The sequence below is a fragment of the Paraburkholderia lebeckiae genome (genome assembly GCF_050436325.1).
GTDB lineage: Bacteria > Pseudomonadota > Gammaproteobacteria > Burkholderiales > Burkholderiaceae > Paraburkholderia > Paraburkholderia tuberum.
This window is the reverse complement of the sequence record NZ_JBNDLZ010000002.1, coordinates 2,842,410-2,957,752: the sequence shown is the minus strand read 5'-3', so window position 1 is coordinate 2,957,752 and position 115,343 is coordinate 2,842,410. Positions and strand designations below refer to the sequence as shown.

The window sequence follows — 115,343 nt, the reverse complement described above, 5'->3', positions numbered from 1 at the left end:
TCTCGAACATCGCATGGTGCTGTTCTATCTGCCGCCTACAGCCCCGAACTGAACCTCATCGAAATCCTCTGGAAGCACGCCAAGTATCACTGGCGCCGCTTCATCACTTGGACCAAGGAAACCATCGATTTGCAGATTCTGATCGCCGCCCGGATTCTGCAAGGTGTGGGCGCAGCATTATTAGTGCCGTGTTCACTGACACTCATTAATAGTGCTTTTCCGGTTGCCCAGCAGCGAGCCAGTGCGATCGGTGTGTGGGCTGGATGCGCCGGGGTAGTGGCGACAGCATGTACACAAGGAAAGGATCGCTATGGAAAATCACATGGAAGATGCAACGGCGGACGCGGTGGTGGCACCGTTTCCCGTCATACCGGAATGGCAGGAAGCCGTGGATATTGAAGGCGTGAAGCTGTTCATGCACAGCTTCGCCGGCGGGTTGGCCGGTGCGCCGCTACGCACTTCGCGGTTCACGATCCTACCCGGTTGCAGGACGCTGGAAGACGAGCATGCGGTCCGGGAGATCTGGTTCATCTCCGAGGGTACCGTCGATGTCTGTTACGACAATGCATGGCATCGCGTGAGTGCCAGGCAAGCGGTATTTTTCGAATCGTGCAAGCCTCACTTCGCGAGGAATAACGGTGGTATCGAAGCGCAGATTTTCTCCGTGTGGTGGGCATGATGACTGACAGATACGATCTGGCGGTTGTCGGCGGTGGCATAGTCGGCGCATGGACCTTGTATCTGGCGACTCTACGCCACCCGCGATGGCGTATCGTGCTCGTCGATCGATACAGGGTAGGCGACGGAGCGACCGCCCATTCGGCCGGCGTGCTTCTCGCCACGGGGCGTTCAGCGCGCGAACGCAAGCTGGCGGCGATCAGCGCCGATCTTTACGGCGATGTACAGGCGCTGCTCGGTTTGAAAACGACCCAGGCCGACGTATTCTGGGTTGCCGACGCCCAATCTAGCGACGAGGTGCGCTCGGGCGCGGTCGACTTCTCGATCGGTGGCGACTCGATCCCACAGACGGAGTTGGAAAACAGGCTCGGCGTTCCGGCGACTCTCGGTGGTGCACAGATTGTGTTGCGCGGCGGCACGGCGGTCAGCCACGATCCAGGGCTTATCGCAAGGTCGTTGATCAGTGCAAGTCTGCGTTCGGAGCACGTGAGTTGTGTAGAAGGCTCCGCCGTGACGATGATGCGGCCGTCTTCTGGGGGCGCCGAGGTACGGCTGGCGGATGGTCGTGCGTTCCACGCCGCGCGCTCTGTGGTTGCCGTCGGGCCTTGGATCGTGGAGGAGCCTTTCGAAACGTTCGCTGACGCGCACGACGTGCGGATCAAGAAAGTCGTCGCGTTGCACGTCGACCACTCGCCGCAGTCTGACGCCGCAGCCGTATTCTTTCCACAAGACGACGCCTATCTGATGCCGTTGCCCGCCCGCAACCAATGGTTGTTCAGCTTTCGCAGCGACGAATGGGACTGCCGGCCTCGCAAGCACGCTTTGGAAATCAGCGAGCGCGACCGTGACCTAGCCAAAGACGTCTTGCATCGCTATCTGCCGGAGCTGGCCAATGTCTGCTGCGGTGGCCGGGTGTTTTGCGACGCCTACACATCCACAGGGGAACCGCTGGTCTCTCTCGACCGAAGCCGCGCGGCGGTTTTTGCTGGCGCTGGCAGCGGCGCGGGCTTCCGGTTGGCGCCGGGCATCGCTGATGAAGCCTTGCGCCTGATCGAAGCATGAGGCAAATGCCTCCCCTCTTCCTGTTTCTCTCAAATGCACACACATGATCACTACTGTGAACTCTTCGAGGCGGAAGTTTTTCCTAATGCCTATACCGCCGACGCCGAACGGCCGCCTGCATCTCGGCCATATCGCCGGGCCCTATCTGCGGATGGACATGCTGTGCCGCTATCTGCGCAGTCAAGGCCATCGTGTGCGCGTCGTGTCCGCCGTCGATGGTTTCGACTCGTACGTGCTCTGGAAGGGACTACAGGAGACTCGCCAGCCGGAGGACGTCTGTCGTGACTATCATGCGCAGATTGCCCGCGATCTGGCGGCGCTTGATATCGAAGTCGATGATTTTCTCGATCTGGTGCAAGGGCCGTACGCAGCCAGCCATGCTGATAACGCACGGCGCGCTGTCGAGACCCTCGTGGCGAGCGGTTGTACCGAAACCATCACCGAGAAGGTGCTGTACAGCCGCGCGACCGGCCGGTACCTTACGGGCGCATGGCTGACAGGCCAATGCCCGCAGTGCGAAGCGCCGGCGGCCGGTTATTTTTGCGAGGCCTGCGGTGCCCACTTTCGTCCTGAGTCGATGCTCCATCCCGAGCCACGGATGGGCGACGCCGATCTGGAATGGCGTGAGACGGAAAACCTCTTCCTGCGCGTGCCGGATGAAGCGGAACTTCTGCGGCGGCTGCAATCCGCGGGTGCACCGGAGAAGTTCATCGCGGTAGTGCTGCGGTTTTTATCGCACGAGCGAGGCCTTTTCAGGTTGACTGCGCCCGGCGATTGGGGCGTCGCCTGGTCGGCGGACCGCTGGGGCAATCCCAGGGTACTGTTCGAGGCCGGATGGGAGTATGGCTTAACGTGCGGCGAGCGCTACGCGCAGATGGCAGGCGGCGAAGCTCATCCGATGATCCACGGCAGCGACGTGACGACGCTGGTCAGCTTTGGCATCGACAATGCCGTCCTGCTGTTGGCGGGCTCGGTTGCGGTGATGAACGCGTTGCCGGAGCGTCAGCCGTTCGATCACGTGCTGACGAACTACTTCTATAACCTTCAGGGCTCCAAGTTCTCGACTAGCAGGCTGCATGTCGTTTGGGCTGCCGATATCGTCGACATGACACCTGCGTCAAGCGATGCAGTGCGTTACTTTCTGGCTCGCGAGAGCCCGGAAGAGCAGACGACCAACTTCGACGTGGGCGACTTCATCCGCTTCGTCAACGATGACCTGGCAGGCATGGTGCAAGCACGGATCGACGCCGCCTGGGAGACGCTGACGCGAGGTCCGCAGCGCGAGTGGTCCATTTCGGCTTCAGTGGCCGAGCGCTTCGAGGCGTCGTCGAGTACGTTGGATCACGCATTTCGACTCGATGCCGTCTCCGTGCGCGCTGCGTGTGCCGTGCTGCTTGCATGGGTCGGCCTGCCGCGGGTCGATCTCGGAAGTCCAGAAGAGGCATACGGTTGGCTCAAAGGCCTCGCGTATTTTGCCGCGCCGGTCATGCCCCGGCTGGCTGCCGAACTGTGGCGCGGGCTTGGACATGAAGGGATGCCGTTGCGGCACGATATGCTCTGCGCGTCGACACCGAATGCGCAAGGTAACTGCCGCGCATGGTTCTCACCGCTATCGCTGGAATCGCTCCGTCCATGCCTGCCAGTCAGCCTCTCGCTAGACGGAGTGGAAAGCCATGCGTGAGACTGCCGACGTTGTGGTGATAGGCGGCGGCTCGACCGGTAGCAGCGTCGCGTGGCATCTCGCGAGTGCCAGTCTGACGGTAAGACTGCTCGAGCGCGGGACAATCGCGTCGGGTTCTTCCGGCGATTCCCCAGGCATTGTCCGTCAGTACTATGCGAACCCCGCGTTGGCTCGACTCGCGGCGCGCGGCTTGCGAGCCTACCGGCAATGGGCCGAGACGTTCGACGGCGACTGCGGCTACCAGCGTACCGGTTTTCTGACTGGCGTGGCCCAAGCCGAGTGGGAGCACACCGGCGGACAGGTGCATCAGCAGCAATCGGATGGCATCGGCGTTGAGCTCTATTCGCCAACGCAGATGCGAGCTTTGATGGCCGACCTCGAGGTTGACGGTCTCGCTGGCGCGGTATTCGAACAGGATGCCGGCTACTGCGATGCGCGCGCGACAGCGCGGTCTTTCGCACAGGGCGCGCGGCGGTTCGGTGCGGTCATCGACGAGCACCGGGCCGCGCGCCGCATTAACACAGTCAACGGGCGGGTGACCGGCGTGGAAACCGATCGCGGCAGAATCGACTCCCCAGTCGTGGTCAATGCCGCGGGTCCTTGGGCGGCGTCTCTCGCTGCGACTTGCGGCGCCAATCTGCCGATTTCCGCGTCGAGGCAAAGCGTGGCCATCTGCAGGATTGGGGCGCAGGTGGACGAAGCGCGGTTGCCCGGGTATAGCGAAAGGGGGCTCGGTTTCTATCTGCGGCTGGATAGCCCTGGCGTCTATATGATCGGCTCCCTCGCTCCGGACGACAGTTGCCCGGTCGATCCGGACGCGCTTCGCCGCCAGATGGACGGTGACGTGATCCGGCGATATTGCGAACGTGCCGCGCAGCGTTTTTCCCGACTCTCGGGTGCGTCGCCGGTTGGCAGTAGGGTGTCATTTTTCGACGATACCCCCGATGGGAATCCGATCGTGGGCGTTGATCCGCGCATCGAAGGGCTGATTGTCGCTGCGGGTTTGTCGGGACACGGATTCAAATTCGCGCCGGTGTTTGGACAGGAAATCGCCGCATTAATCGACGGAGGAAAAATGCATGTTGACCTCCACCAGTTTGAGGTTAGCCGATTTATCGACTAACGTTCGGCGGGTTCAGGTGCAAATTCGTGGTGAGCTAAAGTAGAGGCTTTAGCGGCGGTGAATCAGGATGGCGAAGAGGCTCCGGGATCTGGACGAACTGTTCAAAGGTCGGCACGTTGAACGCGAACTCATCATTCTCTGTGTGCGCTGGTATTGCCGCTACAAGCTCTCGTATCGGGACCTCGTCGAAATGATGGTGGAACGCGGACTACACGTCGCACATACGACCATCATGCGCTGGGTCCAACGCTACGTGCCGGAGTTCGAGAAGCGTTGGGCCCGTTATGCGCGCAAAGCCGGCCGCTCGTGGCGCGTCGACGAGACGTACGTGAAGGTGCGCGGCCGGTGGGTCTACCTGTACCGCGCCGTTGATCGCGATGGCAATACGGTCGACTTCAGGCTCAGTCCGAAACGTGACGTGGCTGCGGCCAAAGCGTTCCTGCGCAAGGCGCTCAGGACCCAGGGCCGGGCTCCCACCAGCATCACGCTCGATGGCTACGCGGCATCAAATCGGGCAGTGCGCGAACTGCCCGGCGAAAATCCGGTGTGGCGCAACACGAAGCGCCGCTCGTCGAAGTATTTAAACAATCTGATCGAGCAGGATCATCGCGGCGTCAAGTCGAGGACTGGCCCCATGCCGGGGTTCAAGAACTTCGACTGCGCGGCGATCACGCTGGCCGGCGTCGAACTCCTGCATCGCATTCGCAAGAACCAGTTTGCCATCGGTCGCCTACGTATCAAAGACCAAACTCCGTCTGCAATCTGGAGTGCCGTGCTCGCGGCGTGAAGCGACTGGGTTGCACACACTTCGCTCGCCTCCGATCCAAATTTTTGCACCACAACCTTCCTAACTTGGGTGGATTGGTCTTCGCGTGGTCTCACGCGGAGGAACCATGCGTGACGCCTCCTGCAATATTATCTCCCGCATCCAATTGCTTGCCGGATCACTGTTGTGAAGGGCAGACCATTGGACGGCCTCGGTGAATGCGGGAAATGGCAGCGGAAGGTCGACGATCCGCAGAGGCATCGTTTTTTCGAAATGCTTGACCAGCCTTAAGGGCATCGTCCCTATACGGTCAGTGTTTAATAGCATGGGCGGGATCATGCTAAAGCTCTGCACGATGACCTCGTCCCGTCTCTTGAGACCGTGCTCAAGCAAAAACCATTCCTCAATGGAGGGCTGCCGCGTACGCCCGAACTTGACCACAACGTGCCCCATCGACATGTATCTCTCGAATGTGAGCTGCCCTGATAGCTGCTTGTTCGTGCGGCAGCCTACGCACACGAGCGTCTCCTCGAACAGCTTCGCTTTAGGGTGCGCGCTCGACATGAACAATTCCGGCAAGATAAGAAAATCGGCTTCGCCGCGCCGGAGAACCTCATCGGGGTCATCGGCAAGTGGCAGCAATTCGAAGCCGACGGCGGGAGCTTCCCGTGCAATACGCTCCACGATCTTTCGAAAAAATACGACTGCCATGAAATCGGAAAGAATGATCCTGAAGCGGCGATCCGATTTGGCTGGGTTGAAGACGTCCCCGGAAATAACGGAGAGCTGGATGTGCACCAGAGCCTCGCGGATTGGAGCAGCGAGCCCTTCTGCACGCGGTGTTGGGACAAATTCCCGGCCCCTCATCGTAAATAGTTCATCGCAAAAATAGGCGCGTAGCCGGGCGACGGCCGCGCTCATGGCCGGCTGGCTCAGGTTGATGCTGCGTGCCGCCGCGGTGAGATTACGCTCGGTCATCAGAGCATCGAGCGCGACGAGGAGATTCAGATCGAGGCCCTTGAAACGCATGATCCCAAGTTATCCATAATGTAGATGTGTTCCATCAAAACAATCGATTTTACGAATTGTACGGCATGGAGGATAGTGTTCCTGGTAAATCCATTTCATTTTCGCAACTTGCTGGCGCCTTCGTGGTGCCGGGGGTAGCGGATGAAGTGTGTCGTAGAACTGAGCGAAGCCGAGGAAATGACGTTGCAGCAGTTGTCGATCAATCACATGCATCGGGACACGCGCACGCGAGCGGCAGCCCTGTCGCTGCTCGGACACAGGACAAATCGCAAGCTCACCGCCGAGCAACTCCGCGTGAGCGGGCAGTCGGTCTGTGACTGGCTCACGCATGGCGCAACATCGGCGTGTATGGCCCGACGGGCGGCCATAACGGTGGGAACATGAAGCACCACTGGCGACGCTTCATCACCTGCACGAAGGAAACGCCGATGCCGAACTCGCTGAACTTTCTCGGCGGATACGGCACCAAATTTCAAGTCAATTTCTCGTGGACGCTCTCATGAATGCTCTAACAAAACGTCGGGCCGGAGAAACAGAATTTAGGCATATCAAGATGGTTGTCGATCTTTGCCCTGACTTCGAGAAAAATCCTCAGGTGTACGTCGAGCATGCACCGAGGCACATGTCCAATGCGGCCACGGTCTCCGGCGGCATGGGCAAGCTGGATCGCGCCGACACGACGCGACAAGCGTCTGGCAGGTCGCGTAGGCGCTTACTACCGGCAAACCTTCGCAAAGTTCTCCAAACCCTTTCTATATCGGCCGGTTACCTTCGTACAGTTGAGGCAACCCTCGACTTCGCCTTGGCTTCGCGACGAATCGGGAGCAGCCGATTTCAGGTGCCAAATGCTTCAGCGACCCGGCCAAATGGATCTCGTGTCAATCGCGGTCAGGTCGTGCGGAAGATGCGGGGGAAGTCTTTGGTAGATCTGGTACGAAAGGCACGCGCACTCGATGTACTCTCCATCGTCGATGAGGTCCGATCGGTCCGTGAAGCGTTGGCGGAAATGCTCTTTTCTTCGGGCTTCATCCCAGAACTGTTCCAGAGTGCAGATGATTTCTTGAAATCGAACCGCTTTCTCAGCAAGTCCTTCGCGTCCGTCGGGTCCGCCCTCAAAGGCCGGACGGCGCATAGGAGGCAGTCGTGAATTTGGCCGTGTCCACAGCTAGAGGACCTCTCTCCATGCGCTCTCAGGTGCAGTGGAGGCTGGTTTGGGAAAATGAGTTGCGACTCGCCGACCACATCGAACTGTCCGAGTTCTTCCGAAAGACCTACGGACCGACCGGGGCGTTTAATGCAAAACCATTCGAAGGCAATCACAGTTGGGCTGGTGCGAGGCCAGAGTTCCGTGCAATCGGCTACGACGCGCGCGGCGTAGCGGCTCATATCGGCTCACTGCGTCGTTTCATCAAGGTTGGCGCAGTCGATCTACTAGTGGCCGAACTAGGATTGTACGCGGTACGTCCGGATCTTGAGGGACTCGGAATCCCTCAATTAATGCGCGTGATGTATCCCGTGTTGCAGGAACTTGGCGTTCCATTCGGCTTCGGCACGGTTCGACACGCGTTGCGGCAACATATTGCAAGGCTGCTCGGCCGACCCGGTCTGGCGACTATTGTGTCTGGGGTTCGCGTGAGGTCGACCCTTCGAGAAGTGCATCTCGACACGCCGCCCACGCGCATCGAGGACGTACTCATTGTCGTCTTACCGATTGGACGGTCAATGAGCGATTGGCCGACCGGAACGATAATTGATCGGAACGGGCCAGAGCTGTGAGGCACTGCTTATCCGAAGCGCGCAGCGAGTGCGCTGACACCACCGGACGTCGCAGCGTTTATTTGACGTTTGACGACGGCCCTAATCCACTTTGCACACCGGACGTCCTCGATTTGCTGGCGGAACACCGGGTGCCAGCGACTTTCTGCGTCATCGGCGCGTACGCTGCGGACCAGCCGAAGCTGATCCGACGGATGATCGCAGAAGGGCACGAGGTCGCAAACCACACGATGACTCATCCGGACCTGTCCAGATGCGAACCCACCGAAGTACAACAGGAAATACTAACGGCAAGCGGGGTCATCAGGATGGCGAGCCCCCATGCTTCGCCGCGGTATATGCGTGCCCCGTATGGCATGTGGACGGAAGCAGTGCTCACTACGTCAGCGAGCGCTGGTCTGGCGCCCCTCCATTGGTCGGTAGACCCGCGAGACTGGTCTCGTCCCGGCGTAGACGCGATTGTCAGCGCAGTGCTGGCCTCTGTCCGGCCGGGTGCAATTGTGCTGTTGCACGACGGATGCCCTCCCGATGAGTTGGGACGATGTGCTCACGCTGGTCGGCGCGAGCAGACCCTCACGGCGCTCTCCCTCATGATTCCGGCATTGCATGACCGGGGGTTCGCAATCCGATCTCTTCCTCAACCTGACCGGACGAACCAGACACCCTATGAACGTGCTTGCCCCAACTAGCACTGTCGCTGCCTCGTTTTATGCGCTGCTCTCGACTGTCTATAAAAGCACGCACGCGCTTTATGCTAAGCCGACAAACGTGTCATCGCTGTCGGACGGCCTGGTCGACTCCGACACTCTGCCGGGCGTGGATGTCATCGTTCCCTGCTTCAACGAGGACCCGCGCACGCTCTCGGCATGCCTGGAGTCCATTGCAATCCAGGACTACGCCGGAAAACTGCGGGTCTATGTGGTTAATGATGGTTCTGCGAATCTCGACGCCGTGAGGCCGATATACGATGCCTACCCGCGCGACCCCAGATTCAACTTCATTACGCTTCCCCCAAATATGGGAAAGCGCAAGGCACACATCGCCGCGATACGCCGCTCGTTTGGAGATTTGGTGCTTAACGTCGACGCGGACACGATAATCGGCTCAGACGTGGTCACGAAGCTTGCATTGAAAATGCAAAATCCAGCGATCGGCGCGGCCATGGGTCAGTTGACCGCCAGCAACCGGAGCGACACCTGGTTGACCGGGTTGATCGATATGGAGTACTGGCTCGCTTGCAACGAAGCGCGCGCGGCTCAGGCTCGCTTCGGTGCAGTTACGTGCTGCTCCGGTCCATGTGCCATGTACCGCCGGTCCGCGCTCCTTTTGCTGCTAGATCAGTACGCGACGCAACTTTTTCGCGGGAAACCGGGCGACTTTGGCGAGGACCGCCATCTCACGATTCTCATGCTGACGGCAGGTTATCGGACCGAGTACGTTCCGGACGCCATTGCGGCGACAGTCGTTCCGGACAGACTGGGGGCGTATCCGCGCCAACAACTGCGCTGGGCGCGCAGTACCTATCGGGACACGTTGCTTTCGCTGCGCCTGCTGCCCTGTCTCGATCGCTACCTTACGCTGGACGTGATCGGACTGAATCTGGGCTCGCTATTTCTCGCCTTATCGCTTCTAGCGGGGCTCGCGCAGCTCGCATTGACAGCGACAGTGCCGGGGTGGACTGCCCTGATAATCGCATCATTGACCATGATCCGCTGTAGCATGGCATCGGTTCGCGCTCGCCAGATTCGATTTCTTGGCTTTTCTCTTCACACACCCATTAACCTCTTTCTCTTGCTCCCCCTGAAAGCCTATGCGCTCTGTACGTTGAGCAATAGCGATTGGCTGTCACGGAGCGCTGCTGCCAACGTGCCACGCAAGATTGGAAACAGGCCGCCACCGGAAACCCGAAGGCGGGACCGAACGCTACCGAATTTCGGTAATTGCGGTGGCGCTTCGCAGAGCGGATCTTACGCGCGGTTCTTCGACGTTGGTGGTGGCATATGACGGCGTTTGTAGCGACGAGTGATCGTGCACGCCACTTATCTTAGATGCTATGGAAGGGCCGTGTCAGTCGCATCCATTTTGCGTGCTCCTTTGGAGAAATGTGTCCGGAAAACCCATTTTACTCCAGCGGGCTTACTTCCACCGCACTTCCATAGCATCTAGAGACGATCGTGCTTTCCGTTGAGAATCTAGCAGTTGGTTTCTAAAATCCCTTACCGGCTAACGATTTGTGCATCCGTCGACTCCGCGAAAACTGGGGGTACTGAGCCTTACTGCAAGCAGATCGGCACTCGCGCACCGCCAGATTGTGCACGGACAGGAAGATTCCCCTGTGAAACGTTGCCGCGCGGCAAAGCGTTCGTACCGCATCCGCATGTAAACGTCTCAATCTGATGCACCATTACCTTGGGGGCCTGCTGAAATATTCGAAGTACATCACCCTCTTTCTGGCGCTCCACATCAACTCCTACAATCGATTCCAGATCGGTACGTTCGTGCCGACGAAGGTCGCATGGAGCCAAGACAATCGGACGGTCGGTTTCCGCTTTTGCGGCGAAGGCTCGGACGCCGTCCGCGTCGAGTGCCGCATCGGCGGTGCGGATCTGAATCCGTATATCGCTTTTGCGGCCCTGATGGCGGCGGGTCTTGCGGGCATCGACGAAAAGCTGGCATTGCCAGAGCCGTTTGTCGGCGACGCTTATCGGGATGCCGAGCTACCCGAAATTCCGAAAACGCTGCGGGACGCCACCGACATCAGTTCGAATTCGACATGGCTGCGCGAGGTGTTGGGGAACGAGGTCGTCGATCATTACGTGCACGCCGCGCGATGGGAGCAGTTCGAATACGATCCGCGGGTCAGAGATTGGGAGTTGGTCAGGGGATTCGAGAGAAGTTGAATCGCCACGGCGCTGTCACGTTAAATTGTTCGCGAGGCGATAGGGGTGCCCTTCTACGAGCAGAAAGTTGACAAGGTCATTTTCGAACTGACTCGTGAATCGCCGACATGTTCCTCCTGCACCTCGTCAGGACGAGGTGATGTTGCTGTAGTCGAATCTGCCGGGAACACCCGTTTTGCAATATCGAGTCCATATGTCGTAGCATCCATCTGGGGCCTCCGTTCCTCAAGTGGTTGTGTTGCAACTCCCCTTTGGCACATTGGTGTCGTTCGGTCCTGGGAACCCTCAAGCGCGCCCACTTCTCCGGAGGGAGAGCGGTGTCCATTCCATCTCGACCGGTTCATGTCAAAATTGCTTTGTTTATCTAATTATTTTCGAGTATGCATCCAGCGAAAAAGTTCGACATTCTGTCCGCTAGCGGATGGAATCGATCGAGCCACCTCCAGCGCGGCCGCATTGTCCGGAACGTAACATTCGCGACACGAACAATCGGATGATGCACCGCCATAACCCGACATCGTGCCGGTCAACATCCCCCAAATTGAGCTCCGACTGTAGATGCTCGCTTGGCACAACGCTTGCGATCCATCGGCGACAACTCAAGAGACCTGACATGCTCAATCCGATCATCAATGACACGACACTTCGCGACGGCGAGCAGACCGCCGGCGTCGCGTTTCGCACCGAGGAAAAATGCGCAATCGCCGCCGCACTGTCGCAAGCCGGCGTGGCCGAACTCGAAATCGGAATTCCTGCCATGGGCGAAGACGAAATGGCGTGCATCGCTGCAATCGTCGACCTGAACCTCGACGCCCGCCTGATGGTTTGGGGGCGCCTCACCGACGAGGATCTCACCGCGGCATTGCGCTGCGATGCCGATATCGTTCATCTCTCGGTTCCCGTTTCGGATATTCATTTGCAACACAAGCTGGGGCAGTCGCGCAGTTGGGTACTGAAGCAGATCGCACGCGTCGTCAACGAGGCAGCGAAAAACCATCCCAGGATTTCCCTTGGCATGGAAGACGCCTCGCGCGCGGATCCCTCATTTCTCATAGAAGTGGCTCAATGCGCGCAGCATCACGGGGCCCAGCGCGTGCGCTTTGCCGACACTGTCGGTATCCTAGACCCCTTTAAGACCTTCTACGCCATTGCAGCGCTGCGCGTTGCCGTCGATCTGGAGATCGAAATCCATGCGCACGACGACCTCGGGCTCGCCACAGCCAACACACTGGCCGCCCTTGGGGCCGGCGCGACCCATGCCAGCACCACCGTCAACGGGTTGGGTGAGCGCGCCGGCAATGCAGCGCTGGAAGAAGTCGTGATGGGCGCGCGGCACCTCCTGCGACGAGACACTGGCGTCGACACCAGAGCGCTGCCCGACATTTCGTCGCTGGTCGAACAAGCCTCAGGCCGCGCAGTTTCCTTCAACAAGAGCATCATCGGTAGCAGCATCTTTACTCACGAGTCGGGCATTCACACCGACGGCCTCGCGAAGCACACCACGACCTACGAGGGATTCGATCCGGCAGAGCTCGGCCGGCAACGGTCGACGATACTCGGGAAACATTCTGGATCTCAAAGTGTGCGTGAGGCCTACGACGCTCTAGGCGTGAGGGTGTCGGACCGGCTCATCCCGCTCCTGCTTGCGCGCATCCGCTCTTTCGTCACGCAGAACAAGCAGGCGCCGAATGCAAGCGATCTGCGCCGCTTCCTGACCCAAGCCCACAGCACGCGGGTGAAGGTGTCGTGAGTGTGGTTATGGCGGCCAAACTTGTCCAATAGAAGTAACAACATGCAAGAAGTTATCGAACAACTGCGTCACCTGTCGTCGGCCGGGGATTTCCTGCGATTCTTCGACATCGCATTCGACGAGAAGGTGGTGAACGTGAGCCGCCTGCACATCCTCAAGCGCTTCTTTCAGTACATCGAGCAACAGAAAGAACTGCCGCGTAAAAACGCGAAGGCCGTACTCGCCGTCTATCGATGCTTACTGCAGAAGGCCTACAACGACTTCGTTGTATCCACGCCCGCGGAGCAAAAGGTCTTCAAAGTTTTTCAGGAAGCGGTCGGACGGCGGCTCGTCCCTGTTGACGAGCTGCGTGCGTCGCTGCCGGCACGGGGCGGCGCCTGACCTTGAGTGTACCTCAATGCATATTGTCGTCTGCACCAAGCAGGTCCCGGATTCCGCGCAGATCCGGGTTCACCTTGTCACGAACACCATCATGCGCCAGGGTGTTCCGGCGATCGTGAACCCGTACGACCTGTTCTCGCTGGAGGAAGCGTTGCGGCTAAAGGACCGCTTCGGCGGAACGGTCACGATACTCTCCATGGGACCGCCGCAGGCCGAGGACGCGCTGCGCAAATGCATCAGCTACGGCGCGGACGACGCCGTACTCGTCACCGATCGTGCTTTCGCTGGGGCAGACACGCTCGCGACATCGTATGCACTCGCCGCTGCAATCCGGCAGATTGCAAATGCACAGGCAGTGGAGATCATCTTCGCCGGCAAGCAGACCATCGCCGGCATCGCGAGGCGATTGGGCGTCCAGTTGCTGACGTATGTGTTCCGGATCGTCGAGACTGACCTCGACGCGCGCACGATCGTAGTCGCGCGCCGCGCCGAAGGCGGTGTGCAAGTATTGAAAACCGCACTGCCCTGTCTCGTGACGATGCTCCATAATACGAACGAGCTGCGCTTCGCGACACTGCCCGCGATGATCCACGCGGCAGGATTCCCGGTGCGCAAATGGGATCGCGAGCAGGCCGGCATTGAGGACGTTAGCAAGATCGGGCTGAAAGGTTCACCTACCGTGGTCAGCAAAGTGTTCGGGCCGACGCCGCGCGACGAAGAGGCCGAGATGCTCGAATTGGACGCGTCCAGCCTGCGCGACGTGTCGCCGAAACTCGTGCACGGGATATTCGCTCGCCCTCCGACATTGGAGGCGGACCTGTTGATGAAAAGGGCCTCGTGAACTCGCCCGCTGCCTCGGAAAAGAGGCCGGCGGCGCCGGTCAAACGGGCCGCCGGCTGTAACCTCGATCTGCCCGAACATCTGAAAGCCTACCAGGGCGTCTGGATCTTTCTCGAGCACGACCGCGGCCACGTGCATAGCGTGTCGTGGGAGCTGCTCGGTGAGGCGCGCAAGCTCGCCGACAAACTCGGCAGTCGTGTCGCTGTGGCCGTGCTCGGCGGTACCAACGAGCCGCCTGAACAGTTTGCCAGTGAGCCGTTCAGTTTCGGCGCGGACAAAGCGTATGTGATTCACGACCCTGTGTTGCTCGGCTATCGCAACGAACCGTTCACGAAGGGGCTGACCGACCTGGCCAACAAGTACCGCCCCGAGATTCTGTTGTTCTGTGCAACCTCGATGGGCCGGGATCTCGCCGGATCTGTCGCAACGTACGCGTTGGCCTGGAAGATCATCTTTACATCGCGAAAGGACAGCTCGCCAACGGCAACGCACCGCTTGAGCGCGCCGTGCATATCGTCGAGGCACTTGGCTCAAAGGTGGCGACGCCTGCCGAGGCACGAGACATCCTTCAATTGAAGTCTGTGGACTGACCCGAACACATCCATGACAAGAACCGCATTCCTTACCCCGGAGCAGATGACCAGCGTGCAACGGCCCGTCTATGAGGACATCGTCCGTTCCAGGGGACGTGGCTCAATGGTCCATATGCTCCTTTGCTGCATTCGCCCGAGCTTGCTGACAAGGCCCAGGCGTTCGGCGAGCTGGTCCGCTATCGCACGTCACTGGAGCCCCGTCTCAGCGAGCTGGCAATCGTCATCACAGCGCGCCACTGGGACTGCCAATTCGAATGGATTCAACACGAGAAGATTGCCCGTAAGGCAGGTGTCGCGGATGCGACGTGCGACGCGATCGCACGCGGTACTAAGCCGCCGTTAGCCGATGAAAAAGAGGAGGCCATTTATGCTTTCGCCTCCCAATTCCTGGTCAGGCATTTCGTCGATGAAGCGACTTACGCACAGACGCAAGAGTTGCTCGGCGTAAAAGGCGTCGTTGAACTTGTCGCTGTGATTGTCTACTACAGCTTTATCGCTATGACGTTGAATGCGCATGAGGTCCCCTTGTCCGCGGGGGCGACGCCACCTTTGCCTGCACGCAGCGAACTTCCAAAATCCTGAAGACCTATGGCACAAGATTCCACCCAACAATTCGCTCTGTCCGCAACGCCTCTCCCGCGCGGATCTTGCCACACGCATGCTCACGTATTCGGCCCGTACGACCAATTTCCGCTAGCGGATCCGCGACCGTACACGCCAGCGCCCGCACCGAAGGAACAGTATTTCGCGATGCTTGACGCCCACCCTGATCTCGTCGCTCAAGCGGCCCGCACCGTGATTACGGTAGCTGGCATCGACAAGAAGACCAAAAAGCACGATGTCATGGTCAGTTTCCGCAAAAATCGCTCCCTGACCGGCTGGTCGGCGACGTATACAAATTCTGGAGAGCCTTCCGATGAAAACGGTCACTGTCAATATCGAGGAAAAGCTGTTTCAGAACCGCTACGTGGACGTCGGGCGGCCGCACCTCCACCATCAAAAACGTTGAAGTCTGCACCAACGACTGAGCCGAAAAAAGCTGCACGTTCGTGTGCCCGGCCTCCTGTTATCGGAAGGACAGCAACGGCTCGGTCACGCTGATTACCGGCGGCTGGCTGGAATGCGGTAGTTGCCGCATTCTGTGCACGGACTATCACAACCTCGAATGGGCGTGTCCGCGCGGCGGGCATCGCATCCAGTTCAAGTTCGGGTAGACAAACACATCCATCGTCACATCGGCTTCCGAGCGACGCAAAAAGTGGCCGGACGCCTCACCATATCGGAGCAAATTGATGAATCTCATTACTGGTATCGAATCGAGCGATCTCTTCGGCGGCAACGTTCCCTCCCCCGTGCTACAGCTGATCGAGAGAACCCGCGGCGGCAGCAATGACGATGTGGCCGCCGCGTTGTGGACTGCGGTCCTGTCGTACCCGCGCTGCCTGCCACCCTACTATTTGCTGTATAAGTTCCATGCGAACCGGGGTGAACTTGGCGAGGCGCAGGAGGTCGCGACCAAGGCTTTGGCGGTCGCCGCCCGTCAAGCGTCGCTCGACAGCGACTGGTGTGCGGTACAGCCGGGCGACACCGACTTCACCATTCCTGGTCCGGGCCGCTTCTGGCTCTTCACACTGAAGGCGCTCGCGTTCATCAGCGTGCGGCGCGGTGAGCGCGTCGTTGCACTGAAGCTGATCGCCAAGCTGCGCAGGCTGGACCCGATCGATTGCATAGGCTTGGACGTCGTGGAAGCCTTGCTCGCACAGTCCGGGTCCCGATAATCTCCGCCGGAAGATCAACTGACAGATTGACAATATGTCCCCGGCATGGCGATGGCAGAACTCCATTGCAGCTCATGGCGATCGTTTCAGTAGTCAAAGCCGACGCTCACCGCACACTTCGCGCGGGCGCGCACGCTGGGCTACCTAGACAGCCAGACCTTCATTCTGGCCCGAAGCAATCCGTGAAATCGGCACAATCGCCGCAGTTTGAAGCCTTGCAGATAATCAACGCCTCGCGCTCGCACACGTGCTTATAGAGGAATTTTTTCCACTTCATGCCGTGGACGTTTTTTCAGCGAGCCGTGTAAACCGGTAGCCCAGCGGTACCGATAATTCGGCGTACATCCGATAAAGAGACTGCGTCGCAAGCAGAAGTTGCGTTGCAACCAGAAACGCAGATTCAAGGCAACAACCAGATTGACACACGGCTTGCCGGTCGCGCCGAACCTGCTCGATCAGGCGTTTGCCGTCACTGCGCCGAATCAGGCCTGGTGTGGCGATATCCGTTATGTCGCCACAAAATCCTCGAAACCCCGCAAAATCCATGCCGCAAAAACCTTGCTGAAAGATCCCATTTCCTAACTTGGGTGGATTGGTCTTCGCGTGGTCTCACGCGGAGGAACCATGCGTGACGCCTCCTGCAATATTATCTCCCGCATCCAATTGCTTGCCGGATCACTGTTGTGAAGGGCAGACCATTGGACGGCCTCGGTGAATGCGGGAAGTGGCCGCGGAAGTTCGACGATCCGCAGAGGCATCGTTTTTTCGAAATGCTTGACCAGCCTTAAGGGCATCGTCCCTATACGGTCAGTGTTTAATAGCATGGGCGGGATCATGCTAAAGCTCTGCACGATGACCTCGTCCCGTCTCTTGAGACCGTGCTCAAGCAAAAACCACTCCTCGATGGAGGGCTGCCGCGTACGCCCGAACTTGACCACAACGTGCCCCATCGACATGTATCTCTCGAATGTGAGCTGCCCTGATAGCTGCTTGTTCGTGCGGCAGCCTACGCACACGAGTGTCTCCTCGAACAGCTTCGCTTTAGGGTGCGCGCTCGACATGAGCAATTCCGGCAAGATAAGAAAATCGGCTTCGCCGCGCCGGAGAACCTCATCGGGGTCATCGGCAAGTGGCAGCAATTCGAAGCCGACGGCGGGAGCTTCCCGTGCAATACGCTCCACGATCTTTCGAAAAAATACGACTGCCATGAAATCGGAAAGGATGATCCTGAAGCGGCGATCCGATTTGGCTGGGTTGAAGACGTCCCCGGAAATAACGGAGAGCTGGATGTGCACCAGAGCCTCGCGGATTGGAGCAGCGAGCCCTTCTGCACGCGGTGTTGGGACAAGTTCCCGGCCCCTCATCGTAAATAGTTCATCGCAGAAATAGGCGCGTAGCCGGGCGACGGCCGCGCTCATGGCCGGCTGGCTCAGGTTGATGCTGCGTGCCGCCGCGGTGAGATTACGCTCGGTCATCAGAGCATCGAGCGCGACGAGGAGATTCAGATCGAGGCCCTTGAAACGCATGATCCCAAGTTATCCATAATGTAGATGGGTTCCATCAAAACAATCGATTTTACGAATTGTACGGCATGGAGGATAGTGTTCCTGGTAGATCCATTTCATTTTCGCAACTTGCTGGCGCCTTCGTGGTGCCGGGGGTAGCGGATGAAGTGTGTCGTAGAACTGAGCGAAACCGAGGAAATGACGTTGCAGCAGTTGTCGATCAATCACATGCATCGGGCGCCTCCTCGCGAACCCGCCGCATGTTTGGCAGAGATTGGGGATTTCCTCGGGGTTCCAGCGCTTCAGCTTTCTGGTCGCGCCATCCTTCAGCGCCAAGAAACGCAACCCCTGGACCAAACGGTACAGAATTTTCATGAATTGCGGCGAGATTCTTTGGGGCTGGTGACGTCTGACCGGTGTTCCCAGCGGCGAGCGATATCCTACCTTACTTAGGTGGTAGGGGTTCGAGTCTTGCCAATAGGAGCTTCCTACCACAATGAAGGAGAGAGACATGCTGTGCTTAGGAGTGAGCGGCGGGCTGGACAAAGTTCATGAAAATTCACTCGAACTGCCGAACACATTTCTGCACGACGGCGCTGCGGTGCTTGTCCGGGACGGACGCGTAATAGCGGCCGTCGAAGAGGAGCGCCTCAACCGGATCAAGCACTCTAACAAGTTCCCGAGCAGTTCAATTCAATACTGCCTCGCATCCGCAGGGATTCAGCTCAGCGATATCGACCACATCGCGTTTTACGCTACCGAGGCCTATTGCAACGTCATGCTCGAACGCCTGTTCCTGTCCCAGCCGAACATCTCCATTCCGGTGGATGCCAAGCTGTTTCTGCGTAACTTACTAATGCGGGAATTCGGTACCGAGGTCGATCCTTCGCGGGTCTCATTCGTGAGTCACCATCTGGCGCATGCCGTGAGCGCGTTTGCGATGTCTGGATTCGAGCAAAGTCTGATCCTCGCGGTCGATGGCGGCGGTGATTTCCTCTCGGGGCTCTTGGCGCTCGGATCTGGAACCGAAATTACGCAACTCGCGACTTTCGCAGAGCATAATTCTCTAGGGCTGTTTTATCTCGAAACAATCCGGTATCTCGGTTACGGCTTGTTCGACGAATACAAGGTCATGGGGCTTGCACCTTATGGGGATCCCGCTCCCTATCGCGGGCTCTTCGAGCAATTCTATCAACTGTCCGCCAACGGTGAGTACCGCGTCTACCTGGACCGTATCGGTCCGACGTTGCTCCGCAGCATCCAGGTCCGGCGAAAGGGAATGCCATTCACACAGCAGCATCGAGATGTGGGTGCTTCATTGCAGGAAGCGCTGGAGCGGATCGTGTTTCACATTCTCCGCCATCATCGCGAGGTCACCGGTATGAAGCGGCTGTGTATAGCCGGAGGAGTAGCTCATAACTGCACCATGAACGGTAAGCTGCTGTATTCGGGACTTTTCGAAGATATCTTCGTGCAGCCCGCAGCGCATGACGCCGGTTGCGCATTAGGCGCTGCCCTTATGGTGTCAAACGACTTCGGTCGGCCCGCGCCGCGTGAGCGATTGCAGCAGGTTTATTGGGGGCCCGATCTGGGGAGCGATCTAGTCGTCGAGCAAGAATTGAATGCGTGGGCCGGACACCTCGACGTTGAACGCAGTGATGACGTGGCAGGCAGAGCAGCGGACTGGATGGCCAATGGTGCCGTGATCGGCTGGGTGCAGGGTCGTTCGGAGTTCGGGCCACGCGCGCTTGGCAACCGCAGCATTCTTGCCGATCCCAGGCCGGCCGCAAACAAGGACCGGATCAACGCCATGGTCAAGAAGCGCGAGGGTTACCGACCGTTCGCGCCATCAGTGCTCGAGGACGATGCGCACGAATTTTTTGACCTCCCAGAGGGCACCCGCGAATTCCCTTTTATGAATTTTGTAGTTCGCGTGCGCAACTCCAAGCGTGCCTTGCTCGGCGCCATCACGCACATTGACGGTACAGCGCGGCTGCAAACAGTATCGCGCAAGACCAATTCCGCCTACTGGGAGGTTATTAATGCGTTCAAGAAGCGGACAGGAATCCCAATTCTGCTCAATACTTCCTTTAATAACAACGCTGAGCCGATCGTAGATTCGGTTGCAGACGCGATTGCCACATTTCTGACGACAGAGCTGGATGGACTTGTGGTCGGGCCGTTCCTCGTCAAAAAGCGGCCCGCAACGCAGGGACATTGGACTGCGCTCGCGGTTTCACTGCCGCCCTATGCATCGCTCTATCGAGTCCGCGCTCACACAGCGCGGGATCGTCAGGAGACGGTGTGCGAAATTCGCACCGGCGGCTCCAACTGTGACAGTGTGCGTATTTCACATGAGTTGTTCGATCTGCTGATGCGGATCGAAGGCCAAGCCGTGCTCGGACATCTTCTCGATACGATTACGCCTGAGCAGACTCGACGTGAAGCCCTCGTCAAGGAGCTGCGCGGATTGTGGGAACAGCGTCGGGTTCGGCTACATCCCTCACGGGCGTTGTCACGGTAACGACGCCCTTCCAATGAGTGGCTGAAGATCTGAAACTAGGTAACAGCGCTCGCGAGCTATTTTTCTAGAACGTTAAACAATAGCGTTTGGCCACCGTGCAGTTCTTGTACCAACACGCCGGTTTCCAACGGAGCACCAGTCCCGGCCCAAGGTCCGGACACTTGCAGCGGCGCACCACAAAGGTAGGCGGAATTGACACATCAAACGAACTTCGAATTGCTGCGTCGGGAATTGGACGCAGACGATCCATGGCGGCTCGATAGCAATCCCTTTGAGCACGAGCGCCACAGGCAAATGCTTCGGATGGCACTTTCGCAGGGATCCGTCACAAATGCGCTCGAAGTCGGATGCGCAGGCGGAGCCTTCACGGAAAAATTGGCACCGCACTGCCAACGGCTCACCGTGATCGATATCGTGCCACACGCAATTGCCAGGACACGCGAACGGATGATGGACCCACCACACATCAATTGGATCGTCTCCGATGTCCAGCATTTTTCGACTGAGCAACAGTTCGATCTGGTCGTGGTGGCGGAGGTTCTCTATTACCTCGACGGCAGCGCCGAGGTGCGCGCGGCTGTCCGCAATTTAGCACGGATGCTTGCGCCCGGTGGACAGCTGGTTTTTGGATCGGCACGCGACGCCAATTGCCGGCGATGGGGCCACATTGCCGGAGCCGAGACGGTCATAGCCATCCTGGAAGAAGAGCTGGTTGAAATCGATCGTTTGAGGTGCGTCGGTCAGTCGTTGAATGAAGACTGTCTGCTCGCCTGTTTTCGAAACGCGGCTTCGCCTTCGTGCGGACCAACTTACCAGCGTTAGGCCGGGAGATATTATGCGCATCTGTGGGATCAAACTGACGCACGACGGAGCGATCGCCCTTGTCGAGGATGGAAAACTGGTTTTTTGCGTGGAGCAGGAAAAGCGAGACAACAATCCGCGGTATCAGGCGATCGACGACCTCGACGCGATCGCGATCGCATTGGCCGAGCATGGTTTCGATGCGCACGATATCGACCAGTTTGTCATCGACGGCTGGGACGGAGTAGTCGAGTCGCAGTTTCGCGTCCTCAGTGGGTCGATTCCCGTCAGTCTGAAAGGGGCCCCTTATGCCGAGCGCCGAGCCGATGATCTTCTCGCTTCGCTCGACGGCTCCGGACTGCTTGTCGGCGGCCAGTCCTTTCCTTATAAGAGCTATCCTCACGTGTCAGGCCATGTGGCCTCCGCGTACTGCACCAGTCCCTTTGCCCAAAGCGGGCAACCTGCATTCTGTTTGGTGTGGGATGGTGGCATCGTCCCACGCCTCTATCATGTAGAACGCCACCACGCCCGCCATGTTGACTGCCTGTTCCCCGTGATAGGTCACATCTATGCTGCGGCGGGTCATCACTTTGGTCCTTATAAGAAGCCGGGCGGCGCCCGGTGGGATCTGGGTGTGGCCGGCAAGCTGATGGCTTACATCGCGCTGGGCTCCGTTGACGAAGACATCGTTGAGGTATTTCGCGAGCTTTATCAGGCACGCTTTGCTGGCGACACGGAGTGTGCGCAAGCTTATCGCGAGAACATCCACAGCGCGGACGCGTCACTAGCGGCTGTAGGAGAGTTCTTCGAAGCAAGCGCGCTGCGACTAGAAGCCAAGCCGCCCGAAGACGTACTCGCCTCGTTCCATGTATTCCTCGAGCGTCTTCTCGTTCATGAAATGGGTATCGCGCTGCAGCGCCATTCGATTGCGGGCCCGAAAAATTTGTGCATCGCTGGCGGATGCGGACTCAATATCAAATGGAACAGCGCGCTGCGCGCGAGCGGTTTGTTCGACGCAATCTGGGTGCCGCCGTTTCCCAACGATAGCGGGTCTGCGATTGGCGCCGCGTGTTGCGCGCTGGCAGCCGAGAAGGGCTTCGTGCCGCTGGAGTGGTCGGTATATAGCGGACCGGCCTTAAAAGGTTGCCAAGTACCGCCCGGATGGACGGCGTCTACTTGCTCCATTGCAGAACTCGCCAGCATACTCGCCAGAAGCGAGCCCGTCATTTTCCTTGCCGGCCCGGCCGAGCTCGGACCACGAGCATTGGGGGGCAGAAGCATTCTGGCCGCCGCGACTTTGCCCACAATGAAGGATCATCTCAACGACATCAAGTTTCGAGAGCACTTCCGTCCCGTAGCGCCAATATGCCTTGAGGATCGTGCGCCGACCATTTTTAGCCCGGGGAGCCCTGATCCCTATATGTTGTTCGATCATCAGACGCGCGCGGAATGGCGAGAACAAATCCCTGCCGTCGTGCATCTCGACGGATCTGCCCGATTGCAGACCATTTCAAGAAGTTCCGAGCATCCGGTGGCTCAACTTCTGGTCGAATACGAAAAACTGACGGGTATTCCGTTGCTCTGCAATACGAGCGCCAACTATCACGGACGAGGTTTCTTCCCGGACGCTGCTTCAGCCTGTGCGTGGGGACGCGTCGAACGTGTGTGGTGCGATGGTTTGTTACTGACCAGGACTGGTCTGTCGCCGTCAGTCGACGAAACACTTTTCGCTACGTCGCCGTTCGAAGATTGCTGACGTTGCAGCTCAGTGGTCAGTACGACGCGGTCAATTGTCCCGGCAGAGCTCGCTCTATCGCTACGGTCCGAAGACGATCAGCAGGCCGCCCTTGGCTCGATTTTCGCAAGCACTTATCCCGGGCGAAGGTTGCTCATCACCCGCGGACCCTCGATGCCATCCTCGGAAACGTGGCATCTTCTTCAAAATGCTGTAGGTAACGGGGCTCACGGGGCGTGCGGGTTGAAGCTGGAGAAATCCAGCTTGCCGGCGATGAGAAAGAGGACGGTGCGCATCGTCGTGAAGCGCGTGTCACCGCGAGCCTTGCGCTTGGCAGCTTGAAACAAGCCGTTGGTGTCCTCGATGAAGCCATTGGTCTGGCGGGTCTGAGTCTTGTAGGGTCGAGAACTGGCGCGCGCACCTTAGGCTCCGGTGGCGGTTCCACCGCTTTCGCAGTGGGCCTCAGTCCGGCTGCCATGGCCACGTTTCCAGCTCCCGCCTCGTCGAACGCAGCGGGCCGTTTTCCGGCACTACGCTCTCCTGTCTGCTTCATGTCAACGTTTACGGGACCTATCATGCTGGGGACGCTTTCGATGCTGTCTGCTAGCGAACCTTGTAGCCATTGAACAGCTTCAGTTCGTCATACAGCCATCGCTTACTCCACGTCTTCCAGCCGAAGCCATGTTGCTGCCGGGATCGCTGCATGTGGCGCCTGACCTTCTTTTCCACCCAGTCTTTCACGAAGCTGAAGCACTCACTGGAATGTCCAATAGCGAAGTAGTTCATCCAGCCACGTAGCACCGGGTTGATCAATTCAACAATACGGCCCACCGGCTGGGACTTATATCGCCGGAACACACCTTGAGCTTTCGCAGTAACGCCGTTCGCTTCTTCAGCTTGGGCGTGTACTGCGGTCGCCACACCTTGTTCCGGATGCTTCGGACGCGATGGAAGTCGAACCCCAGAAAGCCGACGCTCTCTCCACATGCCAGATTCACAGTGCGGCTTTTCTCTTCATTGATTTCGACCTGCAGTTTGGCAAATTCTTCCCGAAGGCGTCGGGTTACGGCCCCGAGCAACCCCGCATGACGCGGATGGACATAGATAAGCACGACAAGATCGTCAGCAAAACGGGCATACTCGACGTAGGTGTACGTCCCATTGCGCGTGGTTTCTTTCGCTCGCTCCAGCATTTGATCCCCCTCTGTGAGGTAGATATTGCTGAGTAGCGGCGAAATCACCCCGCCCTGCGGAACGCCTTGTTTTCCCGATGCTGTCAGCATCAGCTTTAGCAGATGCATGACATCCCGATCATTGCTCCGCCTCGCCACCTGGTCGAGCAGCAGGTGATGCCGCACGGTGTCAAAGTAGGCGCGTAGATCCAGATCTATGACCAGTTTTTTCGCCTGCACGATCGCCGTCGCCACTCGCTGCACCGCTTCATGTGCGGTCCTCTTGGGACGATAGCCATACGACCCCGGCTGGAAATCTGCCTCGAAGATCGGTTCCAGTATCAGCTTGAGCGCACCCTGGACTACTCGATCACGGATCGCGGGTATCGACAGGACGCGGAATTTCCCCCCGTCCTTCGGTATCTCCCGCCTCCGTGCCGGCAACGGCCGGCAGGTACGTTCAACCAGTTCGCCCGTATCTGCTCCAGGAACGCCTCCACGCCCTGCGCCTCGATGACTTCGAACGTCACGCCGTCAATACCCGGTGCTCCGTTGTTTAATCTGGCCATCTCGTACGCTTCGCGTTGTGCCTCGGTCTTGCAGACATGGACGTACAAACCCCAGAAACGCCAAGACGGTTCAGCCTTCGCCTTGACTTATAGCCCCCGCCTCAGGTCCTGCAAACTAAGGGACGTCTTTGTCATCTCGTCCTTGCCTCCCATGTTGTTGAGGACATTACAAACAGCAGGGCCCCTTCGCTCGGTCAGCGTTACCCGACTTCACCGCTACTACGGACCCGTCCGCCACCCTCTCGCCTTCGATCCATTTCCCGGGTTCTCCGGTTATAGGACCTAGCTTGCTCCGACGATTTCTCACCGGGGTGAGGAGGGCTTCTCCAGTTACTTAGCGTGTCCTTGTCATCGTGCCGTCGCTTACACCCCACCGAAGTGAAGTAGCCGTATCGGTCAGATTTCGGCTACCCATGCTGCCTTCGCCTACACAGTGAGGGCTCGGCCTTCGGGTCTATTATTTTCGAGGCCACATCCACGTTCATCTTCATTACGGCCCGATGACTCGCACGTCCCCCAAGGAGACGGACGTCGATAGGCTTCAGAGTCTTGGTTTCCCGCCACCCTGCTATCCAAGCTACGGAGCTTCTGACTTCTACCCCGGCAGGTCTATCTCCTGCTGAACACACCAGCCTTAGCTGGCCGCACACTGTGTCATATAATTAGTTATGCAGTTTATTTCTGCACAGGAAGAGTGCCATCTTTGTATGAGGCGTAGTCCAAGCAGGATACGCAACGTGTAACGAAATCAGGAACGTGGCGTTGTGCGCGCTGGACTGCCCCCGTGGGATGCAATCCGGGGACGGACAGGCAGCGTGCGTTCAAGGAAGTTTTTTTATCGTTTGCATCTGATCCTATCCTGAGTCGCTGAGCCAGCATAAGCCCATGTGCGGTGATACTTAGTCTGGCGTGGTTGAAAGCCACGCCAGTCGCGCCCCTCGTAATGGCCGAGCGCGAACTCCTGTTTCAGGTCCTAATAGTCGCGCTCGATGCGTCAGCGCATCTTGGTCACGAACACAAACTGCCCAAGCTTCGCCTCCTCTGGGGCCGGCTCAGATTGTTGCGTACTGACCCGACAAACAGTAGCCCTCAAGGACCACCTGAGCGATCACTTAACCAAGAAGAGTTGACATAGATTAAGGGTACACAGGGAGACCGCGGATAGTATGAAGGAATACGACGGGCGAATATCGACGTCCGTCACGCCAGTTCATCCACATTTACCGATGCGAACGCTGCAGTGCCTACGCCAATGGGGGACTGATCTGCAGATATCGGATGACAGCAAGCTCTATACATGAATGCTACTTCGAAGCCCGTGGAAAGGATCTCAGTACACGCGAGAGAGCGGCCCTTCAAAAGTTGAGACCAGTTATTGAGTCCGCGGGGGAGCCCAATAGCGGAATGGGGCGGGAAGAGGCGCCCTTCTCTTGCCTAGACGGTGCTGCCCGTCCACCAACAAACCGCACTATCAATATCATGAGCATGCCAAATTACGACCTACCGAAAGACATAGCAAACCATCTGGTTGATCCGCAGTCCTATACCAACCTCAATCGTCTCCATGAAACCTATACTTGGGCGCGTGCAAACAACCCTGTCGGGCGCGCAATGGCGGACGGACATGATCCGTTCTGGGTGGTCACGAAACACGCCGACGTCTCCATGATCTCACGAGACAATGTCTTGTTCCGCAACGGAGACTATTCTGTCGTCTGCAGGCCAAGAGCGTCGATCGAGCATGTCATTTCCATCACCGGTACTCCAAACATCGTCCGATCACTCGTGCACGTCGACGGCGACGAGCACAAGAGTCTACGTGCGCTGACACAGTCGTGGTTCATGCCGAACAGCATTCTCGAGCTTGACGACCGCATTCGATCGCTGGCAAATATGACGATCGCGAAGCTGTTGCATCACAGCGGGCAAGAGATCGATTTTGCGAATGACTTTGCATTGCATTTCCCACTGAACGTGATCATGGATATTCTCGGCGTTCCGCAGGAAGATTCCCTGCGCATGTTGACGCTGACTCAGGAGATGTTCGGAAGCGAGGATGCCGAATACAAGCGCGAAGCGCAGCGCCAAGGCGATGCGAGCGGTGCGATGGGCAGGGCTCTGCTGTCCATTGTGGCCGACTTCAAGGATTATTTCGACCGCCTGACCGAAGACCGCCGGAAGAACCCACGTAACGATATCGCAAGCTTGCTGGCCAACGCGGTTATCAATGGACAGCCTATCGATGAAGCGACCCGTCTTGGCTATTACGTGATCATCGCCGCAGCAGGACATGATACGGTTTCGTCGTCCATATCGGTCGCAATGTGGGCGTTGAGCCGCTTCCCTGAGCTACTGCCGCGACTACAGGCGGATCGTTCGCTGATTCCGCAGTTTATCGACGAAACCCTTCGCTACGCATCGCCGGTGCGTCATTTCATGCGTACAGCGACTGCCGACACCAACGTCCGGGGTCGGACAATCCGCAAGGGCGATTGGCTGATGCTCTGCTATGGCTCGGCAAATCGTGACGAGCAAGTCTTCCCTGAGCCGTTCGCATTTAATATCGACCGCAAACCGAACCGGCATCTCGCTTTCGGCGTCGGCGCCCACGTGTGCTTGGGTCAGCATCTCGCGAACATGGAAATGCGCGTCTTTTTTGAGGAACTGGTCCCGAGGTTGCGGCTTGTTGAGCCGGCGGGCGAAATCGAATTCGTTGCGTCCAGCTTCGTGAGCGGCCCGAAGCATCTTCCAGTTCGTTGCGTGGTGCATCCGCATTGAGCCACCGGAGCCTGTAGTTGGAGTGAACCCTTGAGGCTCGGCCTTCACTGCGGAACTTACCAGCCGCCTCGTACGGGCCCCGGCATGAAGCCGCATATGAGCTCGGGCTTGACGATGAACCGAGCGTCCTCTTTCCGCACCTCTGCATGCAGCGTGGGTTGAGGCGGCCGCACAGCATGGTGATTTCGGCGAGCAGTACGTCAGCCAGTCGGAGGCAGCGCAGTGTAAGCGGCATTGAGCGTGCGGCTATAGCAATGACAGCGGCATCGCGCGCATCAATCTTGGCATTGCCATCGAGCAAGGTCGGCAATGCCGGCGCAAAGCCAGGCTGGCAAGGATGCGACTAGGACACGAAGGACAGGAGCGACTGCCACGGACAATGCTTCGATGGTGAGGGTGATCTACGACGAACAAAAGTTCACCGAACGTCTTCAGTTCAGAGATGAGTGCACAGCTTGGCCTCATCGGCTGGCCAGCGCTTTGCTGTACCAACGCTTTCGGGTTCGGCCGAGGGCTACCGGGTGATGGTGACCTTGCCTACGTCAACGCTCATGAATGGGTCGACTAAGCGATGTTGTTGGCCTTTCATGCATCGAGGGCTTCGCACGTTGCACGGCTCGGTCTGCAACATCGGCGGCAGGTCTCCGTATTCACGTACCGGATGGCCTAACGATGTTCCGGGTGAACTCCTACTAGCGATCACCTGCCCCACCAAGCCCGGTGCCCCCGGCTCACGACTGCAACTTGAAGAATCATGCCGGGCCTAGATTCCCAATTCTCAATTATCGAGGCGTGAAGATAGTAACGGAGTGCGCATGGCACAGATTTGTGCTGTTACTCCATAACTCCATTTTCTGTCGGATTTGTTCGATGACCACGATATTGGCTCATCAGAAGCAAAAAGAGATTTGGCTTCCAAATGATAAAATCGGTATACGCAGTGGTGATGGGAGTATTTTTTGGATTAGCGTGCGATTCAAGCCAAGCGCAGAGTGGCGTTACGCTATATGGAGCATTAGATGTTCTCATTGATATCTCAAATCAGGGCAGAGGAACCTTAACTAAAATGTCGAATGGCGGCACGTTCGGATCGCGACTTGGCCTTATGGGTAGCCAAGTCTTGGGCAACGGTTACAAAGCTATTTTCAGACTTGAGAGTGGTTTCGCGCCTAATGCCGGCACCATACAGCAGGGCGGTGCACTTTTCGGCCGGCAAGCGTATATTGGCTTCGAAGGTCCTGAAGGGACTTTAACTTTTGGTCGTCAATACTCGCCAGAGTTTCTTGCTATGAGTGACAACGACGTTTTTTTGGGAGGCTTAGGAGGGAGCATCTGGGGCGTTGATCGTACTTTGCCTAATGGTACCGTCCAAGCTACGCTCCTTACCGCGGTCATTACGTGCCGCGTTAATAGTTCCGTTCTCTACTCATCTCCGAAAATTTATGGATTCTCGGTTGGGTTGATGTACGGTCTCGGCGGTGTTGCGAAATCTACAAGTGGCAGAACAACTTTTAGCGGAGCAATCAATTACACCAATGGCCCCGCAACGTTTCATGCCGGATATGTCTATCAGAGAGACGCATTGGATCAGGGATATTACAAAGCATGGGGTGTCGGCGGTAACTATGGGGTTGGGCCGGTAAGGGTGTATCTCGGATACACTAAAGATGACTATTCAATCATAACTGGCGCAGCATCGTTGAATAATTCGTTGCGGTATGCAATTGCCAATCTTGGGGCGAGCTACCAAATCACCCGCTCGACCGTATTAATGGCACAAGTTATCAAATTGATTGACTCCTCGAATGGAATTACTCAGACAAAAAACTCGTACATTGTAGGACTAGGTGTTTTTTATGCTCTTTTGAAAAACACCAATATATATATCGGGTATGCACAAACAAAAAATAGAAATGGGTCCGCTTACACGTTGGGGCAAGCCCTATATTACGGGGAACCGGCATACCCCAACTCCACGGCACGCGTGTTTAGATTCGGAATGCGAACGACCTTCTAGATTGAAGTTGAAAATCCGCAGCTAGTTAGTCGAGCCTGAACAATCCGGCGAGCCTTATATGACATGGCTTTGGGGCCGAAATGGTGTTGTGGGAATTGCGGGAACCTGGCATTGACGCGTAAATCCTGCATTTTTCGACGAGGTGCAGATGGTCCAAAGACGCCTCTGCCGGAACAAGATTTCTCCGGCAGCCGCTGCGAGAGCAGATCAGCCTGAAGCACCCGTTGGTGCGACTCGCCGACCTGATCAACTTTGAGGTCTGTCGGAATTCGTGGACGCCAACGGGTTAAGCAGCGGTTTTAATCAAATGGAATCGCTGCGTGAAAACGGCCGGCGACAGATAGTCCAGGCGCGCCTGTGTGCGCTGCCGGTTGTAAAAGATTTCGATGTATTCCGTGATCTCGTTGCGGACCTGATTGCGGGTCGCGAACTTGCGATGATAGACGAGTTCATTTTTCAGTGAGCCCCAGAATGATTCAATTGGTGCGTTATCGAAACAATTTCCGCGTCTGCGCATTGATGCCTGCATGCCGGACTGTTTGAGGAGCTTCTGATAGGCATGGGCGCAGTACTGACTGCCGCGGTCCGTATGCTGTATTAGACCGGCCGGTGATCAGTGCGACGCGACGGCACGAAACAGCGCCCGCATTACCAGCTGTTTTGTCATGCGCTCGCTCATCGCATAGCCGACTACTTCTCCGCTAAACAGGTCCTTGGGGCCGGCCAGATACAGCCATCCCTCATCGATCGCGACGTAAGTGATGTCACCACGCCAAGCCTGATTCGAAGCGCTCGCACGGAAGTCCTGGTCCAGTATATCCGGAGCGACTGGCAGGTCGTGCGTTGAATTGGTCGTCGCCTTGAACTTGCGTTTTTTCTTGCAGCGCAGGCCGAGCTTCGTGCGCAAACGCATGATGCGGTGAACACCAATCTGGACGCCGTGGTGCGCCAAATCGTTCTGTAGCCGTTCCGGGCCAAAGGTTTCTCGCGTCCGCTCGTGAGCTGCACGCACCTGTGCTTCGAATCGACGCTCTTGCTGAGCGTGTAACGACAGCGGCCGTTTGCGCCAGGCATACTAGCAACTGATGGACACGCCCATGAACCGGCACATTGAACGCACTGGATATTGCTGTCGCATCTGTTCAGTTACGCCGTACTTCACCGCGACTCCGTCGCGAAGTACGTTGCGAACTTTTTTAACAGATCCCGCTCCATTTTTACTTCGGCCAATTCCCGCTTGACCCGCCCCGGCTCGGCCTCGACCTCTGTCAGTGGTCTCTGATGCTGCCCAACATCCTCCAGCTTGCCGTCCTTTGCAGCACGAACCCAGTTTGCTAACGTCTTCATCGAAATTGACAATTGACACGCGGCTTCGGACACGCCGAGGCCATCGGCTATTACCAGCTTTACTGCTTCTTCACGAAATTCCTTCGTGTACACAGCCTTGGGATTCGGTTCAACAATGCCTCCATTCCTCAATTTTACGGAATGTTGGTGTCCACTTCTTTCAACCGGCCTCACCATCGCACGACGCGATTGATGACGATCGCCGGGAGCGATGACCACGATAGACCGATCCGATGTTCTGAGTCCCGGATGTTATCCGAACCACTGAGCAACGTGACAACTCCCTTTGGACTGCGGGTGATCCGGCGGCTGAATCCGACAACGCCGCGTGGACAATTGACGCACCGCAAGGTTTGCGTATGTTCAAAGTGTTCAGCGTCCCAATTCCTCGTATGATTCACTCAGGCGGCCCGAGGTAATGTCAAACCAAGCATAGTGCTGGTCAGAATGCCATGAGGAACAAAAGCGATCGTCATCTACGGCTTTCGTTTTCCTGCAGCGGGCATCGGCTACGCAGTACGCCGGCACCACCGCCTAAATCTTAGTCCACGGGAATTGCGCTGCACTATATCGGTTGGCCAATTCCCCTCTAACGGCGGAACAAGTTCCTATGGACATGCTAGACGTCATCGGTATTGGTATCGGACCGTTCAATCTAAGCCTCGCGGCGCTCATTCAGCCCACCGGTTTGCGAGCGCTTTTCTTTGAGAAGCGCGTAAAATTCTCCTGGCATCCGGGGCTCATGCTGCCCCAAAGTCAACTCCAGGTGTCGCCGCTCAAGGATTGTGTGACCCTGGTGAATCCCACAAGCCCATATTCCTTTCTCAACTATCTCGCTGTGCATCGACGCCTGTACAGCTTCGTGAATAAAGGTGGAAACAGCACGTCGCGACGTGAGTTCACCCACTATTACCAATGGGTCGCGCAATGCCTGGACACGCTTCGATTCGGCGAGGAGGTGATCGATATCAGGCCTTGCAATAAGGGATATTACGTGACCACTACCGCGCGCACATATCATGCGCGCGCAGTAGTGGTCGGGGTCGGCGTCGAACCCAAGGTGCCGGCATGTGCGCGGCAGGTGGTTGGCGAGACGGTCTATCACGTAGACGACTACCTTAACCGGAAACCGTTCAGCGAAGACGAACATGTGCTGGTGGTGGGCGGCGGACAGAGCGGCGCGGAAGTCGTCGAGCACATGCTGACCGAGTCAGGTCCCGACAAGATCACTTGGGCGACGTCGCGCGCCAATCTGTTTGCGATGGACGACAACGCATTTGTCAATGAAGCATACACGCCCAGTTATAGCCAACGCTTTCACACGCTGCCGATCCAGCGGCGCCGGGCCATTGTCGAAAGCGAGAAGCTCACCAGCGACGGCATCTCCGCCAGCCTGTGCAACCGGCTCTATGAAGCGTTGTACGAACGCAGCGTCCATGGCACGCTAGCCGACTGCTTTCGTCTGTTGCCTTCGGTGACAATGGACGAGATCACACGCCGCAGCGGTCGCTGGCATATCGGGTTGACCTCGCTCGTCACGTCGCAGCGCAACGGCATAAGCGCGGACAGAATCATCCTGGCAACCGGTTTTCAGCCGCGCCATTTGCCATTCGTTCAGAAACTGCTCGACGGAGCAAGCCGTGAAGACGGTCTGCCAACGCTCGATCCCGATTACGCCGTGCACTTCGATGCGCCAATGCCCGGTCCCGTGTATCTGCAAAACCAAAGCCGCGTGCAGCATGGCCTGCAAAGCGTCAATCTTTCGCTGGTCGCGTACAGGAACAGCCGCATCATCAACAGTCTGCTAGGTCGTGCGTTCTATCCGGATGTTCCGGACCGGCAACTGCTCGACAGCCTTAAAGATCAGGAGACTGAAGCAGGATCGATACTGTGCGACGCGCCTCAGGCCTCGCGTCACCCGGCAGTGGCGTAAGCGCATGACTGGCTCCTCCATTTATCTATCGACTGGCGAGCGTGCGATCTCACACGCCGAGCACTTGCCGGCATCCCTCCAAATACGGGCGTTCATTCCGTTTCTGATCGCGTCACTGGTGATCGCTGCTTCGTACGGGACGAGTTTTCTCCTGCCCGAGTACCTGCAATCCCTGGGCATGAAGAGCGATGTCGCCGGCGCCGTGATTTCGAGCGGCATGGTCTCGACCATGATCTGCTGCTGCGTGGCTGGGCGCATAGCCCAGCGTATCGGTGTCATGCCGACCATCGCGCTGGCCTCGCTCGTCACGGCAGGCAGCATGCTCTGCTTCGCCGCTGCGCCAATGGACATTCGTGCCGTCTATGCAGGCGGTTTGCTGTTGGGCGCTGGGTGGTCCGTGTTCTTTATACTCGCGCCGCTGCAAATCATCCATCATCTGGCCCCCAACGCGCGGATCCAGTACCTGACCTTCGTCTCCGGCACGCAAATGGCCGGCCTAGGCATGGCGGCGCCTTTGAGCCGCCTGATCGCCCACCATACCGGCTCGATCGCGCTGGCCTACCTTCTGTTCGCTGCGGCATGCGCGGTGGCGGCAGTCTGCGTCAAGATCGCCAACGAGGCGATGAGCGATAGGTCGTGTTTGCCGATGACGCGCGTGGCCATTACCGCGACCGATACGTTGGCCCTGCTCAGGGCACGAACAGCAGTGCCGATCGCAATGATCGCACTGGCAGCCTGTGTCTTCGCCGGGCTGGCGACTTACCAGACACCCTATGCCGTCTCGCGTAACCTCAGGCCAGACCTGTTCTTCCTGACGTTCACGATAACCAGCGTGGCACTGCGCTTGTCGCTCGCGAGAACCATGGGACGCATCAAGCCCGCGCGACTGGCGCTCGCATTGTTTTTGCTGACCGGCGCCTCGCTCGTACTGTTCCTGTTGAACCGCGGCAGCACGACGCTTTATATCGTCGCTACCGCGCTGTTCGCCACGGGCTACGGACTGAGCTACTCGACCCTGAACGGCATGGCCGTGAACCTCGCAGGAGACCACGGCGTTTCGGTGGCGGTGACTTCGCAAATCTGTACGCTTGCCTATTTCATCGGTCTGTTCGGATGCCCTTTCCTATGTGGCGACCTGATTCACGTTTTCGGCGCCGATGCAATGCTCGTCGTCCTGCTAGGCGCCGTACTCGCCAATGTGGTGCTACTCGGCGTCATGCGCATGAAGGCGCATTTCGCCGCCTGACTTCTCCTTGAAAACTCCGTTCTTTAACGAGGTGGTTCGTATGCTGAATGAAACGCAAAAATCCAAGTGGCGCGAAGATGGATATCTAAAAGTAGAGGGCTTTTTCGATCCGGTCACCCGCGAAAAGATTTCTGCTCTGGTCAACGATGTCTCGCGCTGGGAAATCAGCGACAACAAATGGATGATGTGGTTCGAGAAGACCGAGGACGACCGCAGGATCGTTTCAAAGATAGAGAACTTTTTGGACTTCAACAACGAGCTGCGCGACCTGTTGCTGGCCGACAAGCGCATCCAGACGGCCGTCGAATCGCTTCTCGGTGAAGATACCCGCATGCTCAAGGAACTGCTCATCTTCAAGTACCCGGACAGCGGCGGGTATCGTCCGCATCAGGACATCTATCACATCCCGCACAACATTCCTGAACGCATGGTGCATGCCGTGGTCGCCATCGGCGTCGACGATTCCGATCCGGACAACGGCGGCCTGTTCTTCAGTCCGGGCAACCATCAGAAAGGTGTGTTTCCGATGGACGCCGGCGGCGTGATTCATCCGGAGGTGGCCGAGACGTTCAAGTGGGAACCCGTGCCCTGGAAGGCCGGCGACATCTTCGTCTTCGACGACTACGCGCCGCACTATTCGCAGCCCAACAAAAGCAACCGTTCGCGTCGCACGCTCTATCTGGTGTTCCAGCGCGCCTCAACTGGTGGCCCCACGCGTACGGAATACAACAAACTGAAGCGTGCCTACAACCCACCCGAAGGCAAGGAATCGGATATCCACGATCTGAAGCCGCCAAATGGCATTTTCTATCGCACCTAATGTAATTCACCGGAGGATGTGCGTGTACACAAAGCAGATTGACCAATCCATGATGCGGCCAGAATACGGCGTTCTTGTTTGCCGGCTGCTCGAACATCTGCCCACTGGCCTGACAACGGCGTTCGGCACGTCGATTGTTGAGGTCGTGCCGGCGGGCGCTGTCAATCTGCACTCCCATTCCGAGCATGAAGTGTGGATACTCATTTCAGGCAAGGGAGTCTTCGAGGTGAATGGTCAGGCGCGGCCAGTCGCAGATTCAACGCTGCTCTATATCGAGCCGAATGAGGAGCACGCGATTCGCAATGCCGATCCGGCGGCGAGCCTGAAATTTCTATCGATATGGTGGGACTAACGTGAACACATGCACTTTTTTCGTTTGCCCCGCACCGCCCTGCCCGAACGGCAAACTGCATCTAGGCCATATTGGCGGGGTCTATCTGCTCACCGATCTTTTCGTTCGCTTTCAACGCATGAGAGGTCACCGCGCCTACCACGTCACAGGTGCGGACGAGCATGGCACCTACACAGTAGTGAAGGCGCGCAAGCTCGGTCGCCCGATTGACGAAGTCGCGCAGTTGCATATTGACGAGATAATGGATTGCTTGCGGGCAATGCACATCGAGCCCGATGTCCTCATCAGAACAACGGACGCTACGCACAAGCAGAACAGTCTGAAGATCTTTCGCGAGCTGGAAGCTGCAGGCTACATTGATGTGCGTGATGGCCATCAACTCTACTGCGAAAACTGTGACGAGTTCGTGGCCGATTCGCTTGCCGTCGGCCTCTGCCCCGCGTGCGATGCGTCCACCGACAGCAACTTGTGCGAAAACTGCGGTTTGGCGCAACAGCACTCGAAGTTGCGAGCGCCAGTCCACACGTCGTGCGGCAAACCGCTATCGCTTCGCCCCATCGAACAGGCGGTTTTCGACATCCCTCGCATGGCAGCCATGCTTGACGATGCGATCAAGGGGAGTGAATGGGATCAAACGATCCAGCGTAAAGCGCGTGCATGGTTGCGTGACGAATTGCGGCCGCTGCCTATGTCGCGCATTTTCGACCGGGGTGTGACACTTGAAGCACCCGCGAAGATTGCGGGGCAAACGTTGATGACGTGGTTCGAAGGGCTTTGGTGTTTCGAGACGGGGATCCGCTTGCAGTGCGCACGCGACGAGGTCAACTACGACACCGTGATGCGCGACCCTGATACACGCCTCCTGTTTTTCATGGGCCAGGATAACCGCTTCTACTACACCATCGGCGTGACTGGCAGCCTGCTTGCGCGCGGCTATCCTCTTCCGGCAAATCATTCGATACAGGACTTCTACAAATTGGAGGGCGAGAAATTCTCGACCAGCCGCGACCATGCACTCTGGGCAGATGAAGTATCCCGGCAGGTCGACCCGAGTGTGTTGCGCTATGCGCTCGCTCGGATTGCCAAGCCGTTCGACACCAACAATAACGATTTCCAGATCGGCGAACTGATCCGGTCGGCTTCGCACATCCTTGCGTGGGAAAGCGCCCTCCGCCGCGATTCACTGCACTCGGCGAATGTCGATGGAAGCGGTCTTACGCCGGCGCACGACGACATAGTCCAACGTTATATCACCGCGATGGACCAGGTACGTTTCTGGAACGCCCTCGATCTGATTGACGAATACTTCGTCGCGACGGGCTTCGGCACGAGCCCGGAAACGTGGCGGCCGGTGCACGTATCCGTCTTTCTGAGCATGCTCCATCCCGTGATGCCAGTGCTGGCCGAACGCTATGGAAACGTGTTCTTTGGCGAGAATTGGACACCGGCACTCGGCGCAAACGCCACGCTATTGGCTACGCCTCCCAGAGCGACGGCCGAATTTCCGCCGTTCGGAATGCCGATTGCCGACTCGTTCATCCGCCAATATCAATCGCGCTTCCAGCGCGCCGTCGATGCCGCGTAACCAACGATGGAGCCAGTCATGTCGATGCGCAGTCGCACTTCGCTCAGTTATGGGATATTCGACTACACCTCAGGCAAGGACACAGTCAACTTCGCCTATGGGCTTCCCGATCCTTTGACGTTCGCCCGCCTGCAATGGCCGGACCCGCTTACCGTCGAGACGGGCGTCAGCATCTCCGACCTACCGCAGTACACCGACGCCTTTGGCCTTCCCGAACTGCGCGGACAGCTTGGCCAAAGGTACCGGATGGCGCGTGGCAATGTCATTCTGACGAACGGCGCTTCACAAGCCCTGCAACTGCTCGCCGATGCTTTTATCGACCCAGGAGACGTCGTGCTGACCGAGGACCCGTCCTATCTCGGCGCGTTGCGCATTTTCTCTATTGCGGGCGCGACGGTGGTTCAAGTAGGTGCGGATTCCTCGGGCGTCGACCTCGATCTGCTCGAACAAGCATTGCTGCACGCAAAGGGGCGAGCCAAGTTGTACTACACCACTCCGGCGTTCCACAATCCGACCGGACGATACTTTGCACACCGGCATATGGTCGAGGTGGAGGCTCTACTGTCCCGCAACGGCGTGCGGCTGGTGCAGGACCTGGTTTATAGCGAGTTGCCCTATGATGGCGGGTCACCCGAGATTCTGGAGGCGGGTGGTAACATCATCAATGTGCATAGCTTCTCCAAAGTCTTAGGCCCCGGGCTTCGCGTAGGCTGGGTGCTGGCCGAGCCGGAAATTGTCGACCGCCTAGCCCGCCTGAAATGCGATGGAGGTGTGAGTCCCATTGTCAGCAATATGGCGCTCGCCTTATTGCAGTCGTCGTCTTTGGACGCTCACGTCGAGCACCTTAGAACGCACTACCGGGGCAAGCGCGACGCAATGCATAGGCTGTTACAGGCCTGCCGATTCTGCAAACCGGATTACGAGATTCCGAGTGGTGGATTTTCGTTCTGGGTCTCGCTTGCCGAAGGCGTCGATTCCGCCGAATTGGTCGGCGAAGTGCGCCGGAAGCACAATGTCATACTCGTCGAAGGAAAGCACCATGGACCGAGCGGTGCAGCCCGTTCACGCTTAAGCTTCAGTTATCTCCAGCCGCGTTTGATCGAGCGCGGCTTGGCTCAGATAGACGATGCGCATGCGAGCCTTCTGACATCGCCGCGCTTTAAGCGGCGTGGCTAGAGAATGCCAAGTACTACGGATAGTCGGTGCGAGATGTACAAGCGTAGGCCAAGCGAAGACATCCACTGCGCCGCCCTCTACCGCAAACAACTCGACGAACGCTTTTCGGCATGGCACTACGTCACTGATTTCGCTCAGGATCCGTCCGTTATATAGGCAGACACCCCCTTCGCGCGTGTCTCGGAACCCTCAACGTGACAACCTCAGTACATTCTGCGTTCGGTTCGGCAATTGATTTACCGCAATAGTCAATTCCTGTGCGTTCGGTACGGTCAGCACGGCATCGCTCTGCGGTCGATATCAACATCAAGACCTACCCGATGTGAACGGTACGGGATTCCGACCAAAATCGAAACAGGATAGCAAGCGAAGAAACTGCTGATCGTATGTAAGCGTCTTGCAGTGGCCGTTCTGGCGTGTTGATTGAGGTTTTGGGTAGTTTGGTATCCGCCAAATTATGGTGGATACCAAAGTGGACAAGACGTGGGGCGATGGCGCCGCAGACGGCGCATATAAGCGGCCGAACTTTCCGACCGAGTTCAAACGGCAACTGGTTGAACAATCTTTTGAGCCGGGCGCGTCGGTGGCGTTGATCGCGCGCAGCAACGACATCAATGCGAACCTGTTGTTCAAATGGCGACGGCATTATCTGGCAGGAGAGTACGGTTTGCCAACGCTGCCTGAGGGCGCAACGCTGAGGCGGGCAACGGAGGTGCCGTCGCTGTTGCCTCTGGATGTTGTCGCTGAGGCGGCAGAACATACGCCACCGATGGCAGTCGATACAGCACGGTTGCCAGAGAATCTTTGCGAGATCGAGTTCGACCGTGCACGCTTGAGAGTTCGCGGCAACGTGTCACCGGACATGCTGCGGCTGCTGATCCGGGAGCTATCCCGATGATCGGCTTGCCGGCAGGCACTCGCATCTGGATCGCGGAGCCAGCGGTTTCTACGTATCACGGACGAGCGGGCAATTGCCGAGAAGCGGATAAGGTCCTGCGTGTGTTCAACCATCCCACTGTTCCACCGCCAAAACAAGCCGGTACGCGAGATAGCAGGCATCGGGATGCATGTCACGCAGCACTGAAGGCGACAGGCAATGAGTGGTCTTGGCGGCAAGGTATCCGTCGTCACAGGCGGAATTGGCAAAGGAATCTCATTGCAACTCACCGCTCGTGGGGCGACGGTCGCGTTCAGAGGGCGGAGCGCATCGAAAGCTGAAGCCATCCTTCGAAATGCGGCAAATCGACGTCACTGGGGACCGCCTTTCCGGCAAAAGGTCCAGCGGGCACTTCGCGACTCACCCGAGGCCGCGAAGCTTTTGCCCTCAGCCTGTTAGTCTTACTGTGTCACAAAATTCATTTGCAGCAAGGTGATACCTGGTAGTATTAAATAATACAGACTTCGGGCGATCACGATGAGTGGAGATGTCGACGAATTTGACGCGTATCTGAATCATCTGGGGCAGGCGTTAGGGCACGCCGATCGCCATGCCGGCCTCAAGGGTTACTGTTCGGGCTTGGTGTTGCCGCTGTCGCGCAAGAGCGTCGAGCCGATGGCCGCGCACATTGATCCACTTCACGCGAGCGCGACGCACCAGTCGCTCCACCACTTTGTGGCCAAGGCAGACTGGTCTGACTGTGCGGTATTGCAGCGGGTACGCGAATGGGTGATGCCCGCGTTAGACGCGCACGCTGCGGAAGAGACCGGCTACTACTGGATTATCGACGACACCGGTTTTCCAAAGAAGGGACGTCATTCGGTTGGTGTGGCACGTCAGTACTGCGGGCAGCTCGGCAAACAGGACAACTGTCAGGTCGCCGTGAGCCTGTCGATCGCGATACAACGCGGCAGTTTGCCGATTGCCTGGCAACTGTATGTCCCCAAAGAATGGATTGACGACCGGGAACGTGCCCGTCGCGCTGGCATTCCCGACGATCTGGCTTTCGAGACCAAGCCGCAGATTGCGCTGGCCCAGCTTCGCGAGGCTATGGCATCCGGCATTGCACCGGGCATCGTGCTGGCCGATGCCGGATACGGCGACGAAACTGCTTTCCGGGACGGGATAACTGAACTGGGTTTGCTGTATTCAGTAGGGATCCGGCCGGGCACCTCGGTGTGGGCACCCGGTACGGCGCCGCTGCCTCCTAAACCCTGGAGCGGGCGCGGCAGGCCACCGGCGCTGTTGCGCCGTGCGCCTGGCCATGAACCGATCGCCGTGAAGGAACTGGCCATGCAATTACCCGTGAACGCCTGGCAAGCCGTAACCTGGCGCGAAGGCAGCAACGCAGCACTTTCGTCTCGCTTTGCCGCTGTACGGGTTCGTCCCGCACATCGCGACTATTGGCGAAGCACCGTTCGCGACGAAGAATGGCTGCTTGTTGAATGGCCTGATGGCGATACGGAGCCGCTCAAATACTTTCTCACTACCGCCCCCGGGGAGGCAACACTTGAGCAGCTTGTGTTCGTGACCAAAATGCGCTGGCGCATCGAGCGCGACTATCAGGACCTGAAACAGGAGTTCGGGCTCGGTCATTACGAAGGGCGAGGCTGGCGTGGCTTTCACCACCACGCCACACTGAGTATCGCTGCGTATGGGTTTCTGATGGCTCAGCGACTCAGAATGCAATCAGATGGACGCGATAAAAAAAACTTCCTTGAACGCGCGCTGTCTGCCCTTCCCCCGGATTACATCCCCCGGGGTAGTCCAGCGCGCTCAACGCCACGTTCCTGATTCCCTTACTACGTTGCGTATCCTGCTTGGAATGCGGCTCATGCAACGATGGCTCTCTTCCCGAGCGGCAGATAGATTCCCGACTTATTTTGTGACACAGTAAGATTAGTGTCTTTGGCTGGATTGAACTCACGACGCTCGCGAGAGTTCTCCTCGCGCTTACTGCGCGATCGCGCCATTCCAGCTCCCGCACCGATGTCTGCAGGCTTCTGCCTCCCCGCCCGGCTCCGGGCAGGCCTCACGCTCGCGGTCGTTTTCCACAATGTTCCGCGCCCGCCCCCGTCATTACCAGCGACGCATGATCGGGTAGGCTGCTACTAGCAGACAGGCGTGGGTGTTGTCCGCTACCATTGGCGAGACAGCTGTAATAACGACCCGCAGGTCATGCCTGCATGGACGCACGGTACAGCTATTAAGTTGGAATCGATACCTGAGCGCCCCGAGGCAACCCGGAGCTACGAGGAAAACCGCATATGGCGACACGCACAAAACCGCGAATCCGGGTTGGCGTTGGAGGCTGGACCTATGGCCCATGGCGCGGGGTGTTTTATCCGCCGGATCTGACGCAAAAGCGCGAGCTCGAATACGCGAGCCGCCAGCTGACGACCATCGAAATTAATGGGACCTTCTATGGCTTGCAGAAACCCGAGAGCTATATGAAGTGGCGCGACGAGACGCCTGACGATTTTGTATTTGCGCTCAAGGCGCCGCGCTACGCGACCAACCGGCGTGTGCTGGCCGAGGCCGGCGACAGTATCGAACGCTTCTTCGACAGTGGCCTCGTGCATCTGAAACAAAAACTCGGTCCGATCAACTGGCAGTTCGCCACAACCAAGCAATTCGACGCAGACGACTTCGAAGCGTTTCTGGCGTTGCTGCCCAGGAAGCTCGACGGACTCACGCTAAGGCATGCCGTCGAAGTTCGACACGAGAGTTTCCGCAACGAAGTCTTTGTCGCGCTGGCGCGCAAATATGGCGTGGCGATCGTACTCGCAGGCGATAGCCATTATCCGCAGATCGCCAATCTCACCGCACCCTTTGTGTATGCGCGCATCATGGGGACGTCCGAAAAGCAGGCCCAAGGTTATTCGAAGAAGGCGCTCGATGCGTGGGCCGAGCGCGCACGCCAGCTTGCCGCAGGCACCATTCCTGAAGATATCGAACCCGTCGGGGCCAAGGCAGCCGCAAAAAGCGCGCGCGATGTTTACCTCTACGTGATCAGCGGCTTCAAGGAACGCAACCCAGACGCGGCAAAAGCCATCATCGAGCGCCTGTGACAGGCTAAAGTTGAGCGATATGCGTACGCGTTGATCGTATTGCGAGCAGAACCCGAGGCGCACGCAACGAAAAAGTGCGAAGCCCGCAAAGGCTTCGCTCTCAAGCTGGCGCGTCACAGCATTAGCAACTTCGGTCCAGCAGCCAATTTTTCCTCCAGTGGCTGCTTCGAGTAAATCCAAACAGCGCTTTCGGTTCGGAGCTATGTACTCATCCAAATGGGTAGCGAACTTCCACCGTTGCCTTCGGTGAATGGCCGGACTAAAACAGTGTCCCGTCGTACCCATCCTGGTCGACGAGCGTCCGCCCTGTCCGTACTTCAGTCGTTGTGCGCGCAACTACCACTGTCAGCTTCTCTTGAAGTTTGTTCTCTCTTGAGGTTTGTTCGACGTCTGCCCATGTCCGTGGGCTCGTGGGGCTGGCGCCGGCATCTGCGGGCAGGCGTTGAATAAACCTCAAGATGACGCGACCTCCGTCCCAACGATTTCAATCCTCTCCCCTCAATCTTTATCGGCCTCCGGTGCAGTCTGCAGCGACATACGGTATGGCTGTTGAGACTGGAATCGGCGCTGGAACGCAGCTGGGTAGCCAAGTGGGTAGCCGCACTGCTAGCTCTGCGATACCAGCCTTATCTGGCAGGCCTTACAAGATTCCCCCGAGATCAACGGCACGTTCTATGGTTTGCAGAAGCCGGCCAGCTACGAGAAGTGGTATCAGGAAACGCCCGACGATTTCGTGTTCTCGCTGAAAGCGCCGCGTTACGCGACCAACCGCAAGGTGCTCGCCGAAGCGGGCGACACGATCGAGCGATTCTTCGCAAGCGGCGTGCTGCTGCTCAAGCAGAAGCTCGGGCCCATCAACTGGCAGTTCGCGCCGACCAAAAAATTCGACGCCGACGATTTCGAGGCCTTTCTGAAGCTGCTGCCCGCGAGCATCGAAGGACAGAAGCTGCGGCACGCGGTCGAGGTTCGTCACGAGTCGTTCAGGACACCGGACTTCATCGCGCTGGCGCGCAAGTACAAGGTCGCAGTCGTGCTCGCGGCCGACAGCGAGTATCCGCAGATCGCCGACATCACCGGGCCGTTCGTCTACGCGCGCATCATGGGCACGAGCGAAAAGCAAGCCAATGGCTATTCGACGAAAGCGCTCGACGCATGGGCCGAACGCGCGCGCCAGCTCGCCGCGGGCATCACGCCCGACGATCTCGAGACCTGCGCGGAGCCGCCCGCGAAGGCCGCCACGCGCGACGTCTATCTGTATGTGATCAGCGGCTTCAAGGAGCGCAATCCGGCCGCCGCGATGGCGTTGCTCGAGAAGCTCTGAATCCGCCGCGCCGCCTGCCCGCCGGTCCGCCCGCCATGAGGCCGGCGCGGGTGTCATAATCGCGCCAGCGCATCCGTGCGCGGTCGCGTCGGCTTCGCGTCAAGCCCGACGCAAGACCTTGCGTCAAACCTTGCCCGAGGCACGCAGCGACCCAACCCGCACGGTCCACGTCAAACCCACGCGGCGCCCGCGCGCCCTCATCGCGGCGGCGCTCGCATAATCAGGCGGCAAGGCCGCCTCATCAACCGATTGCGGAGAACATCTTGAGCGCCCTCGACAATCCCCTGCACGATCAGGAAGTCGGCTCGGCCGACGCCACCCAGGACACCACGCGCATCGACGACGTGCGCATCGGCGCGGTCCGTCCGCTGATTTCCCCCGCGCTGCTGCAGGACGAACTGCCGGTGCCGCCCGCGGTGCAGTCGCTGGTCGAGAAGACTCGCGTCGAAATCGCCGACATTCTGCACAGCCGCGACGACCGGCTCGTGCTGATCGTCGGCCCCTGTTCGATTCACGATCACGACCAGGCGATCGAGTACGCACGCAAGCTGAAGGCCGCCACCGATCATTACCGGGACGATCTGCTGATCGTGATGCGCGTGTACTTCGAGAAACCGCGCACGACGGTGGGCTGGAAAGGCTACATCAACGATCCGCGTCTGGACGGCAGCTTCCGCATCAACGAAGGCCTGCGTCTCGCCCGGCAATTGCTGCTCGACATCAACGGTCTGGGCTTGCCCACGGCGACCGAGTTTCTCGACCTGTTGAGCCCGCAATACATCGCCGATCTGATCGCGTGGGGTGCGATCGGCGCGCGCACGACCGAGAGCCAGAGTCATCGTCAGCTTGCGTCGGGCCTGAGCTGCCCGATCGGCTTCAAGAACGGCACCGACGGCGGCGTGCAGATCGCCGCCGACGCGATCGTCGCGGCGCGTGCGAGCCACGCGTTCATGGGCATGACGAAAATGGGCATGGCCGCGATCTTCGAAACACGCGGCAACGACGACGCGCACGTGATCCTGCGCGGCGGCAAGAAAGGGCCGAACTACGACAGCGCGTCGGTGCAGGCGACCTGTGAAGCGCTGAGTTCAGCGGGTCTGCGCGAGCAGGTGATGATCGACTGCTCCCATGCGAACTCGAACAAATCGCACTTGCGGCAGATCGAGGTCGCGGACGATATCGCGCGACAACTGTCGGAGCGCGAGCGCCGCATTGTCGGTGTGATGCTCGAAAGTCATCTGGAAGAAGGCCGTCAGGATCTGAAGGCCGGTGTGCCGTTGCGTTATGGCGTATCGATCACGGATGCCTGCGTGAGCTGGGCGCAGACCGAACCGGTGCTCGCCACGCTCGCCGAGGCAACCCGCAAGCGTCGCGCGGGCTGACGGGGCAACGCACGGACCGCCCGATCGCGATGGCCGCGACGGGTCCGCTCTAGACTCAATCGAAGCCGGTCGAGCCCACGAACGCCTGGCTCAAGGAGCCAGACACACGCGCCGCACCAGCTGCCGGCGAATCGCCTGGCCGGGTGGGGCAGCGCGTGATCCTCACGCCCGACGCATCACTCACGCGCGCCTCACAGCGGGGCTGCGGAGCGCACCGCGAATGCTCCGGCGTGAAGCGCGTTGCTTACGACGCGTTGACGGCTTCCTTGAACGCCTTGCCTGCGGTGAACTTCACCGTCTTGGCCGCGGCGATCTGGATCTCTTCGCCCGTCGACGGATTGCGGCCCACGCGTGCCGCGCGCGCGCCGGTCGAGAACGAACCGAAACCGACCAGTTGCACCGTATCGCCGCTCACCACGGCCTTGGTCACTGCCTCGACGATCGCGTCGATGGTCTGGCCGGTTGCCGCTTTGCTTTCGCCCGTCGCTGCGGCGACTGCATCAATCAGTTCCTGTTTGTTCATAGCACTTCCCGTATGGTAATCATGGAACCGGCGCCCTGTGAGGCGCCGGGACCGACACACTAACGCATAGGCGCACCTTCGCGCAAACCCTTGGTGTAAGGCTTGTATCAAGGCAGAGGCGCCGGTTTGACGTTTTTGCGCCCCAAACTGCCATAAGAATCGCGAGCTTATGCGCGCGCGCCGCCTTATGAGCGTTCGCCGCGCATCACAATCCGTTGCAATTTCAGTACTTTAGGTCGCGTTACGCGATCCCGCGCCGCCTTCCCGATGACGATAGCCCTTTTCGCGATGCGCGGGCGCGCCATTTGCAATACACGTCACGGGTTAACTATCGGCAAGACATAAAGAAGTGAGAATTCGCCACTTTGCAACATGCGCGCTGCTCGCCGCGTTGTCGTCGGCGGCGGCCGCGGCCGACGACAACGCGTGCGCGACCCTCGTCGGTGCGACGAACTCCAGCGCCGCGCAGAGCTTCTCGCTACGCGACGGCGAACTGGTCGACTTCGTTGGCGGCGGAAAAACGGTGCACGGCAAGCTGCTCGTGTTCAGCGACGGCGACGTGTTTCGCGCGTACTGGCAGCCGGATGACAGCCCGGAAAAATACGTGCTCGCGAATGCTGGCGCCGACGCGGTCCGGCTCGTCTCGGCCGCGCCGCGCGGCACACCCGCGCCGGCCGGACTGCCCGGCACCGCCATGCGGCCGCAGCGGGTGCTGTCGTGCCCCACACTTTGAGCATGCGCGAAGGCCGCCATTTGCTCGCGTCTCGCGATCGGCATCCGGCACAAACGTCTGGTTCCAGCGCCGCCAACGCGCGCCGCCAGGTAGTACTTACCGCCCGACGATCCGTAAGCGCGCAGCCGGGTTCACAGCCCCTGGACTGCGATGCTCCGTTAGCCCCTCGGAGCGCTCAAGTTAATCAGCCTCGCGCCGATATAAACAGCTGCGTTTAACGCGCAAACGTTAAAGGGATGGCGATGGATTGGCTTGCGAGATTGAAGAAGGTACTGTCGGTCGCCGAGGGTGACCGGGAGCTGATGCGTGCGCAGTTGCACGCGTTCGGCCGCCAGGTACCGCTTCTCTACTTCATCCTGCTCGTCAACACGGCGGCGGTGGCGGCGACGCATCTGGACAGCGCGCCGGCCTGGCTGTCGATGTATGTGCCCGGCACGCTCGGCGCGCTGTGTGTGTATCGCTGCGTGCGCTGGTGGCGCAAACGCAACCATAAGATGATGGACGCTCAGGCGGTCCGCGAGTTGCGCAGCGTGACATGGATCGTCGGCGTGTTCGGCGTCGCGTTCAGCGGCTGGTCGGTGCTGCTGTTTCCGTACGGCACCGCCTACCAGCAGGCGCAGGTCGCGTTCTATATGGCGACGACGCTGGTCGGCAGCATGTTCTGCCTGATCCATCTGCGCAAGCCCGCGCTTCTGCTGCTTTGCATCGTCATCCTGAGTTTCTCCGGGTTCCTCGTGTCGAGCGGCTCGCCGGTGTTCTTCGCGATGGCCGTCGACATGGCGCTGGTCGGCGTCGCGCTCGCGGTGGTCATCCAGCTTTACTGGCGCACGTTTGCAGACGCGGTGCACGCGCAACGCGAACTGCAGGCAAGCCAGCACAACACCCAACGGCTCAGCGACGACAACTACCGGCTCGCCAACATCGACAGTCTGACCGGCCTGCCGAACCGGCGCAGTTTCTTCGCGGCGCTGAGCGCGATATCGGAGCAGGCGCTCGAAACCGGTGGCGGCTTCAATGTCGGTCTCATCGATCTGGACGGCTTCAAGCAGGTCAACGACATTTACGGTCACGCGAGCGGCGACCTCGTGCTGCAGGAAGTCGGCACGCGGCTCGTGTTGATCGGCGAAACGGGCCTGATGTTCGCGCGTCTGGGCGGCGATGAATTCGGCGTGCTCGTGCGCCACAAGGTGTCGAACGAAGCGCTGGTCGAGTTGGGGCAGCGTATCTGCGATGCGCTCAGCCAGCCTTATCAAGTCGCCGACAATGTCGCGGAGCTGTCGGGCACGATCGGCTGGGCCGCGTTTCCCGACGCGGGCTCGACGGTCGCGCAGGTGTTCGAACGCGCCGACGCCGCGCTCTACGTCGGCAAGGAAAACCGCCGCGGCATGCCGGTGATTTTCTCGACCGAACACGAAACGCAGATGCGGCGTCTAAGCCTCGTCACGCAGGAGCTGCGCCATGCGGACCTGGAAGCGGAACTGTTCCTCGAGTTCCAGCCGATCTACGATCTGCTCACGCGCCGGCCGATCGGCCTCGAAGCGCTCGGGCGATGGCACAACGCGCGGCTCGGCATGGTCAGGCCGGAGGAATTCATTCGGATTGCAGAGCGGACCGAGCTGATCCTCGGCATCACCGACGTGCTGCTGCGCCAGGCGCTCGCCGAGGTCGCGCACTGGCCCGCCGATCTGTATCTGTCGTTCAACCTGTCCGCGATCGATATCTCGACGTCGGCGCGCGCGCGCCGCCTGATCGACATCGTCGCGGCAAGCGGCGTGTCGCCGCATCGCGTGACGTTCGAAATGACCGAAACCGCGTTGACGCGCGATTTCGGGCAGGCGCACAGCGCGATGACGATGCTGAAGCAGGCCGGCTGCCGGCTGTCGCTCGACGATTTCGGCACCGGCTATTCGAGCCTCAGCTACGTGCATCGGCTGCCATTCGACGCGATCAAGATCGACCGCAGCTTCGTGAGCGACGTCGATGCCAACAGCGCCTCGAAGAAGATCATCAAATCCGTGATCGACCTATGCCGCAACCTCGGGCTCGAATGCGTGGTGGAGGGACTCGAAACGCCGTTGCAGTCCCAGGTCGTGAAGGCGCTCGGCGCGCGCGCGGTGCAGGGCTATCTGTTCAGCCTGCCGATGCGGGCGAGCGCGGTCGGCACGTTTCTGTGGACCGCGCTCGCCCAGAGCCGCGCGGCGGAGACCCATCTGTAGCGCTCTATCGCTCCATGGCAGCGCCGCTCAATACGCCAGCTGGATACCAGTCGGTGCCACGGCCGCCCGGCGTCATGTCGAGGATCGTCCACAACGGCATCGGATCGGGCGCGCCGCGCGGATCCTGTCCGGGGTCCGACGTCGACGGCCCCATCTCCTCGGCCCAGAAGTGCCGCACGACGCCGCCCGTGCGCGTGAATACGTTCAGCGCGGGAAGGTCGTCGCCGGCGGGATCTTCGGCCGCGTAATCGCGATTGAACGTGTTGCCGCCCGACGAATACAGCCGCAGATGCCGCCAGCCGCGCTCCTGCTTGAACGCGACGAGCCTGTCGATCGGCGAGCGGCCGATCACCGCGAACGCGACGCGCTGCAGGATATCGGGCATTTCGCCGTCCCACGCGCTCAGTAGCGACGTGCACATCGGGCACGGCCGCGCGCGTTGCGGTCCGAACATCCAGTTGTAGGTCACGAGCGTGTCGTGCGCGCCGAACATCTGCGATAGCGTGACCGGGCCCGCTTCGCCGTCGAAGCGGTAATCCTCCGGCACGACGCCGCCCGCCGGCAGCGCGCGACGCTGCGCGGCGACACGCTCGATCTGGCGGCGCAGCTCGATCTCCTCGGCGAGCAACGCGTTGCGCGCGAGTCGATATTCGGGGCTCTCGCCGGGAAAGCGCGAGGGCAAGTCGGCCAGTTCGCGGGCCGGTTTCAGCGTATGCATCGAAGTGTTTGCGTCGTTCATCAGTCATCTCCTTGTGAGAAATCGTCAGAAAAACGGACGGTAGACGAGCAGGCATCGTCGCTTTGCCGCCCTTCCTGTAGGGACGACGAACGAGGCTGCGGAGAATCGACAGGCCTCGCCATGATTTTGCAGCGGCGGCTTTTTGCGGCGATTTTGCCGGCGGTTTGACCACCCGCTCGCCAGGCGCCGGCGCAAGGTATGCTTGCGCCAAACAGCAAGCTCGTTACACCCGCCAACACCACCCGGCACACGCGCCACGCACGACGCGGCGCCTTGGGGAACGCACATGCCGCTTCGTCTGCCACCCCTGCCCGCGCTTCGCTTTTTCGAAGCGGCCGGCAGGCATCAAAGTTTCAAGCTCGCCGCCGCCGAGCTGAACGTCACGCCGAGCGCGATCAGTCACGGCATCGTCGGACTCGAGGGAGCGCTCGGCGTCGAACTGTTCGTGCGCGAGCCGCGCGGCATCTCGCTAACGGCGATTGGCGCGGATTATCTGTCGTACGTCTCCGAGGCGTTTTCGCTGATCGCGATCGGCACGCAACGTCTGCCCAATCATCGCGCGGATCGGCCAATCGCGCTCAGTTGCGCGCCGACCTTCGCGTCGCGCTGGCTGCTGCCGCGCCTCGCCGGTTTTCGCGCGCGCTGGCCGCATGTCGTCGTGAGCGTGGACACGTCGCGTCGCCAGGTCGGCTTTCCGGTCGACGGCTTCGACTTTGCGATCCGCATGAGTCGCGCGCCGGTCGCCGGCACGGCATGGACGCGCCTGTTCGGCGAGCGCTTCGTGCCCGTGTGCGGCCCTGCTTATCTGGAAACGCTGCGCGACGAGCACGGCGTCCCGAGCCTGCGACGCGCGACGCTGATTCACGTGAACGCCGCGAGTGAAGACTGGCAGGCGTGGCTCGACGCGACCGGTACCGGCGGCATCGATACAGGCGGCGGCTTGCACGTCGACACGATCCAGCTCGCCTTCGAAGCGGCCAGCATGGGCCTCGGCGTCGCGCTCGGCCGCAGGCCGCTGGTCGACGGCGATCTGGCGAGCGGCGCGCTGGTCGAGGCTTGCGCGGCCACCGTCGCATCGACCACCGCGTACTGGCTGGTCAGCGCGGAGAATGCGGACAGCGCGATCCGGCGGCCCGAGCTCGCCGATTTCAAACGTTGGCTCGTCGACGAGGCGGCGGCCTTCGACGCGCATGCGGACGCGGCGGCGGACGACGACATAGCAACGCATAGGTGAGTCACGCTCACCTGTCGCCGAAATCTTTTCCTTTGCCGGCTGCGCGGCGGGCTGCGACGATGGTGGCCAAGGAGGAGCCGCCATGTCGACGACCCATAGCAAGCAACCCGCCCCCGCCCTGGCTCCCGCGACGACCGTCACCGCGACGCTCGTGATCGTTGCCGGTGCGCTGATCCTGAGCGCCGCGATGGGCATCCGCCAGACCTTCGGCCTGTTCATCGGCCCGTTCTCGTTCGACCGCGGTCTGCCGGTCACGCTGATCGCTTTCGCGATCGCGTTGCACAACCTCGTGTGGGGCTTCGCGCAGCCGTTCGCGGGCGCGGCCGCGGATCGCTATGGCTCGGCGCCGGTCGTCGCGTTCGGCGCGTCGACGTTCGCGGCCGGCCTTGCGCTGTCGGCGGTCGCCCCGAGCGGTGCGCTGCTGGTGATCGGCATGGGATTGCTGGTCGGCATCGGCGTGAGCTGCACGACCTTCGGCGTGGTGTTGCCGGCGGTCGGCCGCGTTGCGTCGCCGGAGAAGCGCAGCGTCGCGATGGGGCTCGTCAGCGCCGGCGGCTCCGCCGGACAGGTGCTGATGGTGCCGCTCGTACAAGCCATCCGGCTGCATTCGGGCATCGCGACATCGCTATTCGTGCTCGCTTTCGCCATGCTGCTGATCGCGCCGCTCGGCATCGTGCTCGACCGGCGTGCGCCGATCCACGCGACGGCTCAGGCGCGGTTCGAGGACGTGCCCGCGGCGCCGCTGCGCGAGGTTCTGTCACAAGCGATGCGCCATCGCGGCTACCGCTTGCTGACGCTCGGCTTCTTCACCTGCGGCTTTCAGCTCGCGTTCATCGCGACGCATCTGCCCGAGTATCTGACGCTGTGTCATATGCCGATCGGGCTGGGCGCGACCGCGCTTGCGCTGATCGGCCTGTTCAACATGGCGGGCAGTTGGGCATGTGGTTGGCTCGGCGGCCGGTTCCGCCAACATCATGTGCTCGGCTGGCTTTATCTGATGCGCAGCGCGACGATCGCCGCATTCTTCGCGCTGCCGAAAAGCGCTGTCTCCGTGGTGATTTTCGCGGCGGTGATGGGCCTCACGTGGCTCGGCACCGTACCGTTGACGAGCGGGCTAGTCGCCAAGGTGTTCGGCACGCGTCACCTCGGCAGCCTGTTCGGCGTGTGCTTTCTGAGCCATCAGATCGGCTCGTTTCTCGGCGCGTGGCTCGGTGGCCTCGTGTTCGATCTGACGGGCTCGTACTCACTGCTATGGGTAGCGACGGTCGCGGCGGGATTGATCGCGGCACTGCTGCATTTCCCTATCGACGACACCGTGGTAGTGACGCCCGCGCGGCGTTCATCTCGCCCCGCGCAGGCGTGACGCGAATTGCCGAAAGAGATGCTGAAGCGATTCCAGTCGAGGCTAGTTTTTCGGTGCATCCGCCGCGGCTTTCGGCACACGCCCCATCAGATAGAACTCGTCGTTCGGACGCATCGAGATCACGTTGGCCATCCGGTTCGACAGCCCGAAAAACGCGGTGATTGCCGCGATGTCCCAGATGTCTTCATCGGTGAAGCCGTGGCCGCGCAGTGTCTGGAAGTCTTCTTCGTCGACCGTGCCCGACGCGCGGCACACCTTCAGCGCGAAATCGAGCATCGCCTTCTGGCGGTCCGTGATGTCGGCCTTGCGGTGATTGACCGCGACCTGATCGGCGAGCAGCGGCGCTTTTTCGTAGATGCGCAGAATCGCGCCGTGGGCGACCACGCAGTAAAGACAATCGTTGACCGCGCTCGTCGCGACCACGATCATCTCCCGCTCGCCTTTCGTTAGACCGCCCTCCTTCAGCATCAACGCATCGTGATAAGCGAAGAACGCGCGGAATTCGTCGGGCCGATACGCGAGCGTCAGAAACACGTTCGGCACGAAACCCGCTTTCTCCTGCACTTCGAGAATGCGGGCACTGATGTCTTCGGGCCACTCGCTCGGCTCGGGGACCGGGTAGCGGCTGATGGGCTGAAGCGTGGCCATGCGCTGTCTCCGTGATCTCTGTCGGGGTATGCCGACCATTGTAGCAACGCGATTTCGCGGCCGCCCGCGCTTCACCAGGTCCGCTCGAACACGTCCGACATTGCCGCCCGTATCGTCTAGACTTTCAGTTCGGCATGCGTGAAGCCGCCCGGCACGGCGGCGACGAAAGGAGCGACCATGTCAAACGTTACGCACGACGCGCGGGCCCCGGTGGTCAAGGTGCGCCCCGAACGGGAAATGGCGACGATGCAGCGGCTGCCCTATTTCCTCGGCATTTCGGCGAGCACCGCGGGCAGCACCGGCCTGTCGATGTACATGGTCGTAGTCCCGCCTGGCGGCCATGCGGAGCCGCACTTTCACGCCGACTACGAGACCGCGATCTATATGCTCGAAGGCAAGATCGAGACGCGCTACGGCCCGGGCTTGCGCGAGTCGGTCATCACCGAGCCGGGCGACTTCCTGTTCATTCCGCCGGGCGTGCCGCATCAGCCGTTCAATCTCGACGCCAACGCCGCGGCGCGCGCGATCGTCGCGCGCAATCACGCGGACGAGCATGAGCGCGTGGTGCCCTATGATCCGTCCGAGGATGCGTGAGGCAACGGGCCTCTTCCCGGACCGCCTCGCCTGAAGCGAGGCAAATCATGCTTCTCAAACCGGTTTGATCCACTTGCCGCGCGGCGCATGCAGGCCGCGCCGCGTCGTGCGCCGCGCCCATTCGTCGGTCGCGCGCGATTTCGTCTGCGTTCTTTCACGACGCCGACTCGCCACCTGTGCTTAAATCCGTCTTTCGCGTCGCTCGTGGCATGTATCGGCCTCGGCGCGGACGATTCTTTTTTCTTTTATTGGCTTATCAGGAGCGCGGTTGTGTGGCATTTCCCGGTCGCTATTCCACCGTCTGCCGGCGTGTGGGCCGTCTTCGCGAGCGTGCTCGTCACGCAGCTCGGCATGCCGATTCCGGCCGCCCCGACGCTGATTCTCGCTGGAACGATGGCCGCGGTGGGAGAAGCCTCGTACGTCAACATGATCTGCGCGGCGGTCGGTGCGACGCTGATCGCCGACTCGCTGTGGTTTTTCACCGGACGCGCGTACGGTCGCCGTCTGCTCAATTACCTCGTGCGCTTCTCTCTGTCGCTGGACACCACGGTACGCGTCGCGCGCAATACCTATGAGCGCTATGGCGCACCGATTCTAACCGTCGCCAAGTTCCTGCCCGGTCTCGGCCTGATTTCCGCGCCGCTGCTTGGCACGACCGCTATCGGCGTCGGCGTGTTTCTGTGGTGGGACATGGTCGGTGCCACGCTGTGGGCCAGCGTCTGGGTGATCGGCGGCGGCGCCCTGCACCACCAGATCGTGCAAATGCTGCTGCTCGTGCGACACAACGGCGGCACGATCTTCGATACGTTCGCGGTGATCTTCGCGGCGGTTCTGGTGTATCGCTGGCTGCGCCGCTTGCAGTTTCGTCGCTGGCTCGCGCATACGCGCATTACGCCCGATCAGCTCGACGCGATGATGAAGTCGAACGAACCGCCGCTGATTCTCGACGCGCGCCCGAGCACCGTGCGCGAAAAGGAATCGCACCGCATTGCCGGCGCCCGGCCGCTCGATCTCGAGTCGCCCGATCCGATTCATCCGGAATACCTGGAGCGGCCGATCGTCGTCTATTGCGTGTGTCCCAACGAAGCGACCGCTAAGCGCATCGTCAGGCAATTGCATCGGAAGAACATTCATCATGTGCGCGCGCTGAAGGGCGGTCTCGATGCGTGGGAAAAGCACGGCTATCCGATCGAGCCGCTGCCGCCCGACTTCAATACGGCGATGGCGCACATGCTCGAAGACAAAGGCAACGAAGGCGAATACACGGTGCGCGCACGTCTCGCGGAGTGAATGAGCAGTAGACGAAACACGCGGCATCACGCTCGATGCCGCTTTGCCAAAATCCAAAAATAAATTGACGGCATTTTTAGCTCGTATATCCTAGCTATTGGAAGATCGCGTGGGCGGCGCGGCGAATTGAGCTACTACCGTCTAGTACCATTTCTTCTCGATCAGCCCGTGTCCTGTTTCTTCAATATCCGCTGTGGATTCGAAACAGGCCGTTCAATACCCTCAACTACGCCAGTCGAGTGTCATCGTGAGAGTCCGAGGCCCTTTGGTGAATTGGAATCGCAGTCAGGCGCGTTGTACTTGCGCTGACGGCGCCAGCGCCGACGGCAGCAACGGCAGCCTTGCGTTTCGCCGCTTTCTGTCCGTCATCACAGTCCTGTCGCGTCGTTCCGTTCGACGCCGCAACGTCCTCTCCGCGCGCGCGTTCATCGCGGTGCGCACAGACGAAGTCGCTTCGCTGCTGCCGTAGCGCCTCTCCTCTTTCATCTCTTTTCGCTGTTCGATTCGTCCGTTTGCACGCGTTTTCGCGAGCTGGCTGCTTGCGTCCGCGCGGCACTGACTGATCACCGCGCATCGCGACGGATTCAATCGAACCGCTTCTAATCTGGTAAGCGCTGCGCGTTATTGCGCGGATTCGCTTTGGCGTCGACTCGCCTTCGCGTTTTCCCACCTCGCCGCGCGCGCTATTTAACGCCGTTCACGTGATGTGCGGCGTGGGATCGACACGCCTATTCGTTATGCGAAACCAGCCAATAGTAGGAGTCACCGCCGATAGAACGATGCTCGGCGCTCATCCGTCGCACGTGGTCGGCGAAAAGTACATCGCCGCGATCGTCGAGGGCTCCCACGCGCTCGCGATGCTGGTGCCGGCTTTCGCTGGACGTCAGCGCATCGACGATGTGCTCGCCGCCGTCGACGGCTTGTTATTCACCGGCAGCTATTCGAACGTCGCGCCGCAGCGTTACGGCGGCACTTCGACCGAGCCCGACACATTGCACGACCCCGCGCGCGACGCAACCGCGTTGCCGCTGATCCGCGCGGCGGTTGCGACGGGCATACCCGTTCTCGCCATCTGTCGCGGTTTGCAGGAAATGAACGTCGCGTTCGGCGGCACCTTGCATCAAAGCGTTCATGCGGTCGGCGGACTGAACGACCATCGCGAGAACAAGGACGACTCGCTCGACGCGCAATACGCCGCATCGCATTCGATCGTACTGACGCGCGGCGGCATGCTGCAGCGCCTCGCCGGCTGCGCCCACGAAGCGCGGGTGAATTCATTGCACGGTCAGGGCATCGCGCGACTAGGCGTAGGCCTCGAGGTCCAAGCCCTCGCAGCGGACGGCCTGATCGAAGCGATCAGCGTCAGTAACGCCCGCGCATTCGCGCTCGGCGTGCAATGGCATCCGGAATGGAAACATGCTGACGACGCGTTATCGACCGCGATATTTCGCGCCTTCGGCGACGCGTGTCGCCAGCGCATGAATACACGAAACCCTGCACACATGACCCAGGATGCGGACCAAAACAGAGAGAACAATCATGCATGACATCGACGAATTTCTGAAAAAGCATCACGTCACCGAAATCGAAGCAATTATTCCTGACATGGCCGGCATCGCGCGCGGCAAGATCATTCCGCGCAGCAAGTTCGAATCGGGCGAATCGATGCGTCTGCCGCAGGCGGTGATGATTCAGACCGTCACCGGCGACTATCCGCAAAGCGATTCGCTGACCGGCGTCACCGATCCCGACATGGTGTGCGTACCCGACGCGAGCACGATCCGGATGATTCCGTGGGCAGTCGACCCGACCGCGCAGGTGATTCACGATTGCGTGCATTTCGACGGCACCCCGGTCGAAATCTCGCCGCGCTCCGTGTTGCGGCGCGTGCTCGATCTATATAAGGCGCGCGGCTGGAAACCGGTGATCGCGCCCGAGCTCGAGTTCTATCTGGTCGACATGAACCGCGATCCCGATCTGCCGTTGCAACCGCCGGTCGGACGTACGGGTCGCGCGGAAACCGGACGCCAGGCGTATTCGATCGAAGCGGTCAACGAATTCGACCCGTTGTTCGAAGACATCTACGAGTACTGCGACGTGCAGGAACTCGAAGTCGATACGCTGATACACGAAGTCGGCGCCGCGCAGATGGAAATCAACTTCATGCACGGCGATCCGCTCAAGCTCGCGGACAGTGTGTTTCTCTTCAAGCGCACCGTGCGCGAAGCGGCGTTGCGTCACAAGATGTACGCGACTTTCATGGCGAAGCCGATGGAAGGTGAACCCGGCTCGGCGATGCACATGCATCAAAGCCTCGTCGATATGGAAACCGGCCGCAACCTCTTCACCGCCGCCGACGGCGAGCCGACCTCGCTGTTCACCGGCTATATCGCCGGCTTGCAGAAATATACACCGGCGCTGATGCCGATCTTCGCGCCGTACATCAATTCGTACCGGCGTCTGTCGCGTTTCATGGCCGCGCCGATCAATGTCGCGTGGGGTTATGACAATCGCACGGTCGGCTTCCGGGTTCCGCATTCCGCGCCGGTCGCGCGCCGCATCGAGAACCGGATTCCAGGTGTCGATTGCAATCCGTACCTGGCGATTGCCGCGACCCTGGCGGCGGGCTATCTCGGCATTACAGAGCGGCTCGCCGCGACCGAACCGCTGGCGAGCGACGGCTATGCGTTGCCCTATCAATTACCGCGCAATCTCGAAGAAGGCTTGACGTTGATGAGCGCGTGCGAGCCGATTGCCGAAGTACTCGGCGAGCGGTTCGTCCGCGCGTATCTCGCGTTGAAAGAGACCGAATACGAAGCGTTTTTCCGCGTGATCAGTTCGTGGGAACGCCGGCATTTGCTGCTGCACGTTTGAGTGCTGCGGGCCAATCGGTCAATGAGAACCTTGAAAAGACGGAGGCAGTATGAGCTATAAGACTGAAGACGTGATGTATGCGGAAAAGGAAACGTCGCAGCATTGCGATACGAAAGACGCGCCGACCTCGCAAGCCACATCGCGCAGCACCGCCGAATACCGCGCGCTCGATGCCGCGCATCACATCCATCCGTTCTCGGATATGGGCCCGCTCAATCGCGCGGGTTCTCGCGTGATCGTCAAGGCGCAAGGCGTGTACCTGTGGGACTCGGAGGGCAACAAGATCATCGACGGCATGGCGGGGCTCTGGTGCGTGAACGTCGGCTACGGCCGCCAGGAGCTGGCCGACGCAGCATTCCGGCAGATGCGGGAACTGCCGTACTACAACACGTTCTTCAAGACGACGCATCCGCCCGTGATTGAACTGTCTGCCCTGCTCGCCGAACTGACGCCCGCGCCATTCAATCACTTCTTCTACTGCAACAGCGGCTCGGAAGGCAACGACACCGTGCTGCGCATCGTCCATCAATACTGGGCGACGCAGCGACAGCCCGCGAGGAAGTTCGTCATCGCGCGCAAAAACGCTTATCACGGGTCGACGATCGCGGGCGGCACGCTCGGCGGCATGGCTTATATGCATGAGCAGATGCCATCGAAAGTCGAGAACATCGTACATATCGATCAGCCCTATTTCTTCGGCGAAGCGGCAAGCGATCAGACGGCGGAAGAATTCGCACTGGCTCGCGCGCGGCAGCTCGAAGCGAAGATTCTCGAACTCGGTGCGGACAATGTCGCCGCATTCATCGGTGAGCCTTTCCAGGGAGCGGGCGGCGTGATTTTTCCGGCTGAGACGTATTGGCCGGAAATCGAGCGCATTTGCCGCAAGTACGACGTGCTGCTCGTCGCGGACGAAGTGATCGGCGGCTTCGGCCGAACCGGCGAATGGTTCGCGCATCAGCACTTCGGCTTCGAGCCGGACCTGATCACGCTCGCGAAGGGACTGACGAGCGGTTACGTGCCGATGGGGGCTGTCGGTCTACATGATCGCGTCGCCCGCGCACTGATCGACAACGGTGACTTCAATCATGGCCTCACCTACTCAGGGCATCCAGTGGCGGCGGCCGTCGCGCTTGCGAATCTGAAACTGCTGCGCGACGAGAGGATCGTGGAGCGCGTCAAAGCGGATACAGGTCCGTACTTTCAAAAGAAGCTGCGTGAGACGTTCGCCGGTCATCCTATCGTTGGCGAGGTCAGCGGCGCGGGTCTCGTGGCGGGCGTGCAACTCGCCGAGGGGCCGCTCGAGCGCAAGCGCTTCGCGAATGGCGGCGATGTCGGTACGATGTGCCGCGACTTCTGCTTCAACGGCAATCTGATCATGCGCGCGAGCGGCGACCGGATGTTGCTGTCGCCGCCGCTCGTGGTCAGCCGGCCGGAAATCGACGAAATCGTCTCAAAGGCAAAAGCGGCGATCGATGCCACGGCGCGGCAGGTGGGCATCCGATAGCACTGCGTGGTTGCGATTCAGTTTCCCTCAGCCCTCGAGTGCCCGCTCAGCCTTCAAATCGCCCAACCCTCCGGGACGCGCGGCAACCGGCCCGGAGATACATCGAACGCGGACCCGAGGACGTGCCCGTGCGCCACAGCGGAATCAACCGTGTGGCGCCCTGATGGAGCCCCCGTGACCGCCGCCGGAACGCGCGGCGGTCCTACTTTACGTTGTACCGGTCGCGCGAGCGTTCCAGGTTATGGTCAGAAAGGCCACCAGCCCTTACCGCCGTTGCCTGCATCATGGTCCGGATGCGACCCGTCATGATGCCCGTGCGTGTCGGAGTCCCGGTCGAAGTCGAAAAGATCGAACAGGTCGCCGATCGCGGGCGCATTGACCGGCACGTATGGGTTATCGCTGTACTGGACCGGGTTCGGCAAGTTGTCACGACTACGTCCGGTAATCGGTGGCAGCCCCCAGTTGCGTTCGATGAACTTGACCAACGACGCGTGATCCGCATAGCCGTGCGAAATGCGCCCGCCAGCGGAATACTTCGACACTGCGATCATGGGGATGCGCGAGCCGTCACCAAAGTAGTCGATGGGCTGCACATAGCCGGAATCGTAGTAGCCGCCGCCCTCGTCGGTGGTGATGAGGATCGCCGTAGTGGCCCATAGCTTCGGATCGCTCTTCACCGCGTCGACCAGTTTCCTCACGAATGCCTCGTAAAGCCCAAACTTCGACGATGTCGGATGCCCATCGAGCAGTCCGCCAGGCTTCACGAACGACACAGCTGGCAGATTGCCCGCCTGGATATCCGCATACAGGTCTGGCAAGTCCGCAAGATGTGTGTCCCGGACGTGCTTTTTCGTCATGATCGACGTCTCGTACAGGAACGGATTGCAGATGTTGCAGTAGACGCTTGTCGACGGATCCTTGATGAAGCTGTTCCAGCCCTCCCCGTAGTACTTCCACGGGATCTTGCGATCAAGCAGCGTGTCCCCGACGGTGCGCACGGGTGACGGGGGGATCGTGAACGGCGACTTCGTTCTGTCGAGCACCGTGCCGTCGCCGTTATATCCCGGGTTGTAATTGTTGAGCAGGTAATAGTGCTTCGGCGCGCAGTTCGGCTTGGGATCGTAGGGCAGCGATTCAAGGTATTGGCGGATCGCGCCGACGCCGGGCTGGCCCGGGTCCGAACAGTTGCTATAGCTGCCCCCCGAGTAACCGTCCTGGATGTACCAGTTGTTGGTGCCGGCCAACGGATCAACGTTCTCGATCTGATCCGACGGCGGCGTTGCCGCATTGCCGTTGCCGTCGGTGTAGTAGTACGCATCAGCCGCACCGATCATGATGCTGTTCGCCCCGGTTCCGCCCATCACCGGCTGGTGATAGTTATCGCTCATCGCGTATTGCTGGGCCAGTTTCGTGAAGTACGGCATGTCGCCGTTGTTCACGTTGTAGAAGCCAAGCGCATTCGAGCCTTCGCCGGTGGTCTGATCGGTAAAAGGCGTCGGTTGCGGCTTGCCGTTGCTGCCCGCGCCGATGGTGGTTTCCACCCATGCGAACAGATCGCCGAGGCACCCGCTCGGATTCTCGCGGCTCGCATGTGCGACGGCACAATCCGCTTGCTGCCACGCCTGATAGAAGCGGTGCACCGGACCGCCCATGTACGCATCGTAGAGTGGCGGCTGCAACAGATATGGACCGCTCGGCAACGCGTTGTAGTTGGCCACCCGCGAATCCTTTACATCCTTCGGCAGTCCGGTCGCGCCGCTCAGCAACTGATCGATGTCGGACGCCTCGAGTGCGGTGCCTTCGGCCTGCACGGCCGCATCGTGAGTCGCGAAAGGTGGCGGACTTGCGTCGCTAGCCGCCGTCGGCGCACCGCCGGTATTGGGGGCCGGTAGCGGCATGTACGGGGTTTTGTTCGGCGGGGCTAACGCAAATTTTGCCGGCCCAACCAATTGCGCTTCGTATTGCTGCGCCTGGTTGAAGTTGGGGCCCGGCGAACCATCCGCATTGACGATGCCCCGCGACAGCAGATTCCACACTGATTGGCCTTGCGGGGGTTGGTAGGTGCCGAACACGTGGTCGAACGTTCGGTTTTCGCCGACAACGATGATCACATGCTTGATTGGCGTTAGGGTCTGGGCCGCATGATCGTCCCTTGCCGCAGACACCCCTGTGGGCATCGTAGCGAATGCGAGCGCGGCCGCTCCCGCAACTGCTGACATCGAAAGTCGTAGGTACAGCTTATTGCATCGTTGTGACAGGTGGAATGTCGCCATTTGCCGTCTCCTTACCGTTGGTTACAACGGTAAGACCTTAGGGTTCCTGCGTGAACATGGAGAGTCGCTCGCATTACAGTTGGCTGTCGTCGGACTGCCTGAACGCATTGCGTCCACGATAGGGCGATTGATTACTGACAAGTGTCCGAAACGGCCGAACCATGACTATGAATGGCCGGTTATCTACTTCGGCGGCATGACATTTGCGGAGTGTTCCGGAAAGGACAGCGGCGGCGTGTCGATTGGCAATAGGCATGGCCGTCGCACGCCGGCATCATATGCCTGCAACTGGCCAAACGCGCTGGGGCGTGGAACGCTCGCCTGACGGATGCAGATTCGCCGCATCCATTTCCTCATCATGCCCTTGGGCTGAACCTGTCGACGGATCGTTTGATCGATCGATCCGGATCGATACGTCATCGGAAACTGAACGTCGCTCCGAAAGCGAGTTGTTCAGACCAGCGCGCGCCCTTACCATTCAACGATGGCCTTGTATCGAGTGCCGTCTTTCATCCGTCTAACGCATCACAGGACCCACCCATGACCCACCAGATCGTTTTGCTCCCTGGTCTGCTCTGCGACGACGCAGTGTGGTTTTGCGCCGTTTGCGAGATGCTATTCGTAACCCACGGGTGCGTGTCCCCTTCGTCGGCAACTACGTGCCAGCTGTGACCAGTATCACGGAAGGCAGGACAGGCTACCTATATCGAGATGTGGCGCGGTAGCAGTCCACCCCGGGACCTGCTAATCATGACACTCGATCCGATCTCGTTCACAAGCGGTCTCCTTGCTGTTTTTTTACTGCCAACCGAAGCACCGTATAGCTCGATTGTGAGACCGGCGGCGCAAATCATGAACTAGCGTCGTTCCGGCGTGACTCGCCGTCACTGCGATCCTCACCTGGATCGGCACACTTTTCGCAGATCAGCCGTTGCAGTGAGACTCGCCATCATCCATTGCAATCGCAGCTCTGCGGCATGCACAGCGCGGCGAAGCGCATCGCGGGACTCGCTTCGGTGGGCGGGAATACGCACCATTCACCATTGTCATGGCGGAAGAAAAACATCGACAGCATGCCGGTCGGGCGCCGCGTCTGCACCAGTGCATAGCGCCGCCGGTTCGCCGGCGTGTGCCCGAAGCGCATGACGCGGACGGGGTTCGCCAGTCCCAGGCCAAGCCACTTGTCGACCAGCGAGTGCAGGGAATTATCGGCGGCGCGCATGTCTGCTCTCCTTCGGCTGCAATGGATATACCGTGCCTTGACCCGGTGGCAGCGAACGCTCCTGATGGTGCGGGAGCGCTTGCACGGCAAAGATCCGAACTGCTGACCACGATCCAACAATAGCGGCGCCGGATAAACACAATCTGAAATCTGCATTACAAAAATTTAAGGAATTCTTAGGGTTGCCTTTAATGCGCAGCCGTACTGTGCCTCCAACCTATTCGAGCGACCCGTTCCAGGTGCTCGCGAGACCGTCGCGCATCGCATTGCTTTTTGCAGCGAGACGCCCAGCCCCTGGCTCCCGCCCGAGGAGCGGCAGGCGGTGCTGCGGCGGTTCTATCGCGCGGAGACGAGCAGGCATACAGCCGGCAGCAGCCTTGGGCTCAGCCTCGCCGCCGCCGTCGCGACGATGCACGGGATGGCGCTACGCTTGAACGACGTCGCGACCGGCTGCAGCATCGCGCTGTATGCGCCGCGCGGGCGGAACGCAGCCGCACGGCCCCGCGCGAATAAAACGCTTCTGCTCAGTGCAGCGTACGCAGCGCTTCATCGACGAACGCATTGGTGTAGGTCCGATCGACCTTCACCGACCCGTAAGCCGGATTCGCCGCGGCGAGCACCTGCCACTCCTTCGTCGCGCCGTCGTCCGGCATGCGTCCGTCGTTCGCGAACATCGGGATCTCCTCCTTCAACACCTTCAGATAAGCCACGCGGTCCTTGCCGCTGATCTCCGGCGGAATGACAGCCAGGAGCTGCTCGGGGGAATGGGAATTGATGTACTGCAGCGTGCGCACGAACGCGCCGGCCAGGTGCCGCGCAATCTCCGGATGCGCCCGAACGCGTGCGCCCGACATGTAGACCGTGCTCGACGGAAACAGCGTGCCCAGACTCCGGCGCGTGCCGTCGACCGACGTCAGGTCCGCGAACACCGTGGCCACGCCTTTCGACTCGTAGAGATCCCCGTCGGGCGTCGGCGCGACGACGAAATCGGCGCTTCCGTCACGCAGCGCGTCGATGTTCTTCTCCTTGCCGTCCGTCCCGAGCCGCGTGTAATCGCCGATGCCGTGACCGCCCGCCAGCATGAGCGCGTTCGCGACCGTGCTCTTCGACGACCCGGCGCCGCCCGCAATGAACCGCGCGCCCTTGAGGTCAGTCACGCTCTGGTATTTCTCCCTTGCCTGGTTCGCGACGAGCACCTTCGCGCCCGGCGTCACGCCGAGCGTGACAACGGCCTGCGTATCGATGCCGTGCGCCTGGTTAACCACGTTGTGATGGTAGTAGGCGACCACCGCGTCGACCCGTCCGTCATTCAGCATGTCGGCCGTCGACACGTCGTCGCGGATGTTCATGACAGTCACGGCCATCTTGCCGTCGTTCAGATAGCCGAGACGCTCCGCCAGCACCACAGGGAAATTGCGGATGGCCTTAATCTCGTCGACGAGCAGGACGATGCGTTGCGGCGCCGCATCGGCAGCGGGCGTGGCCGGTTCGGCGGCGCTTGCCTGCCCACCGACGAGGCAAGCGGCAACGAGCGTAAGTGCGATTTTTTTCATCGGATCTTCCTTGCGAGCAGAGAGCTCATTGACTTACGGCGATGGGATCGGCGATCACCACCTGTTCTTCGGTGCGCACGTTCTTCTTGCTGTCGCTGATCGCTTTCCATTCAGGGTTGTGCGTCAGGCGCTCGCGGACTTTGTGCACCACCGCCTCGCGCGCGCTGAGGGCCGCCTCGTCCCGGTACTGCAGGAGTACCATCGCGGTCCACTGGCGGCCTGCCGGAAACTGGCTCGTATAAAGCGAATAGCTCGACAGGACGCCCTCGTCCATCCATCCCTTGAATTGCGGAATCACATAGGCGTCCGCGTACTTCTCGTAGTCGCCGGCTGAGACCAGGGTCTTGTACGGGATGACCACGTAGACCGGATTCGCCGCCTTCGCGTCGAGCGCCTCCGCGCGTTTGGTATCAACCGGCGTCGTATGGATTGAAGTCGTCACCGCGAGCGCCTTACCGGACAGCGCCGCGGGCTGCGCCTGCTCGAGGGTACGCCAGCGGTACAGGTCGTCGGGCGTCGCGAACGTCAGCAAGGCCATTGCGTCCCAGTTGTCCGAATCGGCATAGCGATTGAACAGCAGGCTGTATTGCCTGATTCGCCCGTCGTGCTTCCAGCGCGCGAGCTCGCGCGCGGTCGACTGCGCCAGCTCGTGGCGCAACGCGGGCCGGTTCGCGGGCAAGGTCTGGTAGGTGATGATCAGCGACAGCGCGTCGTTATCCGACGGCTCTGTCGCCCGCGCCGCGCTGGGGGGCAGCATGCCCGCCAGTACGACCGCGATGGCGAAGACACGGCCGATGGCCCGAATGGAGAGAAGATTCATGATGATTCGGTGAAGGTTGGGCATGGAAAGGGCTCCACGTTTGTTCAGAAATCGATCTTGGCCACCATCCGCACGCTGCGGTCCATTCCTGTGCCAAGCGTGCCGGTCTGCACCGAGTTCCAATAACGCTTGTTGAACAGGTTGTCGACGGCCACCCTGATGTCGACGTGCTTGCCGGCGATCCGCGTCGCGTAGCTGGCGCCGAGCGAGTAGATGGTGTAACCGGGGATGTAGCCCTGGTTCTGCGGGTTCACCGGGCGCTTCGTGATGAACGATGCACGCACCGTGAGCGACAGGCCGGGGAGCCAGAGCGGACGGTGCGTCAGTGCGATGTTGCCGATCCACTTCGGCGTATTCTCCGGCGTACGGCCCTTGATCGTCATGTCGAATTCCGGGTTCTGGACCGCGTGCAGGTACTGGACGGCTTCGGACAGCGACCACTGGCGCGAGATGTCCTGCGTGAGCACGGCTTCCGCGCCCCGGTATTCGATCGTGCCGTCGTTGGCGAAAATCTGCGTAGCCGGATTGGTCACCGCGTTCGCGCGCGTGATGTCGAACACGGACGCGCTGAACTGCAACCACCTGAAGTAGTGATCGCGCACGCCGAACTCGTACTGCGTCGACACCGCGGGCGCAAGGACCTGGTAGGCGTTCTTCGCGTTTGCGGGGGCGACGCCGCCATCCTCGATGCCTTTCATGTAGCTGGCGAACAGCGTGGTGGTCGGCAGCACGTCGTAGAGAATCCCGAATGCCGGAGACCCGACCCAGGTCGATGACGACACCACGCCGTCGTTCGACGACGACCGGCTCTCGCGGAAGCCGAGCAGCAACTTCCACTTCGACCCGATGCCAATCATGTCGTAGGTATAGAGGCCGGTATCCGCGTTGACCTGCTTTGGCAGCGACGTGTCGGGATGGGTCGGCACCGGAGTGGGCAACGGGATGGGATCGAAGATGTTGACCCGCACCGGCAACACGATCGTGTTTTGTCTGGGTGTCTCGGCGATGCGCTCGCTGCGCGACACGCCGAACGTGATGTCGTGCGAGAGCGGACCCGTGGCGAATTGACCGAGCAGTTCTGCCCGCTTGTACTTGTTGAAGTAGAGCTGCCTCACCTCACTGACGGTCGGGATGCCGCCTGCCCCGGTGAACACGTTGTATCCGCCGATCCGGGTCGTCGAGCGCGAGCGATCCGAATCCGACTGACCGATTTCGACGAGCGCCTTCCAGCCGGGCGCAATGTCGTAGTCGACCCGCCCCTGGACGTTCGTCGTCTTCGCGGAGAAAACCGCCCACGGGCCCGACAGCAGATTCCTCGGATCGGGCACGCGCGGCAACGTGATGTGTCCGTTGACCGCAGTCGGCAGGCTGATGCTGCCCTGCTCGACGACGTCCTTCCGATAAGTCTCGACATCGAACTGGAAATGCAGGCGGTTGGTGACCTGCCAGTCGGCGCCAACGCTGCCGAACCAGCCGCGCCCATTGGCGCCGTGCACACCATTTTCGAGGTGCGTATCGGATGCGTTCACGCGGAGGCCGACCTGCTTTTCGCTGCCGAATCGATGGCTAACGTCGGCCGCGACGCCGAACTGCCCGAACGAGTTGCCGAGCAGCGCCACCGAGGCGACGTCCCTGTCCATCGGCGCGCGCTTCGTCACCATGTTGAGGATGCCCGCGGGGCTTGCAACGCCGAACATCAGCGCGTTCGCGCCCTTCAGCGTCTCCACGCGCTCCTTGTCCTCCGCCGGCACCGACATCACGTTCGCGGTCGGCAGGCCGCCGTTGAGCCGGTAGTTCGCGAACAGGTTGACCTTGATGCCGCGAATGCTGGCCGCGTCGGCAGGGCTGCCCGACGAGTTGGTCGGCGCGACGCCGGCCTGGTTCTTGACCGCGTCGGTCACGCCTTCCGTCGCCGTCTGCAGCGCGCCGGCGCCCATCACCTCCTTGGTCATCGGCAGCGATTGCGTGTTGCCGAGCGCCTGCGCGTCGAGTCGCGCCGTAATCACCGACGTCGCCGGCACGAGCTGCCTCGGTTCGTACAACGCCGCGGCATCGCGGATCCGCCCTCGCAATTCATCCCGGATCTTCTCGGCCTTCTTCACGAGCACCTCCTGGTCGTCGCCGACGCGGTACGGCATCACCACGCCGAGCGCGCCGATCGTAGCGCCGCCGGCGTCCTGCAGCGGCAGTTCCACTTCGAGGCGATCTCCTTCGCGGCCGACCTCGACATGCGGCTTGCCGGTCTCGATGACACGCCGGTCGTCCGCATCGGCAGGCTTGCCGATGCGCCCGATGTTCGACGCGATGATCGGATAGTCGCCGCCCCCGCCCGGGCGCGCCACGTGCATCACGAGCGCCATCACGTCGCGGCGCTTGCGGATCACCTCGTCGACGAGCGTCTGCGCGTACGGATTCTCCGGAATGCCTTTGGTCGGGAGCACCGGATCGAAGAGTTCGTTCCCGTAGCGGATCTGCCGGCTCAGCTCGTCGCGGATGAGTGCGCCCGCCCGGATCAACGCCTCCTTGTCGAGCCCCGACCCCGGCGGATACGGGAACGTCACTTCGACTTCGCCGATCACTTTGCGCGTGACGTCGAGCAGCGGCAGATGCACCTCGACGTTCTGGTCGCCTCGCTTGTTCACTTCCACGAACGGCGTACCGGTCTTGACCACGTCGAGATCGTCGGGGTCCGACTTCCTGCCGATCCGGTTCGCGGACTTGGCTGCGACGATGACGCTTTCCGCTCCTCCGGGGGGGCGCATATGAAGATCCAGCTCGACGAGCTCCGGGTGCAGCGCGACCGTGCGGTCCACCAGCTGCTGCGCGTAGAGCTTCGCATGTCCGGGCTGCGGCGCGAGTGCATTCTCGCGCGTGCCACCGTCGGCCTGCGCGTAGAGCGCCGGCGAAAACAACACCATGACGGCCATTGCCACCATCGTTCTTCCAATCACCACGGTCTCCTCCAGCTTGATTGGATTATTGGTCTTCGATCCGGTCCGCCGCGGCGGGCATCGCGCCGGATGGCACGATGCCCGCGTTTGCCCCGCCGGTCAGATGTCCAGCACCAGCAGATCCCCTTTCGCGCGCGAACAGCAGGGTGTGAAATGTCCGTGCCGCTCCCGTTGCGCGGCGGTCAGCACGCAGTCGAGATGGTCGACTTCGCCGACGATCACCCGCGTGATGCAGGTGCCGCAGACACCCTGCTCGCACGACGTCGGGATCCTGACGCCGTGTTCGGCCAGCGACGCGACAACGGACTTGTGCTCGGGAATCCGGTACACCTTGCCCGTGCTGACGAGCTGCACGTCGAACGCATGCGTCGCCGTGGGCTTCTGCGCAATCGACGCGAAGCGCTCGCAGTGCAGTTGACGCTCGGGCCAGCCGCGATTCCGTGCGGCGCACAGCACCGCATCGATGAACCCCGCGGGTCCGCATATGTACAGATGCGTGCGAGGCGACTGACTGTCGAGCACGCGCTCGATGTCGAAGCGTTGCTCCGCGCGTTCGTCGCTGAAGTGGAACCTGGCCCGGCCGGCGAACGGCGCCCGCACGAGCCGCTGCACGAACGCCGCGCGCGACTGCGAGCGTGCGCAATAGTGCAGCTCGAAATCGGCGTGGCGCCGCGCGAGCCGTTCCGCCATGCCGAGGATCGGCGTGATGCCGATCCCTCCCGCAAGCAGCAGCGAACGCGGCGCGGTCTCATCCAGCGCGAAGTGATTGACCGGCACACCAATGTCGAGCAGATCGCCTTCGTCAACCCGCTCGTGCATGGCCGCCGATCCGCCGCGCGAATCCGCAACGCGCAGCACGGCGATCAGGTAGCGCCGCCGCTCGCGCGGATCGCCGCACAGCGAGTACTGGCGCACGAGACCGTCGCCAAGATGCACGTCGATATGCGCGCCGGCCGCGAACCGCGGCAGTTTGCGTCCCGCCGGATCCGTCAATTCGAACGCGCACACACCGTCGGCCTCGACCGTTTTCTTCGCGACGCGCACGGTCAGGCGTGCGTCGCTCGCAACCGGACGCCACGTGCGCCGCAGGACGTTCCGGACGCCGGTGTAAGCGAGTACCGGAACGCACAGCGCGCCGAACAGCAGCAACAGTCGCCCGAATACACCGCCAATCGCGCCGGTGTGCCACGACAACGCCCAGAAATACAGCTTGTGCCCGACGCTGCTCCGCGAATACGGAACGAACCGCAGCACCTTGCCCGTGTATGCGTCGATGAACAACATCGTACGTGCATTCGGATGCGGCGCCGCGCGATCGATCAGGTACATCTCTACCGGGTCACGCGATTTCTCGGGGATGTGCAGCAGCGCATCCTGCGGGTCGGGCGACAGTGCCTGTGCGGTGCGCCAGGAGCTTTCGAGCGTTTGCCGCCTTGCGCCGTTCGCGGGCACGGCCGATTTCGGCGGACTGGCGGGCTGCGGTGAACCGGTGATCGCATAGATGCCGTGCGCGTACCAGTCGAACGCCCACGGCAGCCCGGTCAGCACCGTCAGCAGCAGGATCGCGCTGGCATAGAGACCGATCGTCCGATGCAGCCGATACGTGAATGCCTGTCCACGCGCGCCGGGTCCGGTCGTGAACGCGACTCGCCAGCCGTGACGTGAGCGTGGCCACCAGAGCGCGATGCCGCCACCGATCATCAGCATGCCGAACAGGAGCGCGCTCGTGCCGGTAATCACGTTGCCGTGCTTCATGAAGCGGAACTGATGAATCTGCTCGAGCGTGCCGAGCAGGCCACCGTAGCGCGAGCGTTCGCCCAACACGTCTCCAGTGCAAGGATTGAGGTAGACGAACACCTGATCGGTGAAGCGCACCATCGCTGACGGCATGCGCGGCGCATGGTGCTTGCCGGCGACCAGCCGAATGTAGTCGAGCGTCGCAGACGGCCGGGATGCGGCCGCATTCGCGGTCAATGTGTCAAGCGGTACGCGCGCCGCGCAGGTCGGCACCGTCAGCAGATCGCGATTGAGCACCGGCTCGAGGCTGGGCCGGAATGCGATGGATGCGCCCGTGATCGCCATCAGGAGAATCACGACCCCGACGGTCAGGCCGCACCAGCGATGGATCTGCAAGACGAGCGGACGGATTGCGGGTTTCATGGGTTGCCTGGGCGACGACTGTTGATGTCCATCATCTTTGTCGGCGAACCTGAATGAAGTCTGAATTCAGCGCAAAGTCGGGGTAAGTCCCAACTCATTGTGCGTGACTTATCGCCCCACGACCCACATTCGCGCTTCCAACCTGAAACAGACGCGAACGCTTCCTGAATTTGCGTTCAGAAAAATCGGGAAAACCCCCGCAGGGCCATGCTTCGCTTGTCACGGACATCCGCTTGCGCTAGCCTGAAATTCCCTCGCGTTCGCGCTTTTATCATGAAGATCCTTATCGTCGAAGACCAGCGCAAGCTCGGCCTGTACCTCAAGCAGGCGTTAAGCGAACGCGCGTATACGGTGACGTGGGTTGAAAGTTGCGCCGAGGCGCGCGAAGCGCTATGCGAGTCGAGCTATGACGTCATCGTGCTCGATCTCGGCTTGCCCGACGGTGATGGCCTGGAGCTGCTTCGCGAATGGCGCGCGGCCGGATTCAATGAGCCGGTGTTGATCCTCAGCGCGCGCGACGCCGTCGAGGATCGCGTCAAGGGCCTCGATGTCGGCGCCGATGACTACCTGCCTAAGCCGTTCAGCCTGGAAGAACTGCTCGCGCGCATGCGCTCGCTGCTTCGCCGCCAATCGTCCGTCAAGGAAACCGTGCTTCAGCATGAGGGCATCAAGCTTGACCTGCTGAGCCACACCGTCCATCTGAACGGCAAGCCGATCGATCTCACCAGCCGCGAGTTCGCGTTACTGGAAGTCTTCCTGCAGAATCCCGGCCGCATCCTGACCCGGACGCTGATAGCGGAGAAGATCTGGGAATCCCATTACGACGTCGACACCAACCTGCTCGACGTTTACATGAGCCGGCTGCGCGGCAAGTTCGAGGCGCCGCTCGGCAAGCCGCTGTTCAAGACGGTGCGCGGCGTCGGTTACCAGCTGCTATGAAATCCATCGGCGCGCGGCTCGCCATCTGCTACGTACTCGCTTCGACTGTCACGTTCGCGGCGCTGTTTCTTGCCGGAAGGTATTTCATCGAACATCACGCGATCCACGCGCTGGATCTGCTCAACCAATCTGAGTTCGAACAGATTCGCGCCGGCCAGACCGCGCTCGGCGCGAAGCCGACGGAGGCGGAGCTGCGCCAGCGTGTGCAGGCGATGATGTCCGGCAATCTGGAACTGTTCTTTACGGAGATCTACGGGCCCGGTGGTACGGTGGTGTTTCGCTCACCGGAGCTTAACGGTCGCGATATTGCCCCGTCGCCTCGCGACCAGGCGTTCAATGCGAATATCGATGGGCTGGGCGAACTGCGCGCGGGCGAGTTCGCGCTCGGACCGTACACGGTCGTGTTGGCAACGACGAAGGAGCACGTGCGCGTGGTGATGAGCGCGTACGAGCATACCTTTTACGGGCTGCTGATCGTCATGATCGCGGTCAGCAGCGTGATCGGCTACGGCTTCAGCCGAATGGCGCTACGGCCGCTGCGGCTGATCCAGGACACGGCCGACCACATCCGCTCGGACAATCTGAGCGAGCGCATTCCGTTGTCAGGCGCGCGCGACGAGATTTCGGACCTGGCGCGCCTGCTCAACCAGATGTTCGACCGTCTCGAAGCGTCGTTCGACCAGATCCGGCGGTTTACAGCTGAGGCCTCCCACGAACTCAAGACGCCCCTGACGCTAGTGCGCCTGCAAGCCGAGAAACTGGTCGTCGACGGTCAGTTGACGCCAGCGCAGGAACAGGCGGTGCAAATTCAGATCAAGGAACTCGCGCACCTCAACCGCATCATCGAGGACCTGCTGTTCCTGTCGCGTGCCGACGCACACGCGATTTCGCTCGATCTGAGGCCGCAGGACCCGGAACTGTTCCTGCAGAACTTCGCGCAGGACGCCCACGTACTCGCCGAACACCGCGAGCAGCGCTTCTTCCTGACCCATCACGGCAGCGGACAGGCCGCAATCGAGTCGAAATGGATCCGCCAGGTGCTCCTGAACCTGCTCAGCAACGCACTGGCGGCCTCGCCTCCGGGAAGCCGCGTCACCTTGCGTTCCACGCTGGTGAACCAATGCTGGCAGGTCCGCGTGGAGGACGAGGGTCCCGGCGTAGCCGCCGAACAGCGCGAGCGCATCTTCGAACGCTTCGTGCGCATCCGTCGTCCGGGCGACGAAGACAAGGGCAGCGGCCTGGGCCTCGCCATCTGCCGCAGTATCGTCGAGCTGCACGGCGGCCACATCTTCGCGGAGGCCGGGCCGGACGGCCGCGGCTTGTCGATGGTCTTCGAGATTCCCGCCGTCACGCCGTCCGACACCGCGGACAATACCCCCTTCAAAGCGCCGCTCCATTCCACCGACGCCGCCTGAGCATACCGCGGGCGCGAGTCACAGGTCGAGCTGATAACCGACGTAATAGGAGAAGCGATTAGTGTCGCTCACGTGAGTGAGGCCGCGCCCGGCGGAGAACAGGATGCGGTCGTGCTCCGTCAGCCCGTAGGTGCCGCCGAGGTTGAAGCCAATCGCCGACGGATCGTCCTTGGTCGCCACCCCGGTGTAGAAGACCTCGCCGCCAAGCTGAAGTCGTTCGCCGAACTTGCGCAGGACGGCCCAACCGCCGGTCCAGTAACCCTTCTGTCCCGCATGGCGGTTGACGACGTATCCACCACCGCCGAACGTCGTCCAGTTACCGATCGTCTTCTGCGCCCACAGCGGTAGCAGCACGTGCGCGTGGCCGTCACCGAGGCTCAGGTGGTCGTTGCCGGACGGCAGTGTGACGCTCGGCGCGAACGCGACCTGCGGACGCCAGCCCGCCTCGTCCTCGGTGATGAAGCGGTACTTCGCGCCCAGTTCGGTATCACCGAATCCGTAACGGGTGCGATCTCCGGTTTCGTGCATGAACGCCATGCCGACCGTCGCGGTGATCTGCAGGTTCTCCAGCAATCCGTAGTTGATCTCGAGACCCGGCAGCGTGCCGCTGTGACTGCCGGCGCGCACGGTGCCCGACGCGGCGGCATCGATCTCGAAATGCCCCCGTTCGACGGGTTCCGGATCGTCGGTCACGAACGGCGGGCCGGCAAGCGCGCCATGGCAAACCAGGCATGCGCCGAAGGCGAGCGCCGCCTTGACGAATCGCGCATGATACGGGGCGCGGTACGCGGCCGACTCCGGATGACGGGTGGACGACATGAGGCCGATTCTCCTGATCGAAGGGTGGCCGGCGCTGCGTGCGAGCGCCCGGCATGAGGCACGAGCGGGATGGGTCAGGACGGTTGGGGCGGGCAGATGCGCGGCGACGCGTGGCCGGCCGGCGCGAACTGCGGATGCCGCGCCGGTCCGTCAGACACGCGGACCGGCGCGGCGCGCGGGGATCAGTGGCCCGCATCGGAGAACTGCGGCGGGCGCCATTTCAGGAGCTTGTTCTCGAGCTGCGTGAGCACGAACTCCGCACCCAGCGCGACGACGGCGAGCACGATCATCGCGGCGAACACGCCGGCCGCGTTGAACGCGCCCTGCGCGGTCGAGATCAGCAGCCCGATCCCTTGCTTCGAGCCGAGAAATTCACCGACCACGGCACCCACCAAGGCGAACCCGAAGCTCACGTGCAGGCTCGCCAGGATCCAGCTCATCGCGGCCGGCAGCACGACCGTCAGCGTCACGGCGTGCTTCGAGGCGCCCAGGATGTGCGCGTTCGCGATCAGGTTGCGGTCCGCCTCGCGCACGCCCTGGAACGCGTTCGAGAACACCACGAAGAACACCATGACGAAGGCCAGCGCGACCTTGGACGCCATGCCGAGCCCCAGCGCGATGATGAACACCGAGCCGAGCACCACACGCGGGATCGAGTTCGCGATCTTGATGTAGAGGCTGAAAACGTCGGCGAGCAGCTTGTTGCGGCCCAGTACGATCCCGGCGAACACGCCTGCCACGCTGCCGATCAGGAAGCCGAGCCCGGTTTCCTCCAGCGTCACCAGCACTTGCACCCAGAGCGGGCCTTGCGAGGTTCCCTCGGTGAGCCACTGCCAGATCTGCACGGCGATCAGCGAAGGCGTCGAGAAGAAGAAAGGATCGATCCAGCCCACGCGCCCGGCGAGTTCCCATCCGCCCAGCGTGACGACCAGCACCGCGAGCCGCAGCACATACACCAGCGTCTGGCGCCGACGTATGCTTGCCTGGGCCCGCACTTCCACCTGCCGCAGTTCGATCTCGTTCGATGCGGCTCCTGTCATCGGGATATTCATGCTTTCCTCAATGCGCCCCTGGGCGCTCAGATGTGGACCTCGTCGCGAAGATCGTTCCAGATCTGCCGCGACAGTTCGATAAAGCGGGGGGAATAGCGTGATTCCGCGACGTCGCGCGGGCGCGGCAGGTCGATTTCATACGACGTCTTGACGGTCGCCGGTCCCGACGTCAGCACGAATACCTTGTCCGCGAGCGCGATGGCCTCCTCGATGTCGTGCGTGACGAACACCACCGATGCGCCATTCACGCTCCACAGATGCAGCAACTCGTCCTGCATCAGCATGCGTGTCTGGACGTCGAGCGCCGAGAACGGCTCGTCCATCAGCAGAATCTCGGGTTCATTGATGAAGGTCTGAGCCAGCGCCACGCGCTTGCGCATGCCGCCGGAGAGCTGGTGCGGATAGTGGCGTTCGAAACGAACCAGACCGACGCGGCGAATCCATTCCATCGCGCGCTCGTACGCCTGCGCCTTGTTCTCGCCGCGGTACAGCGGACCGGCCGCGATGTTATCGAGCACGCTCTTCCATGGGAACACCGCGTCGGACTGGAACACGAAGCCGATGCGGCGATCGATGCCGGTGACCGGATTGCCCCAGATCCTGACCGCGCCGGCGCTCGGCGTGGCAAGGCCCGTGATCAGGCTGAGCGTGGTGGATTTGCCGCAGCCGGTCGGGCCGACGACGGCGCAGAACTCGCCCTTCGCGACGCGCATGCTGAAGTTCTGCAGCGCCATGATCGCTTTACCCTCCGGGCTGACGAAGCGGCGGCTGACGCGGTCGAGTTCGATCGCCGGAACGTCGTTCGACGCAGCGGCGGGATACGGCATGGTTGCCTGGGAGGCTGTCATTGGATTGCCACCTTTAGGAGACTGGATTCGACGAAACGCCCGCGACGGCTCGCTGCCGGGCCGTCACGCAGGCACGGCTACTTGACCTGCGCGGCGTTGACGAACTCGGTGGTGAAGGTCTTCGACAGGTCGATCTTGTGCCCCATCACAGCTCTATCAAACGACCCGAGCACCTTGAGCACGGTGGGCGGCCCCGATTCCGGCATGCGGCCGTCGGCGATGAACGACACCTTGCCGTTGGCCAGCGCCTTCATGTACGACGCGCGGTCCCCAGCGTAGTAGTCGGCGGGCATCTGGGCGGTAATCTCCTCCGCGCTGTGCGTATTGATGTAGCGCAGCGTCTTGACGAACGCGTTCGTGAGTTTCTGCACCGTCGCCTTGTGCGACTGTACCCAGTCGTTCTGCATGTACAGACTGGCCGCCGGGTACAGGCCGCCGAGCCACTTCTGCGTGCTCTCGGGCGAGCGCAGATCGACCAGGACCAGTGCGTCACCGGTATTGACGAGGCGCGAGACCGTCGGTTCGGTGGTCATGCCGCCGTCGATCTTGCCCTGCTTGAGCGCGGCGATGAACGTGTTGCCCGCGCCAACGGGCAGCGCCGTCATCTCCGACGTCTTCACGCCGTGCGACACGCCGAGGTATTGGGTTAGGAAGTTGGTCGACGAGCCAAGCCCGGTGACGCCAAGCGTCAAGCCGCGGAAGTCGGCGGGCGACTTTACCTTGCCGGCGAGCTTCGACGAGATCAATTCGACTTCGCCAGGCGTGTGGCTGAACTGTACGACGGACTCGATGTACTTGCCTTTCGACTGCAGGTCGATCGTGTGGTCGTAGAAGCCAACGACGCCCTGCACTGTGCCGGCGACCAGTTCGTTCTCGGCATCGACGCCCGCTGCCTCGTTGATGAGTTCGACGTCGAGGCCCTGCTCCTTGAAATAGCCGAGCCGCTCGGCGAGCTTGGCCGGCAGATAGATCTGCTTTTCCATGCCGCCGACCATCAGGGTGAGCTTCTCGGCAGCATGCGCAGCCGGAACCAGGGTGCCGAGCATCAGCGCGCCAGCGGCGATGCGCAGGACAGTGTGTTTCATGGGATGTCTCCTCCGGTTTCGATAGGTATGGCGTGCCGTTTTCCACATGGCGTTCGCGTCGCGTCCCGGATCAGGGACGGGTGGGCTCACGGAACGGTTTGAGTTATACGGGGCAACCTTAAAGTCAGGCTGAACGGAAAATGAATCTCCATTCAGGGACCGCCGGCACCGCACGCGCCGCGCGCCGTGACCGTTCCGCGCGGCGCCTACCTTAGCTTCGCCAGCTCTTCGCGCGCTTCCACCGCGCTCAGCGGGAAGTACGCCGAATAGCGCACCGGCTCCTGGCCGTCGCGGCTCAGGATGTAGCGCAGGAACGCTTTCACCGGCGGCGTCAGCGGACGGTTCAGGCGGATGTACATGTAGCGTGTGAGTGGATACTTGCCGCTCGCCGCATTCTCGGCATCGAGCGCATAGAACGGCTCGCCGTCCCGGCGCGCCACCGCCAGCGTCTTGAGTCCGGGGCCGCCTTCCTCGAGTCCGCCAAAGCCGATCGCGCCCGGATTCCCTGCGATCGCGCGCGCAGTGTCGTCGATCGATCCCTCGTGGACAGCGCTGTTCCACGCTCCGCCTGCCAGCACCATGACCTGCATCGACATCGCGTTCGGCGCGACGTGCGGCGGGATGTAGATCGTGATCGGACGGTCGGCCCACTCGCCGGTCAGGCCAAGCTGGCCCCACCGCGTGATACCCGGGTTCTGCCGCAGGATCGACGCCAGTTGCGCCAGCGTGACGCCGTTGAGCGGATTGTCCGGATGCACGAAGATCGCCTGGGCCGTGGTCCGTTGCGGCGTGTTGAAACCGCCACGCGCGACGCGGATTTCGAGTGGCGCCGCGTGACGGATTTGCATACAGGCAGCCCGTTCGTCCGGCCAGAGTTCGCGGCCCATCGGCGCCATCGCGGTGTCGCCCGCGAGCAGCGCGTGAAACCCGTTCAACGTGCCGAGGTGTTCCCATCGATCGCCCTTGCGCACGGCGGGCTGTACGTGCGTGAAGCCGTCGATCCACGTGTCCATCAGCGACTTCATCCCGTCGCTGCCGACGCTGTCGATCTCGCCGTGCAGGCCGGCCACGGGACGATAGACGGCCAGTTGCGCGTCAAGCGGCGGCAGGAAGCCGTCGAGCTTCGCGCGTTCACGCGCGGCCTGCGCGCCGGTGAGCGGCGCAAAGCGTTTCTGCGCGGCGACGATCGCCTGACCCTCGTCGCTCAGCGCAAACGCCACGAACGCCTTGACCTTGGGCGGCAGCGGCGCGCCGGGACGCCGGTTCACGGCGAGATAGGCCGCCTGCCCGTCGAGGCTCGCGACGCGAACGAACAGCGGCGACTTCATCATGTCGCCTGCGAACTGGTGCGCGTACGGCTGCAGTTCCGTCTGTAACGGCTCACGCGCGAGCGGTGCGATATCGGCGTCGCCGAACATGAGCGCGCCGAATGCGGTCGCACTGCCGGCGTGCCGCCAATGCGGCCCGCGATGGATCCCCGGCTGGCGTCGCTCGAAGGCGGCCAGCCACGCGTCGAGCAGCGGCCCCATCGCGTCGTCCCCGACGCTGCTGAGCGTTCCGCTCAGGTTCGGGAGCGATCGATAGGCCGGCAAGCCTGCAACGGTATCGGCCGCCTGCGCAATGCACGGCGGCATGAGTGCCAGACAGGCCGCAAGCAGGAGGCCGGCTCCGGTACGACGAGGACGCGCCGCGGGCGCGCATGCATCCTGCGAGCGCAATGGCCGGGACCAGCACGACAGGGGCGGCATCGATGACGATGCGCGCCGCAATGGAGAATCGAAAACAGGCACGGGGGTCTCCTGCCGGATGTGGAAAATGGCGCGCAGCGGGCCGGCTTCCGGTCAGGAACGCGGCCCCGCCATCGCGCCCGGAGAAGCTGCCCCGACGGTACGGCGGCACGCTGAAGCCAACCTGAATCGATGCTAAAAATTCGTTCATGCTCGGCAGGGGCGTTCCATGAACGGATTTTCAGAATGTCTTCAGATTGCGTTCATCCGGCGACACTATCGTTGGACGCATGGCATGGGCGTTGCGCCGTTCGCCGCATCTCGCGCAGGCCGGCGCGATCACCGCGTTTCAACTTTCGCGCCGCCTGCCTCAAAATGGAGCGGCAGTGGAATCACGCGCGCTTTGAACAAAGGAGGAGACATCTCGTGAATCGAAACCAACCCCGTTGCGGGACGAACCGGCGCATGCCGCGCCGCCGTTCGGCTCGCCTGATCATTGCCACTGCCGCGGCGTCGGTCTGGGCGGTGGGCGCCGCGGGTGCCGACACCCCATCCACGCCGATGGTCGAGTGGGTTGTGCCCGCGCTCAAGACGGTGGCGCCGCAAACCAAGGAACAAGCCGATGATGGGATGAAGGTCGGACGCGCGCTGGCCGAGCCGGAAATCCTGCAGCCGCGCCTCGACGCGGCCCTGCCCGACTACCAGCCCCGCACCGACCTCAAGCTCGCCGGCACGTTCAGGGGCGCGGCTTCCGACGTGCTGCCGTCGCTCGTCAACCGCTGGATCGAAGGCTTCAGGCAGTATTACCCGAACGTCGACATCCGCATTTCCCCACCGTACGCGGGCAGCCTCGGCGCGAAGGAGCTGGTCAAGGAGAAGCTCGACTTCGTGTTCGTCTCGCGCGAGCTCAAGCCGGACGACGTCACCGACTTCAAGGCGAAGTTCGGCTACGGCCCGCTCAGCGTACCGATTTCCGGGGGCTCGTACCGGCATTTCGGCTTCCTGGACGCGATCGGCTTCTTCGTCAACAAGGACAACCCGCTGGAAAAGCTCAGCTACGACCAGATCGACGCGCTCTACTCGCGCACGCACCTGCGCGGCGGCAAGCCGATCAAGACCTGGGGCGACCTCGGTCTCACCGGGGAATGGGCGGACAAGCCGGTGCACGTCTACGCGATCACGCCGTGGAACGGGTTCGAGGAGTTCATCCGGCAACGCGTGCTGAGCGCCAACGGTCAACGCGGCGAGTGGCGCGACGACATCCATTACGACAAGCTCGTGTTCCCGCTCGCGAAAGACGTGGCCGACGATCGCTACGGCATCGGATTCTCGGGCATCGCCTATATCGACGCGCCCGTGAAGATGCTGCCGCTTGCCGCATCGGACAACGGTCCGTACGTCGCGCCGACGTACGAGAACGTCGCGCTGGCGACCTATCCGCTGAGCCGGCTGATCTATTTCAACACCAACAAGGCGCCCGGCAAGCCGCTCGATCCGGCCATCGCCGAGTTCCTCCGCTACGTGCTGAGCAAGCAGGGCCAGCAAGCCGTGATCGATCACGCGATGTACGTGCCGCTGCGCGCGCAGCAAGCGGATAGCTCGCGCGCGATGCTCGCCAACTGACCACGCGCCGCTCGTCTCCCCCTCGCCGGCCCGGCGCCGCGTGCCGGTCCCGCGCATTCCCGCCGGGCGGCGCCGATTCCTGGAGTGTCCACATGCACCGACCCATCCGCGCCGCCACGGCGGCGCTTTTGCTCGCCTCGGCCGCGTCTGCACACGCCGCCACGACCGCCGCGCCCTACGCGCAGCAACTCGTCGATGCCACGCTGGCCGCGCATCCCGAGCTGACGATCCTCGCGCTGCACGTCACCCCGCCGACAGGAAGCGACAACGTCATCATCGCGTCGAACATCGGCCGTATCGGCAAGTCCGCCGATGCCGACGACCTGGCCGTGCTCGACAGCGGCCAGCCCCGCGTCGAGGTGACGAAAACCGGCGATCTGTCGGTCGAGCTGCCGATGCGCGACGCCAACGGCAAGACGATCGGCGTTATCGGCTCGACATTCCGCTACGCGCCGGGCGTCGATCGCAACATGATCGTGCGCCGGGCCGAGCAGGTGCGCGACGAGCTGGCCGGAAGCACGCCATCGCTCGCGGCGCTGTTTCAACCCAGGCACTGACTGGCGTCGTCTGTCTGAAAATCTATTAAGGATACCTTCAGGTCGGGTTCAGCTTCATGGCCCACCATCGTGGCAAGGCGAAAGCATCGCCGATGCACGACGCGCGTCGGCCGGGCCGACCCACCCCGATACGCAGCACGCAACGAATCGTCCCGCCGAGGGCGAACTCACGAGTACCTCTTCAATCAGGAGACGCACATGAAACAGACGCAGAGGGTTGGCGGGTTGCGCAGGTCTGCGGCGGCATCGGCCGCGGCAGTGATCGGCATCGCGGCGCTGGGCGCGCTGACGTCGCCGCCGGCATTCGCCCTGAAGTACGCGGCCGTCGAGCATCATCTCAAGGTCGACCCGTCGATACCGATCTGGCATCCGGGCGAAGTACAGTCCGTGCCGGAGGAAGACCTGCGTCTCGTCGGCGCTGACGTAATGGATGAAATCACGCTGGGGTGGATCAAGATGTATCGCAAGGCCTATCCGCGCCTGAGCGTCACCATGGAAGCCAAGGCGTCCGGTGCCGGCGGCCCGGCGCTGACCAACGGCACGGCGGACCTGGCGCCGGTCGGGCGCGAATTGCTGCCGGCCGAGGAGCAAGCCTTCGTCGACAAGTTCGGCTACAAGCCGTTCGCCATTCGCGTCGCGACAGGCAGTGTCGGGTCGCTCGGCAAGACGGCGACGTCGGTCGTGCTGGTCGACAAGGACAATCCGATCAAGGGATTGACGATGGCCCAGCTCGACGCGATCTATTCGAAGACGCGCAATCGCGGCCACGCCGAGATCACCACGTGGGGCGACGTGGGGCTCGGCGGCGAATGGGCCGACCGGCCGATTCACCTCTACGGCCTCAAGCCGGTCAACGGCATCGAATACTTCCTGAAGCTGAACCTGCTGGAAGGCGGCGAATACAAGGACAACATCCAGTTCGTCAAGGGCAAGGGCTTCACGCATGCGTTCACGGTGGCCGCCGAGGACATGGCGACGCATCCGGGCGGGCTCACGTACGCACTGCTGGCCAACGTCACGCCGAACGTGAAGGTCGTGCCGCTGGCAGCCAGCGAAGGCGGACCGTTCCTCGCGCCGACACTGCAGAACGTGTACACGCACAAGTATCCGCTCTCGCGCTATGTGTACATCTTCGTCAACAAGAAGCCCGGCGAGCCGCTGCAGCCGAAGATCAAGGAATTCCTGAAACTGGTATTGAGCCGCGAGGGACAGGACGTGGTCGCGAAAGAAGGCGTCTATATCCCGTTGACACCGGCCGTCGTTAAGGAAGAGCTGGCGAAGCTCGATCAGGCGGAGTGACCATGCGACGCGCGAACGCGCAACCGGCGCCAGTCGCCGTGACGGCAACGGTCGTTGCGACGGCCTCCCAATTTCAGGCTGAATTTGCGTTCAGATCGCGTTAACGCTCGTTCAAGGTGGCGAGCCTACACTCGACTCGCACCTGCTTCCATGACGCCCATCGGGCAAAGAGAGGAGACACATGAAGATCCTGACCAAGACCCTGCTCGCCGCGACGCTCGGCCTCCTGTCGGCTTCCGCGCTGTATGCGGTTGACACCGCAGTCGCCGCGCCCGAGCCGCACGCCAGGAACTGGACGCCGCCGAGCGCGAAGATCTTTGCTCAGAAACTGTCCGAGCAAATCATGCAACAGCATCCCGAGTTACTCAGCGTGACTTTGCACGGCGTTCCTCCGGGTATGCAGGATGCCTACACGATGTTCGCCGGTTCCTACCTCGAACGCATCGGCAATGCCGACGATCCGGACGACATCGACATCTCGAAAAAGGGCATCACGATCGTCGACCCGCGCTGGCATCGTCCCAATGACACGGTCAAGAAGTTCGTGATGATGCTGCCGCTGCGCGACGCGAGCGGCCAGAACGTCGGCGAGATCGTGCTCGCGTACAAGAACGACGGCGCCAATGCAAAGGGCGAGACCGCCTTCTTCCTCGCATCGACGGGCCTGCGTGACGCGTTGCAGAAGCAGATCCCGAGCTACGCCGCGTTGTTCGAGCCCGCGAAGTAGCCGCGCGCACGGCCCGCCGTTCACTTGCAATGCCTCGTCCCCGGCGCGCCGGGGACGAGGCTGTATTCAACGAGCCATCCCCATTCAGGAGTCTGACCATGCGTTTGCGAATTTCCGCGATCGTATCTCTGACGACGCTCGCGGCCCTGTGTGCGACGCTGCCGCACACTGCCTACGCGGCGGCGCCCTCGGTCGATGCAGCCAGCCCGGCGGGCGCACCTCTGCGGCTGATCGGCAGCACGGCGCTGCCGGACTACAAAGGCGATTTCGACCACTTCGCCGCCGACGTTGACGGCGGGCGGCTGTTCCTCGCCGGAGAAGACGGCGCCACGCTCGAAGTATTCGATCTCGGCAGCGGCAAGCATCTGCGCACGGTCAAGGGTTTCGACCAGCCCCACGCCATCTTGTACCTGCCGGACCTGAACCGTCTGATCGTCACCGACAGCGGCGCCGGCATGACGCGCATCGTCGACGGAACGAGCTATCGCGTCATCGGTTCGATCCAGCTCACCGTCGGTGCGGACTCGATGCGCTACGACCCGTCGCGCCGTCACATGTACATTGTCACGGGCGGCAAAAACGCCGAGCCGAAGATGACGCAGACGATCGTCTCGGAGGTCGATCCGCGCACGGGCAGCCACGTCGGCGACGTGCATTTCGACACCGACTTTACCGAAGCGATGGCGGCCGAGCAGCGCGGCCACCATCTCTTCGTCAACGTGACGGGCAAGAGCACGCTTGCCGTCGTCGACAAGGCAACGCGCCAGGTGATTGCGAACTGGCCTATCCATGGCGCGGAACTGAATGCGCCGATGGCATTCGACGAGACCCATCGACGCCTGTTTGTCGGCACGCGCAAGCCGTTCAAGCTGCTTGTGCTCAATGCCGCGAACGGCAACACGATCGCGACGTTCGACGCGCCCCAGCGCACGAACGAAGTGATCTTCGACGAAGTCAACCAACGCATCTACATGGCCGGCGACGACTATCTTGGCGTGATCCAGCAGAAGGATCCCGGCCATTACGAGGAAATCGCACGCGTGCCGACGGCCAAGGGCGCCAAGACGGCGCTTCTGGTGCCTGCACGCCACTGCCTGTATGTCGCGGTCTCGCCTGGCGAATCAGGCGCTGGCGGAAGGCTGCTGCGCTTCGATGTGTTGCCGGGCACTGGCGTGAAGACGCCTGCCGGAATGTAAGTGCTTGCCACAGCTCGTCTAAATCCCAGGGCTCCACATCCGCGGGTGAAACCACTATTGCGTAGCTGACTGTTTCTTGGCGCGGCAGGGACCTGAGAAACGCACTCGGACACTGTGCGGATGCTCGCGGTGCTGCTGTGGTTGTCGTTCTTTTTCGGGATGTATAACGGCGCGATGGTCGCGGCTCTGACTGAAGTCATGCCGGTCAACGTGCGCGTCGCTGGTTTCTCGCTCGCTTTCAGCCTTGCAACCGCCGTCTTTGGCGGATTTACTCCCGCCGTGTCGACCTGTCTCATTCAAGTGACCGGCGACAAGGCGGCGCCCGGTTATTGGTTGAGTTTCGCGGCCGTATGTGGCCTCGTTGCGACGCTTGTGCTCTATCGACGAGGCGGTGCAGCGGAGCGATCGGCGACCGTCGCCTGACGGGTCGCGCAAGGCACGCATCTCGTCGCGTGGCCCGCAGAGCGGCCGGACCAAAATGCCTATGCGCCCCGCGCCGAATGATTCGGTTCCAACAGCCTTTGCTCGCGGATCGCCGCGTCCCGGCGAACCGGCATCTCACGACTGGGTTCACCGCTGTCCGCCCGCAACGTGCTGTTTTGTAAGCAGGCGAAGTGCATTGCTTAAACTTCAGGAGACATTTCCATGCAAATCACCGGTATGTTGCACGGCGCGCGCCTGCTGCAATTCGTCGGATTTCCGGCCAGCGAAATCCTCGGCCCGGGCGCCAGCGAAGAGGAAGTCAAGGCGCTGATCGACCGTCATCGCCAGATCTTCATCAAGCCCGTCTTCAAGGGCGGAGTCGGCAAGAAAGGCAAGGCAGGTTTGCTTGGCCGCGCGACCGACCTGAAGACCGCGCTCGCGGAAAAGGAGCGGCTCTACTTCGCCGGGCATGCCGTCGGCCACATCAAGGCGAAGGCGAATGGCGTCACGTTCGAAGCCGGTGTGCCGGCCACGCACGAAGTCTACTTCTCGATCACGGATTCCACCCGTTTTCGCGCACCGACCATGACGCTCTCGCACATGGGCGGCATGGACATCGAAGAGGTCGACCCGAAGCAGGTGGCGATGGTGCCATTCGATGCGCTGACCGGGCTGAAGGCGTTCGTCGTAGCGAATGCACTGAGCGAGATCGGCGCGCCGAAGGAGATCATTTCGCCGCTCGTGCAGCAGTTGCCGAAACTCTGGGAACTCTTTCACGACTTCGGCATGACGACGCTCGAGTTGAACCCGATCCGCATGCGCGAGGACAAGAACGGACGACTCACACCCGTCGCCTGCGACTTCAAGTGCGGCTTCGATCGCGACGATCCGCGCTGGGCGCGGCTTGGCCTGCCGCCTCATCTGTTCGCCGCCGATTACTCGGATTTTGAGCAGGAGATCAACCAGCTTCGCACCCATCAGGGCCAGAGCGATGTGTACGTCATCAACGAGAAGGGAACGATCCTCGCCCCGACCTTCGGCGGCGGCGCCAACTCGCTCGTCACCGAAATGCTGGGCGACGCCGCGATCATCTCGTCGGATTTCGGCGGCAATCCGCCTTACGCGAAGATGAAGGAAGTGGCGCGCATCTGTTTCAGGCACTGGCTCGAACAGGCGAACGTGCTCTTCATCATTGGCGGCAAGTCCAATAACACGGACATCTACGAGACGCTGCGCGCGATGGCCGACGCTCTGCGCGAGCACTTCAGCGAGCACGGAGCGACACCGCTTTATGTCGTGCTGGGCCGGGGAGGTCCGAACCTCGTGCGCGGCATGTCGGCGCTGAGGGACACATGCGACTCGCTGGGCCTGCCCTACCGGCTGTTCGGCTTCGACTCTGACATCAGCGAAGTGATCCAGTACGCACGCCAGGCGGACGCCTGGATGCGCGCCGGCGGCCGCACCGGGATCGCAGCAAGGATTGGCGCGTCACCGAGGCAAACCGGAACGGCTCATGCCTGAGGAGATCGACATGTACAAGCAAGGCAGCAATACGTTCAGGTACTTCGTTGGCGTCAACTCACTCGCACAGATCGCCACGCGCGAGGATCGCGTGTGCGTGCTCAACATCCTGGGCGGTGAATCGTCGGACGTGACGCCCGTGAGTCACGCATTCTCGGGCGGTAACGTCGTATTCGGCACCGCGCCGGGCAAGGGCGGGCAAGTGCTCGCGACGCCGGCCGGCGATATCCCCGTGTACAACAACGTCCGTGAGGGGCTGCAGGCGGGACACCGGTTCAACTGCGGCGTCGTTTACCTGCCGCCGTCCGCGGCCCGCGACGGCGTCGCTGAACTGATTCGCGTGAATCCCGAGTTGCGGAAGATTTTCATCATCACCGAGAAGATCGCGGTCCACGACGCCCGCGAAATCCGCGCGATGGGCCAGCAGGCGGGCATCGACATCTTCGGCGCGAACGGCCTCGGCGTCGCCGATTCGTGGAATCGCGTGAGGATCGGCGGAGCGCTCGGCGGCGACAATCCTGACGATTCGTTGCGCAAGGGCTCGATCGCGATCTTCTCCAACTCCGGTGGCTTCAGCACGACGATTGCGCAATACCTGCGCATGGGTGGCTGGGGCACGTCGACGGTCATCTCGAGCGGCAAGGACGTCTACATCCACTATGCCGCGCCGGAATTCGCGTTCGCACTCGCCAACGATGCGCGCAGCAAGGCTGCGGTGCTTTACTGCGAACCGGGTGGCTACTACGAGGCCGATGCGGTCTTCACGAAGCCAGTCGTCGCGTGCGTCGTGGGACGGTGGAAGAGCCGCCTCACGCGGGCAGTCGGCCACGCCGGCGCGATGGCCGGCGGCAACGACGATGCGCAAGCCAAGGAACGCTGGTTCATGCAGAAGTTCGGCGTCGAGCGCCTCTTCACGCCGGATGATCCATGCTGCTCGACGAAGGGTGCCGTGGTGACGAACATCGCGCACATCCCGGCCGCGCTGAGCGCCGTGATGCGCGCCAACGCGACGATGCCCGATTTCGAGCCGGAGGGCAGTCTCGCCCTCAAGCCGTGGTTTGGCTCCGATCAGGGCATCGCGCTGCCGGACGGCCTCGCGATTCCGGTCGTGGAAGCTGTTGCGCCGTATAACGAGCAGGTCCATCAGGTCAATCGACAGATCGGCGTAATCGCTCCGCGCCAGACGCTCAAGGACGCTTCGGGCGCGTCGCAGATGGACGCGAAGACACAGGTGAGCAGCCTGCACGGCGCGTCGATGCTCGACGCGGCGACGCATTCGCTCGAAGCGAACGTCAGCCTTGCCCTGCTTCACGAGTTCGGCGGAGAAAACGACGAGAAGCTCGTCGATGTGGCGATCGCTGCGTCCGTCAATCTGCACGGAACGCCGGAACTCGCGGCAGCGCAAGCCGCACGCGAGGCCGGCAATGCACCCAACGCCATTCTGGCCGCCGCGGCCTCGATCATCGGGCCGAATCGTCAGCGCGCGGCGCGGGATGCCGCGAAATGGATGATCGAACGCTTCTCGGCAGCGGGCCTTACGAGTGCGCTCGACGAGAACTTTGACATCGCCCGGATCGACGTAAGCGGCTGCGAGCCGCTCTTTACCGACACGCGCGATCTGCGCGCCGAAGCGATGCTCGCGGGACTCGCCGAGCGCGGCGCGAAATCGGCGTTCGTCCGCTGGCTGACGTCGCAGCCCGCTCACCCGACCGGCGACGCGGTGCTGGCCGCGATCACGACGACGCTGGCGTGGGGCCCGCTCATGCGCAAGCGCATCTCGCGCGTGACCGCCGAAAGCCTGCCCTGGTGGAGCATGCTGTTCGGGACGCTGATCGGTGCATCGGCCGATGCGTCGCGGCATGGCCCGGACGGTTTCTGCGGCTTCTCCACCGACGAATTGCTGAACGAGCGCAGTCTCACCGAAATCGGCTTCGCCGCGCTGCTCAACCGGAAGCCGGGTCCGGACGACCTGTTCGCCTTCAAAACGCTCGTCGGCCTGCTGCTCACCAACGGTCCGGGCGCGATCTCCGCGCAGGGGGCGAAAGGCGCGGTATCCGCCGACGGTCCGGAAAGCCCCGAGCGCGTGCAGCTCAACAAGGCGCTGGTCGGCTTTCTCTCGCATACCGGCTACACGCATGGCGGGAACGGGTACGAGGGTATCGCGTTCCTGATCGAAGCGTTCAGGGACAGCGGTCTTGCCGATCCGTCCGACCCCGCGCACGGCGTGGACCTGCGCTCGCTGGCCGAGCGCTCGGTTGAGCGCTATGCGCAGTACAAGGCCCGACAGAAGCATGCCGGCAGCCTCGATATCGCGAAGCTGCCGGGCGTGAACCATCCCGTCTTCAAGGACAGACCGGTCAACCACGACCCGCGCGAAGTGTTCATCGCGGAACTGTGCGGGAAGCGTGGGGAATACAACGTGTTCCATGCGTACTACCGCGAGCTGGTGCAGGCGTTGTTCGACGCAGGTGTCTCGCGCAACGTCTATTGCGTCAATGTCGATGCCGTGATCGCGGCGCTGCTGCTGAAGATGCTGTGGCAGCCGCTGCGACGCGGTGAATTGAGCGAGTCCGATCTGGAGACCGCCGCGTTCACGATCTTCCTTTATCCGCGCATGCTCGGCTGCGCGGCGGAAATCGACGATCACCTCAACCGCGGACGCAACATGGACACCCGAACGCCCGCGTCCCAGTGCCGCTTCGTGGCCTGAGCGCGAGTCTTACCGGCGCGGGGCAAGGCAACCACGTGGCTGCTGTGCTTTAGGGCAGTTGCGGGCTTTCGCCCGCGTCCATTGATAACCAGCGGACATCGATCGTTCCGAAGACGACTTTCGCTCGAAATGCCACAGGCGGATTGCGTGCTCGAGCTTGTCCATGGGGCGGCTCAGAGCCGACCACAAGATCTTGACCGCATCGGTAGCCTTCCGGAAGCCACCCAACTATACGACGGCTCGAAACGCCTGCAAATCATTCAGGTCGAAGTTGACGCCCACAGGCCATCCTCTGCGTAGTACAGCGGCTGTTGTGCATGATCCTGGCCAAAGTGGCCATCGGGACCGACGTTGGAGAGCGCCGACAATTGCTGCTGGACCGAATTGCGAACGTCCGTATTCGGCGCCTGTCGTCCACTTTCGCCACTGGCACGAGACATTCACCAATGCTGATTTCACGTCGGACGCAGGCTATGAAGCGGCTGCGCGGCGATGACACCCATCATCCTCGGTAGCAATCCTTCGCAGCGCACTTCCCGCCGAATTCCAGATTGCGCGCTCTGGCGTGTGACGGTTAGGGTGAGCGTGTGCATGGGGCGCCAATCCGAGCGTTTTTTCGCGCAAGGCTCTATGTAACAAAAAACAGTACGCGGAGCAGAAACTTAGGCCCGCCGAGAACCTTACGGAGCGAGGTCAATGCACCGGCAGGTTATCGATCATCGGCTATCCGCAATATGACGTTGGGTACGTTGGGCGGGTTTGAACAGGCTGATCTCGCAACCAACGTTCGTGTCGTGGAACGCCAGCATCATGCCGTGCATGCCGGCTACGGCGGTGGCAAGACTGAGCCCCAGGCCGCTGCCGGGCGTATGACGGCTCGCCTCTCCACGATAAAAACGGCGCAGGACGGCATCGCGCTCGGTCGGTGCGATGCCTGGTCCATCGTCCTTGACCGTCACGCCGGCCCCTCTTGTGTCATGCCACAGCGTGATACGCACGGCTCCGCCATGCGGTGCGAACTTGACGGCATTCTCCACCAGATTCGCCAGTGCCTCGAACAGCAGATTCGGATCGCCCTGGATCTCCAGCGGCCCGGACACGGTGCGCTGCAGTTCGAATGCAATCTGCTTGTCTTCGGCGGTCGGCTCGTAGAATTCGAACACGTCGTCGGCCACCGCGGCCAGATCGACGCTGGTGAAGCCGGCGCGGCGCACGCCGCTTTCGATTTCCGAAATGCGCAGCAGTGCGTTGAAAGTGCGTAGCAGGCCGCTGGTTTCCACGATGGTTTCATCAATGGCCGCGCGATACTCTGCCTCGGTTCTGGCGCGCCGTTGGGCACGTTCGAGTCCGCCGAGCACCCGCGTGAGCGGCGTGCGCAGATCGTGCGCAATCGCATCGCACACGCCTTTGACCTCGTTCATCAGGCGCTCGATTTCGTCGAGCATCCCGTTCACGACGCCGACCAGGCGATCCACGTCGTCGCGTTTCGAATGCACCGGCAAACGCCTGCCGAGATTGCCGGCGACGATTTCCTCGATCGACGCGGTCACCGCATCGAGCCGCCGCATCGCCGAAATGCCAATCAGCGTCGCCCCGATCAGGCCGATCACGAGCGTGATCATCGCGGTGGAGAGCAGCGCATGCAGCAGTTCGTCGTCGAAGTGATCGAGCTCGAGGGTGTTCTGGCATTGCAAAGCGATGCGGTTATCGGGCACGTGCGCGGCGATGCATCGGCCAGGCGGGTGGCCCGGCAGATTTGCGAGACGCATCGAAAACGGCTTGCCAAAGACGGGGATGGCCGGCAGATCGCCCGGATAGCCGCCGGCAAGATGTTTGCCGCTGGCTTCGAACAGGCCGAACGGGCGCTGGCGGCGCGGATCGAACTGGTTCTGATGTTCGAATCGCGCGACCAGTTCGTCCGGCGCTTCGTGTTTCAATTGTGCGTGCTCGCGAATCAGCCAGTCGTCGATGCGCTCCTGTTCGAAGCCGGTGATCTCGCGGTACAGGTAACCGAACAGCAGCATCGCGATCACGCCGAACAGCACCAGGAACAGCGTGGCGAGGCGAAAGCCGGTGGTGCGGTGCAGTTCAGTCAGGCGCATGTAGCATGTACCCCGAACCGCGCACGGTATCGATCATCGGAGCCGTCCCGTCCGGGTCGAGCTTCTTCCTGAGACGGCTGATGTGCACGTCGATCACGTTGGTCCGCTCGTCGAGCCGGTAGTCCCATACCGCTTCGAACAGCATGGTGCGGCTCACCACCTGGCCCTGGTGCTGCATCAGGTATTCGAGCAGCCGGTACTCGCGCGGCAGCAGCGGTACCGGGCGGCCGGCGCAGGTCACTTCGCGTTTGAGCGGGTCCAGACGCAACGGGCCGACCTGGTACTCCTGCACAGCGGGCGCCGCCTCACGACGGCGCATCAACGCATCGAGCCGCGCGGTCAGTTCGATGAACTCGAACGGCTTGGTCAGATAGTCGTCGCCGCCGGCGCGCAAACCGCGCACACGTTCGTCGACCGCGGACAGCGCGCTCAGGATCAGCACCGGCGTGAGCACGCCGGCGCTGCGCAACGCCGACAGCATGCCGAGCCCTTCGAGGCCGCCCGGCAACATGCGATCGAGTACGATGGCGTCGTAACTGTTGGCGACCGCGAGCATCAAACCGTCGCGGCCGGTGCTCGCGGTTTCGACGCGGCAGCCGTGATCGGTGAGCGCTTCAACTATCTCTGCGAGAGTCTGCTCGTCGTCCTCGACGACCAATACGTTCGACATGCCTTTTTCCAGAAATGAGCGAGCGTCGAACCTGCGCTAGCCGGCCGATTTACACTAGGCTCGTACCTATGATGTCAGCAGTATGCCGCGCGAAGCTGCACAGGCGTTTCGCGCCAACATGAAAAAATTTTAATGTAAGCCCCTTAACGTAAGCCGCAGCGTATGCGAATCCTGCTGATCGAAGACGATACGCGCGCCAGCCAATTCCTGGCGCGTGGCCTGAGCGAGAGCGGTCTGATTGTCGACACGGTGGCCGACGGCGCGACCGGGCTCGCCTATGCGCGCGAGGGCATCTACGACGTGATTGTGACTGATCGGCGCTTGCCGGCGCTCGACGGCCTGGCTCTCGTCCAGCAGTTGCGCGCCGGCGGGGATACGACGCCGGTGCTGATGCTGTCGGCGGTCGGCGGCCTGAACGAACGCGTGGAGGCGATTCGCGCAGGCTGCGACGACTATCTCGTGAAGCCATATGCGTTCGTCGAAGCGCTGGCCAGAATCGAGGCGCTGGCGCGGCGCGCCGATCGCAGCAGGATGAGCGAGCGGCTCGAATGCGCGGATCTGGTACTCGACACGCGGGCGCGGACCGCAAACCGCGGCGGTCGTGATCTGCGCCTGCAGCACCGCGAATTCCTTTTGCTCGAATGTTTGGTGCGCCGCGAGGGGCAGGTCGTGACACGCAGCATGCTGCTCGAGGCGGCCTGGAATTACGATTTCGAGCCGCGCGGCAACATCATCGATATGCACATGCATCGGCTGCGGGCAAAGGTGGACCGCGACTTCCCGCTGGCGCTGATTCATACCGTGGTCGGCGCGGGATACGTGCTGAACCCGGCGCCCTGACACGCGCGGAACGCCCTGCAAGCCCCGGCTCGGCGCGCCGACGCGGCATGTTGCGCCGCATTAAATTTTTTTAATTAATGGGCGAAAGCGCCGACAGGACCCGCTGGCTAATCTGGCGACACTTCTAGTTGCCGGAGCGTTCTCCAATGTCAGGACTGTCCCGTTGGGCGCCGCTTTCGCGCGCCGTCAGTCCAGCTGCGCGCGTATCGTGCCTGCGCGCCGCCGTATGTGCGCTCGGCCTCGCGGTGCTCGCCGGCTGCTCGCTTGTGCCTGCCTATCAACGGCCGGGCGCGCCGCTGGCGCAATCCTTCGACGGCGCGGCCGGTGGCTCGCTCGCCGCTACCGTGCCAGTCAGAAGCGGCTGGTGGCGCGAGTATCACGACCCCGCGCTCGACGCGCTGATCGATCGCAGCCTGCGCAACAACTTCACGCTGGCGTCAGCGATTGCGAGCGTCGAACAGGCGCGCGGCAACGCCGAGCGAGCCGGCGCACCGCAGTATCCGTCGCTATCGCTCGGCGCCAGCTTCGATCGCAGTCATCAGGGGCGCGGTTCGACCACGAAGACCCAGAGCCTGTTCGCCGAAGCCAGTTACGAGGTGGACTTCTGGGGCTTCAACGCCGCCAACGCCGGCGCCGCCGACCTGCTCGCGCGCGCCTCCGGGTTCGATCGCGATACGGTGGCGCTGACGCTGACCGCGTCGGTCACCGACACGTATTTTCAGGTGCAGAGTCTGCGCCGCCGGCTCGCGATTGCGCGTTCCATTTCCGACGACGCCGCGCACATTCTGCAACTGCTGATCGCACAACAGCAGGCGGGCGTAGCGACCGAATTGCAGGTGCAGCAGCAGCGCAACGCGCTCGCCACCTTCCAGGCGGCCGTGCCGGCGCTGCAACAGCAGCTCGATACCAACATCCATGCGCTTGCGGTGCTGACAGGCACCGCGCCTGAACAATTCACGGTCAGCGATGCCGCGCTCGCCGACATCCCGATTCCCCAACCGCGCCCGAATCTGCCCGCGAGCCTGCTGGAAACGCGCCCCGACATCCGTTCGAAGGAAGCGCAGTTGCAGTCGGCGAATCAGAGTGTCGGCGCGGCGCGCGCGGCCTTTCTGCCGAACATCGTACTGACCGCGGACGGCGGGCTGAGCAGCAAGTCGCTGTCGCATTTCCTGTCGAGCCCGTTCGCCAGTCTCGCCACCTCGCTGGCGGCGCCAATCTTCGACGGCGGCGCGCTGCGTGGCCAGTTGCACGCGAGCCAGGCGGCCGAAGCGAAGGGCGTCGCGGATTACCGGCAAGCCGTCATAACCGCGCTGCAGGACGTGGAGGACTCGCTCACGGCGGCGCAACAGCAGCAGCTCGCGGAAGTCGCTGACCAGAACGCCGCCGACGCCGCCCGCAAAGCCGCTACGCTCGCGCAAGCCCAGTACAAGCTCGGCACCGTCGACTTTCTGACCGTGCTCGACGCGCAACGCACGCTGTATCAGTCCGAAGACACGCTGGTGCAGGCACGGCTCGCGCGCCTGCAAGCGTCCGTGAGCCTGTTTCGCGCGTTCGGCGGCGGCTTCGGCGTGACCGACGATAGCGATAGCAGCACCGCCTCCACCTCTACGTCATCCCGCTCATGAAATCTGCACACCTTCCGAACCACGAGGCGCCCCGCGGACGCGGCCGCGCGCCGCTCATCCTGGCATTTGCCGTCGTTGTCGCGATGTTGGCGGTGTGGTTCTGGCCGCGGCACCCGGCGGTCAAGGCGGCGACCGCCGTGCCGGTCAACGCCGGTCATCCGGTGAGCCGCGACTTTCCGATTCGCGTCGCCGCGGTGGGCACGGTGCTCGCGCTCAATACCGTGGACGTCAAAGTACGTGTCGACGGGCAATTGCAGCGCGTCGCCTTCACTGAAGGACAGGACGTCAAAGCCGGCCAGTTGCTGGCGCAACTCGATCAGGGACCGCTCACTGCCCAGTTGCATCAAGCGGAAGCGGCGCAGCGCAAAGACCAGGCATCGCTCGATAACGCGCGCCTCGATCTCGCACGCTACTCGAAGCTGGTCGGCATCGGCGCGGCGACGACTCAGGCGGTGGACACCGCGAAAGCGCAAGTCGAAGCGCTCTCCGCGACGGTCGCTGCGGACGCCGCGCTGGTGCAAAGCGACCGGCTGCAATTGAGCTTCACCACGTTGAGCGCGCCGTTCACCGGACGCGTCGGCGCACGCGAGGCCGATATCGGCGCGATAGTCCATCCGACCGACACCACCGGCATCGTCACCGTCACGCAGATGGAGCCGATCACCGTGCTGTTCTCCGTGCCGCAGGACGTGCTGCCTGAACTGCTCGCGAATCAGGCGAAAGCGCCGCTGGCGGTGAACGTGACCACGCGTTCCGGCAGCACGCCGCTCGCCGACGGTACGCTGGTGTTCATCGACAGTACGGTCGATCCTACGACCGGCCAGATCAGGCTCAAGGCTTCGTTCACCAACCAGGACCGCAAGCTGTGGCCCGGCGAGCTGGTGAATGCGCGCGTGCTGGTGCGCACCGATACGCAGCGGCTCGCGGTGCCGAGCCGCGCGGTGGTGAACTCGCAGAACGGCACGCAGCTCTATTTGATCGCCGCGAACGGCACCGCGCAGATGCGCCCGGTGCAAACCGGTATCACCGTCGATGGCATGACGGAGATACGCAGTGGCATCGCGCCCGCGGATCTCGTCGTGTTCGATGGCCAAAGCCGCTTGAACCCGGGCGTGCATGTGACGGCGACCACGGTTCCCGCCAGTTCCGAAGCGCCGCCCAACGCGAATCTGGCAGGCAGCCAGACTGATCAGGATATTCCGTCATGAGCCTCATGGAACTGTTCATCAAGCGGCGCATCGCGACGAGTTTTCTGGCGATCGCAGTGCTGCTGGTCGGCGCGGTGGCGTATTTTCTGCTGCCGGTCGCGCCGCTGCCGCAGGTCGATTTTCCGACCATTCAGATTGTCGCCAAGTTGCCCGGCGCGAGCGCGGAAACCATGGCGACCTCGGTGGCGACACCACTGGAGCGGCAACTTTCGCTGATTGCGGGCGTGACGCAGATGACGTCGTCGAGCTCGCTCGGCAACACCAGCATTGCCGTGCAATTCGATCTCTCGCGCGACATCAATGGCGCGGCGCAGGATGTGCAGACGGCGATCAACGCAGCCGGCGGCACGTTGCCGAAGAACCTGCCGAACCCGCCGACCTATCAGAAAGTCAATCCGGCCGACTTCACGTTGCTGTCACTGGCGCTGACGTCGCCCTCGCTCACGCTCACGCAACTCGACAGCTACGCCGAAGACTATCTCGCGCAACAGATCTCGCAGATGCCCGGCGTCGGTCTCGTTGATTTCCACGGCCAGCAGCGGCCCGCAGTGCGTATTCAGCTCGACCCCGACAAGCTCACCGCGCGTGGCCTGACGCTGGAAGACGTGCGCTCGATCGTCGGCGTGCAGACGGTCAATGCACCGAAGGGCAGCCTGAACGGACCGGATCGCTCGGTGATCTTCAACGCGACCGACCAGATCACGACCGCCTCGCAGTATCGCGATCTGGTGGTCGCGTACAAGAATGGCGCGCCGATTCGCGTGTCCGATCTCGGCACCGTGTTGAACGCCGCTGAGGACAACCAGCAGGCCGCATGGCTTCAGCACGAACGCGCGATCATCCTCGATGTTCACAAGCAGCCCGGCTATAACGTCGTGCAGACGATCGCCAACATCACGGCGAAGCTGCCCGCGCTCGAAGCGATGCTGCCCGCGGCCGCGCATTTGCATGTGGTGGGCGATCGCACGCAAACCATCAACGCGTCGGTGCACGACGTGCAGTTCACGCTGATGCTGACGATCGCGCTCGTCGTCATGGTGATCTTCTCGTTCCTGCGCAACGTATGGGCGACCATCATTCCGAGCCTGACGATTCCGCTGTCGCTGGTCGCCACGTTCGGCGTCATGTATCTGCTCGGCTATAGCCTCGACAATCTGTCGCTGATGGGCTTGACCATCGCGGTAGGCTTCGTGGTGGACGATGCGATCGTCGTGATCGAAAACGTCATGCGGCATATCGAAGACGGCGTGCCGAGAATGAAGGCAGCCTTGCTTGGCGCGATGGAAGTGCGCTTCACGATCATTTCGATGACCATCTCGCTGATCGCCGTGTTCATCCCGATCCTGCTGATGGGCGGCATCGTCGGCCGGCTGTTCCGCGAATTCGCAGTGACGGTGAGCGCCGCGATAGTGATGTCGGCGCTGGTATCGCTGACCGTCACGCCGATGCTGTGCGGCTGGCTGATCCGTTTGCCTGAGCCGGATGGCGGCGGCCGGATGCGCAGGCTCGAAGCATGGCTCGAAGCCGTCTTTAGCGCAGTAGAGCGGCGCTACGAGCGCGGCCTCGATTGGGTGCTGGACCGCCAGAAGCTGATGCTGGCTGTCACGGTGGCGACGATCGTCGCCACCGGCGCGTTGTTCGTCGCGATCCCCAAGGGATTTTTCCCGCAGGAGGACTCCGGTCTGATCATGGGCGTCGCCCAGGCCGCGCCGGATATTTCGCCCCGCTCGATGTCGCAGAAGATGCAGCAGGTGGGCCATATCATCGAGGCCGACCCCGCCGTCGACAACGTTTACTACTGGATGGGTCCTAACCCGACCGTGAGCCAGGGGCGCGTCATGATCAACCTGAAACCGTTCGCTCAGCGCAAGGACAGTGCTGCGCAGGTGCTCAATCGTTTAAAGCCGCAGTTGGCGAAGGTCATGGGCATCTCGTTGTCGATGCAGGTCCGGCAGGATATTCAGGTGGGCGGCCGTATCAGCGCCGCGCAGTATCAGTACACGTTGCAGGACCCTGACATCAACGAGTTGAATCACTGGGCGGGCGTACTGACCGACCGCCTGTCGAAGCTGCCGCAATTGGCCGACGTCACGTCCGACCAGCAGGCCGCCGCTACCAGCGCGACACTCGTGATCGATCGCAGCACCGCTTCGCGTTTCGGCATCACGGCGCAAGCCATCGACGACACGCTTTACGATGCATTCGGCCAGCGGCAGATTGCGACGCTCTTCACGCAGCTGAATCAGTACCACGTCGTCGAGGAAGTCGATCCGCACTTTCAATTGACGACGGATGCACTGGCGCATCTCTACGTGCGTTCGCCGCTCACGAACGAACTGGTGCCGCTCGACACGCTCGCCAGGATCGAAAACAATGTGTCGCCGATCTCGGTGAATCACCAGGGCTTGTTCCCGGCCGTGACGATCTCATTCAATCTGGCGGCGGGTCAGTCGCTTGGCAACGCGGTGGCGGCGATTCGACTGGCCGAAGTCGCGGCAGGCAAGCCAGATAGTTTGACGGGCTCGTTTCAGGGCACTGCGCAGGCGTTCCAGGCGTCGCTCGCGAGTGAGCCGTATCTGATCGCCGCGGCGCTCGTGGTGGTCTATCTGATTCTCGGCATCCTGTACGAAAGCGCGATTCATCCGCTCACCATCATTTCGACGCTGCCCTCGGCGGGTGTGGGTGCGTTGCTCGCGTTGATGCTGTGCGGTCAGGATCTGTCGATCATGGGCATGATTGGCATCATCCTGCTGATTGGTATCGTCAAGAAGAACGCGATCATGATGATCGACTTCGCGCTGGTGGCCGAGCGCGAGCAGGGTATGTCGCCGCGAGAAGCGATCCGGCAGGCCTGTGTGCTGCGCTTCCGTCCAATCATGATGACAACGCTCGCCGCGCTGTTCGGCGCACTGCCGCTTGCGCTAGGGCACGGCGCCGGTGCCGAATTGCGCGTGCCGCTCGGCATAGCGATTGTAGGCGGACTGATTGTTTCGCAAATGCTGACGTTGTTCACGACGCCGGTCGTGCACCTGTGGTTTGACCGTCTGTCGCACTGGCTCGCTGATTCGCGTATGAAGAGCAGTGCGGTCGAGCAGCATACCGTCGCTTGACGGCCTTCAGCCTGCCCTGGGGGCTTCTTTGTCACCAGCAGGGCGAGACGAAAGACGAAGTCCGGTACTTTGCGCATGATGGTGGACCCGGCAAGGGCACGTAATTGCGTATGGGGTGTGATGGCTCAGGCCTGTGGCGTGCAGCCACGCTGTCGCGACTGCGCCCAGCCTCGCGCATCCTCCGTGATGCGGCCGGCCAGGCTCGCAATGGCGAGTTGCTGCGCGCGCACCAGGTCCGCGTAACCACCCGGCGCCGCCTGCTGCAGCTGCGTATGACAGCTCAGGCGGACACCGTTGGGGTCTTGCGCGAAACCGAGGCTCCAGTCAGCCTCGAGCTGCACCGCGTGCCCCGGCCACGCGTCGAGGCGCCGGATCTGCAGCCTGATGCCCAGCACCGGTTGATTGATCGGCCGGGCGAGACCGGCCACATCCTGGGTGCCCAGGCGGCGCACCAGTTCGGTGGATAGCGCGGCGCGCAGTTGATCGCCCAGCGGGGCGACCCAGCGCTCGTCGTCGAGCACCGCAACGCCGCTGTCGCCCTGCCGTACGACCATCGCCTGCTGGTCGAGCTCGGCGGGAACGCCCACTGGCAGCACGTCGATCGCGAACGGCGCGGCTGGCTGGGCCGAAGCGGGCTGTGCTGCCGGGGAAACCAGCGTGTAGTAGTGCACCGGCGCGGACGCGCAGGCGCTCAGGGCCAGCGCGACGGTGAACGTGACTGCGCGCAGGCTGGCGCGGGCTGAAAAACTCATTGTTTGGACTCCTGTGAAGCAGAGGGGCTGGCCGCGGTGACCGGGGCCACGGCTGACTGATCCGCTGCATGGCCGCGCAGCAGCGCTTCCGGATGGCGGCCGAGCAGATCAGTGAGCGTGCGCAGCGAGCGGGCAGTGCGCTGCACTTCCTGCAGCGTCTGGCCCAGGTTCTCCTGGAGCGGCCCGTCTTCGGCCAGCATGCCCTGCGCGGCGCCGAAGGTCTGGCGAGCCTGCTCCAGGGTTTGCGTGGTCGCCGGCAGCACCTGGCCGTTGATCTGCTTCAGGGTGCTGTCCAGATCCGCCAGACCCGTGTCGAGATGGCGTGCGATGGAGTCGAGCGGCATTTTGTCGATCTTGCCCACGATGCTCGCCACCTGCTCCTGCAACTGGTCGAAGCCGCCGCTCGTGGTCGGCAGCGTAAGCGGTCGCGCATCGGCGTCGTATGAGACCTTCGGGGCGTTCGGTACGAACTCGAGCGAAATATAGAGCTGTCCGGTCAGCAGATTGCCGGAGCGCGCCTGTCCGCGCAGACCGTGCGCGACCATGGTGGACAGGAAATGCGCTGCCTTTTCAATATCGCCATTTATTCTGGGCAGCTTGTCGAGCGCCGGTCCAAGCCGCTGCGGATAGACCTCGATGCCGACGATCATGGGAAAACGCTGCGTGGCCGGGTCGTAATCGAGTTTCATGGAAACCACGCGTCCGAAGTTGATTCCCGAAAACACCACGGGAGCGCCCATGGACAGGCCGCGCAGCGACTGTGCGAAGCGCAACTCGATGTACTGGGCCGGACCGTCTGGCGGCGCCATCGCCGTCTCTTCGTCTTTCGCCAGAATGAACTGGCTGCCGCCTGGGCCGGCGGCGGTGCTACCGACGGGCGTGGCGAACGCAATTCCGCCGCCAACGATCGCGGCCACGGATTGCGTCTTGAGCTTGAAACCGTCGGCGCCCAGCGAGAGGTCGACCCCGCTCGCATTCCAGAAGTGGGTATCCGCCGTGACAAACCGGTGATACGGTGAATCGACGAAGATCTGTACGCTGACGCCGTGGCCATCGCCGTCGAGCTTATACGACGCGACGCGGCCGACCTGAATGCGCCGGTAGTAAACGGGCGAGCCGATGTCGAGCGAACCGAGGTCGTCCGCATGAATCGTGAAACTCTTTCCCGGCGTCCCACTGATGACGGCGGGAGGCGTCTCCAGCCCCGTGAACGCTGTGCGCGCGACCTCCGAAGTGCCGGTGTCCACGCCGATATAGGCGCCGGACAGCAGCGTGTCCATACCCGAGACACCGGTCATGCCCAAACGAGGCCGGACGACCCAGAAGCGGCTGTCCGCGCGCGCCAGGCTCCGCGCGCTTCTGGCCAGCGAAACAGAGGCGACCACGTGTGACCCATCGTCGCTGAGCGCGACCGTCGATACGGTTCCGACCGTCACGTCCTTGTATTTGACAGGGGTCTTGCCGGCCTCCAGCCCCGCAGCGGTCCTGAACGAGATGGCGATTTCCGGTCCCGCCGAGAGCCACGCGTGGATCACCATCGACAGCCCGATCAGCGCGGCGACGAGCGGCACGAGCCAGACGGGCGATACCCGCCAGCGGCTATGCGTGACGACAGGATCGAGAGGTTCGGGTAGCGGCTTGTTTGATACAGGATTCATGTTTCCTCAGCGTCCCAGATGAGTCGGGGGTCGAAATTGATGGCGCAGAGCATGGTGAGGATCACCACAAGGCCGAAGAAAACAATGCCAATGCGCGGTTCGCTGCCGGACAGCGCCTGGAAGCGGACTAACGCGCAGACGATTGCCACCACCATCACGTCGAGCATCGACCAGTAGCCGACCGCTTCGACGAGCCGGTACAAACGGGCACGCTCGCTCATTGCCCAGCGACTGCGCCGCTGGGTGATCACGAGCAGCATGCTGAGGATCAGAAACTTGGCGCACGGCACGACTACGCTTGCAATAAAGATCACCGACGCAATGCCCCAGGACCCTGCTTTCCAGAACTCCACGACGCCGTAGAGAATCGTGCTGTCGCTGCCGTGTCCCAGAAGGCTCGTGTGCATGACCGGCAGCACGTTGGCGGGGATGTAGAAAATCAGGGAAGCGATCAGGAACGCCCACGACCATGCGATGCTGTCCGGGCGGCGCCGATGCAGCGCTAGTCCGCAGCGCGGGCATTGGGCGTCTCCGCTCAGGCGCGGAATATGTGCGCAAACCAGTCCGCATCCATGGCAGGCAATCAGGCCGAGCTGTCCCGCGCGAGGAGGTGGCTTCATGCTGTCTCCGCGTCGGTCCATTCCCACAGCAAGTGGACATCGCGACTGGCGATGATGGTGATTAGCACCATGAGCGTTGCCGTGGCCCAGATGCCGGGACCGGCTGCCACCTGCACGAAGCTGGAAAGTTTGATGACGGCTACGAGCATGCCAAGTACGCCGACCTCGACGATGCTCCAAGGGCGCAGCATCGCAAGCAGCCTCATGCTCCACGCGAAACCCGGCGCCCGGCGTGCGGCGCGGGCAAATGCCAGCACCCAGCCGAGCAGCGCGATCTGCAGAAGCGGCACCACGACGATCATCATCGCAGTGGCGAGCGCAATCGGTGCAACCGCGCCGTGCGCCAGCGCTGCCGCAGACTGCCAGAGCGTCGTCTCGCTGTGCAGGCCCCGCAGGGAAATCCGGATCACCGGGCAGACGTTAGCGATCACGAAGACGATGGCTGCGGCGACGGTTAGCGCGAGCCACCGATCGACATCGAGCTGGCTAGCGCGATAGAGGACGGCCGAACATTGCCCGCAGCGCGCCACCTCGCGCGTGGCCAGCGCGCGGCGGCGGTACACGCTGTCACAATGCTCGCAGACGACGAGATCAGGGAAGGTTTGCATGAGCATCTGGCAATCAGGACGGCCTGTCACTGCCGGCGGCCACCGTCTTCGGCCGCTGCTGCGCGTGGCCCATCTGAGCCGCGCGCGCGTCGAAGTACGACGTCGCGTAGTCGATGAACGCCCGGACCTTCGCCGTCATCAGGCTCCGGTCCCGATATGCGAGCCTCAGCTCAGCCTGCGCGCTCACGACCTCGAAGTCGGGCAGCAGCTGTACCAGCCGGCCATCGCCCAGCTCTTTGCCGACCATCGCAAGAGGCAACGCGCCGAGACCAGCACCGCTCACCACCAGTTCCTTGTTCAACGCGGCGTTGTTGGTCGAAACGTCGTGTTCCAGTGGCACGGCAAACTGTTCGCCACCGCGCTGGAATCGCAGTTGCGGTTCGCTGATCGAGGCGAGTATTGTGACGAAGCGGAATGCGGCGAGATCGTTGGGCCTTTGCGGTAGCTGGCGCCCCTGCAGGTAGCTGGGCGAGCCCACCACGGCGAGGGGCAGGCGGCACAACGCACGGGTGATCGTGAGCTCGCTCGTCAGCATGAACGGCAGCACGATGCCGAGATCGAAGGCTTCCTTGATCAGATCGACTGGCCGTTCCGCCAGCGTCAATTCGAGCTGCACGGATGGGTACCGGGCACGGAACCCGGCGATCAGCGGTGGCAACTCTAGCACCGCCGCGGTGGTGTGGGCGACGAGCCGCAGTACCCCCGCAGGCTCCCGTGCGCGCTGCCCGGTACCGGCTTCGAGCAGGTCCAGTTCAGCAACCACGCGCGAGCAGCCGGCGTGAAACTCGTCCCCGGCTTCAGTGAGTGCGAGGTGTCGGGTCGTGCGCTGAAAAAGACGCACACCGAGCCTGGTTTCGAGCCCCGTTATCGCGCGCGAGACGATTGACGTCGAGACGCCGAGCTTATTTGCGGCGTGCGTGAAGCTCTGCATTTCGGCGACGGTGCAAAAAATCCGCAGCGTTTCGAGGTGGTCCATAATGAATGTCTGCTCAAGTTCGACTGACACGTCGGCGATCGACCGGAAGGGTCGATTTTTTTTGGAATGGCGCCGAAGTGACCCATTTTCCCGCCCAGTCGCGGGCTTTTTCGCCCCCCAGGCGCCCCTTGGGCGCAGCCCCGGCCGGCTACCGTGACGACATCGCTGGCCGCATCGGCCAGTACAGCATTTCGGCGGCGACGTGCCGGTAATCGCGCGCCGCCGGCGTCGACGGAAACGCATCCACCACGTAGGGCCCGAGTTCGAGCGACCGCGCCATCCGCGGATCGGCGGCGACGCAGCCCGCGTCCGTCGCCAATACCGTCAGATAGCGGCCCGCGACGCCCGCCAGGTTCTCGAATGCGACCTGTGCGTCGACGCGGCTCTGCACATAGTTCACAAGCACGCGGAACTGCGCGATCGCGTGCGCGTAGTGCAGCCGCTTCATGCACAGGTAGGCGTCGTGCGGCACCAACGGGGAGCCGTCGCGCGGAATGCAGACCGCGCTCTTGATCAGGAATTTCATAAGTGTTCGCAATCCAACGCTCACGACAGAAACGTCGAACGCCGAGTCCGCTTGCCGTCCATGCCCCGGCCATCTCGGGCCAGAATGCCTCGCCCTGCCGGGTATCGCCCTGCGCGGCATGAGCGAGAAAAACACCCTTGTGTTGGTGGACGGTGAGCGCTCCGCGCCGTATGCCTTCGCATCGGGCGGTACCATCTAATAAGCGGCCGCTTCACCGCCGAGGTCGAGCAGAGGCTAAACCATCTCCGCCGTCTGCACCCTTGACTCGGTCGACTCCTTTGCATGTCGAGCAGCGAACGCGAGATAAACCGCTGGCAACACGAACAGCGTAAACAACGTACCTATCGCCAACCCGCTGCCGATCACCAGCCCCATGTTGAAACGCGACGCCGCACCCGCACCTGAGGACAGGATCAATGGCACGACGCCGAGCACCATCGCCGCGGTAGTCATCAGGATCGGCCGCAAGCGAATCCCCGCCGCATGGACGATGGCTTCGAGTTTCGACATGCCCTCGTGCTGCGCCGCATTCGCGACTTCCACAATCAGAATGCCGTGCTTGCTGATCAGCCCCATCAGTGTCACCAGCCCGACCTCCGTGTAGATATTCAGCGACGCCCCTCCCAGCCCAAGGCTGATGAACACGAGCGCGCCCGCTACCGACATCGGGATCGAAACAAGGATCACCAACGGGTCGCGGAAGCTCTCGAACAACGCCGCGAGACTCAGGTAGATGATGATCAGCGCCAGAACAAAGGTGCCCACAAAGCCGCTCGATTCCTGCACGAGTTGACGCAAAGGACCGGAATAGTCGATCGACACGTCCGCCGGCAGCGTACGCGCCGCAAGCGCCTGCAGCGACCTGAGCGCGGCGTCCTGCGAAACGCCGAGCGCGGGCACGCCGGAGATCGTCGCCGAGTTCACCTGCTGGAAATGATTGATGGTTTCAGGCACGGTTTCGGTCCGCACATGACTGATCGACGATAACGGCACGGGCACGTTATTCACAGTCGCGATCTGGTAATTCATGACCTGGTCGAGCGTCAGGCGCGAGCGCTGCTGCACCTGGGCAATGACCTGGTACGAGCGCGAATCGAGACTGAAGTAATTCGTATAACCGCCCCCCAACAGACCGCCCAGCGCCGTGCCGACCTGCTGCATCGTCAAGCCGAGTTGTGAGGCCTTGTCACGGTCGATATCGAACACTTTCTGCGGCTGGTCGACCTTGAGGTCGCTATCGATAAATAGGAACATCCCACTGGCGGCTGCGTCCGAAAGGAATTTCTGAGCCTCTACATTCAGCCTATCCAGCGGCTGCGTCGACTTGAGCACGAACTGGATCGGCAAGCCTTGCGAACCGGGCAGCGGAGGGGGCTGAAACGCGACGACCTTCTGACCTGCCACCTTGTTAAACTGGTTCTGCAGATCGCGCTGGATATCGGTCGCAGTGCGATGACGCTGATCCCACGGCTTGAACGTCACACCGGCAATCGACTGCGACGGGCTCTCAACCTGGAACGTCTGCGCGGCCTCGGGGACCTTGGCCATGATGTCGGCGACCTGACGGCCGAACGCCTCCTTTTGCTGCAGCGTCGCGTCCGGCGCGGAAGTCGGCTGCAGAATGACGACCCCTTGATCCTCTTGCGGTGCGAGTTCGCTGTCGGCACTTGTGTAGAGGAAATAGATGCTGGCAATTACCAGCCCGGTAAACAATAGCGTCACCGGGACCGTCCGCAAACTGTTGCGCAGCAGCCGTTCATAGCCACGCCGCAGTGAACCGAAAACATGATCGATCGTCTCGACAATGCGCGTGACAAAACGGCCGCCCTGATCGTGCGGCTTCAAGAACTGGCCGCACATCATAGGCGACAGCGTCAGAGAAATGACCGCGGACATGGTCACCGCGCCAACCAGCGTGAACGCGAACTCGGTGAATAATGCGCCGGTCAGTCCACCCTGAAAACCGATCGGCACGTAGACGGCGATCAGGACAATGGTCATCGCGATGATCGGGCCGGCGAGGTCGCGCGCGGCCTTGATCGCGGCATCGCGTGGCCGCATGCCCTCTTCGAGATGACGGCTCACGCTCTCGACCACAATGATCGCGTCATCGACCACCAGCCCGATCGCCAGTACTAGCGCGAGCAAGGTCAGCAGGTTGATCGAGAACCCTAGCGCGAGCATCACCCCGAAGGTGCCCACCAGTGACAACGGAATCGCAATGACCGGAATCAGCACGGAGCGCGGCGCGCCGAGGAAGGCAAACACCACCAGCGTGACGATCACCACCGTCTCGATCAACGAGTTCTTGACCTCATGAATCGAACTGTCAACGAATACCGTGGAGTCGTAGATGACCGAGCCGTGCAACCCCGCCGGCAGTGCCTTCTGAATGTCGGGCAACACAGCCTTCACGCCCTTGATCACATCGAGTAGGCTCGCCCCCGGCACCGTCTGGATCCCCACGTACACGCCCTTCTGGCCGTTATACGACACGCCGGATTCATAGTCTTCCGAGCCGAGCGTGACGTTGGCCACATCCTTCAGCCTGATGATGCCGCCATTGACCTGCTTGATCACGAGATCGCGGAACTGCTGCGCCGAATGCAGATCCGTCGATGCGGTGAGGTTGAATTGCACCATCTGCCCTTTGGTGGTTCCCAGTCCTGCGATCACGTTGTTCGCGGAAAGCGCGTTGGTGACATCGGTCGCGGTAAGGCCGTACTCCGCGAGCTTCTGCGGATCGAGCCACGCGCGCAGCGCAAAATACTGCGGTCCGAGCAGTTCGGCCGTCTGCACGCCTTGCACTGCCTGCAGACGCGGCTGCACGTTGCGCACGAGGTAGTCGGTGATCTGGTTGGGCGTGAGTTCATCGCTCGAAAAGCCGATAATCAACGCGTCCAGCGACTGTCCGATCGCGACCGTGATGGCCGGCTGCTGCACGCCACTCGGCAACTGGTTGAGCACCGAGTTGATCTTGGCGTTGATCTCGGTGACCGCTTTGTCAGGGTCGAAGTTGAGCACGAGGTTCGCGGTGATCGTGCTGGTGCCGGCGATGCTCTTCGACGACAGGTAATCGATCCCGTTCGCCTGCGCGATGGCGTTTTCCAGCGGCGTGGTGACAAAACCCTCCACGGTCTGCGGATCGGCACCGTAGTACGTCGTGGTCACGGTCACCACGGCGTTTTCGGTTTTCGGGTACTCGAGAACGGACAGCGAGGTGAACGCCTTGTAGCCGAGCACAAGGATCATCAGGCTGACCACGCACGCGAGTACAGGCCGGCGGATAAAGATGTCGGTAAATTTCATGAGCCGTCCTGTTCAGTGATCTTGCGGGACGGGCGCGGCGTCGTTGGGCAGCTTCACGCTGTTATCGATCTGCACCAATGCGTCGTTGTGCAGCTTGAGTTGCCCCGCCGTCACCACCACGTCGCCGGCCTTCAGTCCCTTCAGGATGCTGACCTGATCGCCGCGCGTCGCGCCGGTCGTCACGAACTGCTGGCGGACACTTGCCTGCGGCCTGCCCTGCGCGTCCTTGCCCTCGTGGACCACGTAGACGAGGCTGCCATATGGGTTGTACGTCACCGCCGTCTGCGGAATCGTCACGAGCGATTGCTCCGCGCCGCTCGCCACGCTGGCGGTGGCGAACATGCCGGGCAGCAGCGCGCCGTCGGGGTTCGCAAACGACGCGCGTATCTGCAGCATGCGGCTCGAGGTGTCGACCTTCGAATTCATCGACGTCACCGTGCCGGTGAACGTCTTGCCGGGATACGCATCAACGCTCACCGATGCGGTCTGTCCGACGCTGATCTGCCCACGCACCTGCTGCGGCAGATAGAAGTCGAGCAACATCGGGTCGAGTGCCTGCAACGTGACAACCGTCGTGCCGGCCGCCAGGTATTGACCCACATCGACCTGACGCACGCCCAGACGTCCCGAAAACGGCGCGCGGACGACCTTCTCGGTCATCAGCGCCTGTTGCGCCGCGACTTGCGCGCGCGCCGCCTTCAGATTGCCGACATCTGTATCCACGGTCGACTGCGCCACGCCCTGCGCCGCAAGTTGCTGCAGGTCGCGCTTGTAGGTGATCTCGTCCAGACTGGCAGTGGCCTGCAGTTGGGCGAGCTTGGCGGGATCGTCGTTCGGACGCAGGCGGAGCAGCACGGTCCCTTGCTTGACGTCGCGGCCGGACTCGAAGTCGATTTCATCGACCACGCCGCTCGTTTCCAGCGAAAGATCCGCACCCGTCGACGCTCGCAGCGATCCGACGCCCGTGAGCGTCGGCTGCCACGGCTGCAACACAGCGGATGTGGTCGACACGGTCGCCTGTTGCGACTGGATGCCGGCCGTGACCTGCTTCAGGATGTGCCCCTTGAACAGGTGGAAACCAATCAGCGCGGCGGCAAGCAGTCCCACCACCAGAAGCATCAGAAACAGGCGAAGCACGGTTCTAGGCGGCCGCTGCCATTCAGGCGGCGTATTGGCGGTATCCGCAAGCGGGGTAACAGTGGTCATGATTTAAAATGCTCCGCAACATTGCGCAACTTTGGGATCGACATCGCTTCGATGCCACCAGCCACCGCCCAGCGCCTGGAAGAGCGCGACGGTATCGGTGTAGCGAGTGGCTTGAGAGGAAATCAGGTTGAGGCGCGCGCTCTCATCGGATTGCTCGGCGCTCAGCACATTGAGGTAAGTCCCGCCGCCCGCGCGGTATTGCGCCTGAGCAACCCTGAGGCTCGCAGCAGCCGTTTTCTGCGTCTCGAGGTTCGCAGCAAGCGTTTCGGCATCCCGATGAATGGCGACGAGCGCATTGGCCACGTCCTGAAACGCCGAGTTGACCGTGCTGCTGTACTGGGCGGCGGCGACATCGACCGCAGCATCGGCGGCGCGCTTCTTCGCCTTGAGTGTGCCGCCCTCGAAGACCGGCTGGGTGAGGCTACCCGCGAGGCTCCACACAATGCCTGCGGGATTGAAAAGGTTTGAGTAGCTGCTGCCTTCGCGTCCATAACTGCCGGTCAGCGAAATCTGCGGCAACATGTTTGCCACCGCGATGCCGACGTTCGCCGTCGCCGAATGCAGCAAGGCGCCGTACGCCTGGATGTCGGGGCGCTGCGCAACCAGACTCGACGGCAGCGACACCGGCAGTTCCTCCGGCAGCACGAGGCTGGCGAGATCCAGCGTAGACCCGGTGTAGTCGGTCGGCAGGCCGCCCAGATACACCGCGAGTTGATTGCGCTGCTGCTCGAGCTGCTTCTGCAAACCGGGCAGCGTGGCGATCTGCGCATCCAGCAGCGACTTCTGCTGCAGCACATCCACCTGACTTACGCCGCCGGCCTCGAAGCGGTGGCGCGTAACGTCGAGCGCGGCAGTATACGCACGGATGATCTCGTGTGTCGTGTCAATCTGCGCCTGCAACGAAGCCTCGTTGATGGCCGCATTGACGACGTTCGCGATCAGCGTCAGTTCGGTCGCCTCCAGTTCGTAGCGCTGATACTCAGCCTGGGCGTTCAATTGCTCGACTTGCCGGCGAACGCCGCCGAATGCATCGAGCGTGTACGACACGCTGAGCGATCCGCTTATGAGGCTGTATGTCTGCGGCACCGGGCTCACCAGCATGGTGCGCTCGCGTTCGGCCGATGTGCTCGCGCTGATCTGCGGGAAAAAACTGCCCTGCTCCGCACGCGTGTTCTCGCGCGCCTCGCGCAACGTCGCCTGAGCGGCGGCAAGCGTGGGATTGGCCTTGAGCGCGCGCTCGACCAGCGCGTTGATCTGCGGCGAATGGAACAGCGCCCACCAGTCACCCTGAATGTCGCGCCCCTCGACGAGGGTTTGCGCGGTGCCCGCGGTCGTGTCGGCGGAAACAGTGCGCGCGGGAACTGGCTTCTCCGTAAACTTCGACACAGTGGGCGCGGACGGAGCGGCGTAATTCGGTCCAACCGTGCAACCCGCGAGCATAGTCTCGAACGCCAGAAGTGCGGCCAACGAGAGAGACGCAAGCGGAGCGGCTCGCCCCTGCGCTACCGATGGGCGGCCGTTGTACTTCGGATGAATGTTTTTGGTAGTCTTTGACGTGCGCATGTGTTTCTATACCCATTAGTACAGCAACCAATATGCTAGACTATAAAGTACAGAAATTGCAAGGAGGAATTATTACGTGCAGAAATGTTCGCCAGAGAGCCGCGTCGGTCGCCCGAAAGATGCCGCCAAGCACACGTCCATTGTGGAAGCGGCAACGAGGCTGTTCTCCGGGCAGCGCTACGACACCGTAACCATGGAGGCCGTCGCCGCAGAGGCGGGGGTGTCAAAGATGACGGTCTATAGCCATTTCTCGGACAAGGAAGCGTTATTCGAGGCCGTCGTGAGTGACGTTTCAGACCGGATGCTCCGGGTACTGCCGCCCGCGAGTTCCGAAAATTTACCCTTGCGGGAACGGCTGTCTGCAATCGGCGCCGCATTCCTGAAGATCATCGTCAATGACCATGTTTCTGGCATGGCGCACGCGCTGCCGACCGTGTTGCGCGATGACCTGCCGCTAAGGACACGCGTTTACGATGCAGGGCCGGGGCGGACTGTGGCGGTACTGGCCGGCATCATCAGCGCGGCCGAGGCGGGCAACGAACTGATCATCGACTCGCCGGAGTTGGCGGCTCAAGACCTGGTGAGCCTGTGGGCAGGTGATCTGCAAGCGCGCATGGCATTCGGAGTTGTGAAGCCTGGAAGCGATAGGGAAATCAAGGAGCGTGCCCGCCGCGGCACGGACGTATTTTTACGTGCTTTTGGGAAAACGGGGAAGCGCGAGCCGTCACGATGTCTGAAGAGTTTGCGCGGGGCTGCCGGCCTTCAAAACCGCCGTCTGCTCGATGCTTCCTTGTCCGAGAAATGGCTATAGACCGTCATCTTTGACACTCCCGCCTCTGCGGCGACGGCCTCCATGGTCACGGTGTCGGCTTAACATGCACAGCAAGTAACTGCCCCAAGGTATCAAGCGCCGCCATGTGGGCCTCGCTGCCGCGTTTGCGTTTGTAGCCGTCGTAATCGGCGCCAGGACCAGGACGGACTCCTTCCGCGCGTTCTCCTCAACGCGGACACGAAACAGCTGCCATAGCGAATCCATGACAGTGCGGCATGCGGACTCGTCGGCGCGATCTGCAGCCGGGCGGGCGAAGTAAAATCCCTGGACGAAATCCGGATCGCACTCCATCGCGAGCAACGCCTCGCGCTGCGTTTCCACCCCTCGACTACGACCAAAGCACCAGTTCCATGGGCAAGAGCGACACCAGTCGTGGAAGCTGACGCGCGAGACGCGGGCTCTGAGCAGCCTGTTCGATGACCGTGCCGGCGCGTGGGCCGACAGCGACTCTTGAAGCCAGCAGGGGGAAAGATTTCAGCCGTCGCCGCGCCGTCGGCGCGATACACATCCGACGGCAGCTACAGTTGATACTTTGCGTCAATCGTCGCGTCCCAGACTTGGCATCCCTGAGTCTGCCATGAGTTATTGGCGACTGTACCCGCCGTTTGCACCAGGCCGGTCGCTACGGCGCGCAGACTTTTTTGAAACCTTGAATTACAGGACATGAAACAATTGACGGTAGCTTCTCTTGTCAAATAGCCGTCAGACAAGAAACCATTTTTTGAATAACGGAACGCCAATCGTGAATAAATACGTCGTTTGTTTCGCAATCGCCCTGTCAACGATGTCCACCGCATACGCGCAGGGAACCGTCCTTAAAGGAATGGACTTCGGTCCATTAGCCAAACTGGCCGGAACCTGGAAAACCGTTTCTGCCGGCGGCCTCGACGTGGCGCCCGGTCAAGTGGGTTCCAAAGTAGGTACCGGCAATCCCGCAGTGGAACCTTATTACGAACAGTTGACCTTTGAACCCGCAGCGGATGCAACGAATGCCAGCGATCAATACCTGGTGGCAATGGCTTACACGCTGCAGGTGTTCCGAAAAAGAGACAACAAACAGTTCCATGACCAACGCGGCTATCTGATTTACGACAAGAAGAACCAGACCGTCTATGACTCATTTTGTATTCCCCGGGCGGTCTGCGTTGTGGCGGAAGGAAAAGCCGGCGATAAGATGACTCTCACGTCAAAATCTAACGGGGTGGCCGAATCTCAATACATGCTGAAGAACGACGCGACAAGTGTTTTCTCGATCACGTTCGACATGACCGGAGATACATTGAAATACGCGCAAAAAACGCAATTACATGTGTACGGCAAGTCGTTCACTCACGTTGACTCTAGCGCTCTCAGCAAGGCAAGCTAGTTCATCTCGCAAGCCCGCGTCTCGCCGCGACGCTGCCCGGCAACGCGCGGTGAGCAATTGCACTACAACTGCATAAAAATAACTTCATGTTCCGGCAGCTCACCTTTTAGGCTGTACGGGCTACATTGGCTCGTCCGCAAACTTTCTTTAACTCATGAGAATAGTGACCGGGCGCAGGCACGAAACGGCGACGGATCGGAAGCTTCTTTCCGGATCCGCCGACCCTCAACGTCGCATACATCCAATCGCCTGCCCCCGGCTATTGATCAACTGCGTCAGTCTGGTCCGGTCACCGTCCGGCAGTAAGCTCGGCACCCCGAAAAAACCGTCGACATAGCAGGACGAAGTCTCGCGGCTGCTGTCAACTAACGGCAGGCCGTTTCAACCGTGTTCTCAGCTCCAGCGCGGCTCGACGACGACTGCGCACCGGAGTCACACTGCGGCGCATCCACATCATGAAAAACATCAGATTAACCTATCTGCTTTTGCTGACAGGGCTGGCCCTGCTCTGGCTAATCGCTGAAAGTTCATTGCCCGGGTCGCATGGATTCCGCGCCTTGCAACTGTCAATGATCAATCTGACCGGCATTCTCGCGATCGGCTGCATGAGCTCGGGCATCGTTATAGCAGTCCGGCCGACCAGCATGGAGCGCCTTCTCGGCGGGCTGGACAAGATGTACCGACTGCACAAATGGCTCGGTATCAGCGCACTGGTACTTTCCACACTTCACTGGCTGTGTGCGAAGTCTCCGAACTGGCTAATCGGCCTGGGGTGGATGCAAAGGCCGTTGCGCGAGCGCGCCTTGTCACCATCGGTCGCGCCGTCAGCCTTTGTCCATATTCTGGACGCGCAGCATGGGCTCGCGAAAGGGATTGGCGAATGGACGTTCTATGCGACGGTTGCGATCATCGTCGTTGCATTGCTGAAAGCCTTTCCCTACCGACATTTCTTCAAGACACATCGGCTGCTGGCAGTTGCGTACCCGTTATTAGCGTTCCATGCGGTGGTACTCATGAAGCACGGCTACTGGACCACGGCGATTGGCCCAGTCATAACACTGCTGATTTTTCTGGCCATGGTGGGCACGTCCGTCTCGCTGCTGCGCCGTATCGGACGAACGCGACAAGCAGCCGGGCATATCGAGAAGCTTGTGCATTACCGGGAAATGCGGGTACTGAGCATCGTCATCAAACTCAAGGACCGCTGGTTGGGTCATGCCGCCGGACAATTTGCCTTCGTCACGTTCGACGCGAACGAGGGTGCGCATCCGTTCACAATCTCCTCGGCGTGGCACGACGACGGCAAGGTGCGCTTTCATATCAAGAGCATTGGCGACTACACCGAGCAATTGCCGGCCGTTCTAAGGGCTGGCGACCAGGTCAGCGTGGAAGGACCCTATGGCCGCTTCGACTTTCGCAGCGACAAACCAAGACAGATCTGGATCGCCGGCGGAATTGGGATAACCCCATTTCTCGCGCGAATGCAAGCGCGAGAGCGTCACTACGATAAACGCGCAGTGGACCTGTTCTATAGCACTAACGCAATGGACGACGAGTTCGTCCGCGAGGTTAGTCAACTGGCAATTGCCGCCAACGTGCGCCTTCACGTGCTGATTAGCGGCAAGGACGACCGCCTGACCGGGCAGCGCGTCCGTGAGATCGTGCCCGACTGGATGTGCTCCGATGTCTGGTTCTGCGGGCCAGCGAGTTTCGGCCAGAACTTGCGGCACGATCTGGTTGCAGGTGGATTAGCGCACGAAGACTTCCATCAGGAGCTATTCGACATGCGCTGATTCGGATTGGCGGTCAGAAGGGATAAGCGGCCGTGCCGACTAAGGTCGCGGAACAGACCGAGATTCGGCTGCTGAAGACGGACTCACAGACGCCGGCTTATGCCGACACAAAGCCAAGGTACCGAAGAATGCGCATGTCGCAGCAAAGCTCAACCACCAGGCAGGTGCCGCATTGTCGTGCGTTGCGTGAATCAATGCGGTGGAGATTGCCGGCGTGAAGCCGCCGAATAGCGCTGTCGCAGCACTATAAGCAAGCGAAAACCCCGCAACGCGCACCTCCGGCGGCATCACTTCCTCAAGGGACGCGACCATTGCACCGTTGTACATACTATAGAGGAACGAAAGCCAAAGCAGCACTGCTAGCATTTTGCCGAATGTCGGCGCGTCGGCCAGAAACGAAAGTGCGGGGTACGCGGTGGCGAGCGCAAGCACCGTTGTCGACAGCAGCAGCGGCCGGCGCCCTACCCGGTCCGACAAGGCACCGCTAACCGGCAACCAGATAAAGTTCGACAGGCCGACGTAGACGGTCACGAGCAGGCTGTCCGCCGTACCCAAGCGCAAGGCCGTCTTGCCGAATGTCGGTGCATAGACGGTAATGAGGTAGAAGCTGGTGGTGGTCATCGCTACCTGCATCGCTCCAGCTACCACGACCTTCCAGTTAGCGGCCAAGGTGCGGATCACCTCGCGCATCGCGGGTCGAGTCTCGCGCCTCTTGAATGCCTCTGTTTCCTCGAGCTTGTATCGGAGCATGAACACGAACGGCACAACCAGGCAACCGATGAAGAATGGGATACGCCATCCCCATGCCGCGACAGCCGCCGGATCCATCAGTCGGTTCAGCGCGAACCCGAGACTCGCGGCGACGACGATCGACAATTGCTGACTGGCTGACTGCCAACTGGTGTAGAAACCTTTCTTTCCTGGCGACGCCAATTCCGCAAGATAAACAGAAACCCCGCCGAGCTCGGCGCCCGCCGCAAAGCCTTGGAGCAAGCGGCCAATCAGCACGAGAGCCGGCGCCAGGAGCCCGATTGTCGAGTACCGAGGCACGAACGTTATCAGCACGGTACCGCTGGCCATGAGGCCAAGCGTCATGATAAGGCCCTTGCGCCGACCGACGTCGTCAATGTAGGCGCCGAGAAATACCGCGCCAAGCGGGCGCATCAGAAACCCGGCACCGAATACGGCAAAGGTGGAGATTAACGAAGCAAACTCGCTATGCAGAGGAAAGAAGGCAGCGGCGATCTGCGTGGCGTAAAAGCCGAAGAGAAAAAAATCGAACTGCTCAAGAAAATTACCGGCTGTCACGCGAAAGATGGCGATAATCGGCGACTGTCGGCGGTGGGAGTCAGTTGAGCTGGACTGCATGGATTGTCTCCAAGGAATTGCGATCTCCCGTTTTGTTGGCGTTTTGCAGGTGTTGGCTATCGTCGTTTGGGCACGACCAAAGACGTAGTGAATAGGCGCGAATGCGTATCACGACGCTCGTACTGATTTGCCGGGCAAGCCGGATAGCCGACCGCTTGGGTACTAAACGTGTAAACAGGCTGCTAACCAGCGTAGTCTGCTGCCGGTATCGGCTTGCTACCCAAACGATGAAGATTAGTTAATCTCTTTGCACGTCGAAGCTGCCGTGGGCCGCACGTCGGTGATCGGGTACAGCGCTCAACTTCGCGCAGTAGGTTGCCCGATGCAGCATGGGCATACGATTTCGAACCCGCGCGAACGACGTCGATATGCCTGTCGATCGTGTACTGAATAAGGTCGGTAAAGGCTTTGCGGTGGCACTTGTCCATGCCGTTGTCAGCGCCGCCTACATGTTGAGATACCGGTATGTCGAGCCGCCGGCTTTAGCCGACGCCACATTAAAATTTTTTAATGTGCGGGCGAAAGCCCTGAAATGCGACCAGGACTAATCTGCGAGATGCCTCTTCCACGCGGGAATTCTTAGGATAGTCTCGTGCTTAAAGAAAGTTTCATCGAAGCATTGCGCTCTTTCAGACAGCCGCGGTTTTCCGCGCGCCATAATGGGCGAGGACAATCTATCCTGGGAGCACGCAATGCCGCAAGCTATGAGCCTGGAAGTCGTCAACGAACACGGAAAACCCGCGGTACGCATGGGTATTGAAAACGCAGCGGTGCTTCTAGACGCAGAAGACATCGACGGAGTGATTCACCGTCTGAGCTACCTGCGTGCGGGAATGCGCCCCGACATTCCCCTGCAGCCGTCCCCACAGCAGCAGTTTGTAATCGAGATGGACCCATGCTGGCATACCGAAAAGCCCCCGCTGTATGACGGCGCGGTACTGATCCTTCGGCATAGCGGGCTGGGATGGACCGGGTTCGCATTACCGACGCACAGCCTCGCACAACTGCGCGAAGCGATAACCCAGCATCTGGCGGCCCTCGACCAGGAGCATTGCATGCCGAATTAGCGCATCTCGCGCTGCTCTGTTGGACGCGAACCGAGGAAAGACGATGTCAAAAGTGTTGACCATAGAAGATGACGAGATGACTGCGCGCGAAATCGTGCGAGAGCTAAATGATCGTGGCTTCACCGTCGATTGGGTTGCAGACGGCCGCGAGGGAATGGCGCGCGCGTTCAGCGATGAGTACGACGTCATCACCCTCGACCGCATGCTACCGGGCGCCGACGGCTTGACGATACTTAGGACGATGCGCGGCATCGGCATTCAGACGCCTGTGCTCATGCTGAGCGCGCTGGGCGACGTCGACGAACGCATTCGCGGCTTGCGCGCCGGCGGCGACGACTATCTCACCAAACCCTTCGACGCCGACGAGATGGCAGCACGCATAGAAGTGCTGCTACGCCGCCAGCAAGTGCAACCGGCACAATCCGACGCGACCTTGCAAGTCGGTCCTCTCAAACTCGATCTGGTCGCACGCACGGTTACACGCGACGACCAAGAGATCGCGCTGCTCCCCACCGAATATCGTGTACTCCAATACATGATGCGCCATGCAGGTCAGACAATCACCCGCACGATGTTGTTCGAAGCAGTATGGGGCTATCACTTCGACCCGGGCACCAATCTGATCGATGTCCATATGGGCCGTCTGCGCAAGAAAATCGATCCGCCTGGCGTGCAACCATTGATCCAGACCGTACGCGGTTCAGGATATTTACTTGGCTAGAGGCATCTTGAGCGACCAGGCATTCTCCTCGCAGCCGGTGCTGGGCGGCCGCTGGCATTCAACGACCTTGCGCATTGTGACGGTCTACGCGGCGATCTTCTCTGTCTCCGTCATGCTGCTGTTAGTGCTGGTGGAACGTTCGGTCACGTTCGTAATG

Annotated in this window: 94 protein-coding genes and 12 pseudogenes (2 of these 106 cut by a window edge); 70 read left to right on the top strand and 36 right to left on the bottom strand. The window is 61.3% G+C overall.

What is annotated here, in order from left to right; all coding sequences use genetic code 11:
• From OKW44_RS16815 to OKW44_RS16790, 6 genes are all read left to right on the top strand, one after another.
• A protein-coding gene (locus OKW44_RS16815) for a transposase (protein ID WP_018423225.1) crosses the window boundary here: on the top strand, positions 1-52 show its 3' end. Its footprint begins 263 nt before the window's first position; the window shows 52 of its 315 coding nt (coding positions 264-315); the start codon falls outside the window, past its left edge; the stop codon is at positions 50-52.
• 270 nt (positions 53-322) lie between these two features.
• Entirely contained in the window at positions 323-679 is a 357-nt protein-coding gene (locus tag OKW44_RS16810; protein ID WP_239499215.1) for a cupin domain-containing protein, read from the top strand.
• Positions 676-1,740 carry an NAD(P)/FAD-dependent oxidoreductase gene (locus tag OKW44_RS16805; RefSeq protein WP_018423227.1) on the top strand — a complete coding sequence of 355 codons (1,065 nt, stop codon included), beginning with the start codon at positions 676-678 and terminating at the stop codon, positions 1,738-1,740. The genes OKW44_RS16810 and OKW44_RS16805 overlap by 4 nt, the downstream gene beginning before the upstream one ends.
• 43 nt (positions 1,741-1,783) lie before the next feature.
• The gene (locus OKW44_RS16800) at positions 1,784-3,421 is read left to right on the top strand and encodes a methionine--tRNA ligase (protein ID WP_084754313.1); all 1,638 of its coding nucleotides are present in this window, start codon (positions 1,784-1,786) and stop codon (positions 3,419-3,421) included.
• Entirely contained in the window at positions 3,414-4,544 is a 1,131-nt protein-coding gene (locus tag OKW44_RS16795) for an NAD(P)/FAD-dependent oxidoreductase (RefSeq protein ID WP_018423229.1), read from the top strand. Before OKW44_RS16800 ends, OKW44_RS16795 begins: the two co-directional genes overlap by 8 nt.
• Before the next feature lie 67 nt (positions 4,545-4,611).
• On the top strand, positions 4,612-5,331 hold the full coding sequence (locus tag OKW44_RS16790) for an IS6 family transposase (protein ID WP_018423223.1): 720 nt from the start codon (positions 4,612-4,614) through the stop codon (positions 5,329-5,331).
• 60 nt (positions 5,332-5,391) lie between these two features.
• Here OKW44_RS16790 and OKW44_RS16785 read toward each other — a convergent pair whose 3' ends face one another.
• Positions 5,392-6,339 (bottom strand): LysR family transcriptional regulator, encoded by a 948-nt coding sequence (locus OKW44_RS16785; protein ID WP_018423230.1) that lies wholly within the window; start codon positions 6,337-6,339, stop codon positions 5,392-5,394.
• 141 nt (positions 6,340-6,480) lie between these two features.
• Between OKW44_RS16785 and OKW44_RS16780 the strand changes: the two genes are divergently transcribed.
• The 16 genes and pseudogenes from OKW44_RS16780 to OKW44_RS16710 all read left to right on the top strand — a co-directional run bounded on the left by OKW44_RS16780 (position 6,481) and on the right by OKW44_RS16710 (position 16,357).
• Positions 6,481-6,723, top strand: a complete 243-nt coding sequence (locus OKW44_RS16780) for a hypothetical protein (protein WP_018423231.1) — start codon at positions 6,481-6,483, stop codon at positions 6,721-6,723.
• Complete coding sequence (locus OKW44_RS16775; protein ID WP_018423232.1) at positions 6,720-6,842, top strand: hypothetical protein; 123 nt, start codon at positions 6,720-6,722, stop codon at positions 6,840-6,842. The genes OKW44_RS16780 and OKW44_RS16775 overlap by 4 nt, the downstream gene beginning before the upstream one ends.
• Positions 6,839-7,486: a response regulator gene (locus tag OKW44_RS16770; protein ID WP_162634069.1), complete on the top strand. Its 648-nt coding sequence runs from the start codon at positions 6,839-6,841 to the stop codon at positions 7,484-7,486. The genes OKW44_RS16775 and OKW44_RS16770 overlap by 4 nt, the downstream gene beginning before the upstream one ends.
• Before the next feature lie 35 nt (positions 7,487-7,521).
• Positions 7,522-8,115, top strand: a complete 594-nt coding sequence (locus tag OKW44_RS16765; RefSeq protein WP_018423234.1) for a NodA family N-acyltransferase — start codon at positions 7,522-7,524, stop codon at positions 8,113-8,115.
• Positions 8,112-8,804 (top strand): chitooligosaccharide deacetylase NodB, encoded by a 693-nt coding sequence (nodB, locus tag OKW44_RS16760; protein ID WP_084754315.1) that lies wholly within the window; start codon positions 8,112-8,114, stop codon positions 8,802-8,804. Before OKW44_RS16765 ends, nodB begins: the two co-directional genes overlap by 4 nt.
• Positions 8,782-10,119: a chitooligosaccharide synthase NodC gene (gene nodC / locus OKW44_RS16755; RefSeq protein WP_084754317.1), complete on the top strand. Its 1,338-nt coding sequence runs from the start codon at positions 8,782-8,784 to the stop codon at positions 10,117-10,119. The genes nodB and nodC overlap by 23 nt, the downstream gene beginning before the upstream one ends.
• Positions 10,120-10,511: 392 nt before the next feature.
• Positions 10,512-11,015 carry a type I glutamate--ammonia ligase gene (locus tag OKW44_RS16750; protein ID WP_018423235.1) on the top strand — a complete coding sequence of 168 codons (504 nt, stop codon included), beginning with the start codon at positions 10,512-10,514 and terminating at the stop codon, positions 11,013-11,015.
• Between the two features lie 613 nt (positions 11,016-11,628).
• The gene (gene nifV / locus OKW44_RS16745) at positions 11,629-12,765 is read left to right on the top strand and encodes a homocitrate synthase (RefSeq protein WP_018423236.1); all 1,137 of its coding nucleotides are present in this window, start codon (positions 11,629-11,631) and stop codon (positions 12,763-12,765) included.
• A 42-nt stretch (positions 12,766-12,807) separates the two neighbouring features.
• Positions 12,808-13,146, top strand: coding sequence for a nitrogenase stabilizing/protective protein NifW (gene nifW / locus OKW44_RS16740; RefSeq protein WP_018423237.1), 339 nt, complete (start codon positions 12,808-12,810; stop codon positions 13,144-13,146).
• A 16-nt stretch (positions 13,147-13,162) separates the two neighbouring features.
• Positions 13,163-13,987 carry an electron transfer flavoprotein subunit beta/FixA family protein gene (locus OKW44_RS16735; RefSeq protein ID WP_018423238.1) on the top strand — a complete coding sequence of 275 codons (825 nt, stop codon included), beginning with the start codon at positions 13,163-13,165 and terminating at the stop codon, positions 13,985-13,987.
• Positions 13,984-14,424 (top strand): annotated as a pseudogene (locus tag OKW44_RS16730) (electron transfer flavoprotein subunit alpha/FixB family protein); the annotation flags it as partial. The gene OKW44_RS16735 and the pseudogene OKW44_RS16730, both read left to right, overlap by 4 nt.
• Complete coding sequence (locus tag OKW44_RS16725) at positions 14,370-14,576, top strand: 3-keto-5-aminohexanoate cleavage protein (protein WP_084754318.1); 207 nt, start codon at positions 14,370-14,372, stop codon at positions 14,574-14,576. The pseudogene OKW44_RS16730 and the gene OKW44_RS16725, both read left to right, overlap by 55 nt.
• Positions 14,577-14,699: 123 nt before the next feature.
• A complete protein-coding gene (locus tag OKW44_RS16720) occupies positions 14,700-15,161 on the top strand; it encodes a carboxymuconolactone decarboxylase family protein (RefSeq protein ID WP_018423240.1) in 462 nt (153 codons plus the stop codon).
• A gap of 6 nt (positions 15,162-15,167) precedes the next feature.
• A pseudogene (locus OKW44_RS37010) lies at positions 15,168-15,446 on the top strand (hypothetical protein); the annotation flags it as partial.
• A gap of 49 nt (positions 15,447-15,495) precedes the next feature.
• A pseudogene (locus tag OKW44_RS16715) lies at positions 15,496-15,793 on the top strand (ferredoxin family protein).
• A gap of 78 nt (positions 15,794-15,871) precedes the next feature.
• Complete coding sequence (locus OKW44_RS16710; RefSeq protein WP_018423241.1) at positions 15,872-16,357, top strand: hypothetical protein; 486 nt, start codon at positions 15,872-15,874, stop codon at positions 16,355-16,357.
• Between the two features lie 160 nt (positions 16,358-16,517).
• Here OKW44_RS16710 and OKW44_RS16705 read toward each other — a convergent pair whose 3' ends face one another.
• Entirely contained in the window at positions 16,518-16,634 is a 117-nt protein-coding gene (locus tag OKW44_RS16705; protein WP_429410666.1) for a nitrogen fixation protein NifQ, read from the bottom strand.
• Positions 16,635-16,705: 71 nt separating this feature from the next.
• On the opposite strand from OKW44_RS16705, the pseudogene OKW44_RS16700 reads away from it, so the two are divergent.
• A pseudogene (locus tag OKW44_RS16700) lies at positions 16,706-16,876 on the top strand (IS3-like element ISBvi4 family transposase); the annotation flags it as partial.
• 59 nt (positions 16,877-16,935) lie between these two features.
• Here the strand turns inward: OKW44_RS16700 and OKW44_RS16695 are convergent.
• On the bottom strand, positions 16,936-17,883 hold the full coding sequence (locus tag OKW44_RS16695) for a LysR family transcriptional regulator (protein WP_018423243.1): 948 nt from the start codon (positions 17,881-17,883) through the stop codon (positions 16,936-16,938).
• Between the two features lie 490 nt (positions 17,884-18,373).
• Between OKW44_RS16695 and OKW44_RS16690 the strand changes: the two genes are divergently transcribed.
• The 3 genes from OKW44_RS16690 to nodU all read left to right on the top strand — a co-directional run bounded on the left by OKW44_RS16690 (position 18,374) and on the right by nodU (position 22,943).
• Positions 18,374-20,386 carry a carbamoyltransferase family protein gene (locus tag OKW44_RS16690; protein ID WP_018423244.1) on the top strand — a complete coding sequence of 671 codons (2,013 nt, stop codon included), beginning with the start codon at positions 18,374-18,376 and terminating at the stop codon, positions 20,384-20,386.
• 192 nt (positions 20,387-20,578) lie between these two features.
• Complete coding sequence (nodS, locus tag OKW44_RS16685; protein WP_026226299.1) at positions 20,579-21,208, top strand: nodulation methyltransferase NodS; 630 nt, start codon at positions 20,579-20,581, stop codon at positions 21,206-21,208.
• Between the two features lie 13 nt (positions 21,209-21,221).
• Positions 21,222-22,943, top strand: coding sequence for a nodulation protein NodU (gene nodU / locus OKW44_RS16680; RefSeq protein WP_018423246.1), 1,722 nt, complete (start codon positions 21,222-21,224; stop codon positions 22,941-22,943).
• A gap of 206 nt (positions 22,944-23,149) precedes the next feature.
• Here the strand turns inward: nodU and OKW44_RS16675 are convergent.
• From OKW44_RS16675 to OKW44_RS16660, 4 genes and pseudogenes are all read right to left on the bottom strand, one after another.
• Positions 23,150-23,314, bottom strand: a pseudogene (locus tag OKW44_RS16675) (ISL3 family transposase); the annotation flags it as partial.
• Positions 23,315-23,525: 211 nt separating this feature from the next.
• Positions 23,526-23,753, bottom strand: a complete 228-nt coding sequence (locus OKW44_RS16670) for a group II intron maturase-specific domain-containing protein (RefSeq protein ID WP_280785273.1) — start codon at positions 23,751-23,753, stop codon at positions 23,526-23,528.
• The gene (locus OKW44_RS16665; protein ID WP_204357168.1) at positions 23,732-24,538 is read right to left on the bottom strand and encodes a reverse transcriptase domain-containing protein; all 807 of its coding nucleotides are present in this window, start codon (positions 24,536-24,538) and stop codon (positions 23,732-23,734) included. The genes OKW44_RS16670 and OKW44_RS16665 overlap by 22 nt, the downstream gene beginning before the upstream one ends.
• A gap of 983 nt (positions 24,539-25,521) precedes the next feature.
• Positions 25,522-25,657 (bottom strand): annotated as a pseudogene (locus OKW44_RS16660) (IS701 family transposase); the annotation flags it as partial.
• Between the two features lie 485 nt (positions 25,658-26,142).
• Between OKW44_RS16660 and OKW44_RS16655 the strand changes: the two are divergent.
• Positions 26,143-27,441 (top strand): cytochrome P450, encoded by a 1,299-nt coding sequence (locus OKW44_RS16655; protein ID WP_026226300.1) that lies wholly within the window; start codon positions 26,143-26,145, stop codon positions 27,439-27,441.
• A 166-nt stretch (positions 27,442-27,607) separates the two neighbouring features.
• Here OKW44_RS16655 and OKW44_RS16650 read toward each other — a convergent pair.
• A pseudogene (locus OKW44_RS16650) lies at positions 27,608-28,091 on the bottom strand (IS110 family transposase); the annotation flags it as partial.
• A gap of 296 nt (positions 28,092-28,387) precedes the next feature.
• Between OKW44_RS16650 and OKW44_RS16645 the strand changes: the two are divergent.
• A complete protein-coding gene (locus OKW44_RS16645; protein WP_239499217.1) occupies positions 28,388-29,458 on the top strand; it encodes a porin in 1,071 nt (356 codons plus the stop codon).
• Between the two features lie 286 nt (positions 29,459-29,744).
• Here OKW44_RS16645 and OKW44_RS16640 read toward each other — a convergent pair.
• Positions 29,745-30,922 (bottom strand): annotated as a pseudogene (locus tag OKW44_RS16640) (IS3 family transposase).
• Positions 30,923-31,415: 493 nt separating this feature from the next.
• Here OKW44_RS16640 and OKW44_RS16635 point away from each other — a divergent pair.
• The 11 genes and pseudogenes from OKW44_RS16635 (at position 31,416) to OKW44_RS16585 (ending at position 44,628) form a co-directional block, all read left to right on the top strand.
• Positions 31,416-32,738, top strand: coding sequence for a lysine N(6)-hydroxylase/L-ornithine N(5)-oxygenase family protein (locus tag OKW44_RS16635; protein ID WP_018423250.1), 1,323 nt, complete (start codon positions 31,416-31,418; stop codon positions 32,736-32,738).
• A 4-nt stretch (positions 32,739-32,742) separates the two neighbouring features.
• Positions 32,743-33,984 carry an MFS transporter gene (locus tag OKW44_RS16630; RefSeq protein WP_018423251.1) on the top strand — a complete coding sequence of 414 codons (1,242 nt, stop codon included), beginning with the start codon at positions 32,743-32,745 and terminating at the stop codon, positions 33,982-33,984.
• A 40-nt stretch (positions 33,985-34,024) separates the two neighbouring features.
• Complete coding sequence (locus OKW44_RS16625) at positions 34,025-34,804, top strand: phytanoyl-CoA dioxygenase family protein (RefSeq protein WP_018423252.1); 780 nt, start codon at positions 34,025-34,027, stop codon at positions 34,802-34,804.
• Positions 34,805-34,820: 16 nt separating this feature from the next.
• Entirely contained in the window at positions 34,821-35,156 is a 336-nt protein-coding gene (locus OKW44_RS16620; RefSeq protein WP_018423253.1) for a cupin domain-containing protein, read from the top strand.
• A 1-nt stretch (position 35,157) separates the two neighbouring features.
• The gene (locus tag OKW44_RS16615) at positions 35,158-36,741 is read left to right on the top strand and encodes a class I tRNA ligase family protein (RefSeq protein ID WP_026226304.1); all 1,584 of its coding nucleotides are present in this window, start codon (positions 35,158-35,160) and stop codon (positions 36,739-36,741) included.
• An 18-nt stretch (positions 36,742-36,759) separates the two neighbouring features.
• Positions 36,760-37,917, top strand: a complete 1,158-nt coding sequence (locus OKW44_RS16610; protein ID WP_018423256.1) for an aminotransferase-like domain-containing protein — start codon at positions 36,760-36,762, stop codon at positions 37,915-37,917.
• Positions 37,918-38,389: 472 nt separating this feature from the next.
• A complete protein-coding gene (gene tnpA, locus OKW44_RS16605; protein WP_239499218.1) occupies positions 38,390-38,815 on the top strand; it encodes an IS66-like element accessory protein TnpA in 426 nt (141 codons plus the stop codon).
• Positions 38,816-39,331: 516 nt separating this feature from the next.
• Positions 39,332-40,648, top strand: a complete 1,317-nt coding sequence (locus tag OKW44_RS16600) for an IS701 family transposase (protein ID WP_018423258.1) — start codon at positions 39,332-39,334, stop codon at positions 40,646-40,648.
• 473 nt (positions 40,649-41,121) lie between these two features.
• Positions 41,122-41,925, top strand: coding sequence for a DUF72 domain-containing protein (locus OKW44_RS16595; RefSeq protein WP_026226306.1), 804 nt, complete (start codon positions 41,122-41,124; stop codon positions 41,923-41,925).
• A gap of 649 nt (positions 41,926-42,574) precedes the next feature.
• Positions 42,575-43,246: pseudogene (locus OKW44_RS16590) on the top strand (DUF72 domain-containing protein); the annotation flags it as partial.
• Between the two features lie 263 nt (positions 43,247-43,509).
• Positions 43,510-44,628: a 3-deoxy-7-phosphoheptulonate synthase gene (locus OKW44_RS16585; protein WP_018423261.1), complete on the top strand. Its 1,119-nt coding sequence runs from the start codon at positions 43,510-43,512 to the stop codon at positions 44,626-44,628.
• Positions 44,629-44,872: 244 nt separating this feature from the next.
• Here OKW44_RS16585 and OKW44_RS16580 read toward each other — a convergent pair whose 3' ends face one another.
• The gene (locus OKW44_RS16580) at positions 44,873-45,151 is read right to left on the bottom strand and encodes an HU family DNA-binding protein (protein ID WP_013092091.1); all 279 of its coding nucleotides are present in this window, start codon (positions 45,149-45,151) and stop codon (positions 44,873-44,875) included.
• Between the two features lie 349 nt (positions 45,152-45,500).
• Between OKW44_RS16580 and OKW44_RS16575 the strand changes: the two genes are divergently transcribed.
• Together OKW44_RS16575 and OKW44_RS16570 are read left to right on the top strand one after the other, a co-directional pair.
• On the top strand, positions 45,501-45,884 hold the full coding sequence (locus tag OKW44_RS16575) for a hypothetical protein (protein WP_018423262.1): 384 nt from the start codon (positions 45,501-45,503) through the stop codon (positions 45,882-45,884).
• A 242-nt stretch (positions 45,885-46,126) separates the two neighbouring features.
• Positions 46,127-48,100, top strand: coding sequence for a putative bifunctional diguanylate cyclase/phosphodiesterase (locus tag OKW44_RS16570; RefSeq protein ID WP_026226307.1), 1,974 nt, complete (start codon positions 46,127-46,129; stop codon positions 48,098-48,100).
• A 4-nt stretch (positions 48,101-48,104) separates the two neighbouring features.
• Here OKW44_RS16570 and OKW44_RS16565 read toward each other — a convergent pair whose 3' ends face one another.
• Positions 48,105-48,839 (bottom strand): DUF899 family protein, encoded by a 735-nt coding sequence (locus tag OKW44_RS16565; RefSeq protein ID WP_018423264.1) that lies wholly within the window; start codon positions 48,837-48,839, stop codon positions 48,105-48,107.
• Positions 48,840-49,125: 286 nt separating this feature from the next.
• Here OKW44_RS16565 and OKW44_RS16560 point away from each other — a divergent pair, with 286 nt between their 5' ends.
• Together OKW44_RS16560 and OKW44_RS16555 are read left to right on the top strand one after the other, a co-directional pair.
• Positions 49,126-50,073: a LysR substrate-binding domain-containing protein gene (locus OKW44_RS16560; RefSeq protein WP_018423265.1), complete on the top strand. Its 948-nt coding sequence runs from the start codon at positions 49,126-49,128 to the stop codon at positions 50,071-50,073.
• 82 nt (positions 50,074-50,155) lie between these two features.
• A complete protein-coding gene (locus OKW44_RS16555) occupies positions 50,156-51,436 on the top strand; it encodes an MFS transporter (protein WP_018423266.1) in 1,281 nt (426 codons plus the stop codon).
• A 42-nt stretch (positions 51,437-51,478) separates the two neighbouring features.
• Here OKW44_RS16555 and OKW44_RS16550 read toward each other — a convergent pair whose 3' ends face one another.
• Entirely contained in the window at positions 51,479-52,084 is a 606-nt protein-coding gene (locus OKW44_RS16550; RefSeq protein ID WP_018423267.1) for a peroxidase-related enzyme, read from the bottom strand.
• A gap of 177 nt (positions 52,085-52,261) precedes the next feature.
• Here OKW44_RS16550 and OKW44_RS16545 point away from each other — a divergent pair, with 177 nt between their 5' ends.
• The 6 genes from OKW44_RS16545 (at position 52,262) to OKW44_RS16520 (ending at position 58,346) form a co-directional block, all read left to right on the top strand.
• Positions 52,262-52,678, top strand: coding sequence for a cupin domain-containing protein (locus OKW44_RS16545; protein ID WP_018423268.1), 417 nt, complete (start codon positions 52,262-52,264; stop codon positions 52,676-52,678).
• Between the two features lie 270 nt (positions 52,679-52,948).
• Entirely contained in the window at positions 52,949-53,968 is a 1,020-nt protein-coding gene (locus tag OKW44_RS16540; RefSeq protein WP_026226308.1) for a rhodanese-like domain-containing protein, read from the top strand.
• Positions 53,969-54,215: 247 nt separating this feature from the next.
• Positions 54,216-54,437, top strand: coding sequence for a hypothetical protein (locus tag OKW44_RS16535; RefSeq protein ID WP_026226309.1), 222 nt, complete (start codon positions 54,216-54,218; stop codon positions 54,435-54,437).
• Between the two features lie 268 nt (positions 54,438-54,705).
• Entirely contained in the window at positions 54,706-55,515 is an 810-nt protein-coding gene (locus tag OKW44_RS16530; protein ID WP_084754324.1) for a gamma-glutamyl-gamma-aminobutyrate hydrolase family protein, read from the top strand.
• Complete coding sequence (locus tag OKW44_RS16525) at positions 55,508-56,842, top strand: glutamine synthetase family protein (protein WP_018423272.1); 1,335 nt, start codon at positions 55,508-55,510, stop codon at positions 56,840-56,842. Before OKW44_RS16530 ends, OKW44_RS16525 begins: the two co-directional genes overlap by 8 nt.
• Positions 56,843-56,891: 49 nt before the next feature.
• Positions 56,892-58,346, top strand: a complete 1,455-nt coding sequence (locus tag OKW44_RS16520) for an aspartate aminotransferase family protein (RefSeq protein WP_018423273.1) — start codon at positions 56,892-56,894, stop codon at positions 58,344-58,346.
• Positions 58,347-58,591: 245 nt separating this feature from the next.
• Here the strand turns inward: OKW44_RS16520 and OKW44_RS16515 are convergent, their stop codons facing one another.
• The 6 genes from OKW44_RS16515 to OKW44_RS16490 all read right to left on the bottom strand — a co-directional run bounded on the left by OKW44_RS16515 (position 58,592) and on the right by OKW44_RS16490 (position 69,325).
• Positions 58,592-60,565 carry an alkaline phosphatase family protein gene (locus OKW44_RS16515; protein WP_026226310.1) on the bottom strand — a complete coding sequence of 658 codons (1,974 nt, stop codon included), beginning with the start codon at positions 60,563-60,565 and terminating at the stop codon, positions 58,592-58,594.
• Positions 60,566-61,568: 1,003 nt separating this feature from the next.
• Entirely contained in the window at positions 61,569-61,841 is a 273-nt protein-coding gene (locus OKW44_RS16510) for a hypothetical protein (protein WP_018423275.1), read from the bottom strand.
• 524 nt (positions 61,842-62,365) lie between these two features.
• Positions 62,366-63,394 (bottom strand): ABC transporter substrate-binding protein, encoded by a 1,029-nt coding sequence (locus tag OKW44_RS16505; protein ID WP_018423277.1) that lies wholly within the window; start codon positions 63,392-63,394, stop codon positions 62,366-62,368.
• Between the two features lie 25 nt (positions 63,395-63,419).
• Positions 63,420-64,214, bottom strand: a complete 795-nt coding sequence (locus tag OKW44_RS16500) for a hypothetical protein (protein WP_018423278.1) — start codon at positions 64,212-64,214, stop codon at positions 63,420-63,422.
• Positions 64,215-64,258: 44 nt separating this feature from the next.
• Complete coding sequence (locus OKW44_RS16495; protein WP_162634070.1) at positions 64,259-67,168, bottom strand: TonB-dependent siderophore receptor; 2,910 nt, start codon at positions 67,166-67,168, stop codon at positions 64,259-64,261.
• A gap of 96 nt (positions 67,169-67,264) precedes the next feature.
• Positions 67,265-69,325, bottom strand: a complete 2,061-nt coding sequence (locus OKW44_RS16490) for a PepSY domain-containing protein (RefSeq protein ID WP_018423280.1) — start codon at positions 69,323-69,325, stop codon at positions 67,265-67,267.
• A gap of 273 nt (positions 69,326-69,598) precedes the next feature.
• Here OKW44_RS16490 and OKW44_RS16485 point away from each other — a divergent pair, with 273 nt between their 5' ends.
• Both OKW44_RS16485 and OKW44_RS16480 read left to right on the top strand, forming a co-directional pair.
• Positions 69,599-70,264 carry a response regulator transcription factor gene (locus OKW44_RS16485; protein WP_018423281.1) on the top strand — a complete coding sequence of 222 codons (666 nt, stop codon included), beginning with the start codon at positions 69,599-69,601 and terminating at the stop codon, positions 70,262-70,264.
• Positions 70,261-71,679: an ATP-binding protein gene (locus tag OKW44_RS16480; RefSeq protein WP_018423282.1), complete on the top strand. Its 1,419-nt coding sequence runs from the start codon at positions 70,261-70,263 to the stop codon at positions 71,677-71,679. Before OKW44_RS16485 ends, OKW44_RS16480 begins: the two co-directional genes overlap by 4 nt.
• An 18-nt stretch (positions 71,680-71,697) precedes the next feature.
• On the opposite strand, the gene OKW44_RS16475 is transcribed toward OKW44_RS16480, so the two are convergent.
• The 5 genes from OKW44_RS16475 to OKW44_RS16455 form a co-directional block, all read right to left on the bottom strand.
• Entirely contained in the window at positions 71,698-72,498 is an 801-nt protein-coding gene (locus OKW44_RS16475) for a hypothetical protein (protein WP_018423283.1), read from the bottom strand.
• Between the two features lie 182 nt (positions 72,499-72,680).
• Positions 72,681-73,550, bottom strand: coding sequence for an ABC transporter permease (locus OKW44_RS16470; protein ID WP_018423284.1), 870 nt, complete (start codon positions 73,548-73,550; stop codon positions 72,681-72,683).
• Positions 73,551-73,576: 26 nt separating this feature from the next.
• Positions 73,577-74,398, bottom strand: a complete 822-nt coding sequence (locus tag OKW44_RS16465; protein ID WP_063713727.1) for an ABC transporter ATP-binding protein — start codon at positions 74,396-74,398, stop codon at positions 73,577-73,579.
• Between the two features lie 77 nt (positions 74,399-74,475).
• Positions 74,476-75,483, bottom strand: a complete 1,008-nt coding sequence (locus OKW44_RS16460; protein ID WP_018423286.1) for an ABC transporter substrate-binding protein — start codon at positions 75,481-75,483, stop codon at positions 74,476-74,478.
• A 206-nt stretch (positions 75,484-75,689) separates the two neighbouring features.
• Positions 75,690-77,117 (bottom strand): substrate-binding domain-containing protein, encoded by a 1,428-nt coding sequence (locus tag OKW44_RS16455; RefSeq protein ID WP_018423287.1) that lies wholly within the window; start codon positions 77,115-77,117, stop codon positions 75,690-75,692.
• A 519-nt stretch (positions 77,118-77,636) separates the two neighbouring features.
• Between OKW44_RS16455 and OKW44_RS16450 the strand changes: the two genes are divergently transcribed.
• From OKW44_RS16450 to OKW44_RS16415, 8 genes and pseudogenes are all read left to right on the top strand, one after another.
• On the top strand, positions 77,637-78,833 hold the full coding sequence (locus OKW44_RS16450; protein ID WP_239499220.1) for a PstS family phosphate ABC transporter substrate-binding protein: 1,197 nt from the start codon (positions 77,637-77,639) through the stop codon (positions 78,831-78,833).
• A 92-nt stretch (positions 78,834-78,925) separates the two neighbouring features.
• Positions 78,926-79,390 carry a hypothetical protein gene (locus OKW44_RS16445; protein ID WP_018423290.1) on the top strand — a complete coding sequence of 155 codons (465 nt, stop codon included), beginning with the start codon at positions 78,926-78,928 and terminating at the stop codon, positions 79,388-79,390.
• A gap of 198 nt (positions 79,391-79,588) precedes the next feature.
• On the top strand, positions 79,589-80,689 hold the full coding sequence (locus OKW44_RS16440) for a PstS family phosphate ABC transporter substrate-binding protein (protein WP_018423291.1): 1,101 nt from the start codon (positions 79,589-79,591) through the stop codon (positions 80,687-80,689).
• Between the two features lie 181 nt (positions 80,690-80,870).
• Entirely contained in the window at positions 80,871-81,416 is a 546-nt protein-coding gene (locus tag OKW44_RS16435) for a hypothetical protein (RefSeq protein ID WP_018423292.1), read from the top strand.
• Positions 81,417-81,514: 98 nt separating this feature from the next.
• Entirely contained in the window at positions 81,515-82,612 is a 1,098-nt protein-coding gene (locus tag OKW44_RS16430) for a YncE family protein (protein WP_018423293.1), read from the top strand.
• Positions 82,613-82,729: 117 nt separating this feature from the next.
• Positions 82,730-83,035: pseudogene (locus OKW44_RS16425) on the top strand (citrate-proton symporter); the annotation flags it as partial.
• A 222-nt stretch (positions 83,036-83,257) separates the two neighbouring features.
• A complete protein-coding gene (locus OKW44_RS16420) occupies positions 83,258-84,556 on the top strand; it encodes an ATP citrate lyase citrate-binding domain-containing protein (protein WP_018423295.1) in 1,299 nt (432 codons plus the stop codon).
• Positions 84,557-84,566: 10 nt separating this feature from the next.
• Complete coding sequence (locus OKW44_RS16415) at positions 84,567-87,266, top strand: CoA-binding protein (protein WP_026226314.1); 2,700 nt, start codon at positions 84,567-84,569, stop codon at positions 87,264-87,266.
• Between the two features lie 716 nt (positions 87,267-87,982).
• Here the strand turns inward: OKW44_RS16415 and OKW44_RS16410 are convergent.
• Both OKW44_RS16410 and OKW44_RS16405 read right to left on the bottom strand, forming a co-directional pair.
• Positions 87,983-89,368 carry a sensor histidine kinase gene (locus tag OKW44_RS16410; RefSeq protein WP_018423297.1) on the bottom strand — a complete coding sequence of 462 codons (1,386 nt, stop codon included), beginning with the start codon at positions 89,366-89,368 and terminating at the stop codon, positions 87,983-87,985.
• Positions 89,355-90,038 carry a response regulator transcription factor gene (locus tag OKW44_RS16405; protein ID WP_018423298.1) on the bottom strand — a complete coding sequence of 228 codons (684 nt, stop codon included), beginning with the start codon at positions 90,036-90,038 and terminating at the stop codon, positions 89,355-89,357. The genes OKW44_RS16410 and OKW44_RS16405 overlap by 14 nt, the downstream gene beginning before the upstream one ends.
• Before the next feature lie 162 nt (positions 90,039-90,200).
• Here OKW44_RS16405 and OKW44_RS16400 point away from each other — a divergent pair, with 162 nt between their 5' ends.
• The 4 genes from OKW44_RS16400 to OKW44_RS16385 all read left to right on the top strand — a co-directional run bounded on the left by OKW44_RS16400 (position 90,201) and on the right by OKW44_RS16385 (position 96,821).
• Positions 90,201-90,878 (top strand): response regulator transcription factor, encoded by a 678-nt coding sequence (locus OKW44_RS16400; RefSeq protein WP_018423299.1) that lies wholly within the window; start codon positions 90,201-90,203, stop codon positions 90,876-90,878.
• Positions 90,879-91,024: 146 nt separating this feature from the next.
• Positions 91,025-92,503: an efflux transporter outer membrane subunit gene (locus OKW44_RS16395; RefSeq protein ID WP_018423300.1), complete on the top strand. Its 1,479-nt coding sequence runs from the start codon at positions 91,025-91,027 to the stop codon at positions 92,501-92,503.
• Entirely contained in the window at positions 92,500-93,711 is a 1,212-nt protein-coding gene (locus tag OKW44_RS16390) for an efflux RND transporter periplasmic adaptor subunit (RefSeq protein WP_018423301.1), read from the top strand. Before OKW44_RS16395 ends, OKW44_RS16390 begins: the two co-directional genes overlap by 4 nt.
• Positions 93,708-96,821 carry an efflux RND transporter permease subunit gene (locus tag OKW44_RS16385; protein WP_018423302.1) on the top strand — a complete coding sequence of 1,038 codons (3,114 nt, stop codon included), beginning with the start codon at positions 93,708-93,710 and terminating at the stop codon, positions 96,819-96,821. Before OKW44_RS16390 ends, OKW44_RS16385 begins: the two co-directional genes overlap by 4 nt.
• Positions 96,822-96,946: 125 nt before the next feature.
• Here OKW44_RS16385 and OKW44_RS16380 read toward each other — a convergent pair whose 3' ends face one another.
• The 9 genes and pseudogenes from OKW44_RS16380 to OKW44_RS16340 form a co-directional block, all read right to left on the bottom strand.
• Positions 96,947-97,573 carry a PqiC family protein gene (locus tag OKW44_RS16380; RefSeq protein ID WP_018423303.1) on the bottom strand — a complete coding sequence of 209 codons (627 nt, stop codon included), beginning with the start codon at positions 97,571-97,573 and terminating at the stop codon, positions 96,947-96,949.
• Positions 97,570-99,231, bottom strand: coding sequence for a PqiB family protein (locus OKW44_RS16375; protein WP_018423304.1), 1,662 nt, complete (start codon positions 99,229-99,231; stop codon positions 97,570-97,572). The genes OKW44_RS16380 and OKW44_RS16375 overlap by 4 nt, the downstream gene beginning before the upstream one ends.
• Complete coding sequence (locus OKW44_RS16370; RefSeq protein ID WP_018423305.1) at positions 99,228-99,851, bottom strand: paraquat-inducible protein A; 624 nt, start codon at positions 99,849-99,851, stop codon at positions 99,228-99,230. Before OKW44_RS16370 ends, OKW44_RS16375 begins: the two co-directional genes overlap by 4 nt.
• Positions 99,848-100,465 carry a paraquat-inducible protein A gene (locus tag OKW44_RS16365; protein WP_018423306.1) on the bottom strand — a complete coding sequence of 206 codons (618 nt, stop codon included), beginning with the start codon at positions 100,463-100,465 and terminating at the stop codon, positions 99,848-99,850. Before OKW44_RS16365 ends, OKW44_RS16370 begins: the two co-directional genes overlap by 4 nt.
• 7 nt (positions 100,466-100,472) lie before the next feature.
• Positions 100,473-101,435, bottom strand: a complete 963-nt coding sequence (locus OKW44_RS16360) for a LysR family transcriptional regulator (protein ID WP_018423307.1) — start codon at positions 101,433-101,435, stop codon at positions 100,473-100,475.
• Between the two features lie 148 nt (positions 101,436-101,583).
• A pseudogene (locus OKW44_RS16355) lies at positions 101,584-101,898 on the bottom strand (MinD/ParA family ATP-binding protein); the annotation flags it as partial.
• Positions 101,899-102,195: 297 nt separating this feature from the next.
• Positions 102,196-105,270: an efflux RND transporter permease subunit gene (locus tag OKW44_RS16350; protein WP_018423309.1), complete on the bottom strand. Its 3,075-nt coding sequence runs from the start codon at positions 105,268-105,270 to the stop codon at positions 102,196-102,198.
• A gap of 12 nt (positions 105,271-105,282) precedes the next feature.
• The gene (locus OKW44_RS16345) at positions 105,283-106,476 is read right to left on the bottom strand and encodes an efflux RND transporter periplasmic adaptor subunit (protein ID WP_084754327.1); all 1,194 of its coding nucleotides are present in this window, start codon (positions 106,474-106,476) and stop codon (positions 105,283-105,285) included.
• A gap of 3 nt (positions 106,477-106,479) precedes the next feature.
• On the bottom strand, positions 106,480-107,916 hold the full coding sequence (locus OKW44_RS16340; RefSeq protein WP_018423311.1) for an efflux transporter outer membrane subunit: 1,437 nt from the start codon (positions 107,914-107,916) through the stop codon (positions 106,480-106,482).
• A gap of 199 nt (positions 107,917-108,115) precedes the next feature.
• Between OKW44_RS16340 and OKW44_RS16335 the strand changes: the two genes are divergently transcribed.
• Positions 108,116-108,850, top strand: a complete 735-nt coding sequence (locus tag OKW44_RS16335; RefSeq protein ID WP_018423312.1) for a TetR/AcrR family transcriptional regulator — start codon at positions 108,116-108,118, stop codon at positions 108,848-108,850.
• Between the two features lie 55 nt (positions 108,851-108,905).
• On the opposite strand, the pseudogene OKW44_RS16330 reads toward OKW44_RS16335, so the two are convergent.
• A pseudogene (locus OKW44_RS16330) lies at positions 108,906-109,010 on the bottom strand (IS5/IS1182 family transposase); the annotation flags it as partial.
• A 603-nt stretch (positions 109,011-109,613) separates the two neighbouring features.
• On the opposite strand from OKW44_RS16330, the gene OKW44_RS16325 reads away from it, so the two are divergent.
• Both OKW44_RS16325 and OKW44_RS16320 read left to right on the top strand, forming a co-directional pair.
• Positions 109,614-110,237, top strand: coding sequence for a heme-binding beta-barrel domain-containing protein (locus tag OKW44_RS16325; protein ID WP_018423314.1), 624 nt, complete (start codon positions 109,614-109,616; stop codon positions 110,235-110,237).
• A 455-nt stretch (positions 110,238-110,692) separates the two neighbouring features.
• Positions 110,693-112,030, top strand: a complete 1,338-nt coding sequence (locus OKW44_RS16320) for a ferredoxin reductase family protein (RefSeq protein WP_018423315.1) — start codon at positions 110,693-110,695, stop codon at positions 112,028-112,030.
• 39 nt (positions 112,031-112,069) lie between these two features.
• Here the strand turns inward: OKW44_RS16320 and OKW44_RS16315 are convergent, their stop codons facing one another.
• Positions 112,070-113,398 carry an MFS transporter gene (locus OKW44_RS16315; RefSeq protein WP_018423316.1) on the bottom strand — a complete coding sequence of 443 codons (1,329 nt, stop codon included), beginning with the start codon at positions 113,396-113,398 and terminating at the stop codon, positions 112,070-112,072.
• Between the two features lie 368 nt (positions 113,399-113,766).
• Here OKW44_RS16315 and OKW44_RS16310 point away from each other — a divergent pair, with 368 nt between their 5' ends.
• The 4 genes from OKW44_RS16310 to OKW44_RS16295 form a co-directional block, all read left to right on the top strand.
• On the top strand, positions 113,767-113,946 hold the full coding sequence (locus tag OKW44_RS16310) for a hypothetical protein (RefSeq protein WP_018423317.1): 180 nt from the start codon (positions 113,767-113,769) through the stop codon (positions 113,944-113,946).
• 144 nt (positions 113,947-114,090) lie between these two features.
• Positions 114,091-114,465 carry a hypothetical protein gene (locus tag OKW44_RS16305; protein ID WP_026226317.1) on the top strand — a complete coding sequence of 125 codons (375 nt, stop codon included), beginning with the start codon at positions 114,091-114,093 and terminating at the stop codon, positions 114,463-114,465.
• 43 nt (positions 114,466-114,508) lie between these two features.
• Positions 114,509-115,186: a response regulator transcription factor gene (locus OKW44_RS16300; protein ID WP_018423319.1), complete on the top strand. Its 678-nt coding sequence runs from the start codon at positions 114,509-114,511 to the stop codon at positions 115,184-115,186.
• Between the two features lie 7 nt (positions 115,187-115,193).
• Positions 115,194-115,343: the 5' end (the start) of a sensor histidine kinase gene (locus tag OKW44_RS16295; protein WP_018423320.1), read on the top strand. The gene runs 1,254 nt beyond the window's last position; the window shows 150 of its 1,404 coding nt (coding positions 1-150); it begins with the start codon at positions 115,194-115,196; its stop codon lies beyond the right edge, outside the window.

Excerpts from the sequence above, each read along its gene's own strand:
- OKW44_RS16785 (WP_018423230.1), bottom strand. The coding sequence starts at position 6,339 with ATGCGTTTCAAGGGCCTCGATCTGAATCTCCTCGTCGCGCTCGATGCT.
- OKW44_RS16470 (WP_018423284.1), bottom strand. The coding sequence starts at position 73,550 with ATGAATATCCCGATGACAGGAGCCGCATCGAACGAGATCGAACTGCGG.
- OKW44_RS16550 (WP_018423267.1), bottom strand. The coding sequence starts at position 52,084 with ATGGCCACGCTTCAGCCCATCAGCCGCTACCCGGTCCCCGAGCCGAGC.
- OKW44_RS16635 (WP_018423250.1), top strand. The coding sequence starts at position 31,416 with ATGGACATGCTAGACGTCATCGGTATTGGTATCGGACCGTTCAATCTA.
- OKW44_RS16410 (WP_018423297.1), bottom strand. The coding sequence starts at position 89,368 with ATGCGCCTGACTGAACTGCACCGCACCACCGGCTTTCGCCTCGCCACG.
- OKW44_RS16545 (WP_018423268.1), top strand. The coding sequence starts at position 52,262 with ATGTCAAACGTTACGCACGACGCGCGGGCCCCGGTGGTCAAGGTGCGC.
- OKW44_RS16810 (WP_239499215.1), top strand. The coding sequence starts at position 323 with ATGGAAGATGCAACGGCGGACGCGGTGGTGGCACCGTTTCCCGTCATA.
- OKW44_RS16345 (WP_084754327.1), bottom strand. The coding sequence starts at position 106,476 with ATGACCACTGTTACCCCGCTTGCGGATACCGCCAATACGCCGCCTGAA.
- OKW44_RS16350 (WP_018423309.1), bottom strand. The coding sequence starts at position 105,270 with ATGAAATTTACCGACATCTTTATCCGCCGGCCTGTACTCGCGTGCGTG.
- OKW44_RS16385 (WP_018423302.1), top strand. The coding sequence starts at position 93,708 with ATGAGCCTCATGGAACTGTTCATCAAGCGGCGCATCGCGACGAGTTTT.
- OKW44_RS16565 (WP_018423264.1), bottom strand. The coding sequence starts at position 48,839 with ATGAACGACGCAAACACTTCGATGCATACGCTGAAACCGGCCCGCGAA.
- OKW44_RS16490 (WP_018423280.1), bottom strand. The coding sequence starts at position 69,325 with ATGAAACCCGCAATCCGTCCGCTCGTCTTGCAGATCCATCGCTGGTGC.
- OKW44_RS16395 (WP_018423300.1), top strand. The coding sequence starts at position 91,025 with ATGTCAGGACTGTCCCGTTGGGCGCCGCTTTCGCGCGCCGTCAGTCCA.
- OKW44_RS16440 (WP_018423291.1), top strand. The coding sequence starts at position 79,589 with ATGAAACAGACGCAGAGGGTTGGCGGGTTGCGCAGGTCTGCGGCGGCA.
- OKW44_RS16580 (WP_013092091.1), bottom strand. The coding sequence starts at position 45,151 with ATGAACAAACAGGAACTGATTGATGCAGTCGCCGCAGCGACGGGCGAA.
- OKW44_RS16625 (WP_018423252.1), top strand. The coding sequence starts at position 34,025 with ATGCTGAATGAAACGCAAAAATCCAAGTGGCGCGAAGATGGATATCTA.
- OKW44_RS16800 (WP_084754313.1), top strand. The coding sequence starts at position 1,784 with ATGATCACTACTGTGAACTCTTCGAGGCGGAAGTTTTTCCTAATGCCT.
- OKW44_RS16435 (WP_018423292.1), top strand. The coding sequence starts at position 80,871 with ATGAAGATCCTGACCAAGACCCTGCTCGCCGCGACGCTCGGCCTCCTG.
- OKW44_RS16620 (WP_018423253.1), top strand. The coding sequence starts at position 34,821 with ATGTGCGTGTACACAAAGCAGATTGACCAATCCATGATGCGGCCAGAA.
- OKW44_RS16525 (WP_018423272.1), top strand. The coding sequence starts at position 55,508 with ATGCATGACATCGACGAATTTCTGAAAAAGCATCACGTCACCGAAATC.
- OKW44_RS16510 (WP_018423275.1), bottom strand. The coding sequence starts at position 61,841 with ATGCGCGCCGCCGATAATTCCCTGCACTCGCTGGTCGACAAGTGGCTT.
- OKW44_RS16735 (WP_018423238.1), top strand. The coding sequence starts at position 13,163 with ATGCATATTGTCGTCTGCACCAAGCAGGTCCCGGATTCCGCGCAGATC.
- OKW44_RS16630 (WP_018423251.1), top strand. The coding sequence starts at position 32,743 with ATGACTGGCTCCTCCATTTATCTATCGACTGGCGAGCGTGCGATCTCA.
- OKW44_RS16340 (WP_018423311.1), bottom strand. The coding sequence starts at position 107,916 with ATGCTCGCGGGTTGCACGGTTGGACCGAATTACGCCGCTCCGTCCGCG.
- nifV (WP_018423236.1), top strand. The coding sequence starts at position 11,629 with ATGCTCAATCCGATCATCAATGACACGACACTTCGCGACGGCGAGCAG.
- OKW44_RS16690 (WP_018423244.1), top strand. The coding sequence starts at position 18,374 with ATGCTGTGCTTAGGAGTGAGCGGCGGGCTGGACAAAGTTCATGAAAAT.
- OKW44_RS16405 (WP_018423298.1), bottom strand. The coding sequence starts at position 90,038 with ATGTCGAACGTATTGGTCGTCGAGGACGACGAGCAGACTCTCGCAGAG.
- OKW44_RS16380 (WP_018423303.1), bottom strand. The coding sequence starts at position 97,573 with ATGAGTTTTTCAGCCCGCGCCAGCCTGCGCGCAGTCACGTTCACCGTC.
- OKW44_RS16300 (WP_018423319.1), top strand. The coding sequence starts at position 114,509 with ATGTCAAAAGTGTTGACCATAGAAGATGACGAGATGACTGCGCGCGAA.
- OKW44_RS16790 (WP_018423223.1), top strand. The coding sequence starts at position 4,612 with ATGGCGAAGAGGCTCCGGGATCTGGACGAACTGTTCAAAGGTCGGCAC.
- OKW44_RS16370 (WP_018423305.1), bottom strand. The coding sequence starts at position 99,851 with ATGAAGCCACCTCCTCGCGCGGGACAGCTCGGCCTGATTGCCTGCCAT.
- OKW44_RS16795 (WP_018423229.1), top strand. The coding sequence starts at position 3,414 with ATGCGTGAGACTGCCGACGTTGTGGTGATAGGCGGCGGCTCGACCGGT.
- OKW44_RS16505 (WP_018423277.1), bottom strand. The coding sequence starts at position 63,394 with ATGAAAAAAATCGCACTTACGCTCGTTGCCGCTTGCCTCGTCGGTGGG.
- OKW44_RS16655 (WP_026226300.1), top strand. The coding sequence starts at position 26,143 with ATGAGCATGCCAAATTACGACCTACCGAAAGACATAGCAAACCATCTG.
- OKW44_RS16600 (WP_018423258.1), top strand. The coding sequence starts at position 39,332 with ATGAGTGGAGATGTCGACGAATTTGACGCGTATCTGAATCATCTGGGG.
- OKW44_RS16710 (WP_018423241.1), top strand. The coding sequence starts at position 15,872 with ATGAATCTCATTACTGGTATCGAATCGAGCGATCTCTTCGGCGGCAAC.
- OKW44_RS16390 (WP_018423301.1), top strand. The coding sequence starts at position 92,500 with ATGAAATCTGCACACCTTCCGAACCACGAGGCGCCCCGCGGACGCGGC.
- OKW44_RS16400 (WP_018423299.1), top strand. The coding sequence starts at position 90,201 with ATGCGAATCCTGCTGATCGAAGACGATACGCGCGCCAGCCAATTCCTG.
- OKW44_RS16310 (WP_018423317.1), top strand. The coding sequence starts at position 113,767 with ATGCCTGTCGATCGTGTACTGAATAAGGTCGGTAAAGGCTTTGCGGTG.
- OKW44_RS16560 (WP_018423265.1), top strand. The coding sequence starts at position 49,126 with ATGCCGCTTCGTCTGCCACCCCTGCCCGCGCTTCGCTTTTTCGAAGCG.
- OKW44_RS16320 (WP_018423315.1), top strand. The coding sequence starts at position 110,693 with ATGAAAAACATCAGATTAACCTATCTGCTTTTGCTGACAGGGCTGGCC.
- OKW44_RS16520 (WP_018423273.1), top strand. The coding sequence starts at position 56,892 with ATGAGCTATAAGACTGAAGACGTGATGTATGCGGAAAAGGAAACGTCG.
- nifW (WP_018423237.1), top strand. The coding sequence starts at position 12,808 with ATGCAAGAAGTTATCGAACAACTGCGTCACCTGTCGTCGGCCGGGGAT.
- OKW44_RS16305 (WP_026226317.1), top strand. The coding sequence starts at position 114,091 with ATGCCGCAAGCTATGAGCCTGGAAGTCGTCAACGAACACGGAAAACCC.
- OKW44_RS16695 (WP_018423243.1), bottom strand. The coding sequence starts at position 17,883 with ATGCGTTTCAAGGGCCTCGATCTGAATCTCCTCGTCGCGCTCGATGCT.
- OKW44_RS16805 (WP_018423227.1), top strand. The coding sequence starts at position 676 with ATGATGACTGACAGATACGATCTGGCGGTTGTCGGCGGTGGCATAGTC.
- OKW44_RS16430 (WP_018423293.1), top strand. The coding sequence starts at position 81,515 with ATGCGTTTGCGAATTTCCGCGATCGTATCTCTGACGACGCTCGCGGCC.
- OKW44_RS16485 (WP_018423281.1), top strand. The coding sequence starts at position 69,599 with ATGAAGATCCTTATCGTCGAAGACCAGCGCAAGCTCGGCCTGTACCTC.
- OKW44_RS16750 (WP_018423235.1), top strand. The coding sequence starts at position 10,512 with ATGCACCATTACCTTGGGGGCCTGCTGAAATATTCGAAGTACATCACC.
- OKW44_RS16465 (WP_063713727.1), bottom strand. The coding sequence starts at position 74,398 with ATGACAGCCTCCCAGGCAACCATGCCGTATCCCGCCGCTGCGTCGAAC.
- OKW44_RS16360 (WP_018423307.1), bottom strand. The coding sequence starts at position 101,435 with ATGGACCACCTCGAAACGCTGCGGATTTTTTGCACCGTCGCCGAAATG.
- OKW44_RS16375 (WP_018423304.1), bottom strand. The coding sequence starts at position 99,231 with ATGAATCCTGTATCAAACAAGCCGCTACCCGAACCTCTCGATCCTGTC.
- OKW44_RS16480 (WP_018423282.1), top strand. The coding sequence starts at position 70,261 with ATGAAATCCATCGGCGCGCGGCTCGCCATCTGCTACGTACTCGCTTCG.
- OKW44_RS16515 (WP_026226310.1), bottom strand. The coding sequence starts at position 60,565 with ATGTCAGCAGTTGCGGGAGCGGCCGCGCTCGCATTCGCTACGATGCCC.
- OKW44_RS16770 (WP_162634069.1), top strand. The coding sequence starts at position 6,839 with ATGAATGCTCTAACAAAACGTCGGGCCGGAGAAACAGAATTTAGGCAT.
- OKW44_RS16775 (WP_018423232.1), top strand. The coding sequence starts at position 6,720 with ATGAAGCACCACTGGCGACGCTTCATCACCTGCACGAAGGAAACGCCG.
- OKW44_RS16460 (WP_018423286.1), bottom strand. The coding sequence starts at position 75,483 with ATGAAACACACTGTCCTGCGCATCGCCGCTGGCGCGCTGATGCTCGGC.
- OKW44_RS16555 (WP_018423266.1), top strand. The coding sequence starts at position 50,156 with ATGTCGACGACCCATAGCAAGCAACCCGCCCCCGCCCTGGCTCCCGCG.
- OKW44_RS16365 (WP_018423306.1), bottom strand. The coding sequence starts at position 100,465 with ATGCTCATGCAAACCTTCCCTGATCTCGTCGTCTGCGAGCATTGTGAC.
- OKW44_RS16645 (WP_239499217.1), top strand. The coding sequence starts at position 28,388 with ATGGGAGTATTTTTTGGATTAGCGTGCGATTCAAGCCAAGCGCAGAGT.
- OKW44_RS16765 (WP_018423234.1), top strand. The coding sequence starts at position 7,522 with ATGCGCTCTCAGGTGCAGTGGAGGCTGGTTTGGGAAAATGAGTTGCGA.
- OKW44_RS16570 (WP_026226307.1), top strand. The coding sequence starts at position 46,127 with ATGGATTGGCTTGCGAGATTGAAGAAGGTACTGTCGGTCGCCGAGGGT.
- OKW44_RS16475 (WP_018423283.1), bottom strand. The coding sequence starts at position 72,498 with ATGTCGTCCACCCGTCATCCGGAGTCGGCCGCGTACCGCGCCCCGTAT.
- OKW44_RS16705 (WP_429410666.1), bottom strand. The coding sequence starts at position 16,634 with ATGAAGTGGAAAAAATTCCTCTATAAGCACGTGTGCGAGCGCGAGGCG.
- OKW44_RS16780 (WP_018423231.1), top strand. The coding sequence starts at position 6,481 with ATGAAGTGTGTCGTAGAACTGAGCGAAGCCGAGGAAATGACGTTGCAG.
- OKW44_RS16610 (WP_018423256.1), top strand. The coding sequence starts at position 36,760 with ATGTCGATGCGCAGTCGCACTTCGCTCAGTTATGGGATATTCGACTAC.
- OKW44_RS16445 (WP_018423290.1), top strand. The coding sequence starts at position 78,926 with ATGCACCGACCCATCCGCGCCGCCACGGCGGCGCTTTTGCTCGCCTCG.
- OKW44_RS16530 (WP_084754324.1), top strand. The coding sequence starts at position 54,706 with ATGCGAAACCAGCCAATAGTAGGAGTCACCGCCGATAGAACGATGCTC.
- OKW44_RS16455 (WP_018423287.1), bottom strand. The coding sequence starts at position 77,117 with ATGCCGCCGTGCATTGCGCAGGCGGCCGATACCGTTGCAGGCTTGCCG.
- OKW44_RS16315 (WP_018423316.1), bottom strand. The coding sequence starts at position 113,398 with ATGCAGTCCAGCTCAACTGACTCCCACCGCCGACAGTCGCCGATTATC.
- OKW44_RS16500 (WP_018423278.1), bottom strand. The coding sequence starts at position 64,214 with ATGAATCTTCTCTCCATTCGGGCCATCGGCCGTGTCTTCGCCATCGCG.
- OKW44_RS16415 (WP_026226314.1), top strand. The coding sequence starts at position 84,567 with ATGTACAAGCAAGGCAGCAATACGTTCAGGTACTTCGTTGGCGTCAAC.
- OKW44_RS16420 (WP_018423295.1), top strand. The coding sequence starts at position 83,258 with ATGCAAATCACCGGTATGTTGCACGGCGCGCGCCTGCTGCAATTCGTC.
- OKW44_RS16595 (WP_026226306.1), top strand. The coding sequence starts at position 41,122 with ATGGCGACACGCACAAAACCGCGAATCCGGGTTGGCGTTGGAGGCTGG.
- nodU (WP_018423246.1), top strand. The coding sequence starts at position 21,222 with ATGCGCATCTGTGGGATCAAACTGACGCACGACGGAGCGATCGCCCTT.
- nodC (WP_084754317.1), top strand. The coding sequence starts at position 8,782 with ATGAACGTGCTTGCCCCAACTAGCACTGTCGCTGCCTCGTTTTATGCG.